At 41.3% G+C, this 101,399-nt stretch carries 78 protein-coding genes and 1 pseudogene (1 of these 79 cut by a window edge); 53 read left to right on the top strand and 26 right to left on the bottom strand.

Features of this window, described 5'->3' with window-relative positions:
* Positions 1–671: 671 nt before the first annotated feature.
* The 3 genes and pseudogenes from istB to ACT29H_RS07295 form a co-directional block, all read right to left on the bottom strand.
* Positions 672–1,319, bottom strand: a pseudogene (gene istB, locus ACT29H_RS07305) (IS21-like element helper ATPase IstB).
* A 323-nt stretch (positions 1,320–1,642) separates the two neighbouring features.
* Positions 1,643–1,993 carry a hypothetical protein gene (locus ACT29H_RS07300; RefSeq protein ID WP_444820957.1) on the bottom strand — a complete coding sequence of 117 codons (351 nt, stop codon included), beginning with the start codon at positions 1,991–1,993 and terminating at the stop codon, positions 1,643–1,645.
* Between the two features lie 763 nt (positions 1,994–2,756).
* Complete coding sequence (locus ACT29H_RS07295; RefSeq protein ID WP_444820956.1) at positions 2,757–3,647, bottom strand: helix-turn-helix domain-containing protein; 891 nt, start codon at positions 3,645–3,647, stop codon at positions 2,757–2,759.
* Between the two features lie 270 nt (positions 3,648–3,917).
* On the opposite strand from ACT29H_RS07295, the gene dnaG reads away from it, so the two are divergent.
* The 26 genes from dnaG to ACT29H_RS07165 all read left to right on the top strand — a co-directional run bounded on the left by dnaG (position 3,918) and on the right by ACT29H_RS07165 (position 32,220).
* Positions 3,918–5,876 (top strand): DNA primase, encoded by a 1,959-nt coding sequence (gene dnaG, locus ACT29H_RS07290; protein WP_444820955.1) that lies wholly within the window; start codon positions 3,918–3,920, stop codon positions 5,874–5,876.
* Between the two features lie 36 nt (positions 5,877–5,912).
* A complete protein-coding gene (locus ACT29H_RS07285; RefSeq protein ID WP_444820954.1) occupies positions 5,913–6,395 on the top strand; it encodes a pyridoxamine 5'-phosphate oxidase family protein in 483 nt (160 codons plus the stop codon).
* 3 nt (positions 6,396–6,398) lie between these two features.
* Complete coding sequence (locus ACT29H_RS07280; protein WP_444820953.1) at positions 6,399–7,631, top strand: nucleoside recognition domain-containing protein; 1,233 nt, start codon at positions 6,399–6,401, stop codon at positions 7,629–7,631.
* A gap of 44 nt (positions 7,632–7,675) precedes the next feature.
* Entirely contained in the window at positions 7,676–8,455 is a 780-nt protein-coding gene (locus ACT29H_RS07275; protein ID WP_444820952.1) for a DUF2797 domain-containing protein, read from the top strand.
* Between the two features lie 287 nt (positions 8,456–8,742).
* Positions 8,743–9,255, top strand: a complete 513-nt coding sequence (locus tag ACT29H_RS07270) for a YfiR family protein (RefSeq protein ID WP_444820951.1) — start codon at positions 8,743–8,745, stop codon at positions 9,253–9,255.
* Between the two features lie 110 nt (positions 9,256–9,365).
* Positions 9,366–11,117: a methyl-accepting chemotaxis protein gene (locus ACT29H_RS07265; protein WP_444820950.1), complete on the top strand. Its 1,752-nt coding sequence runs from the start codon at positions 9,366–9,368 to the stop codon at positions 11,115–11,117.
* A 210-nt stretch (positions 11,118–11,327) separates the two neighbouring features.
* On the top strand, positions 11,328–11,657 hold the full coding sequence (locus ACT29H_RS07260; protein WP_444820949.1) for a hypothetical protein: 330 nt from the start codon (positions 11,328–11,330) through the stop codon (positions 11,655–11,657).
* A gap of 4 nt (positions 11,658–11,661) precedes the next feature.
* On the top strand, positions 11,662–12,027 hold the full coding sequence (locus ACT29H_RS07255; protein ID WP_444820948.1) for a response regulator: 366 nt from the start codon (positions 11,662–11,664) through the stop codon (positions 12,025–12,027).
* 81 nt (positions 12,028–12,108) lie between these two features.
* Positions 12,109–14,196 (top strand): chemotaxis protein CheA, encoded by a 2,088-nt coding sequence (locus tag ACT29H_RS07250; protein ID WP_444820947.1) that lies wholly within the window; start codon positions 12,109–12,111, stop codon positions 14,194–14,196.
* A gap of 3 nt (positions 14,197–14,199) precedes the next feature.
* The gene (locus ACT29H_RS07245; protein WP_444820946.1) at positions 14,200–14,652 is read left to right on the top strand and encodes a chemotaxis protein CheW; all 453 of its coding nucleotides are present in this window, start codon (positions 14,200–14,202) and stop codon (positions 14,650–14,652) included.
* A 34-nt stretch (positions 14,653–14,686) separates the two neighbouring features.
* Positions 14,687–15,163, top strand: a complete 477-nt coding sequence (locus ACT29H_RS07240) for a chemotaxis protein CheW (protein ID WP_444820945.1) — start codon at positions 14,687–14,689, stop codon at positions 15,161–15,163.
* A 7-nt stretch (positions 15,164–15,170) separates the two neighbouring features.
* Entirely contained in the window at positions 15,171–16,043 is an 873-nt protein-coding gene (locus ACT29H_RS07235) for a CheR family methyltransferase (protein WP_444820944.1), read from the top strand.
* 82 nt (positions 16,044–16,125) lie between these two features.
* Positions 16,126–17,025: a sensor histidine kinase gene (locus tag ACT29H_RS07230; RefSeq protein WP_444820943.1), complete on the top strand. Its 900-nt coding sequence runs from the start codon at positions 16,126–16,128 to the stop codon at positions 17,023–17,025.
* A gap of 12 nt (positions 17,026–17,037) precedes the next feature.
* Positions 17,038–17,511, top strand: coding sequence for a chemotaxis protein CheD (locus tag ACT29H_RS07225; protein ID WP_444820942.1), 474 nt, complete (start codon positions 17,038–17,040; stop codon positions 17,509–17,511).
* A 7-nt stretch (positions 17,512–17,518) separates the two neighbouring features.
* Positions 17,519–18,598: a protein-glutamate methylesterase/protein-glutamine glutaminase gene (locus tag ACT29H_RS07220; RefSeq protein WP_444820941.1), complete on the top strand. Its 1,080-nt coding sequence runs from the start codon at positions 17,519–17,521 to the stop codon at positions 18,596–18,598.
* A gap of 201 nt (positions 18,599–18,799) precedes the next feature.
* Positions 18,800–20,686, top strand: a complete 1,887-nt coding sequence (locus ACT29H_RS07215) for a PAS domain S-box protein (protein WP_444820940.1) — start codon at positions 18,800–18,802, stop codon at positions 20,684–20,686.
* 30 nt (positions 20,687–20,716) lie between these two features.
* A complete protein-coding gene (locus ACT29H_RS07210) occupies positions 20,717–21,547 on the top strand; it encodes a CheR family methyltransferase (RefSeq protein ID WP_444820939.1) in 831 nt (276 codons plus the stop codon).
* Between the two features lie 16 nt (positions 21,548–21,563).
* Entirely contained in the window at positions 21,564–22,373 is an 810-nt protein-coding gene (locus ACT29H_RS07205; protein WP_444820938.1) for a CheR family methyltransferase, read from the top strand.
* A 119-nt stretch (positions 22,374–22,492) separates the two neighbouring features.
* Complete coding sequence (locus ACT29H_RS07200; protein WP_444820937.1) at positions 22,493–23,071, top strand: chemotaxis protein CheB; 579 nt, start codon at positions 22,493–22,495, stop codon at positions 23,069–23,071.
* A 22-nt stretch (positions 23,072–23,093) separates the two neighbouring features.
* On the top strand, positions 23,094–23,867 hold the full coding sequence (locus ACT29H_RS07195; protein WP_444820936.1) for a GAF domain-containing protein: 774 nt from the start codon (positions 23,094–23,096) through the stop codon (positions 23,865–23,867).
* Positions 23,868–23,948: 81 nt separating this feature from the next.
* Positions 23,949–26,567 (top strand): PAS domain S-box protein, encoded by a 2,619-nt coding sequence (locus ACT29H_RS07190; RefSeq protein WP_444820935.1) that lies wholly within the window; start codon positions 23,949–23,951, stop codon positions 26,565–26,567.
* A gap of 32 nt (positions 26,568–26,599) precedes the next feature.
* On the top strand, positions 26,600–27,172 hold the full coding sequence (locus ACT29H_RS07185; protein ID WP_444820934.1) for a SiaB family protein kinase: 573 nt from the start codon (positions 26,600–26,602) through the stop codon (positions 27,170–27,172).
* A gap of 16 nt (positions 27,173–27,188) precedes the next feature.
* Positions 27,189–27,569 (top strand): DUF1987 domain-containing protein, encoded by a 381-nt coding sequence (locus ACT29H_RS07180; protein WP_444820933.1) that lies wholly within the window; start codon positions 27,189–27,191, stop codon positions 27,567–27,569.
* A 33-nt stretch (positions 27,570–27,602) separates the two neighbouring features.
* Positions 27,603–30,665 carry an ATP-binding cassette domain-containing protein gene (locus ACT29H_RS07175; RefSeq protein WP_444820932.1) on the top strand — a complete coding sequence of 1,021 codons (3,063 nt, stop codon included), beginning with the start codon at positions 27,603–27,605 and terminating at the stop codon, positions 30,663–30,665.
* Positions 30,666–30,726: 61 nt separating this feature from the next.
* Complete coding sequence (locus tag ACT29H_RS07170; RefSeq protein ID WP_444820931.1) at positions 30,727–31,647, top strand: hypothetical protein; 921 nt, start codon at positions 30,727–30,729, stop codon at positions 31,645–31,647.
* Between the two features lie 120 nt (positions 31,648–31,767).
* Positions 31,768–32,220: a hypothetical protein gene (locus ACT29H_RS07165; protein WP_444820930.1), complete on the top strand. Its 453-nt coding sequence runs from the start codon at positions 31,768–31,770 to the stop codon at positions 32,218–32,220.
* A 711-nt stretch (positions 32,221–32,931) separates the two neighbouring features.
* Here ACT29H_RS07165 and ACT29H_RS07160 read toward each other — a convergent pair.
* Complete coding sequence (locus ACT29H_RS07160; RefSeq protein WP_444820929.1) at positions 32,932–34,155, bottom strand: exo-beta-N-acetylmuramidase NamZ family protein; 1,224 nt, start codon at positions 34,153–34,155, stop codon at positions 32,932–32,934.
* A gap of 581 nt (positions 34,156–34,736) precedes the next feature.
* Between ACT29H_RS07160 and ACT29H_RS07155 the strand changes: the two genes are divergently transcribed.
* The 12 genes from ACT29H_RS07155 (at position 34,737) to ACT29H_RS07100 (ending at position 55,346) form a co-directional block, all read left to right on the top strand.
* The gene (locus ACT29H_RS07155) at positions 34,737–35,903 is read left to right on the top strand and encodes a C40 family peptidase (RefSeq protein ID WP_444820928.1); all 1,167 of its coding nucleotides are present in this window, start codon (positions 34,737–34,739) and stop codon (positions 35,901–35,903) included.
* A 10-nt stretch (positions 35,904–35,913) separates the two neighbouring features.
* Positions 35,914–37,059, top strand: coding sequence for a dipeptide epimerase (locus ACT29H_RS07150; protein WP_444820927.1), 1,146 nt, complete (start codon positions 35,914–35,916; stop codon positions 37,057–37,059).
* Between the two features lie 37 nt (positions 37,060–37,096).
* Entirely contained in the window at positions 37,097–38,962 is a 1,866-nt protein-coding gene (locus ACT29H_RS07145; protein WP_444820926.1) for an outer membrane protein assembly factor BamB family protein, read from the top strand.
* Positions 38,963–39,154: 192 nt separating this feature from the next.
* Positions 39,155–42,394, top strand: a complete 3,240-nt coding sequence (locus ACT29H_RS07140) for a SusC/RagA family TonB-linked outer membrane protein (RefSeq protein ID WP_444820925.1) — start codon at positions 39,155–39,157, stop codon at positions 42,392–42,394.
* Positions 42,395–42,461: 67 nt separating this feature from the next.
* On the top strand, positions 42,462–44,165 hold the full coding sequence (locus ACT29H_RS07135) for a RagB/SusD family nutrient uptake outer membrane protein (RefSeq protein WP_444820924.1): 1,704 nt from the start codon (positions 42,462–42,464) through the stop codon (positions 44,163–44,165).
* Between the two features lie 267 nt (positions 44,166–44,432).
* Positions 44,433–45,596, top strand: a complete 1,164-nt coding sequence (locus tag ACT29H_RS07130; RefSeq protein WP_444820923.1) for an exo-beta-N-acetylmuramidase NamZ family protein — start codon at positions 44,433–44,435, stop codon at positions 45,594–45,596.
* A 606-nt stretch (positions 45,597–46,202) separates the two neighbouring features.
* Positions 46,203–46,478, top strand: a complete 276-nt coding sequence (locus ACT29H_RS07125) for a hypothetical protein (RefSeq protein ID WP_444820922.1) — start codon at positions 46,203–46,205, stop codon at positions 46,476–46,478.
* 508 nt (positions 46,479–46,986) lie between these two features.
* A complete protein-coding gene (locus tag ACT29H_RS07120) occupies positions 46,987–47,139 on the top strand; it encodes a hypothetical protein (RefSeq protein ID WP_444820921.1) in 153 nt (50 codons plus the stop codon).
* 307 nt (positions 47,140–47,446) lie between these two features.
* Positions 47,447–47,833 carry a carboxypeptidase-like regulatory domain-containing protein gene (locus ACT29H_RS07115; protein WP_444820920.1) on the top strand — a complete coding sequence of 129 codons (387 nt, stop codon included), beginning with the start codon at positions 47,447–47,449 and terminating at the stop codon, positions 47,831–47,833.
* Complete coding sequence (locus ACT29H_RS07110) at positions 47,834–50,563, top strand: SusC/RagA family TonB-linked outer membrane protein (protein WP_444820919.1); 2,730 nt, start codon at positions 47,834–47,836, stop codon at positions 50,561–50,563. It abuts the gene before it with no gap.
* A gap of 20 nt (positions 50,564–50,583) precedes the next feature.
* Positions 50,584–52,269, top strand: a complete 1,686-nt coding sequence (locus ACT29H_RS07105; protein WP_444820918.1) for a SusD/RagB family nutrient-binding outer membrane lipoprotein — start codon at positions 50,584–50,586, stop codon at positions 52,267–52,269.
* 236 nt (positions 52,270–52,505) lie between these two features.
* Positions 52,506–55,346, top strand: a complete 2,841-nt coding sequence (locus ACT29H_RS07100; protein ID WP_444820917.1) for an FAD-binding and (Fe-S)-binding domain-containing protein — start codon at positions 52,506–52,508, stop codon at positions 55,344–55,346.
* A gap of 238 nt (positions 55,347–55,584) precedes the next feature.
* On the opposite strand, the gene ACT29H_RS07095 is transcribed toward ACT29H_RS07100, so the two are convergent.
* From ACT29H_RS07095 to ACT29H_RS07085, 3 genes are all read right to left on the bottom strand, one after another.
* Entirely contained in the window at positions 55,585–55,977 is a 393-nt protein-coding gene (locus ACT29H_RS07095) for an HIT family protein (protein ID WP_444820916.1), read from the bottom strand.
* 107 nt (positions 55,978–56,084) lie between these two features.
* On the bottom strand, positions 56,085–56,558 hold the full coding sequence (gene greA / locus ACT29H_RS07090) for a transcription elongation factor GreA (protein ID WP_444820915.1): 474 nt from the start codon (positions 56,556–56,558) through the stop codon (positions 56,085–56,087).
* 149 nt (positions 56,559–56,707) lie between these two features.
* Positions 56,708–57,184 (bottom strand): hypothetical protein, encoded by a 477-nt coding sequence (locus ACT29H_RS07085; protein WP_444820914.1) that lies wholly within the window; start codon positions 57,182–57,184, stop codon positions 56,708–56,710.
* Between the two features lie 65 nt (positions 57,185–57,249).
* On the opposite strand from ACT29H_RS07085, the gene ACT29H_RS07080 reads away from it, so the two are divergent.
* Complete coding sequence (locus ACT29H_RS07080) at positions 57,250–57,753, top strand: Rieske (2Fe-2S) protein (RefSeq protein ID WP_444820913.1); 504 nt, start codon at positions 57,250–57,252, stop codon at positions 57,751–57,753.
* Positions 57,754–57,908: 155 nt separating this feature from the next.
* Here ACT29H_RS07080 and ahcY read toward each other — a convergent pair whose 3' ends face one another.
* Both ahcY and ACT29H_RS07070 read right to left on the bottom strand, forming a co-directional pair.
* Entirely contained in the window at positions 57,909–59,309 is a 1,401-nt protein-coding gene (ahcY, locus tag ACT29H_RS07075; RefSeq protein WP_444820912.1) for an adenosylhomocysteinase, read from the bottom strand.
* Between the two features lie 156 nt (positions 59,310–59,465).
* On the bottom strand, positions 59,466–60,413 hold the full coding sequence (locus ACT29H_RS07070) for a bifunctional riboflavin kinase/FAD synthetase (RefSeq protein WP_444820911.1): 948 nt from the start codon (positions 60,411–60,413) through the stop codon (positions 59,466–59,468).
* A 184-nt stretch (positions 60,414–60,597) separates the two neighbouring features.
* On the opposite strand from ACT29H_RS07070, the gene ACT29H_RS07065 reads away from it, so the two are divergent.
* On the top strand, positions 60,598–61,692 hold the full coding sequence (locus ACT29H_RS07065) for an SPOR domain-containing protein (RefSeq protein WP_444820910.1): 1,095 nt from the start codon (positions 60,598–60,600) through the stop codon (positions 61,690–61,692).
* Positions 61,693–61,778: 86 nt separating this feature from the next.
* A complete protein-coding gene (locus ACT29H_RS07060; protein ID WP_444820909.1) occupies positions 61,779–62,894 on the top strand; it encodes a glycosyltransferase in 1,116 nt (371 codons plus the stop codon).
* A 31-nt stretch (positions 62,895–62,925) separates the two neighbouring features.
* Here the strand turns inward: ACT29H_RS07060 and ACT29H_RS07055 are convergent, their stop codons facing one another.
* The 4 genes from ACT29H_RS07055 to ACT29H_RS07040 form a co-directional block, all read right to left on the bottom strand.
* The gene (locus ACT29H_RS07055; RefSeq protein WP_444820908.1) at positions 62,926–63,747 is read right to left on the bottom strand and encodes a metal ABC transporter permease; all 822 of its coding nucleotides are present in this window, start codon (positions 63,745–63,747) and stop codon (positions 62,926–62,928) included.
* A 2-nt stretch (positions 63,748–63,749) separates the two neighbouring features.
* Positions 63,750–64,496: a metal ABC transporter ATP-binding protein gene (locus ACT29H_RS07050; RefSeq protein WP_444820907.1), complete on the bottom strand. Its 747-nt coding sequence runs from the start codon at positions 64,494–64,496 to the stop codon at positions 63,750–63,752.
* 6 nt (positions 64,497–64,502) lie between these two features.
* Positions 64,503–65,387, bottom strand: coding sequence for a metal ABC transporter solute-binding protein, Zn/Mn family (locus ACT29H_RS07045; protein ID WP_444820906.1), 885 nt, complete (start codon positions 65,385–65,387; stop codon positions 64,503–64,505).
* Positions 65,388–65,881: 494 nt separating this feature from the next.
* Positions 65,882–66,301, bottom strand: coding sequence for a Fur family transcriptional regulator (locus ACT29H_RS07040; protein ID WP_444820905.1), 420 nt, complete (start codon positions 66,299–66,301; stop codon positions 65,882–65,884).
* 177 nt (positions 66,302–66,478) lie between these two features.
* On the opposite strand from ACT29H_RS07040, the gene ACT29H_RS07035 reads away from it, so the two are divergent.
* On the top strand, positions 66,479–66,898 hold the full coding sequence (locus tag ACT29H_RS07035) for a response regulator (protein ID WP_444820904.1): 420 nt from the start codon (positions 66,479–66,481) through the stop codon (positions 66,896–66,898).
* Between the two features lie 123 nt (positions 66,899–67,021).
* Here ACT29H_RS07035 and ACT29H_RS07030 read toward each other — a convergent pair whose 3' ends face one another.
* From ACT29H_RS07030 to ACT29H_RS06980, 11 genes are all read right to left on the bottom strand, one after another.
* Entirely contained in the window at positions 67,022–68,188 is a 1,167-nt protein-coding gene (locus tag ACT29H_RS07030) for a thioredoxin-like domain-containing protein (RefSeq protein WP_444820903.1), read from the bottom strand.
* 1,077 nt (positions 68,189–69,265) lie between these two features.
* The gene (gene leuB, locus ACT29H_RS07025) at positions 69,266–70,333 is read right to left on the bottom strand and encodes a 3-isopropylmalate dehydrogenase (RefSeq protein ID WP_444820902.1); all 1,068 of its coding nucleotides are present in this window, start codon (positions 70,331–70,333) and stop codon (positions 69,266–69,268) included.
* A 152-nt stretch (positions 70,334–70,485) separates the two neighbouring features.
* The gene (locus ACT29H_RS07020; RefSeq protein WP_444820901.1) at positions 70,486–72,033 is read right to left on the bottom strand and encodes an alpha-isopropylmalate synthase regulatory domain-containing protein; all 1,548 of its coding nucleotides are present in this window, start codon (positions 72,031–72,033) and stop codon (positions 70,486–70,488) included.
* Between the two features lie 100 nt (positions 72,034–72,133).
* A complete protein-coding gene (leuD, locus tag ACT29H_RS07015; RefSeq protein WP_444820900.1) occupies positions 72,134–72,727 on the bottom strand; it encodes a 3-isopropylmalate dehydratase small subunit in 594 nt (197 codons plus the stop codon).
* Positions 72,728–72,846: 119 nt separating this feature from the next.
* Positions 72,847–74,247, bottom strand: coding sequence for a 3-isopropylmalate dehydratase large subunit (leuC, locus tag ACT29H_RS07010; protein WP_444820899.1), 1,401 nt, complete (start codon positions 74,245–74,247; stop codon positions 72,847–72,849).
* 86 nt (positions 74,248–74,333) lie between these two features.
* Complete coding sequence (locus tag ACT29H_RS07005; protein ID WP_444820898.1) at positions 74,334–75,830, bottom strand: 2-isopropylmalate synthase; 1,497 nt, start codon at positions 75,828–75,830, stop codon at positions 74,334–74,336.
* Between the two features lie 330 nt (positions 75,831–76,160).
* Positions 76,161–77,213 (bottom strand): ketol-acid reductoisomerase, encoded by a 1,053-nt coding sequence (ilvC, locus tag ACT29H_RS07000; RefSeq protein WP_444820897.1) that lies wholly within the window; start codon positions 77,211–77,213, stop codon positions 76,161–76,163.
* 21 nt (positions 77,214–77,234) lie between these two features.
* Positions 77,235–77,789, bottom strand: coding sequence for an acetolactate synthase small subunit (gene ilvN, locus ACT29H_RS06995; RefSeq protein ID WP_444820896.1), 555 nt, complete (start codon positions 77,787–77,789; stop codon positions 77,235–77,237).
* 78 nt (positions 77,790–77,867) lie between these two features.
* A complete protein-coding gene (ilvB, locus tag ACT29H_RS06990) occupies positions 77,868–79,577 on the bottom strand; it encodes a biosynthetic-type acetolactate synthase large subunit (protein WP_444820895.1) in 1,710 nt (569 codons plus the stop codon).
* A gap of 141 nt (positions 79,578–79,718) precedes the next feature.
* Positions 79,719–81,548 (bottom strand): dihydroxy-acid dehydratase, encoded by a 1,830-nt coding sequence (gene ilvD / locus ACT29H_RS06985; RefSeq protein WP_444820894.1) that lies wholly within the window; start codon positions 81,546–81,548, stop codon positions 79,719–79,721.
* 601 nt (positions 81,549–82,149) lie between these two features.
* Positions 82,150–82,887 (bottom strand): carboxypeptidase-like regulatory domain-containing protein, encoded by a 738-nt coding sequence (locus tag ACT29H_RS06980; protein WP_444820893.1) that lies wholly within the window; start codon positions 82,885–82,887, stop codon positions 82,150–82,152.
* A gap of 116 nt (positions 82,888–83,003) precedes the next feature.
* Here ACT29H_RS06980 and ACT29H_RS06975 point away from each other — a divergent pair, with 116 nt between their 5' ends.
* From ACT29H_RS06975 to ACT29H_RS06965, 3 genes are all read left to right on the top strand, one after another.
* Entirely contained in the window at positions 83,004–83,822 is an 819-nt protein-coding gene (locus tag ACT29H_RS06975) for a 2,3,4,5-tetrahydropyridine-2,6-dicarboxylate N-succinyltransferase (protein ID WP_444820892.1), read from the top strand.
* 160 nt (positions 83,823–83,982) lie between these two features.
* The gene (locus ACT29H_RS06970; RefSeq protein ID WP_444820891.1) at positions 83,983–84,552 is read left to right on the top strand and encodes an L-threonylcarbamoyladenylate synthase; all 570 of its coding nucleotides are present in this window, start codon (positions 83,983–83,985) and stop codon (positions 84,550–84,552) included.
* A 2-nt stretch (positions 84,553–84,554) separates the two neighbouring features.
* Positions 84,555–85,043, top strand: a complete 489-nt coding sequence (locus ACT29H_RS06965) for an acyl-CoA thioesterase (protein ID WP_444820890.1) — start codon at positions 84,555–84,557, stop codon at positions 85,041–85,043.
* Positions 85,044–85,094: 51 nt separating this feature from the next.
* Here the strand turns inward: ACT29H_RS06965 and rimM are convergent, their stop codons facing one another.
* Complete coding sequence (gene rimM / locus ACT29H_RS06960; protein ID WP_444820889.1) at positions 85,095–85,622, bottom strand: ribosome maturation factor RimM; 528 nt, start codon at positions 85,620–85,622, stop codon at positions 85,095–85,097.
* A gap of 200 nt (positions 85,623–85,822) precedes the next feature.
* Positions 85,823–87,850, bottom strand: a complete 2,028-nt coding sequence (locus ACT29H_RS06955) for a transketolase family protein (protein ID WP_444820888.1) — start codon at positions 87,848–87,850, stop codon at positions 85,823–85,825.
* A 353-nt stretch (positions 87,851–88,203) separates the two neighbouring features.
* Here ACT29H_RS06955 and ACT29H_RS06950 point away from each other — a divergent pair, with 353 nt between their 5' ends.
* The 8 genes from ACT29H_RS06950 to ACT29H_RS06915 form a co-directional block, all read left to right on the top strand.
* Positions 88,204–89,328 (top strand): 4-phosphoerythronate dehydrogenase, encoded by a 1,125-nt coding sequence (locus tag ACT29H_RS06950; RefSeq protein ID WP_444820887.1) that lies wholly within the window; start codon positions 88,204–88,206, stop codon positions 89,326–89,328.
* Between the two features lie 1,289 nt (positions 89,329–90,617).
* The gene (locus ACT29H_RS06945; protein WP_444820886.1) at positions 90,618–93,734 is read left to right on the top strand and encodes a SusC/RagA family TonB-linked outer membrane protein; all 3,117 of its coding nucleotides are present in this window, start codon (positions 90,618–90,620) and stop codon (positions 93,732–93,734) included.
* 11 nt (positions 93,735–93,745) lie between these two features.
* Positions 93,746–95,377 carry a RagB/SusD family nutrient uptake outer membrane protein gene (locus ACT29H_RS06940; RefSeq protein ID WP_444820885.1) on the top strand — a complete coding sequence of 544 codons (1,632 nt, stop codon included), beginning with the start codon at positions 93,746–93,748 and terminating at the stop codon, positions 95,375–95,377.
* Positions 95,378–95,388: 11 nt separating this feature from the next.
* The gene (locus ACT29H_RS06935; RefSeq protein ID WP_444820884.1) at positions 95,389–97,062 is read left to right on the top strand and encodes a DUF5018 domain-containing protein; all 1,674 of its coding nucleotides are present in this window, start codon (positions 95,389–95,391) and stop codon (positions 97,060–97,062) included.
* A gap of 83 nt (positions 97,063–97,145) precedes the next feature.
* Positions 97,146–98,525 carry an alpha amylase family protein gene (locus tag ACT29H_RS06930; RefSeq protein WP_444820883.1) on the top strand — a complete coding sequence of 460 codons (1,380 nt, stop codon included), beginning with the start codon at positions 97,146–97,148 and terminating at the stop codon, positions 98,523–98,525.
* A 157-nt stretch (positions 98,526–98,682) separates the two neighbouring features.
* The gene (locus ACT29H_RS06925; protein ID WP_444820882.1) at positions 98,683–99,396 is read left to right on the top strand and encodes a GDSL-type esterase/lipase family protein; all 714 of its coding nucleotides are present in this window, start codon (positions 98,683–98,685) and stop codon (positions 99,394–99,396) included.
* A gap of 30 nt (positions 99,397–99,426) precedes the next feature.
* The gene (locus ACT29H_RS06920; protein WP_444820881.1) at positions 99,427–100,761 is read left to right on the top strand and encodes an alpha amylase family protein; all 1,335 of its coding nucleotides are present in this window, start codon (positions 99,427–99,429) and stop codon (positions 100,759–100,761) included.
* Between the two features lie 181 nt (positions 100,762–100,942).
* Positions 100,943–101,399, top strand: partial view of a sodium:solute symporter family protein gene (locus ACT29H_RS06915; RefSeq protein WP_444820880.1) — the 5' portion only. Its footprint extends 1,382 nt past the window's final position; the window shows 457 of its 1,839 coding nt (coding positions 1–457); its start codon is at positions 100,943–100,945; its stop codon lies off the right edge, out of view.

The raw sequence follows: 101,399 nt of genomic DNA, 5'->3' as shown, positions 1-101,399 counted from the left end.
AGAGATCTTTTTCTGACTTCCGAGACTATTGATGATGTATGTAATGATGCTCTTCAACTTGAATTTGCCTTTAAGTATTAATTGTTAATAAATTTAATTGGACACCCGTGAAAATCAATTTTAGTTTATGTGAAATGCCTTTTAGGAGTGAAAAAATAGATATAAAACGAAAAAAAGACAGTTGGGGAGTGAAAGAATCTACTTTCAACTGAAATTCCGTCAGTGGAAGCGTGGAAAAATCCATTTAAAACTGAAATCCTATCACTTGCTGAGTTGAAAAAAATTATTCTTGACTGAAATTTTATCGGTTGGGGAGTTGAAAAAGAATGTTAGGAAGTTCCATTTTTTAGATCTGATTATTGAAGTATGTTTTATATGGCTGAGATTGATTGGTATGATTATGTGGGTGTTGAGTATTGTTGGGCAAAGAGGGGAATCCAAATCAAAAAGTAGAGATTGAGAAGCAACGAATGGGCTAGCGGGCTTAGTCAAAGTATTAAGACAATATGTCAACCGGTTCAATACTTTTGATCGTCCGATTTGCAGAATGAATGGATAGAAGGGGATGCATAGTATATCGTAGGTTTCGTAAGGTTTCTGGAATAAATAGGAGGGGTTATTTCGGTCAGATTGTGCCAGTGTGAGAGATGGAGCAATAGTACAAAAAAAGTTTATTCAGGTTTCAAAATATCTCTTCTTAAAGAGGGTCCGTTTAGATCGATTCGATGGGAAGAGTTTATCAGTCGGTCGAGTATTGCATCGGCAATTGTTCCGTCACCAATAATATCATACCATACAGACACGGGGATTTGTGACAAGACAATTGTAGATTTATGACTATATCGGTCATCTATAATATCCATTAATGTTTCACGATCTTGTTTATCAAGGGATTGCAATCATAAGTCATCCAGGATTAAAAGATCAACTTTTGATAGTTTGTTAAGTTCTTTCATGTAAGTGTCATCCACTTTGGAGAGCTTAAAGCGCTTAAATAATCGTGAAATAATAGCATTATACACTCTATATTCCATCATACAGGCATGATGTCCTATAGCCTGGGCCAGATAGCTTTTACCAACGCCGGAAGGCCCTGTAAAGATCAGGTTTTCATTTCTTTTAATAAAATCAAGAGAACAAAGTCTTTGAAACATGTTTTTATCCGGTTTTCTGTCGGCCTGATAATTTACATCACCGATGGATGCTTTTTGGCGAAAACCGGCTTGCTTAAGCAATCGCTGTATTTTCTTGTTTTGTCTGTCTTTCCATTCATGATCGGTAAGCAATGTCAGATATTCATCGCGGGTTACATCCGTCAACTGATTGTTTTTTTATTTGCTGCAGGTGCCAATCGGTCATTGCGTTAATCCGCATTTTCCTGAGTTTTTACGATTGTCTGATTTTTTTGGGGGGGTAGACCCTTCGGTGATTACTATCACAGGGTGTCTATCATTATAATAACATGGTCCTGGTGATTACTATCACATGGTGTCCATCATTATAATCACATGGTCTTGGTGATTACTATCACATGGTGTCCATCATTATAATCACATGGTCCTGGTGATTACTATCACATGGTATCTATCATTATAATCACATGGTCCTGATGATTACTATCACATGGTGTCGACCATTGTAATCACAATTTAAACAACTCTCTGCGGCTGGCTTGCCGGTGTTTCAGTAAAAGATCATTAGAGGTGATCAAAAGCCTTTTTATTTCTCTATTGAGAGCTTCCAGAGAAAAGAATCTCATCTGGCGTAAGGGATAGAATATGTGCTGATAAACAAGATTTACAGCATTCTCGACTAATGCTTTGTCGTAAGGAGAATAACTACGTGTGGGATTCATTACGCAATTGTAATGATGGGCAAAGTCCTTAAAGGCGCAATTTATTTGTGGTTCGTATTTACTGGTTCTTGTTACCGCCGATTTTAAAATGGTCTGATACGATGGCTTTCGGTACGCCTCCATAATAGGATAAAACATTGGATATACCACTTATCTTTATAATGGTATAGAAATGTAAAACCCGGATGGTCACGTTGCGCGTTCATCTTTTCAAAGTAGCTCATTAGCTCATCATACCGGGCATTTTTGATGGTGGTATGGATTGGAATAAACTTGAGTAATTCACTATTATCCAATGAAACAAGTTCTTAATGGATTGCACTTTTAATTCGAAATAGATTTTCTAATGCATTTTTCGGGTTTAATCTATAAGATCAAGTTTATTGGCCATATCGCTTTTTTTGGCGATATAGCGGTTTTTTCCTGATCTCTCAAACTGGCACAAGTCGAACCGAAAGCTTTTTTTGCTTATGCGCTATGACTGGCACGTTTTAAACCGAAATGTCTGGCACTAGTACTCCGAAATCGGTGGCACATTTTGAACCGGTATAGCCAGTTGGGGAGTGAGAAAAGAACCTTAAACTGTGGATAACCAGATTGAAAAAATGTCTTTGCTCTTTGAAATGCATTATGTTGAGGGAAGAAAGATGGCCTAAAGGTGAGAATTGCGATTCTTTAATGTCGGTCTTTTAGCTATTCTCTTTTAATGAAATTATCTAAAAAAAGGAGAAAATTGATTTTAAGTTGGTTGCCATGCACTATTGATAGACGAGAGGTGATGAGGAAAGATCTGTATTCGGTGTTCATTAATTATAATGAAAATTCTTTCAGTTGATTAATCAAGGGAGTTCGAGTGATTACAAAGGTGTGGTTTCGGATTTATCAAGTAAATGATTAATATTTAAAACACATTCTTTATCCCATTAAAATTAGCTCGAAATTCAGTGGGGGTGCAGTTTTGTTTTCTTTTGAAAGTTCGATTAAAGTTCGATATGTTGTTGAAGCCACATTCGTAACATATTTCCGAAACACTTTTTGTCGTTTCGATAAGCATCCGGGTGGCAACACCCAGTCTAACTTCATTGACAAAATCGACAAACGATTTTCCGGTTCTTTTTTTGATCATTCGGCTAAACGAAACCACCGACATATTCATGAGTTTTGCAGCGTCGTCCAACTTTATTCTTTTACTGTAGTTTTCTTTTACGAAATTGTATATTTTTTCGATTTTATCACTGTTGAAGAAGTCGTCTTGGTTTCGAAATGAGAGGTTGGTTAGTAATCGTTGATTTGGTGCAATGGACAAATCATACAGTAAAGATTGAAATTCCAGGAAGGAATCAAAACCTCTTTTTTTGTTGATTCGTTTTAATCGTGTTGCAGCAGAAAGTGCGGTTTCATGTGAAAAAAGGATTCCCCTTTCGGCGTTGTGCAGCAAGTCTTTGAGTGGTTTAAGGATGTTTTTTTGTAACAAATGGTTTTGAAACAGATCGCGAGGAAACTGTAGCGTAATTTCATGAAGCAGTTCTTTGCCGGTATTTTTATAGTTTTCCCATCCATGGTAGAGATTAGGTCCGACCATTACCAATTCCAGATCATCAATTTCGCCTATGTGATCGCCAACGACTCTTCTGCCTCCCTTGGCATTGGCTATAAAATTGATTTCGTATTCAGGATGAAAATGAATCGGGAAATTGAAAAAGTTTCTTTGACGATCAAATACTAAGAAACAATCGTCGGTCTGAAGGGGCGTTATTTCCCGGTGTATTCGATTTTTAGTCTGAATTTTCATCCTTGCTTTAACTTGTGGATTACAAATGTAACACTATCCTGAATAAAATGAACCAGGTTTCCTTTTATTGGGAATCATTAGAGGAAGAGGAAACACTTTTTCTAAGTAGATTTTTTATGATTTATTTTTCAAGTGAGTTTCTGTCTGAGATAACCCTTCTGTGGCATTTGTGGGTAAGGAAACAAATCTGAAATTAAGCCCATGGAGATAAATTGCCGGTAAAAGCAGACAAAAATTTCTACCTTTGAGAGTCTAAACCGAAACAAGGGTATGATTGATAAAAGCACCATAGATCGCGTGATGGAGACTGCGCAGAGTCAGATTGTCGATGTGGTTTCGGAGTTTGTTAATCTTAAGCGCAGAGGGGTTAATTATATTGGATTATGTCCATTTCATAATGAAAAAACACCTTCATTTATTGTTTCACCCTCCAAGGGAATATTCAAATGTTTTGGCTGCGGCAAGGGTGGGAATGCGGTCAATTTTTTAATGGAGCATGAACAGATTTCATTTGTTGAATCCATTAAAATTTTAGGAAAAAAATTTCATATTCCGGTGGAAGATAAAGTTTTAACTCCGGAGGAGGTTGCCCATCAGACCGAACGTGAGAGTATGCTTATTGTTACCGGGTTTGCTGCAAAATATTTTGAAGAACGTTTGCATCATTCCGATGAAGGGAAATCAGTGGGAATAGGATATCTTCGAGAACGAGGATTCCGGGATGATATTATTCAGAAGTTTGGGTTGGGCTATTCGCCCGAATCCAAGGATGCCTTTACGCGTGAAGCGTTAAGAAAAGGATTTAAGTTGGAGTTTCTTGAAAAAACCGGGCTAACCATCGTTCGGGATGACTATAAAGCCGATCGATTCAGAGGAAGGGTTATTTTTCCGATACATAGTCTGGCGGGAAAAGTGATCGGATTTGGAGGACGTGTTTTGCGGACCGATGCCAAAACAGCCAAGTATCTGAATTCGCCGGAATCGGAAATCTACCATAAAAGCAGAATACTTTATGGGATGTATCAGGCCCGGCAGGAGATTGCCCGGCAGGATCGGTGCATCTTAGTGGAGGGTTACACCGATGTGCTCTCATTTCATCAGGCAGGTATTCATAACGTGGTGGCATCGTCAGGAACCGCTCTTACACCAGATCAGATTAGGCTGATTGCCCGTTTTACTAAAAATCTGACGATTATTTATGATGGAGATGCTGCGGGAATAAAAGCCTCACTTCGTGGTATTGATCTGGTTCTTGAAGAAGGATTGAATGTGAAGGTAGTATTGCTTCCCGACGGAGAGGATCCGGATTCGTATTCCAAAAAACTGGGTGGTGACCCTCTTATAGCTTATATAAAAGAGCATGAAACTGATTTTATAAGGTTTAAAACGTCTCTTCTTATGGGGGAAACACAAGATGATCCTGTTGGCCGGGCTCGGCTTATTCAGGATATTGTTCGTTCCATTTCTGTGATTCCTGATTCTATTACTCGTACAGAGTACGTGAAAGAATGCAGTAATTTGATGGAAGTGAAAGAACAGGTGCTTTTCTCGGAGATTGGGAAACTACGTCGTCGAAAACGGGAAAAAGAATCTCAAAGGGGCAGGCATTATGGTCATGCACAGGAAGGTGAATCTTTTTCGTCGCCTCGTGTTGAGAAGGTTGCTGCCACCTCTTCCAATCCTTTTGAAACGGAAGAACGAGAAGTCCTTCGTTTTTTGTTGAAGTATGGGGATGTCGATTTAGGGGAGTTGGAAACCGAAGAAGAGATTCGTCAATTAACCGTAGGTGAATATATTATTGCAGAGCTTCGTCAGGATGAGCTGGAGAGTGTCAATCCGCTTTACAATCAAATCATGAAACTATATGAAGAGAATTTTAAAAATCAGGATTTTAAAGCGTCTCATTTTTTTGTTTCACATGCCGATAGTCGAATTTCCGGACTGGCAACAGATCTTATAGCCAAAGAGTATTCTTTGAGCAGGATTCACAATCGAGGAGGGAAGGTGGAAAAAGAAAGTGACAGACTGGATGAATTGGTCCCTAAAGTGGTGACCGAATTGAAGTGGCGCAAAGTGAAAGTATTGCTTGACGAAAAGAGAAAACAGTTAAAAGCGGCAGAAGAAAGAGGGGACAAAACCGGGTTTATGGATCTTTTGAAGGAAATTAATGGGCTGCAGCAGGCGTTTATTTACATCTCTAAAGTGTTGGGCGAAAGGACGGTTGTTTAATGTTATTAGCTGTAGAATCGAATATTGAATGGTATTATGAAGACTTATTTAATTAATGATCAAAAATTTATAGATGAAGTAATATTGTCCTGCAAAATTTGTTTTGCCGGTGTTGTTGACGAAGACGGATTGCCTTATGTGGTTCCCATGAATTTTGGTTACGAACAGGGGGTATTTTATTTGCATAGTGCACCGGAAGGGAGGATCATAAGAGCTCTGGAAAGAAAAAATGATATATGCTTGACTTTTAATTTTGGCGAAGAGCTGGCTTTTCAGCATCCTGAAGTGGCTTGTAGCTATAGGATGAAAGCTCGCAGTGTTGTGGCTGAGGGGAAAGTGACTTTTGTCGAAGATATGGAGCAAAAACGTCATGCCTTGGACTGTATTATGGCTCAATACAGTAGGAAACAGTTTAAGTATGGTGATCCTGCTGTCAGAAATGTAAAGATCTGGCGTGTTGATATTACCAACATAGGATGTAAGGAATTTGGGGCACCACACGATGTCTGTAAAAAATAATTTATGGTACTAAACTATCTATGGATTGCTTTTTTTCTGATAGCCTTTGTAGTGGCACTGGTTAGACTTATCTTTTTTCAAGATTTGGAGATCTTTACCGCCCTGATGAATGCTACTTTTGAGAATGCCAAAACGGGTTTTAATATCTCGTTGGGGTTGACAGGTGTACTTACCCTTTGGCTTGGACTGATGCGTATTGGTGAAAAAGGGGGAATGGTTGCCGTTATGTCGAAGGCTATTGGTCCATTTTTTCGTCATATTTTTCCTTCACTACCTAAAGATCATCCGGCGTATGGTCCTATGATGCTGAATATAGCGGCCAATATGCTGGGGTTGGACAATGCGGCGACACCTATGGGGCTTAAAGCGATGAAAGAAATGCAATCGGCCAATAAGAAAAAGGATACTGCATCGGATGCTCAAATCATGTTTTTGGTATTGAACACCTCCGGTCTTACTATCATACCCATTTCCGTGATGGTTTACAGGGCCGAAATGGGGGCTGCCAATCCGGCGGATATTTTTCTTCCCATACTTCTTGCTACCTTTTTTAGCACCATTGCGGGTTTAATTTCTGTCGCCATAGTGCAAAAAATAAACCTGCTTAACAGAGTTGTTTTGGCTTATTTGGGGGGATTGTCACTTTTTATTGGTGCAGTCATTTATGGTTTGTCGCAACTGGATAAAGATGAGATCCGAATCATTTCTCTATTGGCTGCCAATATCATATTGTTTACGATTATCGTGACTTTCATCCTGATGGCCGTTGTTAAGAAGGTAAATGTTTATGAGACTTTTATTGAAGGAGCAAAAGACGGATTCCAAATAGCCGTTAAGATTATTCCATATCTGATTGCAATCCTTGTAGGCATTGGGGTTTTTCGTGCTTCGGGGGCAATGGATATCTTGATCAGAGGAATCGAATGGGGGGTGGCTTCTTTGGGATTGAACACTGATTTTGTTGAAGCCCTTCCTACAGCATTGATGAAACCGTTAAGCGGTAGCGGGGCCAGAGGGTTGATGGTGGATGCCATGAAGATGTATGGAGCCGACTCTTTTGTTGGTCGTGTGGCCAGCACTATTCAGGGGGCTACCGACACTACTTTCTATGTTGTTGCTGTCTATTTTGGCTCGGTAGGGATCCGGAAAACCCGTTATGCTGTGGTTTGTGGGTTGATTGCCGATATCGCCGGGATTATTGCCGCCATATTGTTAGGATATCTTTTCTTTGCTTAAGTTATATTGATTGTATTATGACCTTGGACGGAAATCTTATTAAAATGAAAAGTGCTCTCATCAACAGAGAGGCTGTCTATACGCTTAGATTGGGGGATGATGAAGTTTGTCTTAACGACTGGCTCGGGAAAACCATACAAATACACTATGGGGGTAAGATTAACTGTATTGTTTGTGGAAAAGAAATCCGTAAAACTTATGGCCAAGGATTCTGTTATCAGTGTTTTACTTCCTCCCCGGAGGCTGATGAGTGTATTCTTAGACCCGACCGGTGCTTAGCTCATCTTGGAGTTGCGAGAGATATGTCGTGGGCAGAAGATCATTGTCTTCAGCCTCATATTGTTTATTTGGCAGTAAGTGGAGGACTGAAAGTTGGTGTAACCCGACTATCTCAAGTGCCTTATCGTTGGATAGATCAGGGGGCTGCCCGTGCTATTAAAATTTGTCAGGTTCCAAATAGGCATATTGCTGGCGTCATTGAATCCTTTCTAATGCCTCATTTTGGTGATAAAACCAACTGGAAGAAGATGGTGACGAATGAGTCACTGCCTGACATTGACCTCAAAAATTCAAAACACAAAGCCACGTCATTACTTCCGGATGAATTGAAAAGATATGTTTTGGAACAGGACGATGAAGTTTTTGAAATCAGATATCCGGTTCAAACATATCCTAAAACCCCCGTTCAGCTAAATCTTGATAAAGAATCCTTTGTTGAAGGGACTTTGACTGGTATTAGAGGTCAATATATCTTCTTCAATAATCAAAAAATATTAAATGTCCGTCGATTTTCTGGTTATTCAACTAAAATTCATTTGGCTTAATTGATAATAATATTAAGGCAAACACTTGAAGAGAAAACGTGATTATTTTTTTCATTGTTTATTACAGACAGGTGATTGTTAGGGGGGAGAATTAGTCAAATAGAATAAGGTAAACACTCTCGTTTAAGAAAAATTGATAGTTAAAAGGAAACCAAACTTAATAGTTTACGTAGCATGTGGTTGGTGGATATTTTGGAAATTATTGCCCCTGTAGTGGGGTTTAAAAAGTAAAACCACCGATATATTTTGTGCTTGGGTTTTGTGAATTAATAAACTTTTAAAAGGAAATGAGAAAGATTTACTTGATTTTGACGTTTCTTCTGCTGATGCCGTTTATAATGGAAGGACAGGTAGAGAAGTACAAGGCAGTTTTTACGCTGAACTTCATCCGGTATATTGGTTGGCCGGAGGATGCCCGGCAGGGAGATTTTGTAATTGGTGTATTAAATTCTCCCAATGTGGCTAAATGGATTAAAAGTCAATCGGAAGGTAAAAAATTTGGTTTTCAGGACGTGGTTGTCAAAGAATTTAAGTCTGTTGATGAGGTTCAGGATTGTCAGGTGCTATATGTATCCTCCCGATCCAGATATTTGAGGATTGCCTCCCAGGTTCAGTCGAAGTTAGGAAGCAGTTCTTTAATTATAACCGAGGAGGAAGGAGCCACGGATCATGGGGCGATGATAAATTTCGTGATTAGAGATGATGTCCTGAAATTTGAGATTCATAATAGTAATGCTTCCAATAAAGGGCTTCAGATTAGTTCCCGATTAGAGAATATGTCGTCGGCCATCGTGTTATGACCAAAATTCAATTAAAAAAATAATAAATACGACGGGTCCGGAAAAGACCAATGTTCCGGAATTTTTTTCAGAATAAAGTCCGACAGGCTCGGTTAGCAAAATATTTATTCATGAAGATGAAAGTTAAATTTAATATCGCCCAAAAGTTAGTTGCTGGCTTTGGAATAATATTACTGGCAATTCTTATTAATTCGGTTTTGACTTTGAGTATCCTTTCGCGAAGCAGAAGCTTAACGATGGATGTTACCACCATCTATTCACCCAGTGTTGAAAAATTAGGTGATTTGGGAATGACAGTGACCCAAACCAAGATGCTAATAAAAAATTGGGTTTACATCGATCGCCAGGCCAATACTCCTGATAAAGTTAAACTTGCAGAAATTCATGAAACCGAATTTCCGACCATTAAAAATGATCTCCGTCAACTTTCGGAGATGTGGGAAAACAAGGACGAAAAGAATGTATTGGAAGGGATATTTCATAAAACCGATTCTTTATTTGCCATGCATAAGAAGATTATGCTGGCATTGAATTCGTTTGAAGCCTATGATGATCCTATGGTTTTATTTGAAGTGGAACCAATGGTCGTTGAAGGTGGAGAGGTTATGAATTTAAGTGACGAAATAATTGGTGAAGTTTCTAAGCTGGAAGAGAAATATCTTAGTGATTATGAGTCTTCACTTGGAAGTATGCACTCCATTTTTTCGTCTTTTACATGGTATATGATTATCATGAGCATAATACTGACTGCAGCTTCGGCAATTATCGGTTATGTGTTATATTCTTCTATTGTTAAACCGCTTCTGAAAGGGGTGAAATTTGCTCAATTGTTTGGGAATGGGGATTTGACAGCTCAGATTGAAATTAATCAGGAAGATGAAATTGGAATCCTGGCCAAAGAGCTAGGGACAATGGCCAAAAATCTAAAGGGTATTGTGTTTTCGATCAAGCAAAATGCCAGAGATTTGGTTCATTCCAGCCGAAATCTAAGAGACAGTTCTCTTCAGATGTCTCGTGGTTCTGCAGATCAGGCTGCCTCCGCTGAAGAGGTGTCTACTTCTATTGAAGAGATGGTGGCAAATATTGATCAGAATACCGACAATGCCATTCAAACAGAAAAAATTACTGTTGATACGGCGCGTGAAGTCAATATAGCTAATGAATTATCATCGGAAGCGGCGAAAGCAATGGAAGATATTGCAGAACGTATTTCGGTGATTAGTGATATTGCTTTTCAGACGAACATTCTTGCTTTGAATGCTGCAGTTGAAGCAGCTCGGGCTGGGGAACATGGTCGAGGATTTTCTGTTGTGGCAGCCGAGGTTCGTAAATTGGCTGAAAAAAGTAAATCTGCAGCAGATGAAATTGTTAATTTGGTGGCCAAAGGTTTGAAGGTTTCTAAAGAGGCCGGTGATAAAACCAAAATGCTGGTTCCCGAGATTGAAAAAACGACCCAACTGATTAAGGAAATAGCTGCCGCAAGTTTGGAGCAAAAAACTGGAGCCGATCAAATCAATCAGGCTATGCAGCAATTAAACCTGATTACTCAGGAAAATGCTTCTTCTTCCGATGAGTTGACCCAGTCTTCGGAACAACTTGCAGGACTTGCGCGTAACTTACAAAAAGCTGTGAGCATTTTTAACATTGGAGAAGATGATACTCAAGTGGACGATCTTGAATCTGGAACAGATGATCCGGCTAAAAGGCAAAGATATTCCGATAACGATAAGTCTTCCGAAGATGAACCCGCAAATTCAGGCAGCAATGAGAAATTGCCTCTTTCGAAGGATTTAAAAGGGAATAAGCCTGACCTTTCCGATTTGGGAAAGGAATTCGATCTGGATAATTATGAGAAGTTTTAATGATTTTTTTTGAGGGGGTATAATTATAGATGTATCTGAGTGGTATATTTGTGGGATAGCCTTTTTGATTGTATACCAGAAAAGAAAAAAGTATTCAGTCAGTGTTCCTTTAAGAATTTTTATTTAAGAGGAAATGGAAGATAAAAACAGGTATGCCAGATAAAACTCATGCAACCCTTGAGGTTTATAAAAATTTAGCCAGGTTTCATTATGAGTGATGAAAATTATTCAGTTCAAATAAGTAAAGAAGGAGATAGCCAAGTAGTGACTTTTTCCGGTCAACTAACTATTAATTATATCCAAAACATTAAAGACCTTGTTGGAAAAAAGATCCATTTTTCAAAAGATATAGTTGTAAAGGTGGAGAACCCTGATAATTTGGATATCACCTTTCTGCAGTTATTGGAGTCGATAAAGGCCACTGCAGAATCGAATCAACGAAAATTTTCAGCTTCGGGCTCATTGCCCGACGAATTGTTGAGTTTAATATCCAATAGTGGGTTTTCCAAATTATTAAGTTGTAATCCTGTAAACAAATAAGCATATGGCAAAAACAGTTCTTATTGTTGATGATTCCGAAAGTATCCGGGAGGTGGTGAATTTCACACTACAAAACGAAGGGTATGATGTGCTTGTCGGCGTCGATGGGCAAGATGCCCTTAAATTTCTGGATGGCAGGCCAATAGATATCATTATTACCGATCTTCATATGCCTAATATGGATGGTTTGGAGCTGATCCGGAAAGTTAGGGAAATGGATAATTATAAACATATTCCCATTTTGTTTCTGACCACCGAATCTCAGGCAGCCAAAAAGATGGAAGCCAAACAGGCCGGCGCAACCGGGTGGATTATTAAACCATTTGTTCCTGCCAAATTATTAAGTGCAATTTCCAGGGTGCTTCGCTAAATTTCCTAAGTAACAGGTGCACGCCAAGCTGGTAGCCAATTTCTTTTTGGCCACAATAAATGTGCGAAACCGCAAACGAATATGATTGATAAATTTAAAGCCAAGTTTGTAGAAGAATCTCTGGATAATGTGAATGATCTGGAAGAAGCTCTTTTTGCTCTCGAAAATGATATGCAGAGCAAGGATCTTATTGAGCGCATCTTTCGGGCCATGCATTCGTTAAAAGGTGGTGGGGCTATGTTTGGGTTTAATCACCTTAGCGAATTCACACACCACCTAGAAAGTATATTTGACCAGGTTCGAAATGACAAACTTGAGGTAACTCAGGATTTGGTTTCTCTGACTTTTACAGCCGTTGATGAAATTAAATATTTGCTTGAAAAAGGTGACCTGACCGATAATGAGGATTTGGATGAATTTCACCAATTAATGGATAGGATTCAGACATTTCTCCAGTCGGGAGGGAAGGCAAGTAAGGGAACAGACCATGACTCTTCAGAAAAAGGAGCTACAGAAACCGGTTCGGGAGAGAAAATTTACCTTATTTCATTTGTGCCTGGGGAGAATTTATTGCAAAACGGGACTAATCCATTGTTTTTGCTCGATGATTTGCATGCATTGGGGAATGGACAAAGTATCGTTTACACGCATAAAATTCCCGGCTTTGATGTTCTGGATCCGAAAAACATTTATTGTGTATGGCAAATTCTCCTTTCTACTTCCGAATCTCTGAATGAGATAAAGGATGTCTTTATTTTTGTGGAAGATGAATGTGAACTTTCAATTGAAGAAGTTGGAAGTGGACCGCTTAAAATCTTGCCTCCTGTAGAGCAGATGATTGCTGATGCCCGTAATTCTAACAAGCTCATTAAAGGGGACGATTTAAAATCCTTACTGAATAATATCGATCAGAAAAAAGCGGGAGGGGCATCAAAAAACAACAATGGTGGCCGTAAAAAACAAAAAAGCCAGATAAAGGAACATAAAATATCCAGTATAAGGGTTGCTTCCAAGAAAATTGATGAACTGGTTAACCTTGTTAGTGAATTGGTAACAACTCAGGCCCAGTTAAGCGTTTATGCCGAGAAAAGTGGCGATATTGATATTCTTGCATTGGCGGAGAATGTTCAGAAACTTTCGAAACAATTAAGAGATAATGCCTTTGAAATCAGTCTAATTCCTATGCAAAGTGAATTGATGCGTTTCCAAAGGTTGGTAAGGGATTTGTCGAAAGAGCTGGGAAAAGAAATAGAGTTTGTAATTGAAGGCGGTGATATCGAGCTGGATAAGAATATTATTGAGCATTTAACAGACCCACTTCTTCACATTCTACGGAATTCTGTTGATCATGGGATTGAAAACCCTGATGACAGGGTTGCTGTAGGAAAATCGCCTAAAGGAAATATCTATTTTAAAGCTTATTATGAAGGCGCCAACGTCATGATCGAAGTGACAGATGACGGTAAAGGTATTGATGTTAAAGACATTAGGCTGAAAGCGATACGAAAGGGGTTAATTCAGGAGTCAGATGAATTGTCCCGGAAGGAGATTCTGGACTTGGTTTTTATGAGTGGTTTTTCTACTAGAGAGACTGTTTCCGATGTATCTGGACGTGGTGTTGGAATGGACGTTGTCCGGAAGAAAATATCAGAAATTCGTGGAGAAGTAACCATTGATTCGGAAGTTGGTAAAGGAACTACCATTACGCTACGTTTGCCATTAACCTTATCAATTATAGATGGTTTATTGGTGAAAGTAGGCCAAAATAAATATGTGGTACCTATTTCTGCCATCGAAAAGATCTATTCCTTAGATAGAACGCAGTTGAAGGATTCGTTCAATAAAGTAGTCATTCTCGAACAAGAACAGATCCCTTATGTTGATGTGCGGGAGGCTTTTAATGAAGAAATAGAGGAAAGTCAGAATATTCAAATGGTACTGATTCGTCATGAAAATAAAAAGTTGGGATTATTGGTTGATGAAGTTTTGGGAGAACACCAAACTGTGGTAAAACCTATGGGGCGTTATCTCCAACGACATCAGGTGATATCCGGAGCTTCTGTGTTGGGGGATGGATCCATCGCAATGGTTATCGATTCTAATAGATTATTACAATTGAATTCCGCGGGAAAATACCGGGAAAGAAATAATAAAATGACAAAAGAATAAAATATGGCCGGGCAACAACAGAATACTACACTTTTATCCTTTAGGGTGGATGATGAGTTTTTTGCTCTGGATGCCATGAAGGTGAATCACATCCTGGAAGTAACAGACATTACCAGGGTCCCTAACACGCCCGAATTTATGAAAGGATTGATAAATCTTCACGGGAATATTGTTCCTGTCGTTGATTTAAGAGTTATGATGGGGTTCTCCAACGATAAGGTTACAAATGATACGGCCATTATTGTTGTATCTCCTGATGAGCAGCAAGAGAACAATCTAGGGTTGATGGTTGATATGGTTAAAGAAGTTATTGAAGGAGAAGACCTTGAGCTAAAACCGACAGTTGCCGATATGGGAAAGAGCCTACTGAAAAATTTTTTGGGAACCTTTCTGTTCGACAATCAATTTGTGCACATTATTGATGTGCAGGAATTAATCAGAGTGGCAGAAGTTTAAACGAATTATTGAATTTTAATTTTAACAAAGATAGATGGAGTCCTATCTGACATTCAGACTTGCAGAAGAGATCTTTGCGATTCATGTATCACAGGTCTTGGAGATTCGTGAATATGAAAAGCCCAAGCCTGTTCCAAAACAAACTGAGTTTGTGATTGGTTTGATGGAGTTTAGAAATGAGATTATTCCGGTAATTGATACCGGAATTAAATTCAGGTTGGGATCCGTAAAGGCGAATCAAAACACGGTTTTTATTGTGCTTAATTTACAAAAGCCGGGAGAATCGAATACTTTTCGGGTTGCAATCTTGGTTGATTCTGTAGCGGATGTATTAGAAATTGAGGCAGACCAATTGAAACCTATCCGGCAGGAATATAAACCAGGTTATGTGGCTGGATCTTTTAACTATGAGGATACATTTGTGTTGGTGCTCAACACTGATAAGGTGTTTACCGATAAAGAGATAGTTGAAATGGATAAAATTTTATTGGACGCCAAAGAACAGAAGTAGTAAAGAAATGGCTGAAGAAAGAGGTGTTAATAATAAAGGACTCGATTGTTTTAAGGCAGAATTGTCTGAAAAAGATTTTCAGGCCTTTAGTACCTATATTTATCGGGAATACGGGATTAAGATGCCTCCGGTTAAGCGGTTGATGTTGCAGGGGCGATTATTGAAAAGGATTCGCGATTTAAAGATGAAATCTTATTCCGAGTATCGTGATTTTTTCTTCAGCAGGGAGGGCCAGGAAAAAGAACTATTGAATTTTTTGAATGTAGTAACAACCAATAAAACCGATTTTTTCAGAGAACCGATACATTTTCAATTTTTGCAAGAGAGTGTTTTACCGGCTTTTTCAAAAAGAGAAGCTGCTAAAGGACCCTTCAAAGTTTGGAGTGCTGGTGTGTCTAGTGGGGAGGAAGGGTATACCATTGCCATTGTACTTAATGAATTTAAACTGAATCACCCAGGTTTTCGCTACCAAATTTTGGGAACCGATATTTCTACTCAAATGTTGGAGAAGGGGATTAAAGGAATTTATAAGGAATCAAAAATAGATATGGTTCCCGGCCTGCTGAAAAAACGCTATTTTTTAAGAAGTAAGGACAGATTGAATCCCACGGTTAGAGTGATTCCTGAACTACAGAAGAGTATCAGGTTTAAATATCTGAATTTGATGGATCAGTCTTATGCCGAGGAGGAGGGGTTTGATGTGATTTTTTGCCGGAATGTCCTGATATATTTTGATCGGATAACCCAAGAGAAAGTTATCAACCGTCTGTGCAGACACCTGAGACCAGACGGCTATTTTTTTATAGGTCATTCTGAATCCCTTTCGGGAATGAATGTTCCGCTAGAACATGTTAAACCTACTATTTTTAGGCGGAAATAAAGAATGAGATTTAGAGTTTTTGGTTTAAAATGGTTATAAAGTGATATTTAATAATACGATGACGCTTTTTAAATGATGCATTATGACAAATATTAGTGACAGACAGCTATTGAAAGAAATACGGGAGAGGCTTAACGAGCGAAAGAAATTTGAGCAGGAAGTTCAGATGCTCACAAGAGAATTGCAGGAGGTAACCAAAAAACTCAGAGAATCTGAAGCTCTTAAGAGCCACTTTATTTCCAATATCTCCAATGAGATTGTTAACCCCTTCACATCTATTTTAGGGTTATCCAAGTCCATTCTTTCAGTTGAGAAAAACGATTGGAAAAAAGTGGTTTCAATGGTAGCATTGATTCATAGCGAGGCTTTTAATCTCGACTTTCAGCTGAGAAATATTTTTGTTGCCGCTAAAATTGAAGCGGGAGAAGTAGCGCCAAACATTTCCAAAGTCAATATAAGAGGAATAATTCAAAGTATTATAGATGCCTTTAGCTTGGTCGCCCGAAAAATGGGAATTGAGATTGAGTTTGAGTGGGCCATCGAATACGGCTTTGGAAAGAATTTTTACTTTAAAACAGATAGCGAAAAGCTTAAGTTGATTCTGAGTAATTTGCTCAATAATGCCTTGAAGTATAGTTATAAAGATGGGAAGGTGATTATAAAAGTTTGGGCGAATGAAGAAGTTTTAAGCTTTTCTGTTCGGGATTTCGGAACAGGTATTTCTGAAAAAAACCAAAAAATTATATTCGAGCGGTTTAAAAGACTGGATACCGGCATTAACTCCATCAATCGAGGGCATGGGCTTGGACTTTCAATCACTAAAGCGCTTCTAGATGTGTTGGGTGGCGATATAGAAATTGAGAGCCGGAAAGGCGAAGGATCGACCTTTACCATTCATTTACCGGAGGCAAAAAATGTTGTTGATGGTTTTAGCGGTGAAGGAAATGACATCTTTTTTGACGATGGTGATGAGATTTTTTAAGGTTTTTGTTAAATGGAGCAACAATATTCACAACATTTTTTATATCCATCCACGTTGTTTGCCAGTAAAGAACCATATGTGGTTAAAACCATCCTGGGATCGTGTGTGGCCATTTGCCTGTGGGATCCGGTAACAAAAATTGGCGGTATTAACCATTACATGCTCCCCACCTGGAACGGAAACGATTTGGCTTCTCCAAAATATGGAAATATAGCCATCGACAAGTTGTTGGAACGTATGGCATATTTGGGCGCAAGAAGGGAAAACCTTAAAGCCAAAATTTTTGGGGGCGGGGAACTAATTGAGAGTGGCGCAAACGGGACTTTAATAGGCGAACGAAATATTAGGGTGGCACGGCTCATACTTGAAGAAAAAGGTATTCCGGTTGTAGCCTCCAGTACTGGAGGGCGAAAAGGACGAAAAATCCTTTTTTTTACAGACACAGGTGAGGTACGGCATAAGTTTTTGGATAAAAAGGAACAGTAGTATTAAAATGAGCAAAAAAATCCGGGTTTTAGTTGTTGATGATTCTGCAGTGGTAAGACAAAGTCTGTCCGCTATTCTGGAATCTGATCCTGATATTGAGGTTATGGGAACTGCTGCGGATCCTCTGATCGCTGTAAAAAAGATTATGAAAGAGGTTCCCGATGTGATAACCCTTGATATTGAAATGCCCCGGATGGATGGTTTGACGTTCCTTCGTAAGATTATGTCTCAACACCCCATTCCTGTGGTAGTGATTTCTTCATTGACCACGGAAGGCACTGATACGGCCATGAAAGCCCTCGAATATGGGGCTTCCGAAATTATTGGCAAACCCGCAATGAACGCAGGGCAATTTATTAATGATTCCAAGATATTGCTGTGTGATGCCGTTAAAGCTGCTTCTCAGGCTAAGCTAACAAGACTCAAGATAAATAATCACCCTCAAGTTGATTGGGTTGCACCAAAATTCTCTGCCGATGTTATTTTGCAAAAAGGCGTTTCGTATAAAAAAATTATAGATACAGAGAAGATTATTGTATTGGGTGCTTCGACAGGGGGAACTGAAGCGATTCGTGCTTTTCTGAAGGTACTACCTGCAAAAATGCCGGGAATTGCTATTGTTCAACATATGCCTGAGGGCTTTACCCGATCCTTTGCCAAGAGTCTTAATGCATTATGTAAGCTTGAAGTCAAAGAAGCTGAAAATGGAGATAAGCTATATCAGGGGCGAGTCTTAATTGCTCCCGGGAATAATCACTTGTTGCTAAAACGTTCGGGGAAAGAGTATTCTGTAGAAGTAAAAGAAGGACCACTGGTTAACAGACATCGTCCTTCTGTTGACGTACTCTTTCGGTCGGCAGCTCGTTATGCCGGTCAAAATGCATTGGGAATATTACTTACCGGAATGGGAAGTGATGGCGCCAAAGGGCTTCTGGAAATGAAAGAGGCAGGTGCTAATACAATTGCCCAGGATGAAGAATCATCAGTGGTTTTTGGAATGCCTAGAGAGGCAATTAAATTGGGAGCCGCCAACGAGGTGATGTCAATAGATAAAATGGCTTCCTATGTTGTGAAAAAATTTATTTGATTTGCATTATGGTGCTATAACTATTCATAATTTTGCACCATTGGCTGTCCGGACAATATAACCTTTTTCCTGATTATTCGTTTATAACCGAATATAATCAAAGTTGTTTGGCCTGATAAAGAAAGGATAATTGGAGGGATCAGGAAGGTTGACCTGAGTAGTCGGCTTATTAAATGTTTTAGATGTCAAAGGATTGACAACATGAAGAAAACGGATTATCGAAACATATTATCGAAGTATTCTCTCAGAGGATTTGCCTTTGGGTTAATTCTGGCCGTGCTAATAATTTTATTGAGTTTGGATGCCGGTCCAATTAAGCAGTCGGGAGATGGATTGTGGCACCTAATGTATTTTGTGCCTGGGATGTGGATTGTTCTGCTTTTCCCTGCCATTTTTGCGATTTTGGGGTATCGTGTATCCAATGTTTTTGTCAAAGCGCTTCGGAAACAACATAAAAGAATAAAAAAAGAAGCCAATAAAACCAGAATGGTTCTAGGTTTTATTGATAATCTGCGTCAGGGGAAGTTGGACGAAATTATTCCCAACAACCACAAACACGATGCGCTGACCAAAGCTCTTATTAAATTAAGGGAGTTTATGATCCAGAGTAAAAAGGATCAGGAGCAAAGACGATTGGAAGAAGAACAACGTACCTGGGTTACTCAGGGATTGGCTCAGTTTGCCGAACTACTGAGGAAAAATAACGACAATTTAGAGGATCTTTCTTATAATATTATACACTATCTGGTTAATTATATGAAAATTAATCAGGGCGGTTTTTTCTTATTGAATCAACCAGAGACAGATGAAGAGGGTGAGAAGTTTTTTGAAATGACGGCTTGCGTCGCCTACGACAGAAGAAAGTTTGCAGATAAAATAATTAAATGGGGAGAAGGATTGGTGGGACGCTGTGCGTTAGAGAAGGAAACTATTTATATGACGGATGTCCCGAATGGATATGTCAACATTACATCAGGACTAGGAGAGGCCACGCCTGGGGCCATCCTTATTGTTCCTTTGAAAGCCAACGAAGAAATTTACGGGGTTATTGAACTGGCTTCGTTCCGTCCTTTTCAACCCTTTGAAGTGGAATTTGTTGAAAAACTCGGAGAAAGTATTGCCGTTACTATTTCTACTGTAAAAACCAATATTAAGACTTCCAAGCTTTTAAGGGAAACGCAAATTCAGGCTGAAAAAATGGCTCAGCAGGAAGAAGAATTGCGGCAAAACTTGGAAGAAATGACCGCCACTCAGGAGGAGAGTGAACGTAGGGAAGTTGAAATGCAGGGAATACTAGATGCTATTGATCATGCGGCTATTAGTTGTGAATTCGAAACTGATGGAACGCTCATTTCTGTCAACCATAACTTTCTCAATACTTTTAAATATCGTCCTGAAGAAATTGAAGGTCAAAATCTGAGGATTTTCTTTTTTAAAGAAGACGTTGCAGAACTTGATAAAATATTATTGCAGTTGCAGAAAGGACAGAATTTCAGAGGCAGAGTGCGTCGTAGAACCAAGCTTGGAGAAGAAATTTATTTGCTTACTACCTATTCGCCAGTGGTGGATAATGACGGTGAAATAATGAAAATACTCAGTCTTGAAAATGATGTTACTGAGCAGGTTCAGATGGAAGAAGCGCTTAAACGGTCCAAAGAAGAGTTGGGAGTCATGTTGGAAGAAGCCAGAAATGAAGTGAAAGAGCATTTTAAAGAAATTGAAGCCGTAAAAATAAGAAATGAGAAAACACTTGAAGGAGCACTGGATGCCATTATAACCACGAATAAGGATGGAATTCTGGAGTTTTTTAATGCTGCCGCGGAAAAATTATGGGGCTATACTCGTGATGAAGTGTTGGGGCAGCATGTTTCCAAGCTCTTTTCAAAGAATACTGCCCGTAACGACCCGTTTGTTTCTGCATTTGTTAATCCCAAGGAAAGCAAGGTGATTGGACAGCGGATAGAAGCCCCCATTCTGAATAAATATGGAGAGGAAGTGCCAGTACTATTTCTCTTGTCTGAAGCCGAGGTGGGGGATGATCATTCCTATACCGCATTTATTCAAAATGTTGAGGTAGAGCTGTTTTAATTGAGTAGTGAGTTGGATCAATGCTGAATAATGACTTATAAAGATTATCTTCAGGTGCTCAAAGAGCATACACCCTATGATTTTTCTGAATATTCTGATAACTCTATTAACCGGAGAATTCAGAAAGTAATGCAAGATCATAAACTAACCATCCAAGAACTGGAAGCTCGAACCCTTACCGATAAACGTTTCCTGGAGGAAGTGGTGGAAGCCATTACTGTTAATACAACTGAATTCTTTCGGGATCCTGAATTATGGCGATTTTTGCTTAATAAGCATTTATTGACCTATCAGAATAATGGAGTTGTAAATATTTGGCACGCAGGTTGTTCGACGGGTCAGGAGGTTTACTCTTTGATGATTTTGCTCGGCGAATTGGGATTATTGGATAAGGCTAGAATCTATGCAACGGATATTAGTCAAAATGCATTGGATATTGCAAAGAAAGGGATTTATCACCATCAGATCGAAAGAGGCTGTATTGATAGTTTTACTGAGGTATTTAAAGATCAAAAAAGGGGTGAACAGATATTTTTTAAATATTTTGATGTAGATGCAAGAGCTGATATTATTTCAGTAAAAGACTTTTTGAAGGGCAATATTAGGTTTATGCGACACGATCTGGTAAAACATGATTTGCCGTTTTTTAATAAAATGGATATTGTTTTTTGCAGGAATGTGCTGATTTATTTTAACGCCAGATTACAGTCGCGAATTGTTCAACGATTTTTTGATGTTCTTTTTTCGAAAGGAACACTAATATTAGGTGCACACGAAGGCCTGAGCGGCTTTTTTAAGACCAAATTTGAAAGAATGGGACCTGTTTATAAAAAAAACAATCTCTTTCATTTCAGATGCTGATCACAATTTTTTGAACATGGGTTTTACTTTTAGTATTAAAGAAATAAAGAGTGTTACCAGCGAGATGGCCCGGTATGAAAGTTTAGATTATACTGGACATTCCTTTTCATTTCTCAAAAGGAGACTCGGGCATGTCTTTTCCGAACTAAGAGTTCGCAAACTGAATCAATTGAGTGAGCTCTTGAAGGATGAAAATTTCAGGGAAAAGATTAATTATCACATGGCAGTGAATGTTACTGAAATGTTTAGAGACCCTGGTTTCTGGAGAGTTTTAAGGCAGGATATTTTCCCGTTGTTTAAGGAGGAGAACTGGTCCGTTTGGTTTCCGGATGCTTCTTCTGGAGAAGAGGTGTTTTCGTTATTGGTCCTGCTCAAAGAGGAAGGATTAATCGATTCGGTGGACGTATTGTGTCAACATCCCTCAAAGGAAAAGTGTCAAGAAATTTCTCAAGGGATGCTAGATCTTAAAAAATTGGATATTAACCTTTGTAATTATCGTCGACTGGAAGAGAATACACTATTTGAGAATTATTTTATTGATAGAGATGGGAGAAAATTATTTAGCAAAGATCTTTTGAAGGGATGTCGGTATAGAAGTGAGGCTTTAGGAGAAAAAGAGAATAATGAACAATTTGATTTGATCTTGTTTCGTAATTCAGGGATTAATTATACAGCTCGAAAGAAGGAAGAGATTTTTGAGGGTGTATTAAAGAATCTGAAACCTGGCGGGGTTATTGCGCTCGGGGTAAGGGAGAATGTTCCGGACCCTTTTAGAAATCAGGTAAAAGTCCTCAATCAAAAAGAGAGTATTTTTAGGAAAATTTGAGACTTTATTATCCTCTTTCATTTTGCAGAGATTGGCTCCACTTGACTGAACACATTTTTCAAGGGGAAGGCAGAATAAACAGAATTAGAAGTGATTTAAGAATACTATTAAGCAATTGGATGGAAATACCGGATCAGAAATTTAAAGTAGTTGTTATAGGCGGTTCGGCAGGAAGTTTTTCAGTTGTATCCAGAATGCTGTCTCAATTGGATCCTGCGTTCCCCTATCCAATAGTATTGTGTCTTCATCGGCTGAAACATGTGCGTTCCGGACTGGTGGAAGGGTTGAATATGAAATCGAACATCCCGGTGGTTGAACCCTACGATAAAGATAAATTACAGTCCGGTGTGGCTATGTTAGCCCCTTCGAATTATCACTTGTTTGTGGAATTTGACAGTACCATTTCATTGTCAACAGAAGAGGTGAATAATCATAGCAGACCGTCTATTGATTATGCGTTTTCCTCTGCAGCTTATGCTTTCAGAGAAAAAACTTTGGGGATAATCCTTACAGGTGCTAATAAGGATGGGGCTAAAGGGATGAAATGTATTCATGAAAAAAAGGGATACACCATTGTTCAGGATCCTTCTACCTGTGAAGTAGATACAATGCCCCGTTCCGCTTTGAAATTGTTTTCGCCCAATCAGGTTCTTAAACCTGAGGAAATTGTATCCCTCTTGAACCGATTGAAGGGTTAATCTATATGTAAAGATCAAAAATATGAGCAGGTATCTTTTTCATAATCAAAGTTTTCAAAAATGGTTATTCCTTATCGGTGGAATTGCATTTGCTTTATCCTTGCTCAAAAATATTTTTCTCAGACAATATCCGGGCACCACTTTTTATTTGGTTGAGGCACTTGCATTTTTATTTTTTCTGATTGCCTTCTACATTAGTGATAAAAATAACCAGTTTTTGCTTTTCCGTATTAAAAAATACAAGGAGGAGTTAATTAATACCCGATATAAAAGCAATCGAAAAATTCAGGAATTGACCAATACCATCGTTGAATATGAAAAAAGACAAAATGATAAGATGCGTTTTGCATCCTATCGTGATAAAGTGGTGCAGAAATTAATCCAAGATCCGGAAATCCGAACTAATTACCACCATTTTTTGTTTCTGCTTGCCGAGTTATTTCATGGCATGGCCATTATTTGGTATAAAAAAGATAAACCCGAAGGCCCTTTTATCGTAGAAAAAACTTTCGGGCTGCCAGATGATTTTGAACCCAAACCCTTTTTTGAAGGAGAAGGCCTTCATGGTCAGGCTATCACGGACAGAAAACCGACCGTTGTAGAAGAAATACCGCCCGAATATTGTCCGGTTGAAACAGCCTTGGGAGAAAGTAAAAGTTACTATTTATACTTGTTGCCGATAATTAAAGAGAATGAATGTACCGGTCTTATCGAGGTTATGAGTTTTAAAGCCTCGGATGCTGAGCACCTATGGCCTGAAACCATGGAGAAGTTGGTTGAGCATGACATCCTATGATATTGGGGAATGTGACTATACTGGAGAAGAACGCCTTCCATTACTGGAATGGCTAACCTTTAAATGAAGATATAGAGTGAAATGAGTATATATGAGAAATCATACAAGAAAGTAAGAAAGTTGTTCTATACAGGTGTACTGTCTGTAAAAGAACGGTTTTATTTGCTGATCTTTATCTTTCTGTTCCTTTTTATGGCATGGAGTGGATTTCTCTCTATAGAAAAAAGTGTATTAAGTTTTGCAAATATTGTATCGCTTCATACATGGTGGTTGGTTTGGTTTGTTGATTTTTTGATTATTGCCATACCTTTTTCCTTTGTATTTGTCAGAAATTATATCAATGAGAAGACCAGTAAATACCGTTTTGAAGTCTTTGATTTAAAAAAACGTATAGAGCATAATGTTGAGCTGGCAAATAATTTAAAAGAAGGAAAGGAAGAACTGGGAGGTGATCTTTCTAGCGACCATCTCTCCTCCCTCTTACGTGAAATAGGGAAAAACATCAGAGTTGCCAGGCAGCGTGAAGACGAGGAGAATTATATTTCAAAAGGGAAAGAAATGATGTCAGATCTGTTGCGGATGCATCACGATTTGACAGAACTGGGACCTGAGGTATTAAAAGCATTGATAGAATATTTAGGAGCCATTCAGGGAGCATTTTATATTCTGGAAGAGAATGTCCTAAAACGCAATGCCATGTATGCATATAATCGTAGGCGGTTCGAATACGATGAATTTAAAATAGGACATGGATTGGTTGGGGCTGCTGCTTATGAAAAACAGTTGATTTACCGTACTGAAATACCGGATGATTATTGGTCCATAACTTCAGGATTGGTAGGCGAACAGAAACCCAAAGCACTTTTGGTAATCCCGTTATTGCAGGAAGAAGAGTTGCAGGGGGTTGTAGAAGTTGCATTTTTAAAAGATCATCTTGAGAACCGGCATTTGGCCTATGCCGAAGTAGTGGCTGAATCTATTGGGCAAACCATTTATAACCTGAAGATTACAGCACGTACCCAAAAGTTGTTAAAAGAGTCCCAAGAATTAACGAAAACACTTCAAAAGAACGAGGAGCAGCTTCGACAAAATGCGCAGGAGATGCTCGAAACCCAAGAGGAACTCGAAAAATCCAACCAAATGTTGGAAGCTCAGGTACAGGAAGTGGCTCATGCCCAAAAACGGCTTGAAGCTCTTCTTACAAATGCTTCTGAATTTATCTCCATATATAATGAAAAGCAGGAATTAATATTCGAGAGCCCCTCCGTGAAAAGAATTTTGGGGTATGATGATGATGATGATGAAGTGACGGGAATGGATCCCAATTTGCTTACCCCCAGAGGGTATCGAACCATTAATAACCTTTTTCAGTATCTTCTGGAAACTCCAGGTGGAGAACAGATTGCCCAATATACTTACCTGAAAAAAAATGGAGAGAAATTATTCCTGGAAACTAAGGGGAAAAACCTACTTCATGACCCCGCTATTAGGGGAATAATTTTTAACACTCAGGATATTACTGAGCGTAAAAGAGCCGAAAAGGAAGAACAAATGAAATCCCGTATGCAAAGTCTCTCGGAGAATAGTCCGGATATGATTATGCGGGTTAATATGATGGGTAAACTGGTATATGTAAATCCAGCGGTTGCACGATTCGCCGGAATTCCCACCTCTGATATTATTAAAAAGAGGGTTGGTGATCTCTCGATTGATTCCAGATTCGTCAGTTATATTGAAGATACCTTGTCAAATATCAAAGAAAAGCAAGAAACTATAATTTCTGAAGTGAGGGTATCTACCCAAGAGGGTGAAAGAATTATGGAGATTAAGGGAATTCCTGAATTGAATGATGATGACGAACTAGAATCCGTACTCTTTGTATCGCATGATATGACGGAGTTTAAGAAAATTGAGGCAGAAATTAAGGAGAAGAATAAAAAGATCTCGGATAGTATAAATTATGCCCAACGGATTCAAAGTTCTCTTCTTCCTGATTCTTCTTATTTGCAGGACTATTTTCCGCGTTCGTTTATTTTCTATAGACCAAAAGATGTGGTTAGCGGCGACTTCCCATGGTTCCTTAAAAAGGAGGATACCTTTTATGTTGCGGCAGTGGATTGTACCGGACATGGCGTCCCAGGCGCGTTGCTCTCTTTTATTGGATATTTCCTCCTCAATAATATTGTTAGTTCTGATCCTTCGTTATCGTCCAATCAGATTATGGAACGTTTGCATCAGGAAGTTAGAAGAACTCTTAAACAGGACAAGGAAGGATCTACCGGAAGAGATGGCATGGATATAGCCTTCTGCAAAATTGAACCGAAGAACAAAATTCTTGACTATTGTGGTGCACACCGACCGCTTTTTTTACTTCGTGACGGAGAATTAATGGAATATCAAGGAACTCGAAAAGGTATTGGAGGGGCTCCCTTGCCACGGAGAAAAGAAAAAGAGTTTGAAAACCATTTGATCGAATACAATGAAGGGGATAAAATTTTTATTTTTTCGGATGGTTTGCCAGATCAGTTAGGTGGACCCGATAGAAAAAAATTCCAGCCCAGAAGAATGCGGGAAGCGCTTACGATGGATCCCGGATTTACTATGGCTCATTTTTCCCGGTATTTCCCAAAAACTTTTTACGATTGGATGGGAAATGAAAAACAAGTTGATGATGTTTTATTGATAGGAATTGAATTGTAATTATATTTACATCTTTAAAGACTTCATACGTTATGAACAAAGAACTTGAAAGTCACCGTTTTCTGGAGTTTGCATATCAACTCTACAAAACGATGAAAACCAATGAAATTAATTTGGTTTATGAAGGAGAGGTAACGCAGGAAATTACCAAAACCTTTACTTCACTGACCGAAAAAAATATGGCACGAAGTGAGGAGTCTAACCAGGTTCAACGAAAAGTGTTTAACGTTATGGTTGAGTGCTTGCAGAATATCAGCAAACATGCCGACGGTTTGTCTGAGGAAGGTGAAGATGACAAGAGGGGAATTGTTATGGTGAGTAAGGGTGAGGATAGCTACAAGATTATTACCGGAAATGTTATTCGTAATTCCAAAATACCAGGATTGAAAGAGAGCTTGGAACACATTAACAGTCTCGATAAGGCCGGATTATCTTCATTGTACAAACAGCAGATTTTGGAGTCCAAGATCTCAAATAAAGGGGGAGCCGGACTGGGACTTATTGATATTGCCAAAAAGACGGGTAGCAAATTAACCTATCAGTTCAAGGAACTGAATGAAGATGTATCGTTTTTTATTTTAACTTCTACTATAAAAAGAAATTGATAAACCTTTTAGATCTATGGATGTAATTAACATAAAGGGAACCGATGATACCCCGAGCGTAGTTTTGGACAAAGGCAGCGGGCAGTTCGAAATTTCAGGCCGTTCATTGCCGGAAGACGTTAATATGTTCTATGAACCCATTTTGGATTGGATCGATCAATATGGAGAAGAGCCTAATGACCATACCGAATTTGCTTTCAAACTTGAATATTTCAACACGGCATCTTCCAAAATTATCCTCGATATCCTGCTTAAGTTGGAAGAAATTGTGGAAAATGGGAAAGAAGTGGTGATTAAATGGCATTACCATGAGGATGAAGAGGATATGCTGGAAGCCGGTGAAGAGTATGCCGATATTGTTGAAATCCCATTCGACTACGTGTTGTATAATGATTAAAAGGCCCGTGGGCTTTTCACCTTTAACTGACCAATGAGCGAAGAAATTCTTAAAGCACTAATGCAGTTGTTTGGCTTAATTGCTAAACAGGACGGGGGCGTTGAATCCAACGAAACCGAATATGTACGAACCTTTCTTAAACATCAACTTAACACAGAAGCTGTTGAGGAGTACTACCGACTGTTTCTGAAATATACGGCCGATTCAAAAATTGGGAAAGCTGATTCCGGAAAGGTTAAGTTAACCTCTATGAAGGATTCCGTGCGAATCCTGGGGATTTGTAAGAAGATCAACAAACAGCTCAACAGAGAACAAAAGGTTGTGGTTCTGGTCAGATTATATGAACTGGTGAATGCCGATCATAAATTCACCGAACAGAGAATGGCCATTATTAATACCGTTGCCAATGTGTTTAAACTTTCGGCAAACGAGATTAGTAATGTCGAGAACTTTGTCATCCAGAATGATCCTTCAAAATTGGATTTCGGGGATTTATTGATGGCCGGCAGCCAGGATCCGGGGTTTCAAGAGGCTAAATTTATTCCTACCCCAGGATTGAACGGGGTTATCATAATACTAAGGGTCAAAAGTGCGGATCTTTATTTTATGAGGTATACCGGTGATCAGGAGATTTTTCTTAATGGTCTGGTCATCGATAAAAGAAGGATTTACCTTTTCCCCAACGGTAGCTTCATCAAAGTACCTAAAGGAAAACCCATTTACTTTACCGATGTAGTCGGTCGGTTCATGACCGATACCAATGCCTCACTAATTACCTATGAAGTAAAAGATGTAGAATTTAGATTCAAAACAGGTGATGTTGGCCTTCGTAATATTCAAATGGCCGAGGAACAAGGTAAGCTGATCGGTATTATGGGCGCCAGTGGGGCAGGGAAAACCACTTTGCTTAACGTTCTGTCCGGGATTGAAGCCCCTACTAAAGGACAGGTGCTCATTAATGGCTATGATCTTCATCGTGATGCGGAAAAGCTTGAAGGTGTTATTGGGCTGATCCCACAGGACGATTTGCTGATCGAGGAATTAACCGTTTTCGAAAACCTTTATTATAACGCCAAACTTTGCTTTAAGGATAAGGAAGAGGAAGAAATCCATCAATTGGTGGATGAAACCCTTAAAAGCCTTGGTCTGTATGATCGTCGCCATCTAAAAGTGGGATCTCCTCTGAATAAAATGATCAGCGGTGGTCAGCGGAAACGGCTGAACATCGCTTTGGAACTTATTCGTGAGCCAGCCATTTTATTCGTTGATGAGCCCACCTCCGGTTTATCGTCTAGGGACTCCGAAAATGTGATGAACCTTTTGCGGGAGCTTTCACTAAAGGGGAAACTCATATTTGTGGTAATACACCAACCTTCGTCGGATATTTTTAAAATGTTCGACAAGATGTATATTCTCGATACCGGCGGTTATCCGGTTTATTATGGAAACCCGAGTGAGTCATTGATTTATTTTAAACGGCTCGACGCACAGATAAATAGTGATATTGGTGAATGCCCCACTTGCGGAAACCTTAATCCCGAATTGATTTTCAATATTATCGATTCAAATGTTATTGATGAATACGGTAATTACACCGATCAAAGAAAAGTTTTGCCCGAAGAATGGCATGATCAGTTTAAGAAAAACATCCAGATTCCTGAAGTTGAAACGGTTCATGACAAGCCCCCAAAGAGCCTGAATATCCCGTCCTGGTTTAATCAGTTTAAAATATATACGTTACGTGATTTCTTTTCCAAAATCAGTAATACCCAGTATATATTGTTGAATCTGCTGGAGGCTCCCTTGTTGGGGCTTATATTGTCGTATCTCGTGCGTTACATTGCAGATCCAACGTCTGATCTTTATATTTTTAGGGAGAACGAAAATATCCCGCCTTATATTTTTATGGGAATTGTGGTCGCTCTGTTTTTTGGGCTGATCATTAGTGCCGAGGAGATCTTCAAGGATGCGAAAATATTAAAACGTGAAGCCTTCCTGAATTTGAGCAGGTCCAGTTACCTAATGTCCAAGATACTTATTCTATTTACCATCTCCGCCCTTCAGATGGTGCTTTTTGTCTTTGTGGCCAATACGGTGTTGGGCATTAAGGGGATGTATTTTGAATTCTGGCTGGCTCTCTTTTCTGTTTCGGCTTTTGCGAACATCCTTGGGCTTATTATTTCAGCATCATTTAACTCAATTATTACCATTTATATTCTAATCCCTTTGTTAATGATCCCCCAAATGGTGCTTGGGGGGGCCATGTTTACTTTTGATAAGCTTAACAAGGATTTTTCCAGTCCAGATGTAGTTCCGGCTATCGCTGAGTTTATGCCTTCCAGATGGGTGTATGAAGGACTGATGGTACATCAATACAAACACAATAATTTTAAAAAGAACATCTTTGAAGTGGAGATGCGTGAGAGTATGTCCGACTTTAAACAGGTTTATTATATCCCCACTTTGAGAGATATTATTGAAGAAACCAAGCGATATGCCAATGGTGAAGAGAATATTTCTTCACAACAATATGAGAGCAATATCAAGCTTTTGGTTACTGAGATTTCCCGGGAGTTGGAAAGAGTGCCATCCGTTAAATTTGATGATCTTGACCAAATTTCGACGGAACATTTTTCCGCCACTGTAGCGGAGAAAATTAATCGTTATCTGGATGGCATCCTTGAATATTATCAGGATGAATTTTACAAAGCAAATACCATTAAAGAGCAGTTTCTTACTGCTAATTTAGAAGCCAATCGCGATAAATTTGAGCGAATACGTGATGACTATTTTAATGAGAGTATTAATGATATTGTCAGAAAGGTATTTGATAAAAATAAAATTCTTCGTGAGGATGACCATTTGATACAAATGGTGGATCCTATTTACCAAAAACCAGAGCCATCCAATTATCTGGATTTCAGGACTCATTTTTTTGCGCCGTTAAAATATTTTGCCGGGCATTTTTTTGAAACACTGTGGTTTAATATTGCTGTAGTTTGGGTCCTGACCATCCTTATGTATGTCGTTCTTTATTTTGATCTGCTTAAAAAAGGTCTTAATTTTGCAAGCCGGTTGAACCGGATAAAGCCTTAGGTGAGGTAACCTTTTTGTAGTCATAACAGTATAACAGAGACAATATTAAAAATAATATGCTATGATCAGGAATTTATTATTTACGTTGCTTATAATTGTTTTTTCCAATATGCTATTTTCTTGTGCAGGAGGAGGTCAGAAAAAAGATTCAGCACAGAAAGATGAATTAATCTTACCCGATTCTTTAAAAGGGGATGCACCGCTTAAACTTTCCGAAGAAATTATTGGGGATGTTATACAAAATATATCATCACCGGTCGAAATGGCCAATTTGATTAAATCAACAGGGGTCGATTTTTCACAACAAATACTCAATAACCCTGAGAGTATTTCTAATTATAGCACCAGTTACAAAAGAGCTCTTAATCTGGGGGTCTACAGTGCTGATTTGGGGTACATTAATTCCTATGACAAAAGCAATATCGTTGTATCTTATCTTTTAGCGGTTAAAAGTTTGGCTGATGGCATTAGGGTCGGACAATTTTTTGACTTCGAATCCTTGAAGCGCATGGCAACCAATTCCAGTAATCTGGATTCTTTGATGCAGATGTCGGTTAGCAGTTTTAACCAGATGGATTCATATCTCAGAGGACAGAATAGAAGCAATGTGAGTGCATTGATTATTACAGGGGCATGGATCGAAGGTCTTTATATTGCCAGCAACGTCATTGAGAAAACCAATAATGAAGAGTTGATTGCCAGATTAGGTGAGCAAAAAGAAATTGTGGACATCCTTTACATCATCCTGAAAAATTATGAACAAAATAGCAATTTCAAAAACCTGATTGGGCATATAGGTGAGATGAAAGCCCTGTTTAAGGATGTTAAAATCACCAAAGAGGTTGGTGAACCAAAAACAATCGAGCAAGACGGGATGTTAATTATTGTACAGGATGAGATTAGCCATGTCGATATTTCGCCAAAGGATCTCGGCACAATAATTGAAAAAATTAAAGAAATTCGCACATATATTGTCAGTTAATGCTGACAATATATTGTTTGTAAGATAGGGAAAAGCAGCAGTTGTGTAACCGGCCATTCATGATCTGTTGCTTCTGGGAATTATCGGGTAACCTTATGGCCTTTGAAAAAAAATAGAGAAATGAAAAAAGTACTATTTTCCTTCTTTTTCATATTTGCACTTGGTTCAGTAGGAGTTTTTGCACAGTGTGACCATGATGCCTTGTTGAAGCAGGCGCTCGACGAAATGGGCAGTGGACAGTATATTAAGGATTTTATTGTAGATCTTAAAAAAGGAAACGGACAATCAGGGTCTGTGAAATATTCAGTGATTTTAAACAGTCGGAGTCAATACAAATTTAATGTGGTTGACGGCGATGGAAATTCGGAAAAGGTGTTGATGGAATTGTATGATGGTGAAAAATTATTGGTGAGTAATCGAGCACAGGGCAAAATGTATAAAGCCTTTGGGTTTATTTGCCGTTCCACGAAAGTTTATAGCCTTGTTTTTTCCTTCCCGGAAGGAAATGAGGGGTGTGCCAGAGCTGTCCTGTCGCTTCAAAAACAGTTTCAGTCCGGTGAAATGGGGTTCTGATTTCGGGAAAGTAGATATAGATTAAATACGATATCAGGTTAAAGAAAAGAGCGTCGCATTGTTCTTAATGCGTCGCTTTTTTTTGTTTTACGCAACCATTTGATAAGAATTACGTCTTAGCTCAAATCTTGTTCAAATTCTAAAAAAATTGCGATATGAATTCAAATAGGCTTTCGGTTAAGTGGCCGGAACGAATTCTGGCGGTACAAACAGTTCTTGTTCTTTTAGTGATTCTACTAATTGTGTTGTAATTATTATGAGACTTAAATCTGCTTTAATTGGGGAAGAAGCTATGGAATGGTAATGTTGTCGGTTTTTCCTTGGCAATGATATTGTTGAGTATTCAATTTGTTAGTGTCCTGGCTAAATTGATGCTTCCCTGCTCGAATTTTCGTTGTCCTGCTTAAATTATTTGTGTTTTTGCTTGAATTCTGACTTTCCTGCTTGAATTGAGGTGGCCCTGCTTAAAATCTTGCGCCCTGCTACGGGTTTCGGGAGGATTTTAGATGCTTTTTAGGTCGGCACAATAGCCTGGTATGTTGTTTTGAAGGGTGTAGATCGGTTTTAATATCACTTAGGGATTGGTTTATATACTTATTTGTCGGTTGTTTTTCCCCTAGCTTAATGATGAGGATTAATGGCATGAGGAACAAAAAAACCATCAATCAACGGGGAATGATGGCTTTTTTGTTAGTGATTTATGTTGTTGTTTTAATATAGGAAGCTTTTTTCTGCTTTTTTTCGGAACTTTTTAATATCTCCTGTCCAGATTTCAATAATATCCTCTACTTTGAAATTTTTACTAAAAGCTATTCTTACTTTGTCTGTTCCGCAGACTTTGTCAAACATTGCTAGCCGTGTAGAGTCACACAATTCAAATACATTTTTGTCAGGATTGAGTTGGTGGGCTTCTTGGAGTACATAAAACTGGATGAGGGATAGCGGAGCTTTCTCTAGATCGGTCAGGTGCACCTGAACCCCTTCAATTTCTTTTCCATTGAATGTGCTATAATAGGGCTTGTAGAAGATTGGGCGGAAGATGACTCCAGGTAGATTCAGATCGTTTAAATTTTGGGCCAGTTGAGTGGCATCGAACCAGTCGGCTCCAAAAAGTTGAAATGGCAAGGTATATCCTACCCCTATATTAACTACATACAACTCTCCCAGGATTCCTGAGACAGGATAGTAGAAGGCAGAGTGAGCATTGGGGATGTGCGGTGATGAAGGTACCCACTGAAGACCCGTGGCTTCAAAGTTCATATCGCGCGTCCATCCTTCCATCTTTACCACTTTAAGATTGCACTTGAGGCCTCGGGGTAACAAATGGTTTTGGTTGATGAAGGTTGCCAACTCGCCTACAGTAAAGCCATGCACGTAAGGAATTGGAAAGTGACTGACAAAAGAGGTGAAGGGGGGTTCGGTTAAAGGACCTTCGAACTTGTTACCACCCAAAGGGTTGGGGCGGTCTAATACAACAAACTCGATATCGTTTTCTGCAGCTGCTTCCATGGCCAGGCCGAGGGTGCTAATATAGGTGTAGGATCGGGAACCTATATCCTGGATGTCATATACAAGTACATCAATGCCTTTCAACATCTCAGGTGTTGGTTTTCGGGTTTTTCCATACAGACTAAAAACCGGTAATCCCGTTTTGGGATCGGTGAGGTTTTCCACCTTTTTTCCTGCTGCAACATTCCCACGCACTCCATGTTCTGGACCATATAGCGCCACCAGCTCTACTTCAGGGGCATCGAATAATATATCAATTGTAGACTTGAGATAACTGTCGACTCCGGTAGGGTTCGTTATGAGACCTGTCTTTTTTTCTTTTAGTAATTCGAAGTTTTGATTTGTTAATACTTCTATTCCTGTTTTAACTTGAGCGTTGGTTGTAAGGAATAGGGTTGATAGAAATAATAATGCCATAAATTTCATGATAAGGTACTTTTTTAAGGGGGTGGTTGTGGAAAATAATACAATTTTGTGCGAAAATAATGTAACAAATGGCCTCGAGGGCATATTTGTGTTGTTTTTTATGAAATTGATTTGTAAGTTTGTAACATGTAATACAAGATACAAATATAAAAAGTTGTTTAAAGAAATTGGTTTGTGATCGGATATTTATGATTTTTTTTGAAGAACTTTTTTGTCATGAGTGATACTTTAAAAATAGACACGAGTTGCTTCTTCTGAGTTTGTTTATTGTTGAAGATGGTCGTTGATAGGTGATGATTCCTGCCATGTGGCGATTGCAGCTACAGAATTAACGGGGTGCTTTTTTGTTCATGAAGCGACCTTTGTTGGGAGATTGAAGAACTGTCTTTTGTTTGGGTTTGATTAATGTATTTATACTCTTTATAACAGGACTTTGAGGTTCGGGGTTTTTAGATTTATTTATGTAATACATCTCATATAATATTTAAAGATTAAAAAATGTTTGGAGTTTTAAAATTTAACATTAATTTTGAAGCCAGTAATATGTAATACAAAAAACCAGAAATTGTATAGGTAGGTTTATGAAGTCACTAACTTATGTGATTATAATCACAATAACAATACTACTGGGGAGTTGTAGTGCTGACCAACAAGTTCAAAGTGTGATTGATCGGTTTCGGTCGAAATATGTCGGCGATTCAAGAGAGCAGGTGTTTGTTGTTAAAAAGGAACGCATTAGTAGAAGCACCTTTATTTTGAGAGGTGAAATAGATGACCCCGAAATTAAATCCGCTCTCGTAGATTCTTTGAGTTCATTAGGGTATGGTATATTGGATAGTGTTATTGTTTTGCCGCACAATGTTTTATATCCTTGGGCATTAATTGATCTGAGTGTGGCCACAATGAGGGCATCTGCCGCTCATACTGCTCCTATGGTGAGTCAGGGGCTAATGGGTATGCCGGTAAGGGTTTTAAAAGAAAAAGGAAACTGGGCTTTTATCCAAACACCCGATCGTTATTTGGGCTGGTGCGAAAAAGCAGCGCTTTATTTTTTAGATTCCATCTCACTGAATCGATGGAAGAATTCGCCGAGAGTTATGGTTACTAGCCGACTAGCTCTGATGAAGGACCCTGAAACAGGAGCTGTAGCGGGAGATGTGGTTGCCGGATGCTTGCTCGAAGAAACTGCTAGGGACAACCAAAAAATATATGTAAAAACACCATCCGGGATCTGCGGATTTATTGGGGAAGCTCAGGCATTATCCTTGACGCGTGATAATTTTCCTGTCATTCTTAACGATCAAAATATAAAATCAACTGCATTGAGCCTTATTAGAACTCCTTATTTATGGGGCGGAACTTCTGTACATGCTCTTGATTGCAGCGGATTTACCAAAACAGTTTATCGGCTTCAGGGGGTAGAACTTCCCAGAGACGCTTCTCTTCAGGCTGCCTATGGAAAAGAAATTGATGTTGAACAGGGGTGGGGGCAATTCCACACAGGAGATTTGCTCTTTTTTTCACCTCGGAAGGGAAGTGACCAAATAACTCATGTGGGGTTATATCTGGGAGATTCAGAGTTTATTCATGAAGCCGGGAAAGTGAAGGTTAATAGTTTGGATAGTACCCGGTCCAATTTTAGTCCTTTTCGTCTTCATACCTTGATAAAAGTAAGACGAATAAAAGATCAGCTCAATACAGCCGGAATTGTGCCTCTACTTGATCATCCTTGGTATGTAAATCAATAATCAGGTCGATATGCAAACAATGGCAAATAGAAGAGAATTTTTGAAAACTACAGGATTTCTTGCCGGAACGGCTTTGTTGTCGGCCGGAATTTCAGGGTGCTCGCACGCAAACAAGGGGCGTAACATTGCAAAGGATAAAAAGATGATTTTGAGGTTTAAACCATACGAATTGCAGCTTAAACATGCCTTCACTCTTGCTTCGGGAAGCAGAACAACTACCCCCGTTATGCTCACCGAGTTGGAATATGACGGAGTGATAGGATATGGTGAGGCCTCCATGCCACCTTATCTTGGAGAAAGCCACCAATCGGTCAGTGAATTCCTGTCAATGGTAGACTTGAACAGATTTAGAGATCCTTTTCTGGTAGAAGATATTCTGAAATATGTTGACCGACTTGCACCCGGTAATTATGCTGCCAAAGCTTCAGTGGATATTGCCCTGCACGACTTGATCGGCAAATTGATGCAGCAGCCATGGTATCGAATTTGGGGCTTCAATCCACAACATACCCCTAACACCTCTTTTACCATTGGCATTGATACGCCCGATGTAGTCAAAGATAAAACGCGCGAAGCGTCGCCTTATAATATTTTGAAAGTGAAACTTGGCGGAGGGAATGACCGCGAAATGATTAACAGCGTTCGTGAAATAACAGATAAACCCCTTTGTGTGGATGTCAATCAAGGATGGAATGATCGGCACGAAGCTCTGGAAATGGTACATTGGCTGAAAGAGCAAGGTGTTGTTTTTGTAGAACAGCCCATGCCTAAAACTGCCGTTAATGATATTGCCTGGCTCACCCAAAACAGTCCGTTACCCATCATTGCCGATGAAGCTATTCGAACGGTTGATGATATTCCCAAAGTGTTTGGTGTTTATAGCGGTGTCAATATTAAGCTAATGAAATGTGGTGGAATGCGTGCTGCCCATCAAATGGCGCTTACCGCAAAAGGGTTGGGTATGAAGGTGATGCTGGGATGCATGACCGAAACATCATGCGCTGTTACCGCTGCGGCCCATCTGTCGCCTTTGGCCGATTGGGCTGATTTGGATGGCAACCTGTTGATCAGTAACGATGTGTTTGAAGGAATAAAAATAGTGGACGGGAAGGTGATGCTGCCGGAAAGATGTGGAATTGGTGTTGTCAGATTATGAGTTTGATGGTTATGTCCATGATTAAAAATCAAGTTAAATGAAAAAACTAATTATTGTCTTTCTTTTCGCCATAGCCTTCTCTGGATGTAAGTTCGGATCAGAGACTTTTACCATCGCCCATTTGACAGATATTCATGTTTCGCCTGGTTCGGAGGCGGAAGAGAATCTTAAGGTCATTGTGGATGACATTAATAAGTTAAAGCCTGACGTTGTATTTGTTACCGGTGATTTAACCAATACAGGCTCCAATGAAGAACTGAAGACTGTCAAGCTTATTCTGGATCGTTTGAAGGTTCCCTATTTTGTTATCCCCGGCAATCATGAAACTAATTGGTCCGAATCTGCCGGCCTATTATTTAATCAACTCTGGGGTAACGACAGATTTGTTTTTAAAACAGCTGATTATCTGTTTGTGGGGTTTAATACCGGGCCATATATGAAGATGGGAGATGGACATGTGAAGCAGGAAGATTTGAATTGGCTGAGGAGAGTATTGTCAGCCCCGGAGAATCAGGGAAGAACATTAATTTCCTTGGCCCACTATCCGTTGGCAGATGGACTGGATAACTGGGTCGATGTTGTTAATATTTTGAAAGAAAACAATTGTAAGCTTGATCTGTGCGGCCATGGTCATCGCCTTAAGCTTTTGAACTTCGACGGAATTCCCGGGATAATGGGGCGATCGCTATCTTCTCCTCAGTTTAACTCTTCGGGCTATACACTTTTGGAACTTAGAAATGATAGTGTAATTGTTTCTAATAAAGAGCCCGAAGGCATTAAAACTGAGCGTTTTTTTGCTTTTAGCCTACTATCTCCCGATACCATATACAATCTGGAAGTTTCTACGCCCCCTGATTTCTCTATTAATTCAAAATACACTGATGTTAACATCACTTTTGAATGGAAGGATACTGCTTCAATCTTCACTGGCCCATGCTTGGTAGGAGACACTTTGTTAGTCTATGGGAATTCACTGGGATATATAAAAGGTATTAGTATCCCTGAGAAGAAGGTTATTTGGCAGCATCGATACGAAGGTTCTCTTTTTTCAACACCTGTTTTTAATAAGGGCATTGTAGCATTTGGAAATGTTTCCGGTGATATTATCGGGTTGGATGCAGCAGACGGAGTTGAAAAATGGAAAATTAATGTTGATGCGGCGGTTCTTGCTGAGGGTATTGCAGAAAATAACGCTTTGTACATTGGAGGTGGAGACGTCGGTTTTTTGAAGATTGATATAACTAGTGGTCAGGTTTTGTGGAAATTCACTGGAATATCAGGATTGGTGCAAGGGAAACCGGCAATAGGAAAAGATGAGGTCATTTTTGGTGCCTGGGATCGCCATCTTTACTGCCTCGACAAAGAGACAGGATTGTTACGGTGGAAATGGAATAATGGGACTACCGTTAAGTTGTATTCCCCAGGCAATATCAAGCCGGTAATTGCGAATGGAAAAGTATTTATCGTTGCACCGGACCGGTTTATGACAGCTCTAGATCTTAAGACCGGAAAAGAAATTTGGAGGACCAATAAACATAAGGTGCGTGAATCAATGGGGATGAGTCCCGATGGAAATCAGGTTTACGCCAAACTAATGAATGACTCAATTATTGCAATGTCATCGCATACGGTACTGCCCAAAACCATTTGGGCCATTGATGCCGGTATCGGATATGATCATAATCCTTGCCCTATTACGGCCGGAGAAAGGTGGGTCGCCGGTGCTACCAAAAACGGATTAGTTACGGTTGTTTCTTCTCGGGGTGACCAAATATTGTGGCAATATAAGGTTGGAAATTCTTCAATTAACAAATTAGTCCCGGATGAAAAGGACGGTCTATGGCTAACATTGATGGAGGGTGTTGTCATTAATATTCGATATCCGATGGGTCGGACTTATTGATTATATGTACAACGTGTTCACCAGAAAACTGTGGAAGCCATAATGTAATGACTAAAACGAGCTCGATTAAGATGATTTTTACAATTAAGAATTTGAATTATTGATGATTTAGTAAGACTAAAAAAGAGCAAACTTTAATCGAATGGAATATAGAGCGTTAATTTAATTTTTAAATCAGTAAAATTAATTACTATGATGAATGGAAGAATCTCGTTTATTTTAGTTCTGTTCTGCTTTCTTTCTGTTTTTGCATCGGGGCAGAATGTGACGGGTAAGGTTCTGGACAAAGAGACAGAAGAACCAATACCCGGAGTTAATATTATTTTAGTGGGTACCGAGAATGGTACCATTACTGATCCCGACGGTAATTTTGAGTTGAACGTTTCGACACAGCCGGCACAACTTCGCTTTTCTTTTATTGGATATGAAAATCAGGTTGTTGATGTTGAACCAGGTCAATTTCTGACCATTTATCTTCAATCTTCGGACCTCCTTCTTGGAGACGTAGTGGTGGTTGGTTATGGTAAAATGCGAAAAGAAAATCTTACCGGATCGGTTTCAAGTATTGACGTAGAAGAAACTCTTGAAGCTCGTCCAATCACTGATGTTGCCAGAGGTCTTCAAGGGGTTACACCTGGTCTGACGATTACAAGTTCTACTGGTGATTTGGGGCAAAACCCTGAAATTAGCCTACGGGGTATTAATGGGTCGCTGAACACCGAAGCTCAACCTTTGATTCTTGTGGATAATGTTGAAGTGCCCAATTTAATGATGATCAATCCCGATGATATTAAATCTATTTCTGTACTTAAAGATGCAGCCTCAGCTTCTATTTATGGTTCTCGAGGTGCTTGGGGGGTCATTCTCATTGAAACAAAAACCGGAGATAAAAGTGATAAAACCAATGTTACCTATTCCAATAACTTTTCCTGGAATACCCCTACCAAGATTCCGGAAATAGCAGGTACTGTTGAAGGCGCAGAAATGGCTTTCGCCGCTTATAAACGTATTAAGCCCAATACCAATGTTATTGGTGGTTTGGGAATGTACGTCGACGAAACTGCTATTCAAAAGATGAAAGAATGGCGGGAACTTTACGGTGGACAAGATTTGGGTAGTGAAATGGTACTTGGAAGAGATTTTGAGTACCGTGATGGAAGTTGGTTTTATTACCGGCCTTGGGATGTTCGTGAACTTTATCTTCGTGATTGGTCGCCCCAACAAAATCATAATTTGACTATAAGTGGCGGAAGCGAAAAAACCACTTATAACCTTTCTTTTGGATATCTTAATCAACGGGGTGCACTAAAAGTTAAACCGGATGAATATAATCGGTATAATGCCACCATTAATGTGCAAACACAGGTTACCAATTGGGCAAAATTTAGAGTTAAAGGAATGATGTCTAAATCTAATACTCAGACTCCTTTTTCCTATAGCGGGACTAAGGCTGATCCCTGGTATTATCTGCTTCGTTGGCCCAAATATTATCCTTATGGAACTTATGAAGGAAAACCATTCCGGAGTTCTATTACCGATGTTTCTCAAGCTAACATGATTGAAGACAAGGAAACATTTCAAAGGGTTTCTATAGGTACTACTTTGAATTTAGCAAAAGATCTTACATTGGATGCCGATTATACTTATTCCGAGAATAATAATCATATTTATGAGCCTGGTGGATGGGCTGAAGGTTATAATTTTTGGGGGAATACCGGTATAAATAATTATATGGTTTATACTAGCTCGTCTTATAACGGTGTTAAATATATTTCTGCCTGGGATGAAACCAGTACTTTTAAAGCTTATACTACTTATGATCATGCTTTTGGAGATCATGCCCTGAAATTGATGGCTGGTACTGATGTAGAATCTTTTGAGTACTGGCGTCATAATTCGGAAAGAAGAGAACTTATTGACAAAGACAAAGCAGAACTCGGTCTTGCAACAGGCGACCAGTATGTGGATGGGGCTCGAAGTCATTGGTCTACTTTAGGTTTCTTTGGCCGGATTAACTATTCATACAAAAATCGTTATTTGTTTGAATTAAATGGCCGATATGATGGTTCTTCCAATTTCCCGTCTAACGACCAATGGGGCTTTTTCCCTTCTTTCTCGGTTGGATATCGTATTACTGAAGAGCCTTTTATGGATTTTGTAAAACCCTATGTTTCATCCTTTAAGCTTAGAGGTTCATGGGGATCCATTGGTAATCATGATGTAGGATCCAATACTTATGTTGCAACTATGGCCTCCGGTAATTCCAATTGGTTAATTAACGGAGTTAATCAACTTACTATTTGGAGTCCACGTGTTGTACCGGAATCTTTGACATGGGAAACTGTAACTACATTAGACATTGGTTTCGATGCTCGATTCCTGGATAACGCTTTGGGCTTAACATTTGACTGGTATCGCCGGACTACCAGTGATATGGTTACTAGTGGCGAAACCTTACCTAATACTTTTGGCGCCAGCGCGCCTCAACAAAATTTTGGGGAGGTACAGACCACAGGATGGGAAATTTCTGTTGACTGGAACCACCAATTTGCCAATGGTCTTAATATTAATGCTACTGCCTCCTTGTTTGACTTTAAGGAAGAGTTGACAAAGTTTGCTGGAAATAGTAAAAATATTTACGGTTATTACGAAGGGAAAAAAATTGGCGAAATATGGGGGTATGAAACCGATCGATTCTTTACAGAAGACGATTTCGTGAAAGATAGTAATGGAGATTTTGTCCTTGATGAGGGGAAATATGTGCTTAAGGATGGTATTCCGTCACAATCGATTTTCGAAAGTGGATGGTTCTTTTATGGACCTGGAGATATAAAATATAAAGATCTTAATGGTGATGGAAAAATCGATTATGGTTCAAATAGCATTGACGACCATGGAGATTTAAAAGTTATTGGAAATTCATTGCCACGGTATCAGTACAGCTTTAGGATTGGTGCTGACTGGAAAGGTGTTGATTTCAGTATCTTCTTCCAGGGTGTTGGCAAAAGAGATTATTGGGCTACAGGACCAGTCTTTATCCCCGGATATCGATACGGTGAAGGATGGTATGAGCACCAGGAAGATTATTGGACACCGGAAAATCCCGATGCTTTTTATCCCCGTCCTACCAGCCATGATTGGACCAATAACGCCAGAAACTTCTTGCGTCAAACGAAATATTTGTTAGATATGTCTTACTTAAGGTGTAAAAACCTTACTGTAGGGTATACGCTTCCTCAATCCTTAGTTTCTCGTGTAGGCATCGATCGTTTGAGACTCTATTTCAGTGGTGAAAATTTATTTGAGTTTGATAACATGAATATTCCTATTGATCCTGAAACCGGAAACCGCGATGGTGCTTATGACTTCGCCTTTGGACGTTCTTATCCTTTCAGAAGAACTGTTTCTTTTGGGCTTCAATTGACTTTATAATTATGCAAAGGGAATCTTTAAGATGTCTAGTCTTCGGAGGTTTAATTTCTTTAAAAATATTGGAGATATGAAATATTTTAAAATATTATTTATATGTGTAACTCTGTTGAATCTTTGGAGTTGCGATGATGATTTTCTGGATAAGCAGCCCATTGATGATATGACCGATGGGAACTATTGGACCAGTGAGGCCAATGTGAGAACATTCTCGCTAGGTTTTTATGAACATTTCTTTACCGGATATGGTAGCGGATGGACTTGGGGGAGCTACTTTTCAGGTCAAAGTCTCAATGATGATTTTGCTCCTTCTAATCCTCCTCAATGGACCAAGAATGTTCCTACTTCTGGTGGCGGCTGGAGTTTTACTTATGTCCGTAAAGCAAACTTGTTTTTAGACAGAATTCAACAAGTTCCATTGGATGAAGAAGCCATGAACCATTGGATGGGGGTTGCACGTTTTTTTAGAGGCCTTGAATATGCCCGTTTGGTTCAAAAATTTGGTGATGTGCCTTGGTTTGATCGTGTTCCTGAACCCGAAGATAAAGATTATCTCTATAAACCCAGAGATTCCAGAACTTATGTCATGGAAAAGGTTTTGGAAGATTTTCAGTTTGCTGCTGAGAATGTAAGAGATGAAGACGGAGAACCTGGTTTGGTAGTAAACCGGGCAGTGGTTTTGGCTTTTATGTCACGAGTAATGCTTTGGGAAGGAACGTTTCAGAAATATCATGAAGTCCCGGATGCCAATGTTCAGAAATTACTGGAAGCGGCTAAATGGGCTGCTAATGAAGTTATGACCAAATTCAACTACCAGGTTGCTCCTGATTATCATGCAATGTTTAGTAGTTTGGATTTGGCAGGTAACCCTGAAATGATCTTATATAGAAGCTACGTTGAGGGTGTTTTAACCCATAGTCTTCTTTCATATGTAAATCAAGAAGCTCAAACGGGTGCTTCAAAAGACTTAATTGAATCTTATCTTTGTTCCGATGGGTTGCCTGTTTCTTTATCTTCAGTTTATAAAGGTGACAAAGGCATTCAAAATGTTATGGCCAATCGTGATCCCAGAATGTATGATACCTTTGTCGAAGATACCCTTAGAATTAATGGAGTTGTTTCCAATTATTCTACTACAGGATATGCTTGCGATAAATTTTTAAATTATGATATTAAGGATGATCCAATTGCTACCAATGCGTATAATCCTACTGATGCTCCGGTAATTAGATATGGTGAAGTTTTGCTTAACTATGCAGAGGCCTGCGCCGAACTTGGTACGCTTACTCAGGAAGATCTTGATCGGTCGATCAATCTGCTGAGAGGACGTTACGAAAATGGTTTACCGGATTTACAAATTATTGGTGGACAACCGGCTGTTAACGATGTTGTATATGATGATCCCGAAAGAGATCCCGAAGTGCCTGCAATGCTTTGGGAAATAAGAAGAGAGAGAAGAATAGAGCTGGTATTTGAAGGGCAACGACTTAGCGATCTAAAGAGATGGAAAAAGCTCGAATATACAGACACTAAGGAAAATACTGATATTAATCGTGGAGCTTACATTCGTGTCGAAGACTTCCCCGGTATGAAAAATGTTACTTTAGAAGGAGATGATGAAGGATATATAATTCCTGCGGTGGCAGAAGAAACTCAAAGACCCTTCACCGATCCTCGGGTTTACTTAGATCCTTTGGCTCTTGATCAAATTACTCTTTACGAGGATAATGGATATACTTTGGAGCAGAACTCAGGATGGGATGAAGTTGAATAGTTTCCTTTTTGTCTGAAATTTTTGTTAAAAGGCCACTTTAGGGTGGCCTTTTTTGGAATAATTGGGTATACTTGTTATAACTTATTTGCCAAAATGAGATGACAATTCGTCAGAAGAAAACGAAATGAGCATGATTAATTAAGATGATCACAAAGTAGTTTGAATAAAAGTTGGGTATGCGAGTTCCATCAGGCCAATAATTTAAGAAAACGGTATACGGATAAAAGATAATTTGGTCGTTAGACATTTAATTAAATCATTCTTATAATGAGTCCTGTTAAATATTTTATATTGATTCTTTTCTTTTGTGGATTTTCAACACATTCCCAAAACGTACTTCCTGCAGCTTATCTTACAGAGCAATATTTTCCTTTATTAAAGAACCAACGTATCGCCATCTTTTCCAATCACACGGGGATGGTTGGCGACGAGCATCTGGTCGATTTATTGCTACGCAATGGGTTTGATGTGATAGGAATTTTTGCTCCGGAGCATGGTTTTCGGGGAACGGCCGATGCCGGCGAACATGTTTCCAACTCGGTGGATGAGAAAACCGGGCTTCCTATTTTTTCATTATATCAAGGAGGGAAGGGATTGGTAGGACAGGATATACTGGAAAAATTTGATGTCTTGGTGGTCGACATTCAAGATGTGGGTACGAGGTTTTACACCTATTATATTACCATGGTGAAATTAATGGATGTTTGTGCCCTTAACAATAAGGAAATGATCATACTTGATCGGCCAAACCCTAACGGTCATTATGTAGATGGCCCTATTCTGGATATGGAGCATAAGTCGGGGGTGGGCTGGTTGCCAATACCGGTGGTGCACGGGATGACCCTGGGAGAACTTGCCTTAATGGTGAACGGAGAAGGTTGGCTACCGGAAGGACGAACGTGTCCTCTGGAGGTTGTTACCTGTGAAAATTACACCCACCAAACCCTTTACAAAGTGCCGATTGCTCCTTCGCCTAATCTGCCGAATATGAAATCAATTTATTTATATCCTTCTCTCTGCTATTTTGAAGCTACCCCTGTCAGTTTAGGTCGAGGTACTTCGAAACCTTTTCAGGTATACGGACATCCCAATATGAAAGGATATGACTTTAGTTTTACGCCTAAAAGTATGCCGGGAGCTAAAAATCCACCTCAATTAAATAAGGAGTGTTTTGGTGTTGATCTCTCGGGATTGTCAGATGAAGAAATTCTGAAGAAGGGAATTGATCTTTCATATCTTATTGAGGCCTATCAAAATCTGAATTTGGGAGATCATTTTTTTCGGCCTTTTTTCGAGAAACTAATAGGGGTGGATTATGTCCGGAAAATGATTATCCAGGGGAAATCGGCCGATGAAATTAAAAATAGGTGGGCCGATGATGTGGAAAAATTTAAAGCCAGAAGAAAAAAATACTTACTTTATAAGGAGTGAAGCGAAGATGGCATTGCCATATACTTGTCTTTAATTGTTTCGAAAAATCAGCTAAATGGTCGAAGTCATCGGCCATTTTTTTAGGTCAGATGGTTGTTCATCATGGAATTGGTTATCGCTGACGCCCATAGATGCTTGTTGTTGGTGATATCATCTGAATTTAATAAGTAATATCATATGGTTGTTAAGGATGATTTCATTTCTTTTTGGATAAAGAAATCATTGATAGGCCAGAACACTGTATAGTTGTCAACAAATAGATGCCCCTGAGTTAAATCTAAAATTAAAATATCGAAATATTTTGCGGCTAAGCAAAATGCAGCCGTCATTTTGCTACTTCATTCAACGTCGATTCATCTACTTCCCTTTTTCTCCCAATCCTCCTCATTCTTGAATATAATTTCTAAGCCTTCTTGATGTTTCCCTAAATGGCATTTTTCAATATTTATTCGTTCCAGTGGTTGTGACGTTTTAATGATTGATGAGTGGCTAAAATGGTTCAAAATGTGCCACCGATTTCGGAGTTTTTGTGCCAGTCATTTCGGTTCAAAATGTGCCACAAAAATCGGAGTTTGATTTTAAGATTTCGGTTCGACTTGTGCCAGTTTGAGAGATCAGGAAAAAACAGATATTGACATTGCATTTAGATGGCATAAGCAATCGGCAAATAGGGGAAATGTTAGGCATTCACCGGAATACCATAAACAGCTACCGACACTTTTTAATTCATGTAAATACCGCAAAGAAGAACTGGTTTCATTGGATAATAGTGAATTACTCAAGCTTTTTCCAATCCATACCACCATCATAAATGCCCGGTATGATAAGCTAATTTTATCCCTTACGACAGATGAGATTCTTCTCTTTGGAAGCTCTCAATAGTGAAATAGAAAGGCTTTTGATCCCCTATAATGATCTTTTGGTGCAACACCGGCAAGCAAGCCGCATGAAGTTGTTTCAATTGTGATTACAATGGTCGACACCATGTGATGGTAATCAACAGGACCATATGATTATAATGATGGACACCATGTGATAGTAATCATCAGGACCAAGTGATTATAATGATGGACACCATGTGATAGTAATCATCAGGACCATGTGATTATAATGATGGACACCATGTGATAGTAATCACCAGGACCATGTGATTATAATGATGGACACCATGTGATAGTAATCACCAGGACCATGTGATTATAATGATAGACACCATGTGATAGTAATCACCAGAACCATGTGATTATAATGATAGACACCATGTGATAGTAATCACCGAAGGGTCTAACCCCCCAAAAAAAAATCAGACAATCGTAAAAACTCAGGAAAATGCAGATTAACGCAATGGCCGATTGGCACCTGCAGCAAATGAAAAACAATCAGTTGACGAATGTTACCCCCCGATGAATATCTGGCATTGCTTACCGATCATGAATGGGAAGACAGACAAAACAAGAAAATACAGCGATTGCTTAAGCAAGCCGGTTTTCGCCAAAAAGCATCCATCGGTGATAAATTATCAGGCCGACAGAAAACCGGATAAAAACATGTTTCAAAGACTCTCTTTTCTTGATTTTATTAAAAAAAACGAGAACCATATTTTCACAGGGCCCTCCGGCGTTATACTCTTATTTTTGCCATATGTATGATGGGATGATCAAAAGTTGTTAATGCTTAGGGAACATTGGTTTTAAAAGATTTCAGTTCAGATTGCTGTGGGACAAAGTAAAAAAACGTTAAAGGTTGAAAAAGCGGTTTAAAAAGATTAATTTGCTTGAGATTAGCAATCGGGGAAATAATGAGAATAGGATTAAACAGCGTCAATTTTTCAAACATCTAAAATCAATTCTATGAAAAAGGAAAGTTTTTTTAAAATGGGATTGGGGATTTTCGTTTTTATGTTGTTAGCAGGCACTGTTGCTGCCCAGCAAATTGAAGTTACGGGTGCGGTGACAGATGCTCATAACGGCGAGCCCATTCCAGGTGTTTCGGTAGTACAAAAAAATACAATGAATGGGTCAATTACCGATTCCGAAGGAATATACCGCATTAGGGTGGACAGAGGTAGTACCATTGTGTTTTCTTTTGTGGGTTTCATTCCGGAGGAAATCGTTGTCGAAGCAGCCGGAACCTATAATGTTGCTCTGAGGGCTGCTGTATTTGATGTGGATGAAGTTGTTGTTACTGCGCTTGGCATCTCCAGACAAAAGAAATCCTTGGGGTATACTGTTAGTTAGGTGGAAAGTGAGGAAGTTTCCAGGGTAAAAGAAACCAATGTGATGAATTCTCTGGCAGGTAGGGTCGCCGGGGTTACCATAACCCAGGGGGCTTTTGGCCCCGGGGGTGGTTCAAGAGTGGTTATCCGGGGTAATAATTCCTTATCGCAGGATAATCAACCTTTATATGTCGTTGATGGTGTTCCTATCGATAATTCCGGTTATGGGTCGGCCAATGAGAATGATGGGGGATCTTATTCCAAAACAGATTACGGGACCGGTATTTCGGATATCAATCCGGATGACATAGCTTCCATCTCGGTCTTGAAAGGACCAAATGCTGCAGCTCTATACGGAAGTCGGGCAGCCAATGGCGTGGTGCTCATTACCACTAAACGAGGGGGAGATTCAGATGGGCTAGGAGTCTCTGTTTCTTCCAGTATCACGTTTGAAAATCCTATGATTTTGCCGGACTATCAAAATCAATATGGACAGGGAACACAGGGCTATGTGCCGCAAAATATTGATGATCTCAAAGAAGCTGGTGGTAGCTGGGGGGACCGTCTGGATGGCTCTGATAAGCTCTATTGGACAGGAGAGGTTAGGCCTTATACAGCCCAGCCAAATAATGTGAAAGATTTTTTTGAAACCGGAAAAACGCTTATCACGAATGTGGCGATTGATGGAGGCGATGAGAACAGAAATGTTAGGTTTTCCTATACCAACACCCATTCCAGTTCAATTTTGCCCAATTCTGGTATAGACAGACATAATTTTTCTCTGCGTGGTTTTACTAAGATCGCTAATAAGTTGACTCTTGATGCAAAAGCCACCTATTTCTATCAGCATGGGGAAAATCGTCCCAAACTGGGCACAGAAGGGGTTATGGCATATGTTTATGCTATCCCCAGAAATGCAAATATCAATGACTATAAAAATTATCAAAACCCGGAGACGTTCGAAGCGGTATCCCATTCCTCGCTTGGGGCAAACCCCTATTGGATGATGTATAATGACCGAAGAGAGGATTGGCGTAACAGATTTCAAGGTTTTTTTAAAGTTCAATACCAATTTACCGACTGGCTGAGTGCTCATGTTCGTGTCGGAACGGATTTTATAAAGCAGAATATTGAAAACGTGGAAGCTTATGGCCATTGGTTCTATAATACCGGTCGGTTTGCTTATAACCAATATCAGGATTCTGAAACCAATGCAGATTTTTTGTTTTTATTTAACAAGAATCTATCCTCTTCATTGAACCTGAGTGCTACTTTGGGAGGCAATCATATGTACTCTGACAGTAGGAGTATGAGAATTAATGGCGACAGTTTTAGAGTTCCAAACGGCCCTCCGGTTAGTATTGCCAGTAATGTGTTTTACGGTTATTCTCCACTGAGCAAAAAGAAGATCAACTCATTGTACGGAACCGCCAGTCTGGGATATAATGACTGGCTATATATAGATGCTTCTTTGCGGAATGACTGGTCGTCTACACTCCCTGAAGGCAACCGCTCCTATTCCTATCCGTCATTAAGTGGATCGGTGCTTCTGAATGAAATGATGGATTTGTCGGGCAGTGTAATGACATTTTCCAAGTTAAGGGTGAGCTGGGCCCAGGTAGGAAATGATACCAGTCCATACATGCTTGAGGATATCTATTCCATTGATGATGCTTCCGATTCTTATCTGGGGCGAACCACCATGAGTAGAAGTTTAACAAAAAATAATTCGGATCTATTGCCCGAAGAAGTCACTTCTGTTGAAGTGGGGGGTGAATTTAGGTTCTTCAACAACCGGCTTTATACCGATTTTAGTTTTTATAATATTAAATCTTCTGATCTGATTTTTGAAGTGCCGATTTCTGCATCTACCGGTTATGCGTACCGAGTTAGCAATGTGGGCGAGATTCAAAACAAAGGATTTGAAATGATGATTGGAGGAACGCCGGTTCAAAGAGGAAAACTGACCTGGGAAACCTCCTTGAATTTTTCTACCAATAAAAATGAACTGAATAAGCTTATCCCTGGGACCGATACCTATGAGTTTGGTGTTACCAACAGTGGGAATATTATTGTTCAAGCTACTGTTGGTGGTGGGTTTGGAGACATTTACGGAACCACCTTTAAGAGGTCGCCTGATGGCGAAATGATTGTCGATGAAATTGGACGTCCGGTCGCCAGTTCAGAAAAAATTCATTTGGGAAATTATCAGCCCGATTGGACAGGAGGATTAACCAATGAAATCACTTATGGGAATTTCTCTCTTCACTTCTTGATTGATGCACGTATTGGTGGTGAAGTTTATTCCGGAACAGATGCCAATTTGGATAATACGGGTGTAAGTACACGCAGTTTGAAATACCGTGAAGAAGGCATTGTGGTTAATGGGGTTAAAGAAGTGGATGACGGGAATGGTAATATAAGTTATGTGCCCAATATTTCTCAAATTACAGCGCAACAGTATTGGGGAAGTGTTTCAGGAATAGGTTCTGAGTATGTTTATGATCAGACGAACATTCGTATGCGAGAGGCCTCTTTTGTTTGGAATATACCCTCTCGTTTATTGGGTGATGGATTCATTAAATCTGCCTCAGTGGGAGTTGTTGGAAGAAATCTATTTTTCATCTATAAGGAGATGGACAACTTTGATCCCGAATTGAGCTATAGTACCAGTACCTTTTCCCAGGGAATGTTGTTTAACCCGCTTCCCTCAAGTCGTAGCATCGGCTTCAATGTAAATGTTAAGTTTTAATCATTAAAATTGAACGTATTATGAAACTATATAAAGCATTTGTCGTCATAATAGTTGCATTGATGTTTGTTAATTGCACCGACGATTTCAGTGATATTAATCAGAACCCTTCGGCCATAAATGCCGGTGATATATCGGCCAGGTATTTTATTACCAAGAGTCAGGTTAAATTGATGGCGCCTGACCGTTATCCCTATTGGCGGGCACATCTTATTCATGCCGACCGTTATGCAGGTCATTTTTGTTTTGGACATTCTGTGTCGTGGTGGTCCGATGAATTGGGATATTCCTTTAATGGGGGATATACCGATGCTGCATGGGATTGGTTGGAGGGTTATACCGGAAATATTGTTACCTACCTTCAGCTTACCGGACCGGGAGGCGACAAAGAAAACTCCTTGGCATATGCTACGGCCTTGATTATTAAAAGCATCTATTATCAGTATTTTACGGACGTGTTTGGGGATGTGCCCTATTCAGAGGCCGGAAATCTTGATGTTTTGCTACCTAAATTTGATGCTCAGCGTGATATTTATGAAGGCATTATTGAGGATCTTACACAGGCCATGACGTTGATAGGTGATGCCGAAAGAACGGGTGATGGTGAAGAAGACCTGGGGGAGAATGATCTCTTTTATGGAGGAGACCTTCAGAAATGGAAAAAACTGGCTAATACGTTAAAATTAAGGGCTGGGTTAAGGGCTTTGGGGGCATCGGATGCAGACTTTGCCGAAACTGCTGTTTCAGAGGCTTTGGCTGCGCCACTGCTTTCATCCGAAGAGGATAATGCTTTGTTGCCAAAAGATAATGAAATTAGCCAGTGGAATAGTGCCTGTTATGGTGATGTCTGGTATAACTTTATTGGCGGTGGAAGCTGGACGGTGAGTCAGGATCTGATAAATCATTTGAAAGACAATGGTGATCCCCGTTTAACCAAATATGCACAACCGGCTGTTGGCGGTGAAGGTATTGAAATTCCGTGGCCGGAAAGTGATGATGAAGCAATGTATCAAAAACGAAAGAATTTTATATTGGATGCGCTCGACAGGGCCGGCGCTGTTTATGAGGAAGTTGTTGGGGAGGATGGTGTATCGACTATTAATATGGCTGAAAATACTTATTATGTGGGACAACCAGTCCGGTTAAGGCAGGAAATGAAAAATTATGCTCGATTTAGCTTGTTTAGCACTCCCTCTCAGTATATTATTCAAGCCAAAGGGGAAGATGAGCCTATTGCCCCTGAAATTGTCTTGACCACCGCTGAATCTTACTTTTTGCAGGCTGAAGCCATCGTGAGGGGAGTGGGTTCAGGTGATGCCAATGCGCTTTATCGCCAGGGAATTCGTTATGCCATGTTGTTGTGGGATGTGGAACCCTCGGAAATCGATGACTATTTGATGAATTCTCCCATGGCCAATCTGGACGGTGGCAATGATCTGGAAAAGATTGCCATTCAAAGATGGTTGGCCTATTATACCGAAGGTTTTCAAGCCTGGGCGGTCGTTCGTGATCTCGGATTCCCGGCTGATTTGGCCGACGGTGTTGACGACCCAGAAATTTTTGGCTACGGAAATATTGCCGGGAAGTATCCTACAAGAATGAGGTATGGTTCCAATGCTTATTCCAGAAATAACGAGAATCTTCAGGACGCCATCGATAGGCAGGGACCTGACCAACAGGACACCGAACTTTGGTGGGCAAAGTAGGAAAAGCCGAAATCCTTGGTTTGTATTACCTGCCTGGAAAAACAAAGATCAATCATTTTAAAGAGCTACCTTTTTAGGGGTGGCTCTTTTTTATTGGTTAATGAAGGTCGTCTGCTGTGGGGTGTTGGGGGAAAGTTGAATTTTTAGCCGTAATTTCTGCGTAGTATGTCAGAAGTATTATAACTTTGATCCGTTAAACTTTTTCTCAAGAGTCATTTAAGAATCAGTGTATCACGATGAATGCAAGAAATAGTATCACAAAAGAATTTAAGAAAGAAATAAATAAGTTAATACCGGAGTCTCGCATATATACAGATCCATTATACACCCTGGCCAAGGGTACTGATGCCGGATTTTACAGGTTGATTCCTCAAATGGTATTAAGGGTGGAAACTGAGGACGAAATGGCCGAAGTGCTTCAAGTATGTTCTCGTCATCGCGTCCCTATCACTTTTAAATCGGGAGGGACAAGCCTAAGTGGACAGACCATTTCCGACTCTGTATTGATAGAAACCGGAGAAGGCTTTTCCGAATATCGAATATCGGAAGATGGAAAATTGGCCACATTTCAAAGTGGAATAACCGGTGCTATGGCCAATGTGCGGTTATCACCCTTCGGACGAAAGTTGGGGCCCAGTCCGGCCTCGATTAATTCGGCGCGGATTGGAGGTATTGTCTCCAATAATGCCAGTGGATCCAGCTATGGCATCCGTTATAATAGTTATAATACGATTGATGGAATGCGTATTGTAATGTATGATGGAACCATTCTAGATACCCGGGATGGGGCTTCCTGTGATAAGTTCCGGGCTAAATATTCCGACATGTTGGCTCAGTTGTCTCAGCTGTCGCAATTGGCCAAGTCTTCCGAAGCCATTAAAGCCAAGATCCGACATAAATATGAATTAAAAAATACTTGCGGGTATGGCGTTAATGCACTTGTTGATTTTGAGGATCCCATAGATATCCTTCAGCATTTAATGGTCGGTTCGGAGGGAACGTTGGGCTTTATTTCGGAAGTCACCTTTCGGACTGTAAAGGACTATCCGTTGAAAGCCACGGCATTGGTCTTTTTTAAGGATATTCAATCCGCTTGTGATGCGATTCTTCCTCTTCGTAAGTGCGAAGTGAGTGCTGCCGAATTGATGGATCGCAATGCATTACGATCTGTGGAAAAAAAACCGGGGATGCCTTCTGTGCTGAAAGAATTGAAAGAGGATGTGGTGGCTTTGTTGATTGAAACGTCTGCCGGGGATCCTGATGGTTTAAACGATCAAATCAATGCCATTGAAAGGGCTTTGGAAGGATTTAAGACGGTCTATTCTGTTTCCTTTACCACCGATACCATGGAGTATAACCGGTTGTGGCGCGTGAGAAAAGGTTTGTTTACCTCTGCTGCCGCTTCCCGTCCCAAGGGTACGGCATGTATTATTGAAGATATTGCTTTTCGGGCCGAGGTGTTGGGCGATGCTTTGGTTGAAATGAAAAAACTGCTCGAGGAATACAGTTATGAGGGCTATGTAATTTGGGGTCATTTATTGGATGGGAATATCCATTTTGTTATGATGCCCGATTTTAATGACCCCAAGGGCTTGGATAAGTACCGCCGTTTTATGGACGACCTGGTACATTTGGTAATTGACCGATTTGACGGAAGTCTGAAAGCTGAGCATGGGACCGGACGTAATATGGCTCCTTTTGTGCAGAAAGAGTGGGGAGAAGATATTTATCAGCTGATGAAGCGAATTAAAGATCTCTTTGATCCTTTAGGAATCTTAAATCCCGGTGTTATTCTGAATGATGATTCGCAAATCCATCTGAAAAATCTTAAGCCGTTGCCGGTGGCTAATGATTTGATTGATAAATGTATTGAGTGTGGCTTTTGTGAGGTGAACTGTCCTTCGCGTGGACTGACGCTCACACCTCGTCAGCGGATTGTTGCGTACCGCGAAATGCATCGGTTGGCTCTTGCAGACGGTGACAGCCAACGATTGAGAGAACTTCAAAAAAGATACAAATATAATGGTGACGCGACGTGTGCCACCGACGGGTTATGCGAACTGGCCTGCCCGGTGGATATCAATACCGGAAAGTTGATTAAGGAGCTTCGATTTGATACCAACTCTTCGGCTGGAAATCGGCTGGCTACATGGATTTCCAACCATATGGGGTTGGTGACGCGATGGATGCGTCTTTTGTTGGGCTTTGTCGGGCTTATCCACAAGGTGGTAGGTACTCCAGTGATGAAAGGGGTTGCCGGGTTGTTGTTTAAAGTTACCGGCCGACGGCTGCCTTTGTGGAATCCCTATATGCCTCATGGAGGGCCGTCCGGAAAAGTTTATCAGGTTAACGATCATTCCACCATGAAAGATACGGTCGTTTATTTTCCCACATGTATCAACCGAACAATGGGAAAATCGGCTGATTATAAGAAGGAGATGTCAGTGGTTCAAAAAACCAAACAGTTGCTTGAAAAAGCAGGGTTCCGGGTTATATTTCCTGAAGGATTAATGAATCTTTGCTGCGGGATGGCTTTTGACAGTAAAGGGTTTAAAGCACAGGGATTGGCTAAAGCCAAAGAGCTTAATGTGGCTTTGCTGACAGCTTCTCAGGAGGGGAAATATCCGGTTTATTGTGATATGAGCCCCTGTCTGTTAAGAATGAAAGAGACGCTGTCTGAAAAGCTCCACTTATATGAGCCCGTGGAGTTTATCCTAAAGTATTTTCCCGGAAGGTTACAATTTGAACCGCTACCTAAAAAAGTGGCTATCCATACCACTTGCAGCAGCACTAAAATGGGGTTGGAAACAAAAATATTACAGCTGGCACAAATGTGTGCTTCAGAAGTGGTGGTACCCGATGAGGTGGGATGTTGTGGATGGGCCGGCGACCGCGGATTTACTCATCCGGAGCTGAATGCGGCGGCATTGAAACCACTGAAGAAACAGCTTCCCAAAGATGTGCATGAAGGGTATAGTACCAGTCGTACCTGTGAGATCGGTCTCTCCCTGCATAGTGGGATCTCATATAAATCTATTGTCTATTTGGTGGATGAAGCGACAAAGGTAATGGGGTGATGGCGTGTGGCAGATCGGCTGACTACCTGATTTTAACTTGTATGAGCGATAGAATCGGTGGTTTTAGGCTCTAACAGAAAAAAGAGCATTGGAGGTTTGAAAAAGAAGAGAATGACATCGACTTTAATCTTGGAATGGAGAAATCAACTATAACCCGAAAAAAAACAGCAGTCCCCTGAATATTGCAAAAGAATACTCGGGGGACTTGCTGTTTAGATCTAAGGTTGGACCCTTAAATCTAAAAGGCTTTTCTTATTTTGTCGGCAATGGCTTCCATCTCTTTTCCAGATAATTTCACCCTTGGATTGGAAAAATCAACGTCGCTTTCATTATTGATGGGCACCAGATGAATGTGCGCATGCGGAACTTCCAGTCCCAAGACGACAAGCCCTACACGTTTACAAGAAATGGCCTTTTGAATGGCTTTGGCCACTTTTTTTGCAAAGATCATCATATCGGCCAGATGGTCATCTTCCAGGTCGAACAGATAATCTGTTTCCTGTTTTGGAATCACCAGCGTGTGTCCCTGTTGCAAGGGGTTAATATCCAGAAAGGCAAAGTAGCGTTCGTCTTCTGCAATTTTGTAACAGGGTATTTCACCGTTTACAATTTTCGAAAAAATGGTTGCCATGGTTTATTGCTTTAAAGATTATGTTCACTTTCCCGTATAATCAGCGAATTGGCGGTGACGGAATCACCATTTCAAAAGGTGGAAATGCTGAATTTAGCAATTCCCACTTATAGTGAGATTTCAATGATCTCAAAAGGGACTACCCCGGAAGGGACTTTTATGTCGACCTTATCACCTACTTTTTTCCCCATCAATCCTTTGGCAATGGGTGTAGAAACCGAAATTTTTCCTGCCTTGAGGTCTGCCTCTGAATCGGAAACCAGGGTGTAGGTCATTACTGCATTGTTTTTCAGGTTTTTGATTTTTACTTTATTCATCATCTGTACCTTTGTGGTATCGATTTTAGATTCATCGATAACTCTACTGGTTGCGATGGTTTCTTTGAGTTTGGCAATGCGCATTTCGAGCAAACCCTGAGCTTCTTTAGCTGCATCGTACTCGGCATTTTCTGAAAGATCTCCTTTGTCCCGAGCTTCTGCAATTTGTCTGGATATTTTGGGTCGTTCAACCGACTCCAATTGTACCAGCTCTTCTCGCAATTTATTTAATCCGCTTTGGGTAATGTAATTGATCTTAGACATTTTTTGTTCCTCCTATTTATTATGAATTTAGTTTAGAGTATATAAAAGAAAAGAATCCCAAGACATTATAAATGTCCGGGACCCTTTGCGGCAAATTTAGCAAATGTTATTTGGATAAAAAAAAGGTGTGTCCGGACAAACTGAAGTTCTTAATAATCGGGTCTTTTGAGAATTTCTGAGTAGACGACCGCCTTTCTTAAGTCAAAGTTTCTGAAGGGATGCGAAGCTGTTGGATCGCCTTCTGAAATGGGCAGGTCTTCTTCCGATTTTAAATGGGTTTGTCGGTGGTATGATGTTTTATTCTTCCTTTGACGCCGGAGATCTTCCGGTGATGTGTTGGAAGTAAAAACGTAATCTTTTTTAACAAAGGGATAATCCTTAACACTGGATCTTGTGGCGTGTGCCGGGGGGACTGTTTCCTCCTCTTTTGGTGGCTCCACTCTGGGCGGATCAATATTTTCCGTCTCCAATAACTCATCAAAAGGAGAGAAGACTTCATCCATGGGATGAGGCACTTCACTTTGTGGAATATTATCTCCTGTAGCCTTCTTTTTCTTGAAGGCCGAGAAAATAAATATTGCCAACATCACAATGATGTAGATTATTTCTCCAAAAGAATCGTCCATTATTAGAGAACTATCGTTTAATTTAAAAACTCTAATTTAGTCTCAACTTTTGATAAAACCAAAAAATGAAACGAATTTTGAATAAAAACCTTTTCTCGATGGTGAAACTTCACCATATCCTTATCGCAATGCTGCAAAGATCTTTTATTTTTCTTTTATTTGCAACTGTCACGCTTGTGCCTTCAGGCTGTGGAGAAAACGATGGTTTTCCCGATCGGCAATTTGTCGGTTATTTTGATTTGACAGATCCTCTTTATTCGCAAAATATCGTTTTTACAGCACGATGGGACCATTATGGGACCTATTTGGGCATCAACGGGATTGTCGTATATAGGCAGGGCGACCTATATAATGCGTTTGATTTGATGTGTCCATATGAAAAGAAAGAAACTTGTAGTGTGGAAGTGGATCCCGAAGATCCTGCAATTGCCGTTTGTGAATGTTGCGGCTCCAGATTTTTACTTGCATCGCCCAATGGTGAATTGATAGAAGGACCTGCGCCTCATGGGTTGAAAAAGTATTCTGCTACCGTGGTGCAAAATATTTTGGTGGTTACCTCATCTTATTAATGATTCCTGTTGTAGGTAAGTGCGTATTAAACCTCCTTCTTTTTTGGGAAGAGATGCAATTAATCCTCAATAATGATTCGGCTTAGAGCAAAAAAAGAGGCTGTCCATGATGTCTGGGACAGCCCTTTTCGTGTTTGAAAACAGATTGTCGGATATTAGTATCTGTAGTGATCAGATTTATAAGGACCTTCGGGGCTTACACCGATATAATCGGCCTGCTCAGGGGTTAGAGTCGTTAGCTTTACGCCAAGTTTTTCAAGATGGAGGCGAGCCACCTCTTCATCCAGCCTTTTGGGAAGGGTATAAACGCCAATGTCGTAGTTGTTTTTCCATAACTCTATCTGAGCCAGAGTTTGATTGGTAAAGGAGTTACTCATTACAAAGCTGGGATGCCCCGTTGCGTTGCCCAGGTTGACGAGTCTTCCTCTGGACAACAAAATAATGCTGTGTCCGTCGCTAAAGGTGAATTGATCAACCTGTGGCTTGATATTGGTTTCCTTTACGCCCGGAAATTTGGTGAGCTTTTCAACCTGTATTTCATTGTCGAAGTGCCCTATGTTGCACACAATGGCCATATCCTTCATTTGTGCCATATGTTCAACGGTTATCACATCTCTGTTTCCGGTGGCTGTAACAAAAATGTCGGCTTCCTTAACGGCTGTGTCCATGGTGGTTACTTCATAGCCTTCCATGGCCGCTTGCAATGCACAAATCGGATCAATTTCGGTTACCAGCACCCGGGCGCCAAAACCTCTCATGCTTTGCGCGCATCCTTTCCCTACATCGCCGTATCCGCATACAAGGACGGTTTTCCCCGCCACCATTACATCGGTTGCGCGTTTGATTCCGTCGGCCAAGCTTTCGCGGCATCCATAGAGATTGTCAAATTTCGATTTGGTGACGGAGTCGTTAACATTGATGGCAGGAAAGAGAAGCTCTTTGCGCTCCATCATTTGATAGAGTCGATGAACACCGGTTGTGGTTTCTTCGCTCACTCCTTTCAGGTCTTTGGCTACCGCTTGCCAACGTTGGTTGTTTTCTTTGTACGCTTTTTTTAGGAGAGCCATTAATTCCCGAAAATCTTCACCCTCTTCACTGTAATCCAGATCAAGAAGTGAGGGGGTTTTTTCAATTTCAACCCCTTTATGGATCATAAGTGTAGCATCTCCGCCATCGTCGACAATCAGGTCGGGACCTTTTCCTTGACCAAAGTCCAGAGCCCGTTCGGTGCACCACCAGTACTCTTCCAATGTTTCACCTTTCCAGGCAAAAACAGGAACGCCTGCTTTGGCAATGGCTGCGGCGGCATGATCCTGGGTGGAATAAATATTACAACTGGCCCATCGTACATCTGCTCCCAGAGCAGTGAGCGTTTCAATGAGAACGGCCGTTTGCACGGTCATGTGTAACGATCCCATTATTTTTGCACCGCGGAGCGGAGCCTCATTGGCATATTTTTCTCTCAATGCCATTAATCCCGGCATCTCTTTTTCTGCAATTTCTATTTCTTTCCGTCCAAATTCGGCCAGAGAAATGTCTTTTACTTTGTATTCCATATTAAGTATTTCCAATTGATTGTCTATAATTATTGTAGTGCAAATCTACGAAATTGTTAAGAGAATTTCCTTAACTTATTTGCCGGGTCATTCTCTGCCGGGTTGAGGTGTTATGTTTCTTTTCCGTCGGGCAGGCGGATGGTCCCTTTCAAAGTTTTAGCCCGGTGTTCCGGTCTCTTTTAATATATTTCGAACTTCAATTTCGTCTTTTTTTAATCTTTCCTTCAAAGAGTTTAAGTTTGGAAATTTTATTTCTGGGCGTGTGCGTTTTATAAATTCCACAATAATTTCTTCGGAATAAACATTGCTGTTGAAATCAAAGATATGAACTTCCAACGATCGTTGGCCTGAACTTCCGTCGATGGTCGGTCTTTCGCCAATGTTGATCATGCCGCCATAGTCTCTTCCGAGGAGATGAACGCGACAGGCATAGACGCCGTCGTGTGGAACGAGCTTTAACGGATCATCGATCTCCACGTTGGCTGTGGGATATCCTATTTTACGTCCCAATTTACGTCCTCCAACAATGCGGCCCTTCAGGCTGTAATGTCGTCCGAGCAGTATGGATGCTTCCCCCACGTCCCCGTCAGTAATCATCTTCCGAATAACCGTCGAGCTGGGCTTAACGCCTTCAACCATCGTTGGGCCAAAAATATCGTAGGTGAAGTGATATTGCTCCGATAGAGGTTGAAGTTGATTCTTGTCAATTCCATCATGTCCAAAGCGATGGTTGTATCCCACAATCAGATGTTTCATCCTTATTTTATCCAGTAGGTATTGGCTGATGAATGCTTCTGCGGTGAGCGCAGCAAGCTCTTTGGTGAAAGGTAATACCACAATATGATCAATTCCTGCTTCAGCCAGAAAGCGGGTTTTCTCTTCCAGTGTGGTCAGTAGCTTTAATTCACCGGAATCTTGCGCAAGAACAATTCGAGGATGAGGCCAGAAGGTTAAAACCACGGATTCACCATCCATTTGCCGAGCTTTTTGTTTCAAAAGTTCAAGTAATGCCAAATGGCCCTGATGCACCCCATCGAACATACCCATCGCCACAACCGGATGGTGGGCGTTAAAATGTTTGAGGTTTGAGTTTATTTTTATCATTGTGCCGGAAACGGATTTTTCTGATTTTTGCAAAGGTATAAATGTTTGGGGCATCTCAACAATGCCTCCGATTGTTCCTATATTTAATATTTGGAGAAAGAGATACTTGCAGAAATTTTGTTTTTGTATAAAACTATTTATATTTATATTCTGAAAATGATTGTTTTAAAAGCATTTGTCTGGTATGGAACAATATTTACTTGAATTGATACGAGAAAATAATCGTGTGATTTTACCTGATTTTGGGGCATTTATTATTTCTCGCGATGCCGGCGCTACGGTGTTGTTTAATAATTTTCTGACGTTCAACGACGGGTTGGTGATAAACTATTTGAGTGATAAGGAAGGAATTGAGTCGGATGAAGCCTCCAAACGCGTCGCGGAATTTGTTGGGAAAATAAAACAGGAATTGGATGAAAACGGGGAATATACCCTTCAAAAGATCGGGAGTTTTATTAAAGATCAAAACGGTATATTGAGATTTACCCAAGACCCTGCCATCACGGATTTGATTTCTGAAGATCAGGCCGAAAATGAGAAATCACCAGAGGATTCCGGTTTGCTGGATCTGGATAGTGACGATGAAGTCTCCAATTTGATTGAAGAAGAGACCGCAATACCCATGAAGGAAGAGGTGAAAGCTTCTGTCGATAAAGATAAGAGCTTGCTTAATCTGGAAGAACGTTCTGTCAAAAGCGAAGCCACCAAAAGTAAAACCATTCGCGAACCTCAGCCTGTTAAAAGTCAAGGCTCAAAAGGAAATACCCCTGTTGAGCGTCGATCGGACAGTGACAGGGGCGGCAGAAACTGGTTGGTAATCCTTTTGATTATTCTCATTCCGCTGGCCTTACTGCTGTTTTACTTCCTTTTTGTTAAGGATAAAGAGGCCCCTAAAAAAAGTGAAGTGCCGGTTGCAACGCAGGATGCAGATACCTTGACCACCAATGCCGTTACGGACAGTGCTGCTCTAAAGCTTCAGGAAGAAGAGATGTTGCAAAAGCAAGCTGAGGCACAAAAGAAAGAAATGGAAGCGAAACAGACCGTGGCTAAAGGGCCTCGACACCATATTATTGTGGGCGGTTTTCAGAGCAGGGCCAATGCCGATAAGTTGGTGCAGCAACTTAAACAGAAAGGGTATAATGATGCGTTCGTATTTCAGCAAAAAAATCTATTTATGGTAAGTGCTGCTTCTTACAAATCGTTGAATGAAGCGCGTCAGGCTCAGGAAATGTTTCTCCAGAAAGAAAGACTGGAGAACTGGATTTTGACACGGAGATAGGAATTATAGTAGATGCTTGATTCTATTTTATGCATTACGGGTGGTTCTAATTCTATGAGTTAGACACCCGTTTTTATTTTTATGGTATGGAATATCTTTTAGTCGTGATATGGGTTGTGCTGTCCATCTATTGTTTCCTTATTCTGTTATTTTTCAAAGGATGGAAGCAGTTGACCCCGAACCATGAAGATGGCCAGCAAAAAAGAAATGTTTTTATATCGGTAATTATTCCGTATCGCGATGAAGCCGTTAATTTTGAACCTTTGATGTCATCTCTGGCGACCCAGCGCATGGCACATCCCTTTGAGGTGATCATGGTAGATGACGGGTCGGCGGATGAAGGCCCCCGGCTATTAGAGAAGATGAGACCGCAATACCCGTGGCTTCACTTATACCGGTCGGATGGTGTGGGGAAAAAGGAAGCGCTTCGGTATGGGATTCATCGGGCTGCCGGTGAGTTGATGGTGACCACCGACGCCGACTGTAAACTTGGGAGCGATTGGTTGCACACCATCGCAGGGTTTTACCAGGCCGAAAAACCCGACATGATTGTGATGCCCGTTGAGTTTGTGGAAGGGGTTGGGTCGCTGGGAAAATTCCAACAAATTGATTATCTGGCAATGCAGATGGTGACGGCAGGGGCGGCGGGAATAGGAAGACCCGTTATCTGTAGTGGTGCCAACCTGGCTTTTCGGAAAAAATCCTTTCTGGAAGCGTCTCAATCGATGAGAGGGATGGATTATTTGTCGGGTGATGATGTTTTTTTATTGCATGCCTTTAAAGAGCATAACTTCAAAATTTCTTTTCTGAAATCGCCTCAGGTTTTGGTTAAGACCTTTCCGGCCACATCGCCCCGAGGGTTTCTGTTGCAAAGGATGAGGTGGGGAGGTAAAAGCAAACAATACAAGGATCGTTTTACTTTGATAACAGTCGTTGTTGTATTGCTGGCCAACTTTATCGGCGCCCTGATGCCTCTTGCCGCTTTTGGGAATCTGAGGATGCTGTTTTTCTGGGGGATATTTATGGTGCTAAAGATGTTGGTCGATTGGATTTTGTTGTCGGCCGGGCGCCAACTTTTTTCGGTTCGGCTACCGTTTTTCCGGTTTGTGTCATTTTCAATTCTTTATCCCTACTACATTCTTTTGGCAGCATTGGGTGCAGTGCTGGTGAAAGAGAGGTGGAAAAGAAGAAAGGGCAAATGAGGCCTTCCTTGCCTTTTGAAGCCCTGACCGCTTATTTCTTCGAAGGTTTTATGATCGACCAGGCTTTTAGCAGTAAAAACTGAATGGTCAAAACAAATATGATGGCCGCCCCACCCGGGATGTTTAGCCAATAAGCCGTAAGCAGGCCAATGAGCGAACCTGTTATGCCCCAAAGAACGGAGCCCATGATGATGCGCTTAAAGTCATTTGAGAATAGTAGTGCTGTGTTTTGGGGAATGGTAAACAGACTTAAAACCAGGATGATCCCCATGATCCGGATGCTTAGCACAATGGCTAGAGCAATTAATACTGCCATAATATTTCTTATCCATCTGACGGGCAGGCCTCTGGTTTTTGAAAATTCCGGATCGAAGGCCGTGTAAACGATCGGTCGAAAAAACAGAATAAAGAATGTGGTGGTTAGGAGGAGAACACCCGCCAATATCCAAAGGTCAATTGCTCCTACCGACAAGATACTGCCAAATAGGAAACTCATTAAATTGGGTGTATATCCGGGCGTCAGAAATACAAAGATGATTCCTAGCGCCATGCCCAATGACCATAATATGGCAATGGCACTGTCTTCCCTGATTTTCCCCCTGGTCGAAATCCATTCAATCCCCAACGAGGTCGTTACGGCAAAAACAACAGCTCCCAGAAAGGGATTTAGGCCCAGAAAATAGGCCAGACCGATACCACCAAACGAGGCATGCGTGATGCCACCACTGATAAAAACGATTTTTCTGCTGACAATATAAGTGCCAATCATTGCCGCCAGCAGACTGGTGAGCAGGCTTGCCAAAAGGGCATGCTGAAAGAATTGATGGTTGAAAAGGTCCAAAAAGTTTTCCATAACTATGAATGTTTTTTCAAGACTCGGTGGGGTAATTCACCATGGGTGATTAAGTCAATAGGACAATTATAAACCTGAAGCACTTCCGCCGTCAGAACATTGGACGGATGATAGTGGAGGGTCCCGTTTACGCAGGCAATGGTTTTGACAATGGATGATATGGTTCCTATATCGTGCGAAATCAGGAAGATGGTCATCGATTGGTTTAAGGATTCCAAAATCTGATAGAGTTCCTTCTCAAATGTGCGGTCTGCAAAGGTGTTGGGCTCATCGAGGATCAGCAGTTGAGGATCATTGATGATGGCTCTTGCCAGTAAGACACGCTGAAGCTGGCCACCGGAGAGTTGACCCACGGGGCGTTCTTTGAAATCGTGAAGGCCCAGGTCGGAAATGAGTTGTTCGGCCTTGCTTTGGATGCCCCGGGAGATGGGCTTCCACCAGTTACGGCGGGAAGAGATGCCGGAAAGTACCGCCTCTTGGACCGTTATGGGAAAGGACCGATCCACTTGTGATACCTGAGGAAGGTAGCCGATGTTGAGATGTCCGGATGGGAAAAGAACTTTTCCACGATATGGCTTGAGAATCCCAAGCAGAACTTTGGATAAAGTGGTCTTGCCACCTCCGTTGGGGCCTATTACACCAATGAAATCATTCGGGTAAATGTCCAGGTTTACATTGGTCAATACCGGATTGCGGTCATAGCCCGCTGTTACATTCCGGATCGAAACCAGTGGTTGTTTTGATGTCATTGGATCCTACTTTAGGTGTTGTTGCATCAGTTGTTTTAGCTCCGACATGCTGTCGAACCAGTCGTAATTCAGCGGGTTGATAGAGACCAATTCGGCGCCAGTGGCTTCTTTTACCATCGCGGCATTTCGCCGGTCAAATTCGGCCTGGATAAAAATCAGCCGAACATTGTGCGCTTTGGCCAGGCTTATTAATTCCTGCAACTGGCGAGGGGAGGGTTCTTTCCCTTCATGCTCAATGGAGATCTGTTCGAAACCGTAATCTCTGGCAAGATAGGATAAGGCAGGATGAAAGATCATAAACTTTTTCTGAGACAGGGAATCGGTCAATGATGCAAATTGACGGTCAAAATCGGAAACCCTGGCCAGAAGGGTCGGAAATGCCTTTTCGATAACTTCTTTTTGTTCCGGAAAAAATTGGATGAGGTGATCTTTCAGTGCCGGAAGAAAAGATTTGACCACTTTGGGCGACATCCAGATGTGCGGGTCTACCCCACCTTCATGGACGTGATCCCCATGATGCTCATCCGAAGATATAATAAGATCTAATCCATCCGCCAGAAACAAAGTCTTTAGTTCGGGGTTCTGATCAACTATTTTGTCCATCCATGCTTGTTCAAATCCCAGATGGCCAATGCCAATAAAGAGCCTGGAGTCTGAGAGTTTTACCAATTGGCGGGTCGTTGGCGCGTAAGTGGCCGGACTGGAACCCATTGGAACCATTACGTTTACTTCGATTTGTTCGGATGTCAGTTGGTCCACCAAGTACTTCAACGGTTCAATTGAAACGGTGATTCCGTTCTTTTCGTTTTTTGTTCCATGGCATCCCCCAACCATAAGGATGACGAAAACAATGGAAACCAGTTGTATGATTGTTGTCCCTTTTTTGTCCATTCGTATAAATTTTATCTAAGTTATTGGTCCAATGGAATTGGCATGATCGAGCTTTATGCTTGTTCTTCTGGGGTCATCTAAATTGATCCTGTTCGTTTCATATATCAATGGTTTAGGTCTGTTATTTACACTGCATCTTGTTCTGTTTGCCTGTCAAGGTGTTCGTAATGAAACGATTTTGTGGGTTAAGGAGTTCTATGACATGGGCACGTTTAACATCCTAAATCCTATTCCCTAACCTTCCCTAAATAATGGGGCCGGTAAGGGATGCTTCATCAACGGGCTAAAGGTTATATCTTTTCATGTTTCGTGAAATCAGGATTATTGTATGAAGTATTTTCGTAACTTTTTGTTCATGCTTCAGGCCCCACTAAATTTAAATATTTGTTGCCTTCGAAATGAATCGGGCCTTGTTTGTAAAATGGTTCGTCCTTTATATGGTAGATCAATGAATATAATTGACTGAAACAAAAACTGAGGGATCGAAAAAGTGCTCACAATTTTTTTTCACATTTGTTACAGACCCCTTCCACCACGAGCCGGGCCGAATAATACTCAAAGCCCGGGGGCAACTGGGTTGGGTCTATTTCCAGTTGGGGCATGCAAAATAGTTTGTGACAGTTTAGGCAATAGAAGTGGGCATGATCCTTTCGTTTGAATGAGCCGGCCAGCTTATATTTTTGAATGTTGTCGTCGATAACAATTTTATGGAGTATTCCCTTTTCGGTAAACAACTTCAACGTCCGATAGAGAGTTACTCTGTCTGTTTCGTCCGGCAGTTTGTCTTCCAGCTCTTTTTGCGTAAGGGCTGTTCCTTCACCGTTAAAGAGCTCAATAACCTGTTTTCGGAAGGTTGTTCCGGAGAGTCCGTAGGCTTTGAGAAAAGAAGGAATATTTTTACTTTTTGAAACCATGTTGCAAAAATAGGGTGTTATTTTGAAAATGCAACCATGTTGCAGACTTCCGGTTCAAGAAATCCGTTCGTATTTCGGCTTAAATATTATCGCCGCTGAGGGGTGACAAATTTCCTTTTTGGGGTGGAAACTTTCTCAATTTCATTACGTAGGTGCTTTGGGATTAATAGTAGAAAAATGGCCAAAATATTAATTAGCGAAGATGATAAATTAATCGCTGGAATTATCGGGAAAATTTTAGCGAGGGATGACCACCAGATTAAAATTGTACCGGATGGGGCGATGGCCATTAAAGAACTACGGGAAGAACAGTATGATTTGATTATTACCGATATGATCATGCCGGGATATTCCGGCCTTGATGTGTTACGATATGTTCGCCGGCAACTCAGGTCTCACAGCCCCGTTTTAATCATGTCCGGTATGTCTGAGAAGGAGTATGTGAGGAAAGCCAAAAAAATGGGGGCAACAGATTTTATTACCAAGCCAATTAAGGAGGAAAAGCTCAGACGGAAAGTGTCGCAGCTTTTATCCATCCAGGAGTCGTCCGATAATAAAAGCGACCATCAATCAAGTTCAGAACAACCGGCCTTCTAATCGTTGACCGGCGTTCCTTACTTATTTTATGGCCGGATATTGTCTTTGATAGTCAGGAGAATAAGAAAGAAAATGCCATGGCGGTCCATGGCACTTACCTCCTAACCATCAGGATGTATAATTTTACAGAATTTCATCCAGTTTTTCTTCAAGCAAACTGCCAAAGAGGTTTTTGCCGATGATGTCACCCTCTCTGCTTATCAGGTAGTTGGCCGGTAGCTGACGAACATTATATAACCTGGCAGGATAAGAATCGGTATATCGCAGATCGCTAACGTTGATCCAGGGAAGTTGGTCATTGACAACTGCATCTTCCCATAGCACCTTACTCCTATCCAGAGAAACCTGATAGATTTCGAAGCCCTTGGAATGGTATTTTTCGTAAACTTTTTTCAGATGATCGTTGGCACGACGAGAGGCTTCATTCCATGTGGCCCAAAATGAGAGAAGAACCACTTTCCCTTTGAGCGACGATAAAGCGACTTCTTGACCATGAATGGTTTTCTCCTTAATTTCCGGAATGTTTTTTTCTGCTTTGGCCTCCATCTCCCGGAGTAACTGAGTCTGCTTTTCATGTGCTTTGGCACTTAGAACATAGTTGTAGAGTTGTTTTACGCGTGGCGATTCGGGATAAAGAAGATTGAGACTGGTGGCAATGGTCGCAAAATAAACCTGCTCCTTTTTGTCCATCACATTCAGGATCATTGTGTTGTCGCTCAATCTCTGAAATAGGGCATAATAGCTGGCAAACGACCGGGGATTATCCATCACAAAGGTGCCAATGAAATTTTTGTGGTTATCCAGTGCTTCTCTTAGCTGATTGGCGATTTCAGTTTTTTGATAGGTATTATCGTCTGCCGGCAGAGATTCATAAATCGCCATCAGACTATCTACCGACTGGCGCAATGTTTTAAGTCTTTGATTTAGAATCTGGATCTTTTTAGAACCAATGGATCCCTCAAGAGAGTAGGTGTTTTCCAGATTTTTACTGTTGGCAGTGATATTTACATGTTCCGTGGTGTCGATTAACAGCGTCAGGAAGTTGTTGGCAGTCAGTTTTAATCGGAAGAAGGTGGGGCTTTTGAGCCGTTCTCCTGTGAAAGAAAACTTCCCGTTTTTGCCGAGTTTTACACTATCGATGGGGAAATCTCTGTCCAACTGCATTTTTTCAAGAATCAGCGTTTGCCCTTCTGCGCCGGTTATGTTCCCTTTTATTTGATACTTGTTCTGGTTACAACTTGTGAATAGGGTTGCGAGGATAACCGGTAAAATGAAATAAAGTCGTTTCATTCGTATAAATTTTTTCTAAGTTTATTGGACGAATGGAACTCGCATGATCATTAGTTTATCCATGTTCTGGTTGTGACAAACTTAGTGGGTCATGCTCGTTTCATCAGTGTAAAATTGGTTTGATAAGGTGGTCATAAGGAACTTACATGACTAAAATTTTAACCGCTCTCGTTCCCCAAGGGTCGGAATGCGTTGTGAAAATTTTATCTGGCCAGGCGGGTTCCCCAAGAGTCCCTTGACTTTGTTAATTTTTTGAATAAGTGAATACTCTCTACTGATTTTTATAACGGATTTCAAAGATAAAGCTTATTTTTTATTCGAATAAAATTTATTGTTTGGTTTCCGAGGTTTCCGATGGATTAGGATCGTTTCCCCAGAGGCTGAAAATGGATTGCCGATTATTTCTTTGTTTGGAAAGGCTTGTTTTGTCGTGACGAATCGTTACCAATGGCGATGACGTTTTGGCCTTCTTCAGCTCGGGTTTGAATGGTGGGTCGATTTCTTTTGCTATGTAAATTAGGTGCTTAACAATGGTAAAAGGGCTGCTGTTTTTAGGGAGAGTCTCCCTCGCCTCGAAGGGAGAGTCTCCCTCGCCTCGGAGGGAAAGTCTCCCTCGCCTCGGAGGGAAGGTCTCCCTCGCCTCGGAGGGAAAGTCTCCCTCGCCTCGAAGGGAAGGTCTCCCTCGCCTCGAAGGGAAAGTCTCCCTCGCCTCGGAGGGAAGGTCTCCCTCGCCTCGAAGGGAGAGTCTCCCTCGCCTCGAAGGGAGAGTCTCCCTCGCCTCGAAGGGAAAGTCTCCCTCGCCTCGAAGGGAGAGTCTCCCTACGAATGGAGTGGCCGTGTAGGGCGCATCATAAAATGTTTTTTGGATTGGGAGATCCATAAAAAGAGGGCTGTCCCTAAAGTTATGGACAGCCCTTCTTGTTGGTATGAAACTCGCTTAAGGTGTTGTGCCTCCGAGCATTTACGGGTGGTTTCTTAAGGCTCGGCGACAAACGGTGTAATCAAAAGGATGTATGTTTGATCCCATACCCCTTTGCAAACATTCCGAAAGGTCTGATAATACCCTGCGGGGATTGATTACCTCTCAGAAATGTATTGGGCAACCCAGTCGCCTACTTCGGAAGTGGAAAGGGGGTTGGAATTGTCGATGTCTTCGGTCACTTTACCTTGCTCAAGGGAAGCGTTAACGGCATCTCTGATCATATTGGCTTCCTCTTTGAGGTTGAAGGCCGACTCCAGCATGAGAGCTGCCGACAGTATTGTGGCCAATGGATTGGCAATGTTTTTCCCGGCAGCCTGCGGATAGGAGCCGTGGATGGGTTCGAAAACGGAAGTGTGAAGGCCAATGGATGCAGAAGGAAGAAGTCCCAGTGAGCCGGTGATGACACTGGCTTCGTCGGTAAGAATATCGCCAAACATATTTTCGGTTAACATCACATCAAAGCGTTTGGGCCACTGGATTAATTGCATGGCAGCATTATCCACAAACATATATTCTACCTCCACGTCGGGGAATTCAGGTGCGAGGGCCTGGACTGTTTCGCGCCACAGCCGTGACGTGGCCAGCACATTGGCCTTGTCGACCACCGTTAATTTTTTGCGGCGTTTCATGGCAAAATCGAAGGCCAGCCGCGTGATGCGTTCAATTTCTTCGACGGTATAAACATTGGTGTCGTAGGCGGTGCGGCCGTCTTCCGAACGGCCTTGCGGCCGGCCAAAATAGATCCCTCCGGTCAGCTCGCGAATGGCAACAAAATCGGCCCCCTCAACCAGGTCGGCCCGCAGCGGTGATTTATGAATCAGGGAGGGGAACGTGGCTACCGGACGTATGTTGGCATAAAGACCAAGTTTTTTACGCATGGCCAGCAGACCTTGTTCCGGCCTTACCTTCGCTTTGGGATCATTATCAAATTTGGGATCGCCAATTGCCCCGAAAAGTACAGCATCCGAATTCATACAGAGTTGATGCGTTTCGTCAGGGTAGGGATTTCCTGTTTTTTCTATGGCAATGGCACCTACCGGTGCTTCGGTATAACTGGCCTGGTGCCCTTTCTTGGCAAAAACAGCATCCAATACTTTTATGGCTTGTTCTACAATTTCGGGCCCGATTCCGTCACCGGGCAATACAGCAATGTTTAACTTCATTTCTTTACAATTAATAAATTCAATTTCAGAGGCAATTTGTTTAGCCCCATTCATCCCGTTAAGAGGAATGAAGGTTGATATGGCCGGGAAAGATCTTTTCAGAGACGGCGGCGGCGTTTTTTCTTTTTGGCTGGCGTCGTGCTCATGAGGAATTAGGACTTTCCGTTAATGATGATTCCTTTTTCTTTGTTTTCAATAATGTTAAGCATCTTCAAGGTGGCTTTGATGGCCGCCTCGGTTTGGTCGGCGTCCAGCCCTCGAGTTTTGAACTCCTGATCTTTGTATTCCCAGGAGATGACCGTTTCGACGAGGGCGTCAGTTTTTCCGCCGGGAGGAATGGTGACCCAATAGTCGATGAGCGTGGGATGCGCTTTCCCCAATTTGTCATAAATCCGCCACAGAGCTTTCATAAAGGCATCGTATTGTCCATCGCCTACGGATGTTTCGTTATAGATTTTTTTGTCGATCTGAAGGCTGATGGTTGCAACGGGTTTTAATCCCTGCACAATGGCGAGATGATAATTTTTGAGTTCAATATGGTTGTCGATGCGTTCGTTTTTCAGGACGTCGGAGATGATGTAAGGCAAATCTTCGGGTGTGACATTTTCTTTTTTATCACCGAGCTCAATGACCCGTTTGGTTACTTTTTTCATCTCTTCGGGTCCCAGTTCAATGCCCAAGTCTTCCAGGTTTTTCTTGATGTTGGCTTTTCCGGAGGTTTTACCCAGAGCATATCGTCGAACCCTTCCAAAACGTTCGGGCATCAAATTATTGAAATACAAGTTGTCTTTGTTGTCGCCATCGGCATGAACCCCACTGCACTGGGTAAAGACGTTTTCGCCGGTCAGGGGTTTATTGGCAGGAATTCTGACACCGGAAAAGGTTTCGACCATGCGGGAAACTTTGGTTAGTTTACTTTCATCAATGGAATTACCCGCTTTAAGATGATCGTTAAACAGCCCCACAATACTTGCCAATGGTGCGTTGCCGGCTCTTTCGCCTAACCCATTAACGGTGGTGTGGATCCCCTTCACCCCGGCCTTTATGGCATAAAAGACATTGGCCACAGACAAGTCGTAATCGTTGTGGGCATGGTAATCGAAATGAACATGGGGGAACTTGCCGGTCATGGCTTTGCAGAATTCATAGGTCTGTTCGGGATTCAAGATGCCCAGTGTATCGGGGAGCATGATTCTCTTGACCGAAGTTTGGGAGATCCCGTTGACCATAAACTCAACATATTCGGGCGAATTGAGCATGCCGTTGGACCAATCTTCCAGATATACGTTAACGGACATGTTCCGTTTTTCTGCTTCATGAATCACATAAACGATATCGGCCAGGTGTTCTTCTTTTGTTTTTCTGAGCTGGCCGGTCAGGTGTTTGATCGATCCTTTTGTGAGCAGATTAATTACTTTGCCGCCGGCATCATTGATCCAATCGAGCGAAGTGGTTCCGTCAACAAAACCGAGGACTTCAATACGCTCGAGACAGTTGTGCTCTTTGGCCCATTTTGTCAGTCGTTGGACTGCCTTTCTTTCGCCTTCTGATACTCTTGCCGAGGCCACCTCTATGCGGTTGACCTTTACCTCTTCCAGCAGCAGACGGGTGATGGCCAACTTTTCGGCATCATTAAAAGAGACTCCCGTTGTTTGCTCACCATCCCTCAGGGTGGTATCCATCACTTCTATGGTTTTCATCGGCTTTTTTTGGTAAGGGGACTTCCCCAAGGCATTTAAAAGCATGCTTTTGGGGGAGTCCCAAAGGTTAATATTGTTCTTCTTAGTCAGATCTGTAACGTCAGGCTTGTGCTTTTTCCCAGGCTTCAATCTGGCTGTCGATGCTCAACAGATAGTCGATGTCATCGAATCCGTTGAGCAAACATTTTTTCTTGTATGGGTTTATATCGAACGATTCGGCCGGGCCGTCGGGAAGAATTCGGATTGTCTGGTTTTCAAGGTCGATTTCTACTTTGGTTGCGGGATCTTTGTCGATGGCCTGAAACAAAGTTTCCAGGAACTCTTTGGATACCTGCACCGGCAGCAACCCGTTGTTGAGCGAGTTGTTTTTAAAGATGTCGGCAAAGAAACTTGAGACAACGGCCTTGAAGCCATATCCCACAATGGCCCAGGCGGCATGCTCACGGCTGGATCCACTGCCGAAGTTTTGGCCGGCCACCAATATTTTACCCGAATATTTGGGGTTGTTTAATACAAAATCTTCTTTTGGCTTACCGGCTTTGTCGTAGCGCCAGTCGGCAAAAAGATTGTCGCCAAAACCCTCTCTTGTGGTTGCTTTCAGAAACCGGGCGGGAATAATCTGATCGGTATCTACATTCTCTATGGGCAGAGGAACACAGGAAGATTCCAGTTTTACAAATTTATCTATTGGCATAGTTCGTTTTGATTAAATTGGTTATGAACATTCCTCCAGGGAATGTCGGGTTGAAACGTTGAAAATGGGATGTTAAGCAACCGGTATCGGCTAATGACACCGGTATTGCTTTTTCCTCCTTAAAGCAAATCACGTGGGTCTGTAATTTTTCCGGTGATTGCTGCCGCGGCTGCAGTGACAGGGCTGGCCAGCATGGTTCTTGCGCCCGGTCCCTGACGGCCTTCGAAGTTTCTGTTCGAAGTGGAAACCGCATAGTTTCCTTCCGGTATTTTATCATCGTTCATGGCCAAGCAGGCAGAACAACCCGGTTGTCGCATTTCAAAGCCGGCCTCTTCAAGGATCTTTCTCAGTCCTTCTTTTTCGGCCTGGGCTTCAACCTGATGGCTTCCCGGCACGATCCAGGCGGTGACGTTATCGGCTTTTTTCTTTCCTTTCACAAAATTGGCGAAGGCTCTGAGGTCTTCAATGCGTCCGTTGGTACAACTGCCAACAAAGACATAGTCCACTTTTTTCCCGATCATTGGTTCGCCGGGATTGAAAGCCATGTATTCCAATGATTTTTTAAAGGTGGGTCGTGTTGATTTTTCAATTTCTTCGGCTTTGGGGATCGACTGGCTGATTCCAATACCCATGCCGGGATTGGTACCGTAGGTGATCATGGGTTCAATATCCGATGCGGGGAAGGTGAGTTCCTTATCGAATACGGCATCGGGATCGGAAGGCAACTGGCTCCATTGTTCAACGGCCTTGTCCCAGTCGGCACCTTTGGGCGCAAATTCGCGTCCCTGAATATAGTCGAAGGTGGTTTTATCGGGGGCAATCATACCGCCACGAGCACCCATTTCAATACTCATGTTGCAGATGGTCATTCGCGCTTCCATGGAGAGGTTGCGAATGGCAGAACCGGCAAATTCCACGAAGTAGCCGGTAGCTCCACCGGTTCCGATTTGTGAAATGATGTAAAGGACAATGTCTTTTGACATCACGCCTTTGCCAAGCTCCCCTTCTATGTTGATGCGCATGGTTTTGGGCTTGTTTTGAAGTAGGGTTTGTGTTGCCAGCACCATTTCCACTTCACTGGTCCCAATCCCGAAAGCGATGCTTCCGAAAGCCCCGTGAGTGGAGGTGTGACTGTCGCCACACACAATGGTCATGCCCGGCCGGGTGATGCCAAGCTCGGGACCGATGACGTGCACTATGCCATTCCATGGGTGGTTGAGCCCATAGAGGGGCACCCCAAACTCAGTGCAGTTTTGGGTCAGCTTATTAACCTGAAAGCGGCTGAGCTCGTCCCGGATGGGTTGATCCTGTCCCAGTGTGGGGATGTTGTGATCGGCGGTGGCCACGGTCTTTTGTGGTTGTCTGACTTTAATTCCACGGTTTCTTAAACCGTCGAATGCCTGAGGGCTGGTCACTTCATGAACAAAGTGACGATCGATGTAGAGCACGCTGGGACCACCTTCAACGGTTGTTACCACGTGCTTATCCCATATCTTTTCAAATAATGTTTTTCCTGCCAAGGTGAAATGGTTTTTATGGTTTACTAATAGGTTTATTTCTGATAAATGTTCTTTAATCCTGGTCTTTGTTGGTATCGTAAAAGACCTTACACAATTTTGCCGACGGCATCGAGGAAGGCTTCAACCGATGCGGTGATGATGTCGGTATGTGCCGCAAAGCCATAATAGATCTGACCTTTGTGTTCCACCTGAACATGTACTTTGCCCAGATCATCACTGCCACGAGTAATGGCCTGGATGAGGAACTCTTCAAGTCGTACCCTGCGTTTGATCAGTGCTTTAACAGCGGTAAAGGCGGCATCGATGGGTCCGTTTCCTGCGGCGGTCTCAGTGAATGTATCGCCGTTGAAACTGACTTGCACCGTAGCTGTTGGGACGGTAGATTTTCCGCAAACCACCTGGAGGAGTTCCAGTTTTAAAGGTTTGTTTTTTTGTCCCTGCTCACGTCCGGCAAGAATTTGAAGGTCTTCGTCGGTGATATCCTTCTTTTTGTCGGCCAGATCCAAAAATCGTTGATATATTTCATCCAGTTGTTGGGGGTCAAAGTCATATCCCAGCACCTGAAGCCTGTGTTTTAAGGCTGCCCGTCCGCTCCGAGCGGTCAGTACAATGGATGATTCTTTGACGCCTACTTCAGCGGGGTCAATGATCTCGTAGTTTTCACGGTTTTTTAAGACACCATCCTGATGAATGCCCGAAGAATGTGCGAAGGCATTTCTGCCGACAATTGCCTTGTTGGGCTGTACCGGCATTCGCATGAGAGTGGATACCAGGCGGCTGCTTTTGGTAATTTCTTTGGTGTCGATGTTGGTTTCAAAGTCAAGGTCTTTATGACTTTTTATGGCCATCACCACTTCTTCGAGGGAGGTGTTGCCGGCACGTTCACCAATGCCATTAACGGTTACTTCCACCTGCCGGGCCCCATTGATTATGCCCGATAGTGAATTGGCGGTGGCCATACCCAGGTCATTGTGACAGTGAGTGGAGATAATGGCTTTGTCAATGTTGGGAACATGATTCATCAAGAAGGCAATTTTTTCGCCGTATTCCTGCGGTAAACAATAACCGGTGGTGTCGGGGATGTTAACGACTGTGGCCCCGGCGTTAATGACCGCTTCGACCACTCTTGCCAGATATTCATTGTCGGTTCGGCCGGCATCTTCCGCATAGAACTCGACGTCGTCAATGAAATTTCGAGCGTATTTAACGGCTTCAACGGCCTTTTTAATAATATCTTCCGGGTTCGATTTAAGTTTGTAGTTAATGTGGTAGAAAGAAGTTCCGATACCAGTGTGAATACGTCCTTTTTTGGCGTATTTCAGAGCATCGGCCGCCACTTCAATATCTTTTTTAACGGCTCTGGTAAGCGCACAAATAGTAAGCTCTTTAACAACCTTGGAGATTTCGACCACCGAGTTGAAGTCACCCGGACTGGAGACGGGGAATCCGGCTTCGATAATATCTACTCCGAGTCTTTCCAGCTGCTTGGCGACCTCGATTTTTTCAATGGTATTCAGCTGGCACCCCGGTACTTGCTCGCCATCCCGCAGTGTGGTGTCGAAAATATAGACTTTGTTACTCATGGTGTTTTGTTTTTCAGTCCGGAACTTTCCGGTGCTGTTAAAATTATTTTCAAAGATAGAGAGCGATACTTCGCTATACTCTTGTGACAGATAGAGAACAGTTGTTGGTAATGAAAAGTTCTTGTTTGCTAAATTTCTAAACCCAAAAAGTATTGGTATCGTCGACTATCTGCTTCCCGGTATTTTATTAATCTATCCTTTATTAATACCATGTATTGCCCAATCGAACATGTGAAAGGCCGATGGTATTAAAAGTTATCGGTTGACTGAAGGTGTGTTAAACGACTTGGTCAACCGATGAACTTTTTAATCTGCATAATGTTTCCTATCTCACTTTTTTTGATTTTCCGGCCGTAAGGTACGTACCACTGCTCCAGCGGCCCACATTTCGGATTCGCGGAGTTCTTTCAATTCCTCTTCCAGTTTAACGCGGTAATCGTTTTGGCTGTTGGAATCAATAGATCTCTGAGCTTCATTTCCTTTGGCCACTTCACTGTAGAGTTCTTTGAATACGGGCATGGTGGCATCACGGAATTTTTTCCACCAGTCGAGGGCACCCCGTTGTGCCGTGGTTGAACAATTGGCGTACATCCAGTCCATTCCGTTTTCGGCAACCAGCGGCATAAGGCTTTGGGTGAGCTCTTCTACGGTTTCGTTGAATGCCTCGGAAGGAGAATGGCCATTGGCTCGCAGCACATCGTATTGCGCCGCAAAAATTCCCTGGATGGCTCCCATGAGAGTGCCTCGTTCGCCGGTAAGGTCGCTGTAAACTTCTTTTTGGAATGTGGTTTCAAACAGGTATCCGCTTCCTACGCCAATGCCCAATGCTACGACGCGTTCGAAAGCATTTCCGGTAGCATCCTGAAAGATGGCATAGCTGGAGTTAAGCCCACGTCCTTCGAGGAACATTCTCCTCAAACTTGTTCCGGATCCTTTGGGGGCAACCAGAATTACGTCCACATCTTTCGGAGGGATTATGTTGGTGCGTTCTTTATAGGTAATGCCAAAACCGTGCGAAAAGTAAAGGGCATCGCCGGGTTTCAGATATTTTTTGACCGTTGGCCATACGGCAATCTGACCTGCGTCAGAAAGAAGGTATTGAATAATGGTGCCACGTTCCAACGCTTCCTCGATAGGGAAAAGGGTTTCGCCCGGCACCCAGCCGTCTTTAACCGCCTTGTCCCAGCTTTTGGAATCCTTGCGTTGCCCCACAATTACGTTGAAGCCATTATCTTTCAGGTTGAGTGATTGGCCGGGGCCCTGTACCCCATAACCAATAACCGCAATGGTTTCATCTTTTAATACTTCCTGAGCTTTTGACAATGGAAACTCTTCACGGGTAACCACATTTTCTTCAGTTCCTCCAAAGTTGATTTTTGCCATGATAATTTATTTGTTACAGTGTTAGTTTAATTGAATTTCATCGGTTTCGAGCTTCTTCAGATAGGTTTCCAGAAGCTCTTTTTTAAGTTTTGTAATCGCAATACGTCCCGACCTTACAAATTGTGAAACGCCGTAGGGTTCAAGTTTTTCGAACAACTCTTGGGTTTCGTTTTTATGGCCGGTTTTTTCAATGACGGTATATTCGGGTGTGATTTCCAAAATGCGAGCCCCATATTGGCGGACCAACATCTCGATCTCGTTCCCGCCAAGCAGTGACCCTGTGGGCACTTTGTACAATGCGATCTCCTGGTGAATTATTTCATCCGCTCTGAAGACGAAGACTTTCAGCACATCGATTCTTTTTTCTATTTGCTTGGCGAGCTTATCAATCTGATCGGCGGTAGCAAAGACCACAATGGTAAATTTGTGAATGCCGGTAATGGCCGATTCGGAAGTGGTAAGACTTTCAATGTTAACATGGCGGCGTGTAAAAACCGTCGTAATCTGGTTGAGTAGGCCCACATGGTTCTCAGAATATATGGAGAGGGTGAACTCTTCTTTTACAGGTGTTGTCATTTTGTTTCTTTTTATTGAATTAAAATTCAAATTTGTTATCAGGGACTTAAACCTTGCTTGGTTGAAGTCAAAAACGGTTTATTCCAGCCTGATTTCCGAAACAGAGGCTCCTGCCGGAACCATCGGGAATACATTTCCTTCTTTTTCTACCACCACTTCCAGAAGGAAAGGCCCATCGGCTTCTACCATTTGCCGGATGGCTTCATCCAGGTTTTGTCGGTCGGTAACTTTTGTTGCCGGGATGTGATATCCTTTGGCAATGGTTTGGAAGTCCGGGTTGATTAACTCGGTAGAAGCATATCTCTTATCAAAGAACAGTTCTTGCCATTGACGTACCATTCCCAGGAAATTATTGTTTAGCAGAACAATTTTAACCGGAATCTTTGTCTGGAAAATGGTTCCCAGCTCCTGAATGGTCATCTGAAAACCTCCGTCCCCAACAAAAACGCATACCTGACGATCGGGTGCCCCCAGTTTGGCGCCCATTGCAGCGGGAAGGCCAAAGCCCATGGTTCCTAGTCCCCCGGAAGTAACGACACTTCTGCTTTGTTTAAATTTAAAATAGCGGGCGCCCATCATCTGGTGTTGTCCAACGTCGGTGACCATAATGGCATCGTTGTCGAAAGCGCCTGATACCTTTGAGATCACTTCGCCCATGGTAATCCCTTTTTTGGGCGGATTTAGTTCTTTCTCAATAATTCGGTCAAATTCAATTCGTTCACATGCTTCGAACTCATTCAGCCATTCGGCATGTTCGTTTTTGACAATTTTCTCAGTGAGCAACGGAAGGGTGTTTTTAACGCTTCCGAGTACAGGAACATCGGCATGGACATTTTTGTTTATTTCGGCCGGATCAATTTCCATGTGAATCACTTTAGCATTAGTGGCATATCTGGAAAGATCACCTGTTACCCTGTCGTCAAAGCGCATCCCGATAGCGATGATGAGGTCTGCTTCATTGGTTTTGATGTTGGGGCCATAATTGCCATGCATTCCAAGCATACCCACATTTAAGGGGTGATCGGACGGCACGGCCGATAAGCCCAGGAGGGTCCATGCTGCGGGAATACCCGATTTTTCAAGAAATTCGAGGAGTTCCTTTTCCGCATTACCAATTATAACACCTTGTCCGACCAGAGCCAATGGTTTTTTAGACAGATTGATCAGTCGGGCCGCTTCCTCAATTTGCTGAAGGTCAACGGGGCTATCCGGATGGTAGCTTCTGATGCTTTTAAGGGGTTCGTATTTGAAATCCAATTGGTTGAATTGAGCATCCTTGGTGATGTCGATAACTACGGGTCCGGGGCGTCCCGAACGTGCAATATAGAAAGCGCGTGCTATGGCTGCCGGAATATCTTCGGCCCGACGTACCTGATAGTTCCATTTGGTAACGGGTTGGGTAACACCCACCACATCGGTTTCCTGAAAGGCATCGGTTCCCAGCAGTGAAGAAACCACCTGTCCGGTAATTAAAACCACCGGCGTGGAGTCCATCATGGCATTGGCCAGACCCGTTATGGTATTCGTGGCACCGGGCCCGGAAGTGGCAAAACAGACGCCTACCTCTCCGGTAACTTTGGCATATCCTTCCGCAGCATGCAATGCCCCCTGTTCATGTCGGGTGAGTACATGGTGGATTTCCTTCTGATGATCGTGGAGAGCATCATAAATGGGCATAATGGCCCCTCCGGGATATCCAAAAATAATGGACGTTCCTTCCCTGAGCAGGGACTGTATCACTGCTTCCGATCCGCTCATCCTTGTCGTTTTAGTGTTTTTTTCCTTCATCAGTAATTGTGATTGTGTTTCCATGACGATGATAGGTTACATTTGAAAAATGATTAATTAAAAGAACCTGCTCTCCTTATATAAGTTGTTTCAGCAGAAAAAGTTGGTGCAAGAAGCAGGGGTTCTGCTTTTGCGTTTCTGCTATTCCATGATTCTAACAGCCCCTTTGTCGGCAGATGAGACCATGGATGCGTATGCCCGTAAGGCCTTTGACACCTGTCGTTCTCTGAAGCCGGGTTTGAAGGCATTGGGGCCTTTGCTTAATTCTTCGTGTCGACGTTTTTCCATTTCTTCTTCAGAAATATCCACCTCAATACTCCGGTTGGGTATGTCGATAATAATTTTGTCACCGGTTTTGATAAGGGCAATTTCGCCGCCTGCGGCAGCCTCCGGAGAGATATGCCCAATGGATAAACCGGAAGTTCCTCCTGAAAAGCGCCCATCCGTAATCAGTGCGCATTCTTTGCCTAAGTGGCGAGACTTTATGTAGGAGGTTGGGTAAAGCATCTCTTGCATTCCCGGGCCTCCTTTGGGGCCTTCATATTTAATGACCACCACATCTCCGGCCACCACCTCGCCGGATAAAATGCCCTCACACGCACTGTCCTGTGATTCGTAAACTTTGGCCGTTCCCTCAAAATGAAGGATGGATTCATCTACGCCGGCAGTCTTGACGATACAACCGTCTTTGGCGATGTTGCCGAAAAGCACCGCCAGTCCTCCGTCTTTGGAATAAGCGTGTTCCACATCTCTGATGCATCCCTTTTCGCGGTCCAGATCAAAAGCATCATATACGGCGTTTTGGGAGCCTAATTTAAGATTCCGAAAACCGGCAGGGGCGCTTCTGTATTTTTCTTTGGCTGTTTCAGTGGCACGGTCGCTTTTGAGATCATGATCTTTTAAAGCTTCAGCCAATGAAGGGTAATCAACTCTTCCTGTTTTCGTGTCTATCAGGTTATGGCGACTTAACTCAGCCAGTATTCCGAGTATTCCTCCGGCCCGATTAACATCTTCGATGTGATAGTGACTGTTGGGTGCTACTTTTGCCAAAACAGGGGTTTTGCGCGACAGCTGATCTATGTCTTGCATGGTGAAGTCTACACCTGCTTCATGGGCAATGGCCAAGAGGTGCAAGACAGTATTGGTGGAGCCGCCCATGGCAATGTCGAGGGTCATGGCATTCATAAAGGCCGACTTGGTCGCTATGGAACGTGGCAGTACCGAATCGTCCCCATCTCGATAATAGCGCCAGGCGAGGTCCACAATTCGGTTGGCCGCTTCTTCGAACAGCTTTTTTCGGTTGACATGGGTTGCTACAATAGTTCCGTTTCCGGGGAGCGCCAACCCAAGGGCTTCGTTCAGGCAGTTCATGGAATTGGCCGTAAACATGCCACTGCAGGACCCACAGGTGGGGCAGGCGTTTTGTTCTACCGCCAGAACTTCTTCATCAGAAACATTATCGTCGGCAGCCATAACCATTGCGTCGATGAGGTCGAGCGCCTTTCCTTGACTGCTGCCGGCTTCCATGGGGCCGCCGGAAACAAATATGGTAGGAATATTCAGTCGCATGGCAGCAATGAGCATTCCCGGGGTTATTTTATCGCAGTTGCTGATACAAATCATGGCGTCCGCTCGATGGGCATTGACCATGTATTCCACACTGTCGGCAATAAGATCTCGGGACGGAAGGGAATAGAGCATTCCGTCGTGTCCCATGGCAATACCGTCGTCAACGGCGATGGTATTAAATTCTGCCGCAAAGCAGCCTTGTTTCTCTACGATTTGTTTTATTTCCTGTCCAATATGATGAAGATGGACATGGCCGGGTACAAATTGAGTAAAGGAATTGACGATGGCGATAAGCGGCTTCCCCATCTGTGACTCTTTCATTCCGTTGGCACGCCATAAACTTCTGGCACCGGCCATCCGTCGACCTTGTGTGGTGGTATCACTTCTTAAGTTTCGTTTCATTATCCGCTTTCTTTTTTTGTTATTAAACTAAAAACCCCTCTCACGCAGAAGTGAGAGGGGTTTTAAAATCGTTGGTTTTATTTAGCTATACACCATTCTCACTTCTGCCTGGTTGTCCCACGAGAATAATAATATTGACGAGAATGAGTGATAGAAAATGGTTCATATACCGGTTTAAATTTATTTGTTCTTTGCAAATGTATATATTTTCAAATTACAAGCAAGTATTTTGTAATAAAAAAAATGATTTTTGTTGCAATTTTATGATTTTTGGGCATGATATGGTGATGATATCTTAGTTTTAGGAGGGGATATTTTTGAACCTTTTTGAATTTGGAACTGCATACCCTTGTAAAAAGGCGTCTAATGTATTGGGGGTGTGGGTGTTTTGAGGTTGTGGTATTTCCGACTTATTGAAAAAGTTGATGATTGGTATTATGTTTATTGGCAGAATGCATGAAAACTGAATAATAATTGATTGGAACGAGTATAGTTTGGAATGACTTTTACAATTATCGGGCGGCGTGTAAAAAGGAATCATTTAATGGCGCGCAAATTGGCAAGGTAGCAACTGTCCATTTGGCTTTCGAAATCGAACAAATTATTCCATTTTGCTGTTGTTGTACATGTCCAAAAGGTTCAATACTTTGCGGTGAATGGTTAGCTGGTCGTCTGAGTTGTTTATGGAATTTTTTGTATTGCAAAAGATGATGAAGTTTTCCAGTTCTTTCCCTTCCAGTCCGGTCCATTCTTTTAGTATTCCGGAAGACAATATGGAGAACCATCGTGCTTTTTTGTTTTGTTGATCAATGTGTTTTCTGAGTTTTCGTTGCTTTTTGGCTTTTTTGCCAAAAGCCGAGTGGGCCAAAGTCAAAGGATTAAATATCATTCCAATGGAAGGATCCGGAACAGAACGGTCAGGCTCGGCGTCAGGGTCAACATTGACCCCGAAATTTCCGGGGAGATTTAAGTTAATGGATTGTTCATGAGCATTGATGGTAACTTCGTTGAGAAGGTAGGATGCAGGATCAAGGAAAATAGTATCCTTGTCGTTATTTTTAAGAAAGTATTCTGCTCTGAGTACAACCCCTTCAAATCCCATGGAAACAATTTTTAATGAATCGTTTTTGTCAAGCATTATGCTGAAGTGTCCTTTGGTGTCGGTGGTGTAAGAGAGGAAGGTGTTGAAACTAACCAGTTGGGCGTAGTGTAAAGGCTTGTGATTTTCAGCGTTGCAAACGTATCCTGAAATACGAATTTGTTTGTTGTCCTGTCCGGTTAAAGGGTTGGATAAAAGTAAAAAAGATATAAAAATGCCGGTTAGTGTGAAATTCTTCATTAATTTGTCTGATTAAAGTGTTTGGGCATCAGAAATGGTACCCTGTAAAGCAAAATCAATCAAAGGTTATATTATATTTAAAAATTATCTTTACGGTAGAAACAAAAACTGTACCTATGAGAGAAAATTTGAAAGCAATTATTGAAAAGGCCTGGGACGACAGGTCTCAACTGGAGTACAGCGAGACTCAGGAGGCAGTAAACGAGGTGGTTGCTCTACTTGACAAGGGCACGTTGCGCGTTGCTGAGCCTGATGGAGATGACTGGAAAGTGAATGAATGGGTGAAAAAGGCGGTTATTTTATACTTCCCATTGCAAAAAATGGAAACCATAAAAGTAGGGCCTCTGGAATGGCATGATAAGATTCCTTTGAAACATGATTATGCCGCCAAAGGCATTCGTGTGGTTCCTCATGCCGTGGCCCGATATGGTGCATACATAGAAAAAGGAGTGGTTATGATGCCCTCTTATGTGAATATCGGTGCCTATGTGTCTGCCGGTACCATGGTGGATACCTGGGCAACAGTGGGTAGCTGTGCACAGATAGGCAAAGGCGTTCACCTAAGTGGAGGCGTTGGTATTGGCGGAGTTCTAGAACCGGTACAGGCCGCTCCTGTTATTATAGAAGATCATGCATTTATTGGTTCAAGATGTATTGTTGTGGAAGGTTGCAGAGTTGGTAAAGAAGCGGTATTGGGAGCCAATGTGGTACTTACCGGTTCTACCAAAATAATTGATGTTAGCGGACCTGAGCCCGTAATATATAAGGGATATGTGCCACCGCGGTCGGTAGTTATCCCGGGAAGTTATACCAAGAAGTTTCCGGCAGGTGAATATCAGGTGCCTGCAGCATTGATTATCGGGAAGCGGAAAGAATCTACCGATAGAAAAACGTCGTTGAATGATGCTTTGCGTGACTTTGATGTGGCTGTTTGATAGGTAATGCATAAAGCTTTTATTAAAGGAACTAATAGTTGCAAAGAACCGGAAAGCATTCTGTGATGTTTCCGGTTTTCTTGTGCGAAAAAACGGTTGCAAGTGTTGATTGGCAGTAGTCATTGTGCTGTATGTGAGTATTTAGAAGAAATTTTATGATATGAATTATCAGGAAGACATAAAAAATGCAGTAGAAGTATTACGAAACGGAGGGCTAATTGCTTATCCTACTGATACCATTTGGGGGATCGGATGCGATGCCACCAATGCTGATGCTGTGAAGAAAATTTATAATCTGAAGAGAAGAGACGACCACAAAAGCATGTTGGTGTTGATTGATAATATGGTGCGATTGAATTCGTATGTGGAAGAAGTGCCGGAATTAGCATACGATCTTATTGAAATAGCCGATAAGCCATTAACCATCATATATCCTCAGGGGAAAAATCTTGCCGAAAATTTGTTGGCCGACGATGGGAGTATTGGTATTCGAGTTACCAATGAGTCGTTTTCGAGAACCTTGTGTCAAGCCTTCAGGAAGCCTTTGGTATCCACCTCTGCCAATTTAAGTGGTGAGACAGCCCCTAAAAATTTCGGGGACATCAGTGAGGAGATTCTGAATGGAGTGGATTATGTGGTGAAATACCGACAGGATGAAGTTAATAACCCGGCGCCTTCAGGAATAATTAAACTGGGAATTGATGGTCAGGTTGAGGTGATACGTGAATAGGCATGATGAAGAAGGCTGGAGTTTATTGTGGAATGTATGAGCGTAACAGGAGTGATGATATGAAAATAGCAGATTTCAGACACCGAATACCGGTTCAGATGCGGTTCAGTGATGTGGATGGATTCGGACATGTAAACAACGGTGTGTACAATGACTATTATGATGTGGGTCGTATGTACTATATGAGAGATGTGTTGGGATGGTTGCCCGGTGATTCGACCCGGGATGATCAACTGGTTGTGGTTCATACCAACACAGATTTTATCCGTCAAATTTTTTTGGGGCAATCTGTAGAAGTGCTTAGCCGCATTGTGGGGTTAGGGAATAAGAGTTTAAAAATGGTTCAGTGGCTTGTTGCCGATGGGGATGAAGCTCCTCTATCTGTCTGTGAGTCGGTGATGGCAGGTTTTCGTCGAAGTACCGGAACTTCATTTATTTTGCCGGAGGAGTGGCGCAATCGTATTTCTCAATTTGAGAAAACGATATTCTGACGGCAGCTATTGTTGGTTCTATTGAGGGGAAGAAATCTGAAGTTGCATTTTCTAATTGTTTATATCCAATAATCCTTCCGGAATTTTCATCTCAATGATTTTTTCATCATTATTGATTTTGATGATGAATTCTTCTGCTACCGGAATAAGTATCTCATCGTTTTCTTTGTGAATTCGAAAAAGGGGATTTCCTGATATGTCTTGTAACTCAAATATTTCACCAATCATGCCATGGTTGGTGTCGATAACTTTAAAGCCGATAAAAGCGTTGAGATTATTCAATCCGGCCGGGATTTGTTCAATTTCCCGATCAGAGAGATATACCGAGCATCCCATTAATGCTCTTATTTCTTCTTCGGAAGAAAGGAATGGCGACTTCACCAGAATTATGTCATCGGCTTTATAACGCATACCGCTGATTCTAAAAGGCACCAGTTCATTGTTAATTTCAATAAAGATAAATGACGGAGACAAATCCCAGTTCATTGCTTCCGGGGAAAGCCTTATGGCTGCTTCTCCTGCAATTCCATGAGGTCGGGAAAGCACTCCGACAGATCTAAAATCCGATTTTTCGAGCATGGTTCAGAGGTTTTTTGTTAAGCGGAAACGTTCTTATTATTAAACCGGGAATTAATTTCGGGTATTTACTATTAAATAGAGCCACATTTACAGGATTACACAACGGTACAGAAATATGAGTTTATCCGTAAATGTGGCACAATTGTTTAAAAAAAGCGAGTCTCCATGAAATCAGTCCATAGGGACTGAAAGTGGTGAATTTAACGCTTCATGAATTTACAAACGGCATCAAAGACAGCCTTTCCTGTGAATCCGAATTTTTCATCCAAAACCTTATAAGGTGCAGAATATCCAAAATGATCCAGGCCGATGGCAATACCGTTGGGGCCGGTAAGTCCTTCAATGGTAACTGGCAGTCCGGCTGTAAGGCCAAATCTCGGCGTGTCTTTGGGTAATACTTCTTCTTGATAATCATTGGGCTGATTTCGGAACAGGCCTTCAGAAATGGCAGAAACAACCTGAATTTTCAACCCCTTTTCTTTTCGGAGCATTTCAGCTCCTTCGATCAGGGTAGAAACTTCAGATCCATTCCCTACCATCACCAGGTCGATATTACCTTCGTCTTTTTGAACGATATAAGCGCCTTTTTTGGCTCTCAGGGCGTTTTGGTAGGTGCTGCCCGGCAAATCAGGAATGTTTTGGCGGGAAAGGATTAACGCAGTAGGCGTTTTTGTGTTTTCCATTGCCATTTGCCATGCAACGGTGGTTTCATTGGCATCTGCCGGACGAAGCACCAGCATGCTGTTTTCTCCAGTATGATTTTTGAGTTTTTCCAAAAGGCGTATTTGTGCCTCTTGCTCTACCGGTTGATGTGTCGGACCGTCTTCTCCTACTCGGAAAGCATCATGTGTCCATACGTATTTAACCGGCAATTGCATAAGCGCTGCCATTCGAACGGCGGGTTTCATATAGTCTGAGAAAACAAAGAAGGTTCCACACACAGGAATTACGCCACCATGCAATGCCATTCCATTCGCAAGTGCCCCCATGGTGAGTTCAGAAACCCCGGTATGGACGAATTGTCCGGAAAAGTCATCTTTTGTTACGGGATGTGTTTTTTTCAGGAAGCCGTCGGTTTTGTCCGAGTTACTAAGGTCGGCCGACATAACAAGCATGTTTTCCACGTGTTCGGCAAAATGGGCTAAAACGGTACCGGAAGACGCACGGGAAGCAGCATTGGCCTTCTGTTCTATGGCTGCGTAGTTGATGTCAGGTACTTCATTATTGAAAAACTTGTGGAACTTTTGTGCCAATTGAGGGTTGGCTTCTTCCCATTTTTTCTGTTCGGCCTTTTTTACTTGTGCCCGACTGGCTTTTTCGCTCATCGCTTCCTTGTAATAAGCAGCAACTTCGGGGAAAATAGTGAAGGGTTGTTCGGGATCACCGCCCAGATTTTCAATGGTTTTTCGGAATGAAGCCCCGGCCGCACTTAAAGGTTGCCCATGTGTTGAAACTTGACGTTCATAAGATGCGCCTTCTTCGGTTACGGCACCTTTCCCCATAATTGTTTTACCAATGATCAGGAACGGTTTGTCTGTCGTATGCTTGGCCTCTTCGAGCGCTTCTCTAATTTGTGCATGATCATGCCCATCGATGGTTTTTACAGCCCAGCCCCATGATTCATATTTTTTTGCAGTGTCTTCGGTAGATACCAGTTTTGTTTCAGTGGAGAGCTGTATGTCATTGGAATCATAAAACATGACCAGATTGCCTAAGCCTAGATGTCCAGCCAGACGTCCTGCACCCTGAGATATTTCTTCTTGAATGCCGCCGTCTGAAATGAAAGTGTAAATGGTGTGGGCACTCCATTCTCCAAATTTTTGGGCGAGAAATCTCTCAGCGATGGCAGCTCCAACAGCCATGGTGTGGCCTTGTCCAAGAGGTCCGGAAGTGTTTTCTATTCCTCGTGCTAGATCCACCTCGGGGTGGCCGGGTGTTGGGCTTCCCCATTGACGAAAATTAGCCAGCTCCTCCATGGTAAATGCTCCGGTGAGAGCTAACTGGGCATACAACATGGGTGACATATGTCCCGGATCCAGAAAAAACCGGTCCCGGAGAGCCCATGATCGGTCGGTGGGATCAAATTCCAAATATTCGGAAAATAGAATATGCATGAAATCGGCACCTCCCATAGCACCACCGGGGTGACCTGATTTGGCTTTCTCTACCATCGCAGCAGAAAGCATGCGTATGTTATCTGCGGCTTTTTTGGCAATGTCTGTACTCATTTTTGTGTGAATTTTAAATTGGTTTATCTGTTCTGATCTGTTCTCTAATCTATTTTTGCAAATATAGGAAACAGAAGTTGATTTTTGTCTAGAAAACACTAATTCATTGCATTCTGTGCAAAAGTAATGAATTTTTCATCCGGAAATAATTTTGACAGGAGGAGGAATCGGTACAAATACACTATTGATGTTGAAGAATAGTAACAGATCAATCAATCGGATGCGAATGGAATTATAAAAGAGCGCTTTTGTGCCGGTAATGTCATTGTATTCAAAAATTATATTTCGGATTTCACAGAGTAAACAAATATTATTGGTTAATTTAAAGTGTCAAAATTTAAATTGTAAATAAGATGTTAATTGTCGCAGATGATAAAATTCCTTTTCTTAAAGGAGTACTGGAACCTTATGCGGAGGTGGTTTATCTTCCTGGAGCTTCAATAAGCCATCAGGATGTGAAGGAAGCCGATGCTCTTATTGTTCGGACCAGAACCAAGGTGAATAGTGGACTTTTATCCGGGAGCAAAGTCAAAGGGGTGGTTTCTGCCACTATAGGTACCGACCATATGGATATTCCGTGGCTTGAGAAAAACAACATTGCCTGGGCCAATGCCCCGGGTTGTAATTCAGGGTCTGTAAAGCAATACATTGCCTCTGTTTTTGCCACTTTAGAATTGAGTGGCTATTCTTTACAAGGTAAAACGTTAGGCGTTGTGGGCGTCGGGAATGTGGGGAGTAAAGTGGTTAAGGTGGGAGAAGCCTTTGGAATGAAAGTGCTGATGAGCGATCCCCCCAGAAAAGAAAGAGAGAAGGACTTTCCCAATACCGACCTTAATGTGTTACTTCAGGTTTCGGATGTGGTTACTTTTCATGTGCCTTTAACCAAAGATGGAAATTACCCTACTTTTCATTTGCTCAACGATACTTCTCTTCTGATGATGAAAAGAGGGTGCATCCTAATTAATTCTTCTCGTGGTGAAGTTGTTGATGAGCAGACGTTACTGAGAGGGCTTGGTACGGGCTTAATTGATAAAGCGATCCTTGATGTTTGGGAGCATGAGCCTGCTATCTTGCAGAAATTGCAAGATGAGTTAATGCTTGGAACACCCCATATTGCAGGATATGCTGTGGATGGGAAAGCAAACGGAACTGCGGCAGCTGTCAGGTTTGTTAGCAATATGTTCCAGCTTGGACTGGAAGACTGGTATCCAAATGATTTGCCCGCCCCTGAAAATATGTCCCTAACAATAAGAGACAACGATGAAGCTTTGAATTTAAAGCTTGCCCAAGCCATTCTCCAAACTTACGACGTGTCTGAAGATGCTCGCCGACTGGCCGAACACCCCGAAAAGTTTGAAGATTTGAGAGGGAATTATCCTGTACGTCGGGAATTGTCGTGCTGGACGGTTACCGTTCCCGACGAGAATCAGGAATTAATAAAATCGTTGCAATTGTTGGGATTCAAAATAAAAGCTTGATTTTAGAAATAAAGCAGCTATTCCTGCTGTACTGCAGTTTTGCTTTTATGATGCTTCTAATGAAGTATTTTCTCGGTTGTTGATGTGCTCCCATAGTTGGGTAATAATGATGGCTTTTGGAGTGGATCCCAAATATAATTGTCTGTAGGGATTAATCCCCGCTGATCAGGATTAGATTTGTTGTTCGGGAAATCTACCGGAAAAGATTTATTGCTATTTGGTAGTATGTTACTGTAGGAATTTTGTTGAAAAAAGTTCAATTCTCGGATGATCTGTGTGTGTTTGTGATGTCATGCGTTGATCTTGTTGTTTTTTGGAACTTTCGTGTAAAGCGGAATTAGGTGTTGGAGTGAGTAATTCGTTTTCGGTTGTTGAAGGACTTTCACCTATCTTCATTCTATAAAATGCTTCAGGAAAAGTACTTTATAATATTAGCCCCAGACTTATCTAAAAAATAGAAATTCACACCTCTCCATTGAGTGGTCGTGCTTAAACTCCTTTAATTTGATAGCGAGTCAGAACAATATTTTCTCGTCAGAATAGTTATTTCAATTTTGCCTGTCAACAAGCTTATATTTTTTATAAACCATTTTTTGTGTTGGTTTTGTATTTCTTGGGTGAAGTCCAAAAGCCCGTGTATTCCTTAGCAAAAAAAGACAATAGAATAAAGCTTTAATCGATAAGAAAAGTAGGCTTTGGGCTGTATTCAATGCTTGAAAAACTGGAGTGGACGATATTTGGTCGGGTTTTTCATTGCTTTTATTCTGAGATGAACTGCATTATTTATTCTTGTTGAGAAAAAGATTGTAACAGAGGGTAAGATGTTATTATAGAGATTTTAAGAATGGCTTATCCTCTTCCGTAAATCCTATCCTTGTTCCTTGGAATCCTAGATGATTTGTGATTTTAGTGTGTTCCATTTCCGCCTGAATGATAGTAAAATTAGGGGGTGTAAGACTTTGTAAGTTTGTTCAGGATTGTTTTGTGAGTTTTTTTTAGAAAAAAGTTGTTAAAAAAAATTTTTAATAATAGATTTGCAGAAAATAAAAAAGTAAATTTAATATTGAGACAAAGAAAATAAAATGGATAAATAAATGGGTTTTTTGAACAATAATTTAAATTATTAAGGGTATGGGTAAAAAATGAAAAGCAGTTGTTCGTGTGTTGTGAAAAAGATGCCAGCTAGATGGCGATAATCTATATCAATGGTATTGCATGATTTAATATGTTTTTGTCTTTGTAATCGATCGTTTATATGAGGTGTATATTGTGTTTTGAGTTTTTCAGTTTTGTCAACCAGCAGAAAAAAAATCGTTAACTATGAAAAAGCTGTATTTCTATTATTGTTTTTTGGTTTGCTTGGCGTCCAGGAAGGGTTTTCTCAGTTTAGGGTGTCAGGGAAAGTGATGGACCTTAAACAAGAGCCAATAGTTGGTGTCAATATTCTAGAAAAAGGGACATCGAATGGTGTAATTTCGGATATAAACGGGAATTTCACCATCGGCGTAAGTGATGAAAATGCTGTTTTAGTGTTTTCATTTATAGGTTTTGAAGGCAAAGAAGTTCCAGTCGATGGTCAGAATTCTATTTATGTTTCAATGAAAGAATCGTTGTCCGAGTTGGATGAAGTTGTGGTAGTGGGCTATGGAACACAGAAAAAATCCAGTGTGACAGGAGCTGTCTCTCAGGTTTCGGGAGAAAAATTGTTAAAGGCTCCTGTGGGGAATATAACCAGTAAGTTAGGAGGAGTCGTTCCTGGTGTTATTTCCTTACAACAGTCCGGTCAACCCGGAGCAGATGCGGCCAGTCTAATGGTTAGAGGCTCTTCGGCCAAATATATTGTCGATGGTGTTGAGCGAAGCTTTTCAGAAATAGATCCGAACGAGATTGAGTCGATATCTGTTTTGAAAGATGCATCTTCAGCATCAATTTACGGATTGGATGCAAATGCGGTAATAATTGTAACAACAAGAAGGGGGAAAGAAGAAGATTCACGAATTTCCTTCAATGCAGGCTACGGAATTAGTAAGAATACCCAGATGCTAGAGATGCTGGATGGCCCTGAATACGCGTACTGGTATAACAAGGCTCGGGAGATGGATGGCGACGATCCGGTTTTTTCATCAGAACATGTTGAGAAGATGCTGAATGGCGACCCGACAGATGGTTGGGGTAATACCAATTGGTACGAAAAAACTTTTGACATAGGAACCAATAAGAATTTTAATGTAAATGCTACCGGGGGAACAAAACAAATTAAATATTTTACATCGTTGGGGTATTTCGATCAAGAAGGAAATGTCGAAGGATTTAATTACAATAGGATTAACCTACGATCCAATATTGATGCTGAAATTGCCAAAAATCTTGATTTGAAATTTGATATATCGGCACGAGTAGAGGATAGGAGAAGGCCTGGTTTTTCAGCAAGTCCTAACGATTGGAATAACATACCTCAACAAGCCATTCGTGCCCATCCTTATGTTGTGGAAGAGATTGATGGCGTACCTGTTTCTACTCGAACTGCCAGTTCTCACGTCAATCCTATAGCCGCATCTACGATGAGTGGGTACAATAAGGTCAAAGCCAATATCCTTCAAACGAACCTTTCACTAAATTATCGTTTCCCCTTTATCAAAGGCTTAACAGCGAAGATGATGGTAGCTTATGATTTGTTCAATCAAACCTCTAAATCGTTTTCTACTCCGTATTATTCGTATGTAGCAAGTCTGCCAACAACGTCTCAGGGAGATATAAGTTATTCATATACTCATGATCCCCGAGGGAAAGTTGCCAGTCTGGTTGAGGGATCTTCCAAATATACTTACGTTACCACCAACACCAGTCTTAGATATGATAATCAGTTCGGACTTCATAATGTTTCGGCGCTAGCATTGTTGGAAACCATTGAAAAAGAAGGTAATAGTTTTGGGGCATATGGTTATGGGTTTGATCTTATGGAGTTGGATGAATTGAACTTTGCGACGTTGGATGAAAAGAATAAGGTGTCGGGTAGCAGTTATATACAAAGACAAGTAGGATTTGTTGGCAGACTAAATTACGACTTTGCTTCAAAGTATCTTGCCGAACTTTCTCTTCGTTATGATGGAAGTTATGTTTTTGGAGGGATGAATGAACGATGGGGTGCTTTCCCTGCTGCATCATTAGGTTGGAGGATTTCGGAAGAGAGTTGGTTCCAGAGCCTAGATTTTGTGAATAATCTTAAAATTAGGGGCGGAGTTGGATTAACCGGAACAACGCAAATATCACCTTACTATTATCTTAATACGTTGTCATTTTTAAACAACCCTGCGGTTGTCATAGGTGGTTCGGCTCAAAATGGATTGTTTACGTCGCGTCCGGCGAATACCGATTTAACGTGGGCAAAGTCATTACAATATAATGCAGGTTTTGATGCGATTTTATGGAAAGGGCTTTTGGGCGTTGAGTTGGATGTTTTCTACAAGTATATTTATGACATGCTTAGCTCTGTAGATGCTACTTATCCTCCTTCTTTTGGTGGATATGTTCCGGGGTATGCTAATAATAATAAACAAGATCATAAAGGGTTTGAAATCAATATATCGCATCGAAACAAGATAGGTGAGTTTTCATATCGTTTAAATGCCAATGGGACCTATACTAAGAGACGTTGGCTACGGTATGGTGATTCTCCGAATACACCGGATTGGCTTAAAATAACCGGGAAAGAGGTAGGTGCTCAGGTTGGCTTTATTGCCGAGGGCTTGTTCCAAAGTCAGGAGGAGATAGATAATTCTCCTTTAATTCCAGGTAAGGATGTACGTGTAGGTGATATTAAATATAAAGACCGCAATGGAGATGGTGTCATTACCTATGAACAGGATAGGGGATATATTGGGAAATCAGCCTATCCTAAGTTTATAGGAGGTTTTTCTTTTAGCGGTGAATGGAAAGGATTCGATCTTTCCTTTTTGTTTCAGGGAGCTTTTGGGCGTGATGTTGCACTTACCGGAGTTTATGGCAGCGGAGTTATGGATAATACTTCAATGACAAAACCATTTTATCATGGTGGCAATTCGCCTAAATATCTGGTTGAGAATTCATGGCGAGAAGATAATAACGATGGGGAATTTCCAAGATTGGCTATCGTCTCGGCCAGCTCTAACAATGCCTTTTCTTCAACATTCTGGTATCGAAATGGCAACTATTTGAGATTAAAAAATCTGCAAATCGGCTACACCTTTCCGAAAAGTTGGCTTTCGTCAATGGGGATCAGTAATCTGAGAATTTATGCCGAAGGTGAAAACCTTGCCACCTTTAGCGAATTGACGAAGTATAATATTGACCCTGAACAACCAGGTGTTTCAAATGGATATTATCCTCAACAAAGAATCTATTCAATGGGAATTAAATTGACTTTTTAATAATGGACACTATGAAAGATATAATTTTTAGAATAGGTCTTGTTCTGCTGGTAGTGGGGTTTTCGGGATGTAATGATTTCCTGGATACTACTCCAACAGACAGAATATCTGACGAAATTGTTTGGTCTAATAAAGAGAATGTTACCCTTTACGTTAATGGGTTTTACCCATACATTGATCGATATGGAAATTTTGGATCTTCCCAGTTTAGCGGGAACCTCACCGAAGGGTTAACAGAAACACTGAAATATGGTTCGTATGTGCCGGGAAGTAAAGCCGGAGATGCCAATATGTATGTGTTTGATCCGGAAGGGATCTCTCCCTCAGGGAATTTGCTGGATACTTGGGGCGAAACCTACGAAAGAATTAGGAGAGTAAACGAATTTTTGGTCGGACTGGAGAAATATTCAGAGTTGGATGATGAAACAAACGAGCTGTTTGAAGGACAAGCCAGATTTTTCAGAGCATTCTTGTATTTCCAATTGGCCAAACGTCATGGAGGCGTGATTTTGTATACCAACATGGATCTTCAGAGAAACCAAGCTAGGTCGTCAGAAGAGGAAACATGGAACTTGATTGAAGAAGACCTTGATTTTGCTGCGTCTGTACTACCAAAACAATGGGATCAAACAAATAAGGGACGTGTAACTAAAGGGGCCGCATTTGCCTTCAAATCCAGAGCGATGTTATATGCTCAGCGATGGGAATCGGTTAAAAATGCTGCTGACTCGGTATTTGCCTTGGGGATTTATAGTTTGACAGAACAGTACGAGAATGCGTGGAAAGGAGGAAATTCTGAATCCATATTAGAATACAATTATCTCATTACTGGTCCTTATCACACTTTTGATAAAGATTATGCCACTTTTGGTGAAATAGAAAATCAGGGAGGAAGTGGAACTCCTACTCAAGAAATGGTTGAATCCTATGAAAAAAACGATGGGACACAAGTGGATTGGTCTGCTTGGCATGTAGAAGGAGGAACAACTACACCTCCACCATATGGAGTGTTGGAACCTCGTTTTCATGCTACTGTTATTTATAATGGTTCAACTTGGCAGGGTAAAATTGTGGAGAATTCAGTAGACGGAACTAATGGGAGATATATGGGATATCGTGAAGATACTTATTCAAAAGGACGTACTACAACCGGCTACTATCTTAAGAAGTTCAGAGATGAAGCGCATACGGATTTGGTGACATATAACAGCACTCAACCTTGGGTGGAATTGCGACTGGCCGAAGTATACCTGAATCGTGCCGAAGCCAACTACAAGCTTGGAAATTTGGGAAATGCTCTAGATGATGTGAATGCCGTAAGAAGAAGAGTTGGTCTTCCTAATAAAGAGGGGCTTTCAGAAGAAGAATTATTTGAAGCCATCCGTCACGAAAGGAAAATTGAGTTGGCTTATGAGGGGCATCTTTATTGGGATATGCGTCGATGGAGACTTGCCCATCTTGAATATAACGACTACAGAGTTCATGGTATGAAAATTTCTCCTCATGAAGGAGGGTATCTGTACGAACATGTTGATTGTGACCTTCAAGATCGTAAGTTTCTTGAAAAGACTTATGTGTTGCCGGTTCCTTATAGCGAGTTGGCAAACAATTCAGCAATAGAGCAATATGATGAATGGAAATAAATCAGTGAACTATGAAAAGAAATATATTATTTACGGCACTACTTATTCTGGGGTTTCTCAATGGATGCCAGGAGCCAGATGAATTGATGCCCTCCATTTCCCGAGCTGGTATTAATAGTATAACGGCTACTTTTTCGGATGGAACTGGAGAGTTTATCGGGACTATTAATGAAGGAACCAATGAGATTATTATTCCAATTCCATACTATTTCCCGGTTAGTAGTAATAATAGGGTAACAGAAAATATGATTTCAAAAATGCGTGTTAAAGCCAATTTGGATGATAATGTCACGGTCTCTCCCCCTCTCTTGTATTTGGATTTGACAATGGACAATTTGATTTATGTAAAGGATCAGATAGGTGAGGTACACGAGTACATTGTGCGCGGTGAAATAAGGAAAAGTTCTGAATGTGAACTCAAAGAATTTAAACTTCCATCCCTTGGTTTAACCGGCGTGATTAACGAGTCGACCCAAACAATTTCTCTGGTTGCAATTGGAGAGCTTGAACCTTCTTTGGCAGAAGTGACATTGTCTTATCATGCAACGATTTCTCCCGATCCTAGAGAAATTGAACTTGACTATAATGATGAGGTGGAATTGGTTGTAACAGCACATGACGGAGTAACTCAAAAAACTTACACGGTTAAGAAGGAAATTCCTGAGAAATTACCTTACGGAATACGTTCCGGTAGTGCAAAACTAATGTTTGCCAAAAAGCTAAAAGCTGATATAGGTATCACAGTTGATCATCTGACGGGAGGGTTAGCAGTGGCAGGAGAATTTATTGTTTTAAATACAAGAGGTGAGAACAGCGTTTATTTGGATGCAAAAACCGGTGAAAAAATTGGAGAAATCGATCTTGGGGCGGTAAAAGGCAATCTGACGAACTTTTATAATACAATGGATAAAGCTGGAAATATCCTTATTTGTAACCTTGCACCTAATGATGGAGCATTTAAAATATGGAAAGTAGCCGGAATTTCTGGAACCCCGGAATTATTGATTGAGTGGGATGGAGGAGTCCCTGTTGGTCGTAAGTTATCGGTGCAGGGAGATATTAATGGAAATGCTATTATTACCGCCCCAATCTTGAATCTTGGTCAGCAATTCGCAAGGTGGAATATTTCGGGGGGTGTCCTTGCTTCTCAAACTCCTGAAGTAATAACGATGAGTGGACTTACAAAAGGATGGACAACCAATTGCGATATTATTTATACTTCAGGTTCGGATACCAATAGTGATTATTTTGTGGCGTCTTATTCAGATAACACATTAGCTTGGGTAGATGGAAGTACCCAAACAGTAAGTCAAATGTTAGAGCCAATTAGTGCAAATTATATTCAAAATGCGGTTGATTTTATAGCATTTAATAATGCTCGATACGTAACAGTAAACTGGGTGAACAGTTTTACCTGGGGCGCGTCGGATATGGTTTGGTTACTTGATGTTAGCGCCAGTTCTAATTTTACAGGGAACCTGGCAGCGGGGACTTGTCCTGCTGTTGTTTGGGAAACACCGCTTGATACTTACGGGGCTAAAGCGATTTCACCTGTAGTTCAGAATGCTAATGGAACAGGGGATGTTGCTTTAAAAGTTTCGGAGGACGGTTTCTATCTCTATCTCTATTTTATGTTTACAAATGGATATGTAGTAGGATACCAGTTCGACTGTATTGATATGTAGTGAATAGTTCTTGTGATATTGACACCCATATTGGGGTGTCAATATCATCTATTTTTTTAATCAATAAAAAACTATAGAACCCGATGATTCGCATGATTAGGTTTTTGATGGTGTTATTTTTTCCTTTCTTGATGTCTTCTACTTCATGTGAGAATAATAATGATTCCGTTCCTGATTGGGAATGGGATGAAAATGAAGATGAAGAAAAGGACAAACCAAGGATACTATGGATAGATGCTGCTGCCAATTTTGTGGATTTTGCCAATAACAAGGAAAACATTTTTCGTGATATGCAACTGGCAAAAGATGTCGGTTTTACAAGTGTGGTGGTGGATGTTAGACCAACCACAGGAGATGTTTTGTTTAAAACAGATGTGGCTGAGCAAGTTAAATGGTTGGGGGCCTGGCTTGATAAGGGGTATTCAAAAGTTGAAAGAACTGCTACTTGGGATTATTTGCAGGCATTTATAGATGTTGGTGAGGAAGTTGGGCTGGATGTTTATGCCGGCATAAACACCTTTGTTGGTGGAAATTCTACCAGTCTTGGCGATCAGGGTGTTTTATTCCGTGACAAGGACAAAAAAGAATGGGCTACATACTTACTTACTGAGTCAGGGGTAAAGAGCACAATGGAAGTTGGTGGTACTGGAGCGAAATTTTTTAATCCGGTACGTGAAGATGTACAGAATTATATATGTGACATGCTTGAAGATCTTGCCTCTTACGATGGGTTAAAAGGGATAATCCTGGATCGAGGACGCTTTGATGAGCTAGATAGTGATTTTTCAGATTACACAAAGAATGAATTTGAAGAATATTTGGGTTATTCAGTAGAGAATTTCCCTGAAGGGGTCATGGTGGAAGGAACAACTCCAGGTCATTTGCCATCCTCTACACCTGAATATTTTAAAAAATGGTTAGAGTTTCGTGCAAAGGTGATTCACGACTTCTTTGAGAAAGCCGCGGCAAGAGTCAAAGCTGTTAATCCTGAATTGAAATTCGGAGTTTATGTTGGAGGATGGTATTCTACCTATTATGGTGTTGGCGTAAACTGGGCAAGTCCAGAATATAATACCGCATCAGAATTTCCCACATGGGCTACCTCCGAATATAAGAATTATGGATATGCAGATATTATGGATGTAATCTTGATTGGGGCATATGCTAGTCCAACTAAGGTTTATGGTACAGCAGAATGGACCATTCAGGGATTTTGTTCTCAAGCCAAGAGAAAAATAAAAGGTGCTGCAATGGTTATTGGAGGTCCTGATGTGGGGAATGGAGCATGGGCCACAGCTAGTAATGATGTGACTAATGATGCGATTACTCAATCGGTAGAGGCGGTTTTGGATGTTTGTGATGGGTATTTTCTTTTTGATATGATTCACCTTAAGAAAAAAGACCAATGGGATGCTGTTAAAGAAGGCATTGGAAAGGTTATTACACCTGAAGAAGGAAAATAAAAATCAGATCGCTTTTATTCCGCTAAGTTTTTTATCGGGTTTTATGAATTAAGAATGAGATGAATTTAGCATGTAAGAAGGTTTTACACAAATGAGCATTTATAAAACTTGACATGCGAGTCTCGTTCATCCAATAACCTAAGAAAATTTTATAAGAATGATTAAGACTATAATCTGTAGGTTAGGTTCGGGAGCTTTATTTGGTGCCTTTTTGATGTTGTTTTTGACCGACAGCCTGAATATTGCAGCGCAAAGTGAATATTCCAGAGCATCCTTATGGGAAGATGAGATTGCTGAATTTAAACAAAGAGATCTGGAAAATCCACCGAAAGAAGGAAGCATCCTTTTTATTGGAAGTTCTTCCTTTAGAGGATGGCGTTCGTTAAAGGATGATTTTTCTGAATACAAGGTGATTAATAGGTCATTTGGCGGGTCTCATCTCTCTGACCTTATTTATTATTTTGACGATTTGATACTTCCATATAAACCTTGCCAGATAATTGTTTATGAAGGAGACAATGATGTAGCATCAGGAATGACACCGAAAGAATACTTACAGGATGTTGTTACGTTTTCCCGGATGGTGGAGGTTTTTCTTCCAGAGTCGGAACTTGCTTTTGTCTCTATTAAACCTAGTCCTGCCCGTGAAAAATGGATAGAAGAGTATCAAGAGGCTAACAACTTGGTTCGAGAATTTTGTATCAGTAAGCCAAATATGAAGTTTATTGATGTGAGTCAATTAATGATTGATAGAGAGGGAAAAATAAAGGAAGAATATTTTATGTCCGACATGTTGCATATGAAAACCTTAGGTTATCAACTCTGGAAAAAGGTGATTCTTCCATATTTAAGCGAGAAAGGGAAAAACTGATTTTTTTATAAAGAAATAGATGTAGTTATTATGAAAAGAATGCTTGTATTAAACATAGTGTTGGTTTCTTTTTTTATTGTTTCCTGTGTTTCATCAAAGAAACAAGACGAACCTGATAAACATATTTACATGTGGTTTGACTGTGAAGCCAATTATGAACGGCTGAGCTATCCAGATTCCATTAAATATTACCTGAAAAAAGTTAAGGATATTGGAGTTACTGACGTAGTGGTGGATGTTAAATCAATTATGGGGGAAACCCTGTATGATAGTGATATTGCTTCGTTTATGGGAGAATGGCATGGTGTTAAAAGGAATCGTGATTACGATATGATAAACCTTTTTATTAAAGAAGGAAAGAAGATAGGCTTGGGAGTGCATGCCTCTATGAATGTTTTTTCCGGTGGACATAATTTCTATAATAGAGGGATAATTTATGGAGAACATTCTGACTGGCAATCGATCAATTATTGGTGTGATTCCATTGTTCCTATATCGGAAATGAAATGGCATTATAATGGCATGTTAAATCCTGCTCTTCCCGAAGTTCAGGATTACCAGTTAAGTATTATTGAAGAACTGGTTCGAAAGTATCCCAAGCTTGATGGATTGATTCTTGACCGTGTGAGGTATGATGGTATAACATCTGACTTTAGTGATTTTTCCCGAAAGGCTTTTGAAGCGTATGCAGGTATAAAAGTGGAAAATTTTCCTGCCGATATTCTTTTTTGGGAGAAGAATGATGAAGGTAACTATGAATGGAAACGGGGAAAATTATTCAATAAGTGGATTGAATGGCGCACATCCATTATTTATCATTTTTTTGAAAAGGCTCGGACGGTTACGAAAAGTGCAAATCCCGATATCCTATTTGGAACATACACCGGAGCATGGTATCCGGTATATTATGAGCTGGGCGTGAACTGGGCCAGTAAAAAATATGATCCATCAATAGATTATGATTGGGCTACTGAAAATTACAAAAACTACGGATATGCAGAGTTACTTGACCTGTATATGACCGGTCTTTATTTTTATGAAGTTACAATTGAGGAGGTTGAGAAACTTAATGAAGTTTCAGCAGAGAAGAGAGGTGAAGCTGCGATGGGTAAAGGTAAAGATTACTGGTATTCTGTAGAAGGAAGTGCTCAGCTTGCCAATAAAGTGATTAAAGATGTTGTCCCTGTTACAGGCAGTCTGTATGTTGAGCAATATGAAAAAAATTCCGAGCAGTTTAGTAAGGCTGTTCAAATGGCTTATCAATCAACCGATGGTTTAATGATATTTGATATTGTGCACATCATTAATAAAGACTGGTGGGAGGTTTTGGAGAAAGCTCTTTCTAAGGCAAAACAAGAAAACTGATTGCGAAGGCGTTGATCGTTGTTTTTTGGGTGTTAATAAACAAAAGCTTTTATGTTTTAATGAAGCCTTAAGGAAAAAGAATGGTATCACGATACCAAATTTATTTTGGGATGATTAGCCCTAACCTAAAAGAAAGAGAATCAAATTTGTCGGACTTGCCTATTTTAAAACCATTAGTTTAATGAACCTATCATTCATAGATATTAGTATTGTGTTGTCTTATTTGGTCCTAACCTTGTTTATAGGTTTTTGGTTGTCCAAAAGGGCATCCAAAGATTTACAGGCTTATTTTCTGGGAGGGAATTCCATAAAGTGGTATTTCTTGGGCCTTTCCAACGCATCAGGGATGTTTGATATTTCAGGCACCATGTGGACCGTTACCATTGTTTTTGTATATGGTCTAAAGAGCGCTTGGATTCCATGGCTTTGGCCCGTTTGGAATCAGATTTTCGTTATGGTGTTTCTGGCCATTTGGATGAGGCGATCCAATACGATGACAGGAGCACAGTGGATTACCTTCCGATTTGGAGATGGACGAGGTGGGCGGCTTTCCCATATTATTGTAGTGTTGTTTGCCGTTGTCAGTGTCGTAGGTTTTATTGCCTATTTTGTTGAAGGTATCGGGAAATTTGCAACGA

Source organism: Thermophagus sp. OGC60D27 (genome assembly GCF_052400625.1).
Lineage (GTDB): Bacteria > Bacteroidota > Bacteroidia > Bacteroidales > Marinilabiliaceae > Thermophagus.
Note: the sequence above shows the minus strand (reverse complement) of the source record. Positions and strands in the feature narration are given on the sequence as shown.

Excerpts from the sequence above, each read along its gene's own strand:
- ACT29H_RS07300 (WP_444820957.1), bottom strand. The coding sequence starts at position 1,993 with ATGTTTTATCCTATTATGGAGGCGTACCGAAAGCCATCGTATCAGACC.
- ACT29H_RS07295 (WP_444820956.1), bottom strand. The coding sequence starts at position 3,647 with ATGAAAATTCAGACTAAAAATCGAATACACCGGGAAATAACGCCCCTT.
- dnaG (WP_444820955.1), top strand. The coding sequence starts at position 3,918 with ATGATTGATAAAAGCACCATAGATCGCGTGATGGAGACTGCGCAGAGT.
- ACT29H_RS07285 (WP_444820954.1), top strand. The coding sequence starts at position 5,913 with ATGAAGACTTATTTAATTAATGATCAAAAATTTATAGATGAAGTAATA.
- ACT29H_RS07280 (WP_444820953.1), top strand. The coding sequence starts at position 6,399 with ATGGTACTAAACTATCTATGGATTGCTTTTTTTCTGATAGCCTTTGTA.
- ACT29H_RS07275 (WP_444820952.1), top strand. The coding sequence starts at position 7,676 with ATGAAAAGTGCTCTCATCAACAGAGAGGCTGTCTATACGCTTAGATTG.
- ACT29H_RS07270 (WP_444820951.1), top strand. The coding sequence starts at position 8,743 with ATGAGAAAGATTTACTTGATTTTGACGTTTCTTCTGCTGATGCCGTTT.
- ACT29H_RS07265 (WP_444820950.1), top strand. The coding sequence starts at position 9,366 with ATGAAGATGAAAGTTAAATTTAATATCGCCCAAAAGTTAGTTGCTGGC.
- ACT29H_RS07260 (WP_444820949.1), top strand. The coding sequence starts at position 11,328 with ATGAGTGATGAAAATTATTCAGTTCAAATAAGTAAAGAAGGAGATAGC.
- ACT29H_RS07255 (WP_444820948.1), top strand. The coding sequence starts at position 11,662 with ATGGCAAAAACAGTTCTTATTGTTGATGATTCCGAAAGTATCCGGGAG.
- ACT29H_RS07250 (WP_444820947.1), top strand. The coding sequence starts at position 12,109 with ATGATTGATAAATTTAAAGCCAAGTTTGTAGAAGAATCTCTGGATAAT.
- ACT29H_RS07245 (WP_444820946.1), top strand. The coding sequence starts at position 14,200 with ATGGCCGGGCAACAACAGAATACTACACTTTTATCCTTTAGGGTGGAT.
- ACT29H_RS07240 (WP_444820945.1), top strand. The coding sequence starts at position 14,687 with ATGGAGTCCTATCTGACATTCAGACTTGCAGAAGAGATCTTTGCGATT.
- ACT29H_RS07235 (WP_444820944.1), top strand. The coding sequence starts at position 15,171 with ATGGCTGAAGAAAGAGGTGTTAATAATAAAGGACTCGATTGTTTTAAG.
- ACT29H_RS07230 (WP_444820943.1), top strand. The coding sequence starts at position 16,126 with ATGACAAATATTAGTGACAGACAGCTATTGAAAGAAATACGGGAGAGG.
- ACT29H_RS07225 (WP_444820942.1), top strand. The coding sequence starts at position 17,038 with ATGGAGCAACAATATTCACAACATTTTTTATATCCATCCACGTTGTTT.
- ACT29H_RS07220 (WP_444820941.1), top strand. The coding sequence starts at position 17,519 with ATGAGCAAAAAAATCCGGGTTTTAGTTGTTGATGATTCTGCAGTGGTA.
- ACT29H_RS07215 (WP_444820940.1), top strand. The coding sequence starts at position 18,800 with ATGAAGAAAACGGATTATCGAAACATATTATCGAAGTATTCTCTCAGA.
- ACT29H_RS07210 (WP_444820939.1), top strand. The coding sequence starts at position 20,717 with ATGACTTATAAAGATTATCTTCAGGTGCTCAAAGAGCATACACCCTAT.
- ACT29H_RS07205 (WP_444820938.1), top strand. The coding sequence starts at position 21,564 with ATGGGTTTTACTTTTAGTATTAAAGAAATAAAGAGTGTTACCAGCGAG.
- ACT29H_RS07200 (WP_444820937.1), top strand. The coding sequence starts at position 22,493 with ATGGAAATACCGGATCAGAAATTTAAAGTAGTTGTTATAGGCGGTTCG.
- ACT29H_RS07195 (WP_444820936.1), top strand. The coding sequence starts at position 23,094 with ATGAGCAGGTATCTTTTTCATAATCAAAGTTTTCAAAAATGGTTATTC.
- ACT29H_RS07190 (WP_444820935.1), top strand. The coding sequence starts at position 23,949 with ATGAGTATATATGAGAAATCATACAAGAAAGTAAGAAAGTTGTTCTAT.
- ACT29H_RS07185 (WP_444820934.1), top strand. The coding sequence starts at position 26,600 with ATGAACAAAGAACTTGAAAGTCACCGTTTTCTGGAGTTTGCATATCAA.
- ACT29H_RS07180 (WP_444820933.1), top strand. The coding sequence starts at position 27,189 with ATGGATGTAATTAACATAAAGGGAACCGATGATACCCCGAGCGTAGTT.
- ACT29H_RS07175 (WP_444820932.1), top strand. The coding sequence starts at position 27,603 with ATGAGCGAAGAAATTCTTAAAGCACTAATGCAGTTGTTTGGCTTAATT.
- ACT29H_RS07170 (WP_444820931.1), top strand. The coding sequence starts at position 30,727 with ATGATCAGGAATTTATTATTTACGTTGCTTATAATTGTTTTTTCCAAT.
- ACT29H_RS07165 (WP_444820930.1), top strand. The coding sequence starts at position 31,768 with ATGAAAAAAGTACTATTTTCCTTCTTTTTCATATTTGCACTTGGTTCA.
- ACT29H_RS07160 (WP_444820929.1), bottom strand. The coding sequence starts at position 34,155 with ATGAAATTTATGGCATTATTATTTCTATCAACCCTATTCCTTACAACC.
- ACT29H_RS07155 (WP_444820928.1), top strand. The coding sequence starts at position 34,737 with ATGAAGTCACTAACTTATGTGATTATAATCACAATAACAATACTACTG.
- ACT29H_RS07150 (WP_444820927.1), top strand. The coding sequence starts at position 35,914 with ATGCAAACAATGGCAAATAGAAGAGAATTTTTGAAAACTACAGGATTT.
- ACT29H_RS07145 (WP_444820926.1), top strand. The coding sequence starts at position 37,097 with ATGAAAAAACTAATTATTGTCTTTCTTTTCGCCATAGCCTTCTCTGGA.
- ACT29H_RS07140 (WP_444820925.1), top strand. The coding sequence starts at position 39,155 with ATGATGAATGGAAGAATCTCGTTTATTTTAGTTCTGTTCTGCTTTCTT.
- ACT29H_RS07135 (WP_444820924.1), top strand. The coding sequence starts at position 42,462 with ATGAAATATTTTAAAATATTATTTATATGTGTAACTCTGTTGAATCTT.
- ACT29H_RS07130 (WP_444820923.1), top strand. The coding sequence starts at position 44,433 with ATGAGTCCTGTTAAATATTTTATATTGATTCTTTTCTTTTGTGGATTT.
- ACT29H_RS07120 (WP_444820921.1), top strand. The coding sequence starts at position 46,987 with ATGTTACCCCCCGATGAATATCTGGCATTGCTTACCGATCATGAATGG.
- ACT29H_RS07115 (WP_444820920.1), top strand. The coding sequence starts at position 47,447 with ATGAAAAAGGAAAGTTTTTTTAAAATGGGATTGGGGATTTTCGTTTTT.
- ACT29H_RS07105 (WP_444820918.1), top strand. The coding sequence starts at position 50,584 with ATGAAACTATATAAAGCATTTGTCGTCATAATAGTTGCATTGATGTTT.
- ACT29H_RS07100 (WP_444820917.1), top strand. The coding sequence starts at position 52,506 with ATGAATGCAAGAAATAGTATCACAAAAGAATTTAAGAAAGAAATAAAT.
- ACT29H_RS07095 (WP_444820916.1), bottom strand. The coding sequence starts at position 55,977 with ATGGCAACCATTTTTTCGAAAATTGTAAACGGTGAAATACCCTGTTAC.
- greA (WP_444820915.1), bottom strand. The coding sequence starts at position 56,558 with ATGTCTAAGATCAATTACATTACCCAAAGCGGATTAAATAAATTGCGA.
- ACT29H_RS07085 (WP_444820914.1), bottom strand. The coding sequence starts at position 57,184 with ATGGACGATTCTTTTGGAGAAATAATCTACATCATTGTGATGTTGGCA.
- ACT29H_RS07080 (WP_444820913.1), top strand. The coding sequence starts at position 57,250 with ATGAAACGAATTTTGAATAAAAACCTTTTCTCGATGGTGAAACTTCAC.
- ahcY (WP_444820912.1), bottom strand. The coding sequence starts at position 59,309 with ATGGAATACAAAGTAAAAGACATTTCTCTGGCCGAATTTGGACGGAAA.
- ACT29H_RS07070 (WP_444820911.1), bottom strand. The coding sequence starts at position 60,413 with ATGATAAAAATAAACTCAAACCTCAAACATTTTAACGCCCACCATCCG.
- ACT29H_RS07065 (WP_444820910.1), top strand. The coding sequence starts at position 60,598 with ATGGAACAATATTTACTTGAATTGATACGAGAAAATAATCGTGTGATT.
- ACT29H_RS07060 (WP_444820909.1), top strand. The coding sequence starts at position 61,779 with ATGGAATATCTTTTAGTCGTGATATGGGTTGTGCTGTCCATCTATTGT.
- ACT29H_RS07055 (WP_444820908.1), bottom strand. The coding sequence starts at position 63,747 with ATGGAAAACTTTTTGGACCTTTTCAACCATCAATTCTTTCAGCATGCC.
- ACT29H_RS07050 (WP_444820907.1), bottom strand. The coding sequence starts at position 64,496 with ATGACATCAAAACAACCACTGGTTTCGATCCGGAATGTAACAGCGGGC.
- ACT29H_RS07045 (WP_444820906.1), bottom strand. The coding sequence starts at position 65,387 with ATGGACAAAAAAGGGACAACAATCATACAACTGGTTTCCATTGTTTTC.
- ACT29H_RS07040 (WP_444820905.1), bottom strand. The coding sequence starts at position 66,301 with ATGGTTTCAAAAAGTAAAAATATTCCTTCTTTTCTCAAAGCCTACGGA.
- ACT29H_RS07035 (WP_444820904.1), top strand. The coding sequence starts at position 66,479 with ATGGCCAAAATATTAATTAGCGAAGATGATAAATTAATCGCTGGAATT.
- ACT29H_RS07030 (WP_444820903.1), bottom strand. The coding sequence starts at position 68,188 with ATGAAACGACTTTATTTCATTTTACCGGTTATCCTCGCAACCCTATTC.
- leuB (WP_444820902.1), bottom strand. The coding sequence starts at position 70,333 with ATGAAGTTAAACATTGCTGTATTGCCCGGTGACGGAATCGGGCCCGAA.
- ACT29H_RS07020 (WP_444820901.1), bottom strand. The coding sequence starts at position 72,033 with ATGAAAACCATAGAAGTGATGGATACCACCCTGAGGGATGGTGAGCAA.
- leuD (WP_444820900.1), bottom strand. The coding sequence starts at position 72,727 with ATGCCAATAGATAAATTTGTAAAACTGGAATCTTCCTGTGTTCCTCTG.
- ACT29H_RS07005 (WP_444820898.1), bottom strand. The coding sequence starts at position 75,830 with ATGAGTAACAAAGTCTATATTTTCGACACCACACTGCGGGATGGCGAG.
- ilvC (WP_444820897.1), bottom strand. The coding sequence starts at position 77,213 with ATGGCAAAAATCAACTTTGGAGGAACTGAAGAAAATGTGGTTACCCGT.
- ilvN (WP_444820896.1), bottom strand. The coding sequence starts at position 77,789 with ATGACAACACCTGTAAAAGAAGAGTTCACCCTCTCCATATATTCTGAG.
- ilvB (WP_444820895.1), bottom strand. The coding sequence starts at position 79,577 with ATGAAGGAAAAAAACACTAAAACGACAAGGATGAGCGGATCGGAAGCA.
- ilvD (WP_444820894.1), bottom strand. The coding sequence starts at position 81,548 with ATGAAACGAAACTTAAGAAGTGATACCACCACACAAGGTCGACGGATG.
- ACT29H_RS06980 (WP_444820893.1), bottom strand. The coding sequence starts at position 82,887 with ATGAAGAATTTCACACTAACCGGCATTTTTATATCTTTTTTACTTTTA.
- ACT29H_RS06975 (WP_444820892.1), top strand. The coding sequence starts at position 83,004 with ATGAGAGAAAATTTGAAAGCAATTATTGAAAAGGCCTGGGACGACAGG.
- ACT29H_RS06970 (WP_444820891.1), top strand. The coding sequence starts at position 83,983 with ATGAATTATCAGGAAGACATAAAAAATGCAGTAGAAGTATTACGAAAC.
- ACT29H_RS06965 (WP_444820890.1), top strand. The coding sequence starts at position 84,555 with ATGATGAAGAAGGCTGGAGTTTATTGTGGAATGTATGAGCGTAACAGG.
- rimM (WP_444820889.1), bottom strand. The coding sequence starts at position 85,622 with ATGCTCGAAAAATCGGATTTTAGATCTGTCGGAGTGCTTTCCCGACCT.
- ACT29H_RS06955 (WP_444820888.1), bottom strand. The coding sequence starts at position 87,850 with ATGAGTACAGACATTGCCAAAAAAGCCGCAGATAACATACGCATGCTT.
- ACT29H_RS06950 (WP_444820887.1), top strand. The coding sequence starts at position 88,204 with ATGTTAATTGTCGCAGATGATAAAATTCCTTTTCTTAAAGGAGTACTG.
- ACT29H_RS06940 (WP_444820885.1), top strand. The coding sequence starts at position 93,746 with ATGAAAGATATAATTTTTAGAATAGGTCTTGTTCTGCTGGTAGTGGGG.
- ACT29H_RS06935 (WP_444820884.1), top strand. The coding sequence starts at position 95,389 with ATGAAAAGAAATATATTATTTACGGCACTACTTATTCTGGGGTTTCTC.
- ACT29H_RS06930 (WP_444820883.1), top strand. The coding sequence starts at position 97,146 with ATGATTCGCATGATTAGGTTTTTGATGGTGTTATTTTTTCCTTTCTTG.
- ACT29H_RS06925 (WP_444820882.1), top strand. The coding sequence starts at position 98,683 with ATGATTAAGACTATAATCTGTAGGTTAGGTTCGGGAGCTTTATTTGGT.
- ACT29H_RS06920 (WP_444820881.1), top strand. The coding sequence starts at position 99,427 with ATGAAAAGAATGCTTGTATTAAACATAGTGTTGGTTTCTTTTTTTATT.